The following is a 111,638-nucleotide window of genomic DNA, read 5'->3' on the forward strand; positions in this document are numbered from 1 at the left end:
CCGCCGCTTGGCCAAGGATTGGGAGGGCCTGCCGGCTACCACCGAGACGTGGATCTACCTCGCCATGAGCCGCCTCATGACCAAAAGGTTAGCCCATGCAGCAGCTTAATTTCCAGACACCCTCTAGCGTCCAGGCGCATCAATTGAGGCGAGCTTAGCGCATCTTGCTTCGAGTGGGCACTGAGACTTTGCCGACGCGACACCTTAGCTTCCGCCTCGTCCGTTTCATTCCTTGTTAGATAGGGCGTGAGCCGCCGGAGAGGAAAGGAACCTAGAGTATCAGGCGTGCCCCAAGTGGAACTCGCGCTTCCGACATTCTACGCTTTTTGTGCGACGACGACCCGGCTTCCTCCAATTGGCCATGACATCCCGCGTGCCGTCAGTCCGACCTCGGCGCGCAGAACCATTGTCAGAATTCTGTTCAACATGGACGATATATCGAACTCCTGACGGACGCTCGCGCGCGCATCGGACTTCCCGGCATTCCTCCGCACCCTAAGGCGACTGACAGCCATGAGCGGAAGAAGCAGCGCCGTGTAGCTTGTGCTGAAAACGACCCGGAATCCTGCCGCCTTTAGCTTGGCCTGAAGTTCGCCGCGCTCATACCGCCTTTCATGGTAGGCTACTTCGTCCGCTACACTCCAAAGTGAGGGGTGTTGTGGAACCGTCGCTATGAAAGTTCCGCCCAGAGCCAACGCCCTGTGAATTTCTGAGAGGACAAGTTGATCGTCTGCAATGTGCTCGAGAACGTCGAACGCGCCTATCAGATCGAAAGTGTCTGAGAATGGCAGTCGGCGTGCGTCAACCTGGAGCAACTCGACGCTTGCTGGCAGGCGCGGCCTAGCATGGGCGAGGCCGCTAGGGTGGATTTCAGTGCCAACGATCCTATCCCACTCCCGCTCACGGGCCATTGCATTGATGACATTGCCCGAACCGCACCCAATCTCGAGGAAGCTTTTCGCTCCTATTGCATATTTGTTTGCGAGATCGACGATCAGCTTGCGGCGTGCCGCAAACCAGAAGTGCTCGATTTCCGCGCAAGCGAGAAAGTCGAAATCCTTAGGATCGAAGCCCGAGATCGTATCCGCCAAATCAGGTGCCGTGAGCGTGATCCCGTCGCGGTGTGGCGCCTGATAGGAGCAGTCCGCGCAGGTCCAGTCTACAGGCCATATAGCCTCCCCCTTCGTGATTCGGGATGCGGAGCGGCAGTTCGGGCACAGACGTTCAGCTCCCATGATCATCTCTGCTCTGTGAATTGGCAACATCTCGAATTACCTGGACAAGGCAGAGAGGGAGACCCCCAGAACGATGAGAAAGAGACCCGTGGCCTGCATAAGGGGTATCCGCCCCCCGAAAGCCAGCACGGCCGCGACAGGCACCAGAACGAACGATAGCGCCATCAGGGGATAGGCATACGCCAAGGGAAGCTTCTGGAGAACGAGCATATAGGCTATGCTCGCTAGGAACGCTCCCGCAAGTCCGCTAAGCACCCATAGGTCGGTCAGCATCGCGAACACGAAGCCAAACCGCCCCTCCACATGAGAATTCGCCGTATGCCAATCGGCGCGCCACTTGGTCACGAGTTGGCCATAGATCGACAGGCCTAACGTTGCGGCAATCCAGAAAATGCGATCCATAAAAGCCTTCTAGAAATCAACCTGTCATTAACTCGGCCTTCCGGTACCAGAGGAGACGCCGAGCAGCAAGAGTCGCGGAATAAGCGCCCTCATTTTCAATTGTCCCTTTGTTTAGGCAACATCCGACGGCCATGATGCTTTCTTGATCCCACGAATTCCGAGAAATCCAGCGCAGCTTAGCTCAACTGCCTCGCTCCTCCGTCCGGCGCCAGCACGTGCAATCCTGGTCTGCCCCATATTATTTGGAAGGAAAACTGGATCTGCGTACTTTGAGCCCTATCCGATACTCACTCGTTTGGCGAGCGCATCGTCAGGAGCGGACAACCGGATCTTTTTTGTTGGCGCGGAATTCCATTCTGCGCAATGCGCTAGCGCCATTCCTCACGAGGATGGCATGGCTCCTGGTTGCGCCGAACTGATGATATAGAGAGCAGAGTAAGAACCACTAGCAAGCTCTCTAGCCAACCTTTTTGTTACGAGACCTATAGTACTGTGCAAGATCTGTCGGAACCTGTACATCGTAGCCAAGAAGCTGGCGCACCTTTGGGTCAGCTGTGTAGTCGAGACCCAGCACGCTCGGAAGATCGATCTGTGGCTTGATCAGCGGAATAGTATAGACGTGGTTCACGCCGCGGCGCTCACGCCCGGTGCGATTGATACCTCCGGAGTGGAAGACCATGCAATCCAGGACGATGAAGCTGCCGGCTGGAGCCGGAGCTTGGACCTGGAGGGCTTCGACGACCTCATCGGACGGAAAGAGCTCCTCCTTGTGGCTGCCAGGAACCACGAAGGTAGCCCCGTTCTCGGCCGTGAACGGATCCAGGCAAAATAGGGCATTGATGGCGAGGGGCCGGGACGAGACGAAATGCTGGTACGGCAGGTCGCGGTGATAGGCGCCCTGGTTGTACCTTGCGGAGTTGCCAGGATTCACGATGCCGTTCTGCTGGTTCAGGATGACGTAGTCGCCGACCATCCGGCGGCATATATCGAGAATAATCGGGTTCGTGGCAAGATCGAGAAACAGCTTATCGTACAGCATCGGGACGCGCACTGTATTGTGCTCGTCGATCGCCTCCAGCGCCTCCCGTCCACCGAACTGCTTTTGCATTTCGGTGCGTGCGCCGTCGAAGGCAGCGCTGAACTTGGCGATCTCGTCCGGTGTATACCCCCCATCGACCACGGCGTACCCTAGGAGCTTCAACTGTTCTATCGCCCTCTCGACCGCGGTGGTCGACCGGCGCTGCTCCTTGATGCCATACCGCACGAATGTGGACATCTAGTTCTCCCGCGGACCGAAAATTCATTTGCCCGGCGCCTCTATAGACACTAATCGGTTTGTCTGCAACTTGATGTCATCCGCCCCGGCCCCCTGCGGCAGTAGGCCGAGGCCCTGCCCAGAGTCCGGTCGAGCCTCATGCCCGACGTGAAAATCATGATTGAACTGAGCATCGTCGTCCCAATCTATCGCTGCAAGGCGAGCTTGCGAGAACTGCACCGACGTCTGACAGCCGTTCTTCCGAGCATCGTGACGAGCTACGAGATTGTTTTCGTAGACGATGCCTGCCCCGAGAAGTCGTGGCTAGAAATCACGGCGCTCGCGAAGGAAGACCCACATGTCGTAGGCGTCAGACTGACCCGCAACTTCGGCCAGCACCTCGCGATCACGGCGGGCCTCAAGGAGGCGCGGGGAAACCATGTCGTCGTTATGGACGGCGATCTTCAGGACCCTCCCGAGGCAATCCCTGCCCTTTGGGAAGTAGGCACAAGAGGCGTTCCTATCGTTTACGCCCGCCGACGCAGCCGGCACCAGTCCGCGACACGGATGTCTGCCGGACAACTCTATTTCAAATTTCTAAGATATATTTCCAAGTGGAACATCGACCCGTCCTACGGCACCTTTACCTTACTGAACCGGCGGGTCGTCGACGCCTATCTTGAGTTCTCGGAACCACACCGGCATTACCTGTTCATCCTGTACTGGCTTGGCTTTGAAGGGCGCGCTGTCGATATCGAGCGCGACACAAGAAAGGCCGGCACCTCGAGCTACCGGCTCTCGTCCTTGCTGAGGCATGCTTTCCAAGGAGTTCTCTTCTTCTCGAACTCCATGTTCATGCCGATCGCATGGGCTATCACGGCCATGCTTCTTATCAGCTTCGGAGCGATGATCTTCAGCCTCTTCGACCTATCGATAACCGTGACAGGTCAGAAGATCCTAACATTCGGAGCCGGAATGTTCGGGGCTCTAGTTTCCGGTGTCTTCTTCATTATGGGACTCTATCTGGCGGCCCTGTTTGTCGTACTGAAGCGCCGCCCTCTGTTCATCGTCGCCGAGCGTGTTGGCCAGCCTGAATCGAGTACATAGAGCACCCTTCAGCAAAGCGGATCTGGTTCGCCGCCAAGAGCGCGCCATGCCGCAGAAGAGTTTTGGCCGCACGCCAGTGAAGACAGTTCTTGTGCATCGTGCGGAGCCGAAAGTCCGCGTACGCGAAGAATGGACTTGCCTTGCTGGGATCAATCCGATGCTCCTTTCGAACAAGGAACGCATTGTGCGGAACTGTGTCGCACTCCCCTCACTCGCCGCGTCACATAGTGCGCGGGAGTGTCGCAATCCCTCACCCGTCGCCGGAGATCAGATCATCCCAAGACACGACCAGGTTCCCGTCCCTCACGAGTCGGTCCCTTAACGTCTTTTGCAGGTCTGGCCGCACAGCGAGGAGCAACTTTCGGCTGCGAGCCTCCGGCGGAGCACTGTAGCGCCTGACCGGTTTGCCGTCGAACTCCCCATCCACGTCGGCGTAGATGCCCTGGACGTGGGACCAAGCCCGCGGCGCGTATGTTCTGAGAAGTTGCGCATTCTCTCCGAATCCGAACGCGAAGACCCCATCCCCCCCCCGCAACCTAGGTTCTAGCGTACCGTCGAGGTGCTTCCACGATTCGAGGAATTCTGCGCGAGCCTCCGCCAGCATCTGGGCATCGAATGAACCGGGACAATCCCCCCCCTCCTCGGCGGCGAGCACGAATGAATGGAAGGGCCCGATCACGGCGGGCGCCGGCGTGTGGGAAAGGATCCGTAGCCCGGCCCTAGCCGCGATATGCCTCATTGCCGCATAGGTGATGCTGTGAATGTGGTCGTAGATCAGCAACTCTGTCGACGGCCGGTCACCGTCGGGACATGCGATGAAGAGCCTGCCCCCGCTCTTGATGCCGGAGGCCGCCCTCCTTAAGAAAGCGACCGGGTCCGCAACGTGTTCGATGACGTTGATGGAGATAATGAGATCTGCTTCTAGGCTGGACATGTCGTATTCGTCGAGGAAGGCGGTCTCAACGTCGTATCCGGCCGCACGACCCAACGCTGCCGCAGCGTCGACAGGGTCGATCCCTCTCAGACGCCAAACCGCACCTCCCTTGGCAAGTTGCGCCAGCAGGGAGGCGTTACCGGCTCCGATATCGAACGCCGACAATCTCTCCTCCCTCGGGAAGAACGAAAAAATCCAATCGGCGTAAAGGCGCTGTCTCCGGCTTAGGAACTCGTCGTCCAAGGGCAACGCCGCCAGCTTGTAGTCGCCGTCGTAAATCCTTTTAATCTCAAGCTCTTGTAATAACCTCTGGTGGCGGACTAAGCCGCATCCGGCACAGCTCGCCTTTGCAAGTCCTTCCGGGAAGAGACGGCCGTCCGACAGCATACTTCTCGGCTGAGCCGGCAGTTGCACCCAGTCCCGTCCGGCGCATGCCGGGCATGCGAGCCCGTCCGTTCCGTTCACATCTACAGCCATGGTTCTGAGAACTTGCACAATGACCCGATTTCCGACGTCACGCCAGAGCCGCCAGATGATTTCGTGCTGGCGCGTAATATTCCTGGCGATGTCCGGCCGAGCGATATCCTTAATTTGACACGATCTAGACCAACCTCAATATATTGGCAATAACCGCTACTATATTTTGCTTCAACGGTTCGTCGGTGGATGAAGGGTGCCCGCCCTGCCTCCCGCGTACGGGGAGCAGTTCACGTCACCTTCGAGGGCAGCGCTTAAGGGTAGACGGCCCTGAAAACGACTGATAGGGGCACAGGAAGACGGAATACCACCCAAGATAACCCCGCAAGGCATGGACAGGCGACTCATAGTGGATACGACGGCGCGCAATCAAGCACATCGTGCGAGCCTCCGGTTCGCACCCAGCGGTGTTCTCGCCCAAGGAGAAGCATCGGATGGTTCTCAAAAGTGCAAGTCTACTTTTGAATCTAGTGCTTTAGGCCGGAAGCCAGCTTCCGGCGAGAAGCGGATCGCCATTGTTCAATCGGCATACATCCCTTGGCGCGGCTTCTTCGACATGATTGGCCGATGCACGGAGTACGTGATCTTCGACCAGGTGCAGTTCGCCAAGAGGCATTGGCACAACCGGAACTGCATCAAGACGGCTTCCGGGGTTCATTGGCTGACGATCCCAGTCCTGTCGAAGTCCCGATTCGAGCAGCCCATCGATCAGGTCCAGATCGCCGAGCCCTGGGCGGAGAAGCACTGGCGCGGGATTGAGCTTGCCTATCGGCGCGCCCCGTATTTCGAGACGACGAGTTCTTTCCTGCGACCTCTTTACGAGAGGGCCGCCACGGAGCGCCGCCTGACCGACGTCAACGAACTGTTCCTGTGTGCCCTATCGCAACGACTCGGCCTGAAGACCAGCATCTCCCGCGACACGCAATACCCCGCGGTCGGAGCCAAGTCCGAACGGCTTCTGTCCATCTGTCTCGCCGCGGGAGCGACCCATTATATCTCTGGCCCTTCGGCGAAGGACTATCTCCGGGAAGAGATGTTCGCCGAACATGGCATCGCGGTCGAATGGATGGATTATTCGGACTATCCGGCCTATTCGCAGCTGCACGGCCCCTTCGAGCCGTTTGTCAGTGTTATCGATCTTCTTTTCAATCTCGGTGAGGATACCCCCCGTTTTCTGGGAGTCTGGTCCGAATCGGTACAGGCATGAGGATATCATTCGTCACGACGATCTACAGGAGCGCAGGGGCGATCGCCGAGTTCAGGCGACGGGCGATCCTTGCCGCCCAGGCGATCGGCTGTGATTACGAGGTCGTCCTCGTCAATGATGCGAGCCCCGACAACGGTCTAGAGATCGCCCGGGAGCTCGCCGAGGAGGATTCAAAGGTCTCTGTCATCGACCTGTCGAGGAATTTCGGTCAGCATCGCGCCCTGTGGACGGGCATGGCCCACGCAACGGGCGACCTCGTCATGATCCTGGACGGAGATCTTGAAGAGGACCCAATGTGGGCGGTTACGTTCCACGAGACGATGACCTCGAACCGGGCCGATGTCGTCTACGGCGTCCAGGAGAGTCCCAAAGGATCAAAGGTCTATCGTCTGGGGCGGAACACCTTCTACAGAATGCTCGACGCGCTGACGACGTTCAACTTTCCCAAGGATGTCACGACAGCGCGGCTCATGACACGCCGCTATATCGATGCGATTAGGCTCTTCGAGGAACGGGAACTGTTTCTGGTTGGAATTATGCATGTCGCCGGGTTCTCGCAGATCGGCGTACCCGTGAAAAAGCTGAGCCTTTCGAAGACCACGTACAACTATAGAAAGCTGATCCCGCTCTTCCTCAGCAGCGTCACGTCCTTCTCCGTCTCGCCGCTGTTTCTCATTTTTATTTCGGGCGTCGTCATCTTCTTCACATCATTGCTATTCATTGCTCTTCTGGTAGCGGCGAAGCTTCTAGGGGGCATCGGCGTCGAAGGCTGGATTTCCGTCATGGCTGTGGTCAGCCTGTCCCTGGGGCTCAACGTACTGGTCAACGGCATCATCGCAATTTATCTCGCCACCATATTCCTCGAAGTGAAGCGCCGCCCACTGACGATCGTTCGGGACGTATACCGTTCGGACAAGGAAGACACATGACGACGAACGCCCCTAGACTTCTCGCTCAGGTCGCCGAATATTACGACGATAAGGCACGCACCTATGGGGCGACCCCGAAGGGCGCGGACTGGCGCGACGCGGAAAGCCAGGAACTGAGGTTCCTCGAACTGGCCAAGGTGCTGCGCGGGGCGCGGACTGGCTCCATTGCCGAAGTCGGATGCGGTTGGGGAGCATTTCCGCTCTGGGCGCAGCGGCACAGCCTCGACCTCGATTACACCGGCTACGACATCTCGGAGGTGATGCTGCGGGAAGCTGAGTCCGTCTGCGGGGCCCTGCCCAATGTTCGCTTTGCGAAGGGAGACAGGCCGGATGCCATGGCGGATTACGTCGTTGCCAGCGGGATCTTCAACGTCCGCTTCGATGCCCCAAACGACAACTGGCTTGATCTCGTCCGCTCAACGATCGACAACATGTACGAGAAGGCCAGGATCGGTATCGCATTCAATTTCCTGACAGGCTTCTCCGACCGGGACCGTATGGAGGCACGGCTGTATTACGCCGATCCAGGGGCGATCCTGAACTACTGCATTGGCCGATTCGGGCGGCATGTCACCCTTAATCATGATTACGGCCTTTATGAATTTACCGTGCTCGTTTGGAAGGGGAATGCCTGAGACCGGAGGCGGCGCTCGGATGCCATCGATTCCATTCATCGCCTAATGGGCATGATTGTCGGCAAGATGATACAGGAACGACCGCAGCTCTGGCGCCCTCTCGGACGCGTTTGGAAGCCGGCCCAACTTGCCGACTGGGGCGTGAGTCATGCGGCCTACCCGACCGCGCTGCCGCTGCCGGATGGAAGCGTGAGGGTCTATTTCTCGACACGTGACGTTGAGGGACGTTCTCATCTTGCTTCGATAGACATTGCTCTCGACGGCAGCAGGTTCGAGATCCTGAGCGCACCGTCCGGTCCCCTCCTCTCACCGGGCCCCCGGGGTTCCTTCGATGCAGATGGTGTGACCGTCACATCCCTCATCCGTCGCAAGGACAAGATTCTTGCCTATTACCTCGGATGGACAGTCGGCAAATCCGTGCCGTTCACCAACACGATCGGCTTGGCAATCGCCGACCAGGACGCCCCTGCATTCTCACGCCGGTTCAACATCCCGGTCGTCGGGCGAAGCGAGGCAAATCCACTCACACTGGGCTACCCTTGGGTCACCGAGATAGATGACGGCTACCGGATGTGGTTCGGAAGCCATCTTTCCTGGGGTGAGGGTTGGATGGACATGATTCATGTCGTGAAGTCGGCGATATCACGGGACGGCGAGGTCTGGGAGTCGGAGAGCGGAATTGTCATTCCCCTCGCGGGGGCGGCAGAGCCGCAGGAGTTCGCGGTCTCGCGGCCGGTCGTCCTCAGAGGCGGCGGCGGGTGGTCCATGTGGTACGCCCGCCGCTTCGCGCAGTACAAGCTCGGATATGCGTGGTCATCCGACGGCCGCAATTGGATCAGGCGCGACCACCTCGTCAGCTTTACGCGATCTCCCGAAGAGTGGGAGTCTGACGCCCGCACCTATCCATGCGTCTTCGAACACCGGGGGCGAATCTATATGCTCTACAACGGCAACGGCTATGGTCGGGAAGGCTTCGGCATCGCTCTTCTCAACGAATGACACGAGCTCAAATACCGGACAGGAAAATGGACCTGCGATGCGGAGTGGGCGATCCTGGCGCCCCTCCTGGCCCCTACGACCCGCCGCGGGCGGCCCCGCAAGCATGACCTGCGGCTGGTACTGAATGCCGTCCTCTATGTCCTGCGCGGTGGCGAGCCCTGGCGGCTGTTGCCACACGAGTATCCGCCTTGGCAGAGCGTGTATGATCACTTCCGGCGATGGCGCCAGCGCGGCACGTGGCGGTCCATCAATGATGCCCTACGCACCCGGGCCCGGATGCTGGCCGGGCGCAGTCCAGAACCGCACGCTGCCATCATCGACAGCCAGACCGCCCGCACCAGTGAAGCCGACGGTGAGCGCGGCTACGATGGGGGTAAGCGGATCTCCGGTCGCAAACGGCATCTGGTGGTCGACACGCAAGGCCTGATCCTGCACGTGCTCGTTCATCCGGCGGATCTGCATGATCGGAAGGCCGCTGAAGCCGTGCTGGACGATCTGAGAGGCCGTTATCCGGAGGTGGAATGCCTGTTTGCCGACATGGGCTACCAGGGTCTGGCCACCTGGTTGGAGAAAGAGCTCGGATGGACGCTGCTGATCGTGAAGCGCCCCCGTCGCTGGGTGCGGGTGCCAGCCGGTCAGCCTGCGCCCGAAATGCCGGCTGGATTTACGGTTCTGCCTCAGCGCTGGATTGTGGAGCGCACCTTTGCGTGGCTCGTGCGCAACCGCCGCTTGGCCAAGGATTGGGAGGGCCTGCCGGCTACCACCGAGACGTGGATCTACCTCGCCATGAGCCGCCTCATGACCAAAAGGTTAGCCCATGCAGCAGCTTAATTTCCAGACACCCTCTAGGTCAGCACGGAGCGGATCGCCTCGATGACCCGGTCCTGAGTTGCGCGGTCGAGACGCGCATGCATGGGCAGGCGGACGAGCCGCGATGAGATGCTGTCGGTATGGGTCATATTGCTGCCGCAGCGACCATAGCGCAAGCCAGCCGGAGCCGAGTGCAGCGGCACATAGTGGATGATAGCGTGAATGCCCGTTGATTGAAGCGTCTTCAGTACCTTGTCCCGCTGCTCGGCGTCCCTCATCGTCAGATAGAAGATGTGTCCATTGTGCGTGCAGGATTGGGGGACTACCGGCCGCTTAAGACTGCCTGTCTCCTCCATAGAGGCGAAGGCATCATAGTAGTAGTTCCAAGCCGCTACGCGTCGCTGGGTGATCTCCGGTCCGTTCTCCAGTTGGGAATGGAGGAATGCGGCGATTAGCTCGCTCGGCAGAAAGGAGGAGCCTACATCGACCCAGGTGTAGCGTGCGATCTCGCCCCTCTGGAACTGTGCACGGTTGGTCCCCTTTTCCCAGACGATCTCGGCACGCTCGAATAGAGCCGGATCGTTGACAATCAATGCTCCGCCTTCGCCGGAGATGATGTTCTTGGTTTCATGGAAGCTGAATGCGGCCATCTGGCCGATGGAACCGAGGGGCCGGTCACGCCACGACCCGTAGATGCCCTGTGCCGCATCCTCGATAACGGTCAGGCCGTGCCTCTCGGCGATAGCCATGATCACATCCATCTCGGCCGCGACGCCAGCGTAATGGACGACGCAGATCGCCTTCGTCCGAGGCGTGATGGCTTGCTCGACCAACGTCTCGTCGAGGTTTAGTGTGTCGGGGCGAATATCGATGAAGACCGGAGTTGCGCCGCGTAGAACAAAAGCATTGGCTGTGCTCGTAAAGGTGTACGAAGGCATGATGACTTCGTCACCGGGCCCAATCTCCGCTAAGATCGCGGACATCTCGAGTGCGGCGGTGCAGGAATGGGTCAGCAGGACCTGTCCGCCCCCGAGATATCTTTCAAGGTATTCCTGGCAAAGCCTCGTGAAAGGCCCGTTTCCGGAGATATGGAACTTCTTCTCGAGAGCCTCTCGGATATTCTCGAGTTCCCGCCCCGCCAGTGCCGGAACATTAAAAGGGATTCGGTCCATTCAGTTGCAACCTTTTTTGAACTTTCTCAAGGGGGCGCCCTCCGGCTCACGGGCAATGGCGGCCAGCCGCCATCGAGAACTCCGGCCCGGCGTCTCCGCGTGAACGGTCGCCCCCGTTCAGTATCACTAGATCCGCCGCAGCCGTGTGCTTGGCACGGCCGACCGCTCAGTTCCCCGAGGGGCGACGACGGTGAAGTCGGGCTGATCATCGAGGATCAGGGCCCCCGCACCTAGCACGCACTTCTCTCCAATGACGACATGGTCGCGCAATGTCACATTGACCCCAACAAAGCTTCCGGCGCCGATCCGAACGCCGCCGGAAACGACCACGTGCGAAGCGATGAAGACATCATTCCCGATGACGGAATGATGCCCGATATGATTTCCGCTCCAAAGAGTCACGTTTGCCCCAATCCGAGCAAACGGCTGAATCGTGTTGTCCTCCAGGATGAAACAGTTCTCCTGCAGTTCGAAACCGGGGAAGACTGTCGCCCTGCTACTCAGATAGGAAGCGATCGGATATTCCATGCGCCGCGCCGCCTCAACCTTGTCCGCCCGCAATGCATTGAGCTTGGCATAACTAATTGCGGCGAAGAAGCTGAAGCGATCCGGCGGGAAATCGGCAGCGATCCGCTCGAAGGGCACGACAGGACACCCGCAGAAGTTGTTCTCCTTGATATAAGGCTCGTCGACCGTGAAAGCGGCGACCTCATAATCGGAGTCGTGGCTGAAGTAAAAGTGGGCCAACTCGGCAATATCGCCGACACCAAAGATGATCAATTGACGCGGCACGCAACTCCCCCCGCCAGCTTAGGCTCGACAATGCCCGAGTTCTTAAGAGCTCCAGAAGCCTTTGGCAACCCGGGATGCTATACGCTGAGAGTCGCTCCGGGTCAGGTGGGTTGATGGCTGGACCACGCCAATTCTCAACCCCTTCCGCGTCGCCGAAGGTCGCACGATACAAATCCTACGCCCATAGCTCACGCTTTACGACGTGAGGCAGCGGCGACACCGCAAAGGAGCTCACGGAGCCGCGGTATAGCGCAAGCGTGCTTCGCCCAGCATACGAGGCAACAGAATATCGAATTTTGGCGCCGCTGGCGACAGCCCCAGCGCATCGAGCCGCTCCGTACTCCCGGTGAGAAGCGGCATATCGCCGGGCCTTAGCAGTGTCGGGTCGACCCTCACCTGAAGCTGTCGGCCGCTCGCTGCGATCATGGTCTCCAAGAGCGAGCCGAGCCGAAAGGCGCGTCCGCTGCACAGGTTCACCACCGGCCAGGGCCAGGCCGAGGCGCGGGCGAGACCGAGAAGAATGCGCGCGGCCTCGGCCACGTCGATGAAGTCTCGGCGGGCATCAATGTCACCGACAGAGATTGCGCCACCGAGTTCCAGCGCCTCCGCGATGCGCCTTGCAAAGGACGGTAGGGCGAGGTTTGGCGGCATGCCCAGCCCAACTGGGTTAAACAGTCGAGCAACCATTACGGGAAGGCCGCGCTCGGCCGCCGATAGGGCGAGCAGCGTCTGGACGTACTTGGAGATGCCGTACTCGCTTCGGGGTTGGCAAGGGTGATCCTCACGTACCGGCATGGCATCAGCACTCACGAAGCCATATTCGGCGGCCGATCCGACCAGCACAACGCGAGGCGGTCGGGCCATACCCGACAGGGCGGCTAGTAGTCCCCCCGCTGGGACGGCATTCGCCTCGAAGAGCTGTCGGGCATCCCCGTGGGTCGTGCCGGCGCAGTGAATCACCACGTCAGGCCGCCCAACCGCGAGAGCGTGCTCGAACTCGGCTTTCCCCCAGGGTCCCGGCCCTAGAACGACGTCATGCCCCGGCCGTCCCTTTTCCGTGCGCATCGCACATACGAAATGTACCCCCGCAGCGGCTGGCGACGCCAGGAGGTGCCGCCCGAGAAAGCCGCCGGAGCCGGTCAGCAGGACCCGCATCACACGGTCGCGGGCGGAGAGAAGGCGTTCGGATCGCGCTCGACCATATTCTGTGCCAGCGCAAAGTCCTCCGGACGGCCGATATCAAGCCAGGTGCAGTCCTGCCGGTGGCATCGTACCAGCATGCCGGCCCCGGTCATCGCCTGCATCAGCGTCGGCATGTCGAGATATTCACCCGGAACCAGCCATCGCCGGACAGCATCGCGGTTGAGAACGTAAAGCCCCATGCTGACGAGGTGCTGATAGACCGGTTTCTCGCGATAGCCCACCATGCGCATGTTCTCGTCGACATCAAGCAGGCCGAACTCCGACTTCAGCTCGCGGCGGTAGGTTCCGATGGTGGCGGCCGCACCACTCTGCATATGATCTGACACCATCCGACCCATGTCGAGATTCGTGAGCAGATCGCCGTTGGTGAGGATGAAATTCTCCTCCAGTCGGTCTAGGACTAGGCTCATAGGACCGGCGGTTCCGAGCGGCTTGTCCTCGATACTGTAAGTAATCGACAGGCCGAAGCGTGATCCGTCCCCGAAGAAGGCCTCGATCAGGTGCCGTAGGTGGTTCACCGCAATGATGACATCAGTTACGTTCGCAGCTCGAAGCTGACGTAGCAGGATCTCGAGGATTGGCTTGTCGCCGAGAGGCATGAGAGGCTTTGGAAACAAGGCCGAATAGGGATGCAGACGCGACCCCTTGCCACCGGCCATGACAATTGCCTGCATGATCTCTTCCGCCTTAGACCGAATAGGTTTGAGGGGCGTAGAGCCCGCGATTGGCAGATACGAAGTCGATCGCTTGGCTTAAGCCGTCGTCAAGCGAGGTCTTCGGACGCCACCCGAGCAATCGGGCGGCCTTCGCATTGTCGGAAACGAGCTTCATGACTTCGCTCTTGCTCGGCCGGTCGCGTGCGGGGTCATGGACGATCGGCTTGTCGGCGCCCATGATTCGCAGGATGCGCTGTGCGAAATCGCCAATGCTGTAGGTTTCTCCCGTCCCCAGATTGATAGTCTCCCCCTCAATTCCTGGAACTGTCCCAGCAAGGATGAAGCCTTCGACCGTGTCGGCCACAAAGGTCATGTCGCGCTGCGGCGTCAGCGAGCCCAGATGAATCTCAGGCCGTTCCAGGGCTTGCGAGATGATAGTCGGGATGAAAGCCCTGGCGGACTGGCGAGGTCCGAACGTATTGAAGGGCCGAAGCACCACGACCGGCGTGTCGAAAGACAGATAATACGAATCGGCGACTTTATCTGCGCCAATCTTGCTGGCCGAATAGGGCGACTGGCCTTGTAGGGGATGGTCCTCGTCGATCGGCGCCCGCACTGCCGTTCCGTAAACCTCCGAAGTGCTGGTATGAACCACACGCTTCGTTCCCAACCGACGTGCGGCCTCTAGAACGTTCAGTGTTCCCTCGACATTTGTGCGTACATAGGAGCGGGGAGCGACGTAGGAATAGGGAATCGCGATAAGGGCGGCGAGATGGAGGACGATGTCCTGACCCTCGACGGCCCTGTAGACGAAGTCGCTATCCTCGATGTTGCCTGCGGCGACCTTGAGCCTGCTCCGCAAATCATCGGGCAGGAACTTGAGGTTCCCAATAGCCGAGGCCGAATTGTACCGGACCATGGCGGTGACGTTCGCACCGCGCTGGAGCAGCGCTTCGACAAGGTGGCTACCGATGAAGCCTCCTGCGCCTGTTACCAGGATGTTCTTGCCCGTAACCACCAAAGCCTCCTTTCAGATCTGTCGGGCTGCAATATATCGCTCACGGGACGATGTCGAGGAATGATCCTGTCGATGGCTGCGGCTCAACTCCCAGAGTTACCTCTCACAGGGGTGGAACCAGCTCCAGCCCCCTTCTTCAGCGAAATCTTGCACTGTGAGCAGGATCTCCCACGCGTCCGATTTTCTAAACGACCTCTTGTCCCGCTGAACGCCACTTGGCGTCTACCCCTCAGCGATCCGCGCCGCGGAATCTGCGGACGAGCCGCCCGCCCGTTGTCCGAACACGATATTGGACAGGATCTCCTCGTACTGTGCTAGCATGCTACGCGCATCGAACTTGCGTTCGGCCGAAGCCCTTGCCTGCTGCTTCATCCGCTGAACTTCGTCCGGACGCTTCGCGAGTTCGACGATGCCTTCCGCGAAGGCGTCGTAATCGCCAGGCTCGTAGAGGCGTCCGCTGTTGCCCTCCTCGATCAGCTCGGGCAATGCACCAACATTCGAGGCCAGGACGGGGACCCCGAGGGCAAGCGCCTCAAGCACGACGACTGGGCGTCCGTCGAGACGCGACGGCAGGCAGAGCAGATCATAGGATGCGATATAGGGCTTGACCTCGGGAACGGCTCCGAGAAGATGGAACCGGCCGGGCGGAAAACCTGCATCGGCAACGGCTGCCTCGATCTTTTTCTTCATAGGACCAGCCCCGGTCATGACGAAAGCGACCGACACGTCCGGCGGCACGCGCCTGGCGATCTCAACGAAGCCTAAAGGATCTTTTTCCTGCGACCACCGGCCCGAGAACCCAATAAGGACGGTTCCCTCGGAGAGGCCCAGCCGTTCGAGTATTTCCTGGTCCTTCGCCTGCGGCGCGAAACCAACGAGATCGAGGCCGCTTTCGATCATGCGGATCCGGCTCTCCGTCTCACCATGTTCTATGAGCCAGCCCGCGACCTCGCGGTTCTCGACGATGTTGCAATCAATAAGGTGCGAATTCTTGCGGTTGTTGGCTGTATGACCGACGGCATTGAACAACAGGTCGACCACCCTCAGATCCGGATACAATGTCCTGATCTCCGAAAGCATATCGTAGAAGACAGCGCTGCCGGCAATCCAGAGCAGATCTACCTTCTTCGTTCGCAAGATATAATGGATGAAGTCACTCCAGCGCTCTTGCACCAGGAAGCGCGGGAGATGATAGATTTCCTTGGTAGCCTCCCGGAACCAATCTGTCGTGTCACCCAACTCCGGCCGAACCGGGACTGTGGTGACAACGATGACCCGCCAGCCTTTTGCGCTAAGATGCGTCAGTATCGCGCTCAAAAGGCGCTCGGCGCCGCCGATTATAAGAAACGGCAAAGCGAGAAGCACTGTTGGGCGTGTATCTACGAGATCCCGGCCGAAGCGAGAGAGATTACGCAGCGGCTCCGGGTGGCGTCGGCTCTGATTTGCGAGTTCGCTCGAGCGTTCGACAACTCCAGGTAGCAGCACATCAGCATTGAGTTCTCGAATGATCTCTCTCTGGTCTTCGATTGATAGGACGTCCTGGCCATTGCTCAGACTGGCACCATGGATCCGATAGTGGAAGAGGCGTTCCCCGACTATATTCCAGAACCGCGCCCCGAGAGCGCCAAGCCGCACCCAGAACAGCCAATCCTCGTGAACATGCCCGGTAACCCTGTCGGAATCGCGAAATCCTCCTGCCCTCTCCCAAAGTTCGCGCCTGAAGACGGCACAGGTTGGCACGTAGTTGGCCAGCAGCATGTCCTTCAGCACGGGGCGCTCATTGCTACCGTAGCCACCAGAGCGGTTGCCGAAGAATGCAACTGCGGTCGAGATTACGTCATATCCATAGTGCTCCGCCAGGAATACGGCCTTCTCTATGAAGGTCGGTTCGATAATGTCATCCGCATCGAGGCAGCAGACATATTTGCCGCGAGCCTGGCTGATGCCGAAATTGCGATTTGCGCCAGCGCGATGGGCCTCGCTCTGAAGCAGAATGCGGGTCTTCGGCAGTTCCAGTTCGGCAAGCCTCTGTCGCGCATCGAGAGAGCTCGACCCGCCTTCGACAACAAGAACCTCTAAATCCGAAAACGTCTGCGCCAGAACCGACTCGACCGCCTCGTGAACGAAATGGCTGTAATTGAAACAGGGAATGACGACGCTGACCAAGGGGCGGTCCGCAGGCCAGGGGTCGGGATAGTCCGAAATAAGTCCTGGCTGAATACCAGTCGTGCTCAGTAGTTCGATTGGTTCGGGAAATGGCTTGGCTGCAGCCGGGTCGCCCGATTGTGCAGGCGTCTGACCATTCTTCTTTGAAACTGCCTTGGCTCCAACAGCCTTCGGTTTCGGGGCCCTTCCGGCACTGTCACTAATACGCCCTGTTCGGACAAACCTGAGGACATAGCGCATCCCCAGGGCTCGCCAGACGAATCTCAGTGCCTGCCTCCCCGTACCAACCGATCCAGGAAAACGAGCTGCCAGGCGGCGAATTGGCAAGGTCAGCCGCCAACTAGTGCTGCTGAGAATGGCATCGATTTCACGCCGAACCGCTTTCCGTTCCTCGGCGAGGGCAGCTTCCATTTGATGTCGGGCTTTCTCCTGTTCCTTGGCAAGCTGTCGGACATGTTCCTGAAGGTCGCGATGGCGCGCCTTCAGCTTCTCTACATAGCTCAGCAGATCTCGATAACGGTCTTCCAGACCTTCCGGCACATTTGTCGCGGCACGGACGCGCTGCTCCGCAGCTACCATGGCTTTGACCATCTGCGTGACGTTGAGACGCCGATCATGCTCTGCTGCAGCGAGATCGGCCCTTAGCTTGAGGATCTCGCGGTCGCGTCGAGCCAGCTCCGCCTGCAAGTCGCCAAGGTATTGGTCCGACCGCGACTGGGTCTCCGAGAGTTCATGCCGCAGTCGCGCCGTTTCTGTCTGAGCGCACTGAAGGGCAGCGGCAGCCTCAGCTAGCACAATATCCGGTGCCGGACCGAGGCCTTCAGGGAAAGCCGAGATCGGCGACACGGACCCAGGATCGGTATCGTTGTTCCCGTGCCCGCCTCCGTTGCTGGCTTTGGTCAAGCCCGAATGGTCCGTCATTCTATGCCCCGCCCATGTATCACGCATCCGCTCCTCCGGCTGCTACTTCTATGACCCGCTTGAGCCAGGGCAGCCGACGCAGTTTGGCCAGTTTTCATGACCCTCCCCCACAGGGCTCGTCAAGAGCCTAGGGTTGAAGTAAGCCCGCTATGGCCAACTCACTCTTGTGTTTTCCCGGGCAACCTGCATCGATCCAAGCCGACCGGCGTCGATACTATATATCTCCACTAGCAAGGACAGTGGCGAGACGACGCACGGCAGGAAGAACTCGGGCGAGTTTAGAAGAACTGCCTTCTCCTGAGCCTCTAAAGCTTGACCAACGGATCAGAAAACGAGCTTCTAGGCGTGGGTCCGCTGAGCAATATTGCCAGAGCAAGTCAGTTAGGTGGCGAGCCTATTTATATCTGGGAAAGCTGGCTGGGGCGCCAGGATTCGAACCTGGGAATGGCGGTACCAAAAACCGCTGCCTTACCACTTGGCGACGCCCCAATCTGATGTGGCGTGTACATAATGGCCTGAACCGTCGCTGGCAACCTCGTTTTGTGCATCCCGCTGGAGAGAGGAAATATCAGCGCTGGGCCTCAAATACCCTCTTGCAGCGTCAGGATCATGCGTCTATAAGACCGGCCTTCCCGATGTAAATCGGTGTCGGAGTGTAGCGCAGTCTGGTAGCGCACCACGTTCGGGACGTGGGGGTCGCAGGTTCAAATCCTGCCACTCCGACCATTAATGGGCAAAAAATTGGAAGCCCTTCGCAAGTAATTGCTCGGCAGGATAACTCTCCGTTCCTGCTCTTTATGCCTTCAGGCCTTATCCACATCAGCGGCAGTGGATGCGATCTGGTTTGATTCATCTTCAGAAGTTGCAGGGCAATCTAGGGCGTGTGAGATGAGTCGCCTACTGCTGCACTCGAAATGCCCTCCCGACCGGTATCACATAAGGCATGTTCTGATCTTGGAGCATCGGCTTCGATCGCGACGCACGCCCTACTCCATCCATGTCGTTGGCAGCGTGCCCACTCGTTTTCGCCCATGAAGCTTCGTGCAACCGGACCGGCGGGAATCACAATCCATTTGTATATTGTGGCAGTTGAGCCAAATAGGAAAGGTCGATAACAAGGGCTCATACATTGTGGGGGGCCCCTATGACAAGCCAGATTCTAATAAATGACTTACGTCGCCATTTCGAGTCGACCTCTGCGGTGGTTCAGGAGGCGGTCGAACGCGTTCTGAAAAGCGGATGGTACGTCCTAGGCAAAGAGAACGAGGAATTCGAAAAGGAATTCGCCCAATTCTGCGGAGTCCAGCACTGTGTTGGAGTGGCGAATGGTACTGACGCAATCGAGCTTGGACTTAGAGCACTTTCTGTAGGCAAAGAAAGTCGCGTAGCCACTGTGGCGAATGCAGGATACTATACAACGACAGCCCTTACCTTGATTGGGGCCATTCCGGTCTATGTCGATGTTGATCCGCAGACGCAACTCATGGACTTAACCCATTTAGGGCGCCTTGTTGCTCGAGGTGGAGTCGATGCCGTGGTTGTCACCCATCTTTTCGGCCTGCTTCATGATATGGAATCCATTCTGCGGATCACCCAACCTGCAGGCATTCCGGTTTTTGAGGACTGTGCCCAAGCCCATGGAGCACTCCGCGAGAAGCGCCCAGCAGGCAGCTTCGGGGCAGCTTCCAGCTTCAGTTTTTATCCTACTAAGAACCTGGGAGCACTTGGAGATGGAGGGGCCGTCGTTACTCAGGATACAGCCGTCGCGGCACGACTCCGAGAACTGCGGCAGTATGGATGGGAATCCAAATACAGAGTTTCTGCAGAGAACGCGCGCAACAGTCGCCTCGACGAAATCCAGGCAGCGATCTTACGAGCCAAGCTACCATTCCTCGACGCATGGAACAGACGCCGCCGCGAGATTGCAACTCTATATTCGACCGCCATCAAACACCCTCGAATAAGCTGCCCTCCTGTTTATGGGGAGGAGTACGTTGGGCATCTCTATGTTGTCACCTGCGACGATCGCCAGAGCCTGCAACAACATTTAGCATCGGCAGGGATAATCACCGACATTCATTATCCGGTCCCTGATCATATGCAGCCTACCCGGAAAGGCTCAAACGATGTCAGATTGCCGGTTACGGAAGAACTGGCGGACAAGATACTGACTCTTCCTTGCTATCCAGAGCTGAGAGACGAGGAATTCGGTCATATCATTACAACGATCAATCGGTGGTAAGTGAATGTATTCGGTTATCATTCCTGTTTACCGCAACGAGGAATTCATACCCAAGCTTATTGGTGAATTCTCTCGGATTTCAGAAATCGTCTTGGAGCGATTTGGACTCGAGAGTGAATTTGTATTCGTCGTAGACGCAAGCCCTGATAACAGCTTTTCTCTCCTAGAAGAAAGCTTGGCTCAAGCTCCTTTCCGCTCTCAGCTTATACTTCACGCCCGCAATTTCGGCTCTTTCGCCGCGATTCGAACAGGGTTACGTGCAGCCAAAGGAGAGTACTTTTCGGTTATCGCCGCCGATCTTCAGGAACCTCCTGATCTTCTCGTTGCATTTCTGGAAAAGCTTCATGCAGACACTGCAGATATCGTCGTTGGTGTCCGTGAAGGGCGCGATGATCCAGCGGCCTCGCGTCTGGCGGCCAACATCTTCTGGGGTTTCTACCGACGCCTCATCGTGCGTGATATCCCGTCCGGGGGCGTTGACGTTTTCGGCTGCAATCGCCGGATCCGAGATGAGTTATTGACGCTTGACGAAGCGAACAGCTCTCTTGTTGGCTTAGTATACTGGCTAGGATTCCGGCGCAGTGAAGTGCGCTATCGCCGAAGAACACGAGAGTTTGGCAGGAGCGCCTGGACCTTCAGTAAAAAACTTACCTATTTGCTTGACAGCGTTTTTGCTTTCACTGACCTGCCTATCCGCATTCTAACTTTCCTAGGTGTTGTTGGAATCATAGTAGCTATCGTCCTTGCACTAGGAGTTATTGCGCTACGCATCATTGGCGAGATCGAAGTTGCAGGCTATACAGCAACAATAGTTGTCATCACCTTCTTTGGCGCGCTCAATACCTTAGGAATTGGCCTAATCGGGGCTTATGCTTGGCGAGCATATGAGAACACCAAAAGGCGCCCGCTCGCGTTGGTACAGACAAGCCGCTCCTTCGACGGCAATAACACTACCCATATCTCGACGAGGAATTTCCGCCCATGAGTTTAGTGTTCATACATCCGCATGCAATCTGTGAAAGTAAAGCTGTTGGCGCTGGAACACGCATATGGGCATTTGCACATGTCTTGCCAAACGCTCGCATTGGTTCAGATTGCAATATCTGCGATGGCGTCTTCATCGAGAACGACGTGATCATAGGAGATCGTGTCACCATAAAGTGCGGCGTTCAAATCTGGGATGGCATCTCTATCGAGAATGACGTCTTCATCGGCCCCAACGCAACTTTTACGAACGATCCCTTCCCTCGCAGTAAAGCATACCCAGAAGCGTTCTCCCGCACTGTCATCCGTCAAGGATCATCTATTGGGGGCAATGCAACAATTCTTCCGGGAATCGAAATTGGCATGGGAGCTATGGTAGGAGCCGGGGCGGTCGTCACACGATCGGTTCCTCCGAACGCTATTGTGGTCGGCAATCCAGCGCGCATCAAAGGTTATGTAACGGACCTCCCTGCTCGCAGTACTACGATTGTGAATAACGGGCTTGGGCCAACCCCAGACGTTACACCGCTTAATGTCGGGCGTGCGAGCCTTCACAAACTTAAAATTGCCAAGGATATGCGGGGAGAGCTGTCTGTAGGAGAATTTGGACCCGATATTCCGTTCAAGCCCGAGCGCTACTTTCTTGTATACAACGTACCCAGTCGCGAAGCACGTGGCGAGCATGCTCACAAGGAATGTGAACAGTTCCTAATCTGTGTCCGAGGCTCTTGCGGCGTCCTGCTGGACGATGGTCAAAGCCGGGTCGAAATCACCCTTGATCGACCAGAGGTCGGTTTGTATATGCCCCCTATGATCTGGGGAACGCAGTACCGCTACTCTCCTGACGCGATGCTGTTGGTCTTCGCGTCCCATAGTTACGATCCGGATGACTATATTCGCTCATACGATCAGTTCCGCTCGGCTGTAGCCCAACGATAAGTTGTTTGCCGTGCAACAGTCCTGGCCGCAATTCGCTCGCTTCCTTATAGGAGGCGGGCTGAACACCGCTTTCACCTATGCAGCTTTTCTGTTGCTCAATCTTTTTATTGAGGCAGTCGCTGCGTACACGATCGTATATATACTTGGAATAGCTATTTCTTATTTATTGAATACTTATTTTGTGTTTAAGGCGAGAAGCACCCTCTCCAAAGCGTTGAGATTTCCCGTAGTCTACATAATCCAGTACATTCTCGGCGTTGCGATATTGTCCATCCTACTAGAATACGGCTTTGACAGTCACGTCGCCATGCTCGGAGTGATATTTGTCAGCGTGCCCGTAACCTTTTTAATCTCCCGCGCTATACTCAAAAACTAGCCATTCTACAGCAGGTCGCCCTTTAGGCAATTCGCACCAACTAATCCGAGAGTTCCACCAGACCGGGCCTCCGTACACCTGCGACAGCTCAATGCCCGGTCCTGCTCAAAGGTTGAGATTGGCGGCAGCCCCATGGGCTCGCTAAACCATGCCCTTCGTCGGCAATCTGTTCAGGATCTTGTGTCAAGCCACTCGCGCCCTGAGCGTGAAGCATAATCTCACAACACCTGTTTGCTGATGACCAACTGCTCAAGTCCGGTCCCGCTGCACAAGATCCCATAGCTGCGACTTGGGAAGACCGCTTCCGTGTTACGACTTTGGTGTCGTGAGACAGACAACACCAAGCTTATCAATAATGGTGACGGACTCCGAGGCCGGCCACGAGGGCGACGATGCGCAATAGACTTGCGCCTTGTCTAATTCTGCAGGGGTGGGCTCAGCAAAATGATATCCCGTTGCCTGCTCCAACAATCCAATTTTCGCCCAACTCACCGCCAACGCCGACACATTCATATCGCCAATTGCCGTTGAGAGCCTGGAGCTTCTCGCCCAGTGCCCTCCTACGACAGCTACGGAAGACATCTGCGTGAACTGAGGTAGCATTTCTAGACGCGCAATGATCCGGTTCGCCTGCTGGGCATCCCATAAATTGAGCCGGCGCTGATCAAAGAGAATTCTGTTGGAGGCACCGATATAGCTAACGCAGATGACGCATACAGAGACTCCGATCATCATGCGCGTTGGCTTTGAGGAGCTATGCCAAGCAAGGAGGACTGCACCTGCGATGAAAACTGATATGGGAGAAATCACCCGAGGCACGAGCCAAATGACACCACTCATCACTGATGCCCCTGCTGACCAAGCAAGTGCTAGGCTCAACAAAATTGCGGACCCTATAGCTAAGACATAGCGCCGCGTACGAAGGCCCTGCCAGACAATTTTACAGAAACAAAAGCTCAAGACCGCAATAAGCAAAACTGCGATAGATCGCGGGACCAAGCCTGGGCTAGGCCACAAAGCCATACCAACTGCCGTGCCGAGAGCTTGCACTTTCACTCTTACATCAAGAAGCTTTGATAGATCAGCCCGACCATCCAATGGAATGTCTACAACAAATCTGATGAGCACGAGACTAACTGCAAGTATGGCCAAACAGATCGCTATGATCAGAAGCACCTGTAGGGGTCTTTCAAGACGGTATTTAAGCGCAGCTGCACCGCTTCTATTTTCGATGAGCCTCGCAGCTGTCGCCAACAGCCAAACAGTACCAATATGCGCCGCTGCAAGCTGATAAATACCCAATGAGGCAACAATCAAAGGCACGGAGACAAATGCCGCCAGCTGTACGGAGGATATATAAAAAGCAGCGGCCATACCTAAGGCAGATAAAAGAATCGCGAAGGTTATGTCGCTAGTAACATTAGAGAAGTGAAAGAATTCGGTATTGAACGGATGCAGCGTAAATATTGCGGCAAAGAGAAACGCTTCCGCAGGCGTCGGCTCCTTAAGAATCGCCACTGCAAACAAGAAGCCTGTTACAGCCAACATAACTACAGATAGAATCATTCCTGCAGATGTAACTTCAACACCGTGCACGCCTATGGTGTCACGGAGCCACCACAGTATTGCCCATCCGTACCGCCCCTGTGACAGGAGAAAATCGTAACTAGCCGCCGCCTCTTTGACGTATGCAGCGTGGTAAGTATCGATCGAGTAAAGCGGCGCTAAGATAGCCTGCCCACGCGCAATGAATCCTAATATAATTACCCCCAGCAACGGTCGGTAATATCGCTGCCACATCAGATGCGAGGCGAGGCTTACTTTTTCAGCGCTAAGAATCATGGGTTGGTATCTTTTGTGGAGGCGTAAGAGAATGCAACCAGTTCCATTGCCCAATCACGCTCGACTTTTCGGAGGGAACGCACAATTTTCCATGTGCCTTGAGGGATTGCAGCGCACCTGTCAACCGGAATTTGAGGACCGTTAACAGGACGAATACCCAGCATCCTCAAGACTATTCTAAGGACTAATTGCAATAACGAATGCCATTTACCACAACCATTACATCAAGTATTCTAATTACGAATGCACCTACTTTGAAATTTGGCCTACTATTTGAGATGTGGCACTCGCCACCAATCTTCGTCCTACGTAGCTGCGGGAGTTAATTAGCTCCGCAGAAGAGCCTCCGGCGATGGATCAACCCTAGAGGTCGAGTACCTGCTTAAGCTTACCAGCAGCGCTGAGTCCGAGGTGAATGGACGCCACATCGTGAGTTTGCACGATCGCACCTGAGGCGCACATTCGAATTGCCTCCTCACAATCTACGAGATCGACCAGAATGGCTTCAGCTGGATCCAAATGTTTAGGGAGGAGCGGTTCGGCATCTCGGGCGAGCACAACATAGAAATAGTTGGTTCGACTTGCGGCGCCAGGCGACAGCCGCGCGACCAAGCTCAGGTTGGTAGAAACATACCCTGTCTCCTCGGCAAGCTCCCGAGCCGCGGCCTCCAAAGGATTTTTATCTTCTTTATCAATGATACCCCCCGGCAACTCGGTCGTAATGAGGCCGAGGCCGTGCCTGTATTGCCGCACAAGAATGAGTTTATCTTCAGCAGTCAGGCCCAGAACAATCACGACATCCGGATATTCCAGGACGTAATAGGGAGAAACCTCGACGCCGTCAGCAGTGACGCAGTCGTCAGCACGCAGGCGGATCCAACGATCCCGATGAATGTATCGAGAGCCGGTGACCTGCCAAGGAGGAAGTAGGTTGTCGCTCATGCGAGCGGTATAATCAAACTTGTTCGAGAGACAAGCGGCGATGGGCGATTGCAAGACATCCTGGGCGCAAGATCTAGAAACGATCTTCGGAAGTGATTCTTGGCTTTCTCCCTGAGAATGCGGGAGAGCGCTTAGCATCACAAGACCAGCCTGAGCCGACCCGGCAACCTTCCCAATTCGGTCTGGAGTGGCGCTTGAAACCAATCCTTTCTCCGCGAGCTGAGAGCCCTAGCATTTGCCCACCAGAGATCGTTCGGATGCCGCCCGCACGCCATTGCACGTACCCCTTCTGGCTAAGGAACTAAAATCGCACGAGGATCTTAAATGGGCTTCTGAGTACAACGAATATCAAAAACACTTCAAATATGAAGCCGCCTCGACAAATATCCTAAGGATATAGCGGGCGTCTTGCACTAGGAAAATTCGCAGTAGCAAGTACGAGCATTCAATACACTTGGTGCGAAAGGCGCAAGTAGTTCCGCAAAAATACCACTCAATACTCAATTACAGAATGCCTTCTGCACCCGAACAATAGGGATGAAGCGATGGCTATTATCAACGGCGGAACCGGTGACAACAACCTCATCGGAACAAATGAAAACGATATCATCAACGGCTTTGCTGGAGAGGACATCATTCTCGGCCTGTCGGGAGATGATCAAATCCTTGGCGGAATCAATTTTGACCGCATCGACGGCCAAGGCGGGAACGACAGCATCTATGGCGGAGGCGGGATCGATTTCATTGCTGGTGGACCGGACAACGATTTGATCTTTGGCGGCTCTGGCGATGATCAGCTGATTGGCAATTTCGGAGCCGATCAAATCTATGGGAATGTCGGAAACGACTATGCCGCGGGAAACGAAGGGAATGACACGCTCTATGGTGGCTCTGGCAACGACTTCTTCGTCGGCGAGGCTGGGATCGATCTGATCTACGGCCAGAACAACGACGACTTCCTGGCGGGCGGCTTGGACAACGATACTGTATCGGGAGGAAGTGGCAGAGATCTCGTTGAAGGCAACGAGGGTGACGATGTGGTGTCCGGCGGATCCGGCAACGACGTCTTGCGTGGCGGAATGGGAAACGACAGGCTCTGGGGTGGATCGGGCCGCGATGTATTGCTTGGCGGAGAGGGCCTCGACGCTTTCGTGTTCAATACCACCCTTAATGCGTCAACGAATGTAGATAGGATTCGGGATTTCAGCGTTGCTGAGGATGTTATCTTCCTCAGTCGCAATATCTTTACCGAAGCCGGAATTGCTGGAGTTCTTTCGTCGGACGCATTCCAGATCGGGACGGCCGCCACGGATGCCGCGGACCGTATCCTCTATAACCAAGCCACCGGCGCTCTTTACTACGACCCAGACGGCAATGGCTCTGCCAACCAGGTCCAGTTTGCTCGTCTGTCAGCTGGTCTCGCTTTGACTAACGAGGATTTTGTCATCATCTGACAAAGGCGGCGAGAACTGAGCGCTGAAAGGAGGGTCATTGCCGCAATGACCCTCCGCAGAAGCTATACCGTTCGGTGCACTCTCTCTCATTTCCTCGAAATTATCAGCTGCGTGTCTCGTTCAGGCGCTGGAGCACTCGACTGCCTGGATCTGAGACATGCGGACGACCATGTCTCCGTCGTAGCTGAGACATGGCTGCAGTTGATGCAGACATATCCGCCCATCCCAGACTCACCTACATCCTCTCTTAATCCCTCCCTGCGACTATCCCCCTCCGCAGGGAGAGGGCTGTCGTGAAGAAATGTATAATCGTCGTCGGTGTGGCGCTGGCCGCTGCGGGGTGCACGCCGACCATTCATGAGACGGTGGCCGTCTCGTGCTCCGACTATATCGGCCGCCCGATTTCCGAGCGCATCGCGGCCCTGGGGCCGCCGCAGGCCGTCTATCGAATCAGCCCGACCGAGGTCGGATACGTCTTCGAAACCAAGGAAACGACCCTGGTCGGGGGGCAGACCTACTACACGGTCAACTACATGGTCGGGGTCGACCGGCACCGCACGCCGATCTACCCCGTCACCACCAAATGCCGGGGCTTCGTCGTCAGCACCCCCTCCCCGGCCACGCCGGTCTCCCAGCGCATCATCGTGGACGTGCTGCAACCGTGATCCTGCCGCCGCGGGTCTCGCCGCGCCGCGAAGGCGCGCTCACCACAACGTCTCGGTGACGAGCCACGCCGCAAGGCTGAGGACCGACAGGACGGCCATCGACAGCCCCGCCTTCATCAGGAAGCCGACCCGGTGCTCCCACAGATGGGTCAGGCGCTCCACTTCATCCGTCAAGGGAGCCTTCAGCAGCGCCCTGAACTTTTCCTTGGCGTACCACGCGCCGCCGAGGGCGGCGACCGACAGCCAGCCCAGCAGGAGAGAGAGGGTCCACAGCACGTCTCGGAAGCTTTCAAAGGTCACGGATCACCCTTCCTGTTTCGTCCGAACCCGTTCGATCATAAGGCCTCGCAGCCCGATCCGAAACGCGACGCATGATCGAAAGGGGCCATCATCCCTCGCCCTGCTCCACCTGCGGCGAGAGGTCGAGGATCATGCCGTTTCCGGCCTTCCGGTCCCAAAACTGTCATGATGGCGGCCGTATCCTGCCGCGGGAGAATGCCCCGGCTCAACGAAAGACCGCCCTCCGCTCGGCCTTGGTAAGCAAGTCGTGACCGGACGAAAGCCTTCGCGGGGTGGAAAGGCGGAAGCTGGGCCTTTAACGGGTTCGGTGCCGGTGCGGATGGAAGAACCAGCCCCCGGATCCCTTCTACGGAGAAGAAACTCATGAACACCGCTCACCTCGAACAGGTCTGGGCCCCTCGCCTCCTCGGCATCCTGCGCATCGTTGCCGCCCTGATCTTCATGGAACACGGCACGCAGAAGCTGTTCGGCTTTCCCGCCTCGTCCAATCCGACACCAGCCCTGTTCAGCCTGATGGGGTTCGCGGGCGTGCTCGAAGTGGTGGGCGGCGCGCTTCTGCTCATCGGCCTGTTCACCCGCCCCGTCGCCTTCGTCCTGTCGGGCATGATGGCTGTGGCCTACTGGATGGCCCATGCGCCGCGCAGCATTTATCCGGTTCTGAACGGCGGCGATGCGGCCATTCTCTACTGCTTCGTGTTCCTGTTCATGGCCGCCGCCGGGGGTGGCGCCTGGGCGCTCGACAATCTCCGCACCGGCCGCCGGCCGGCCTAGCCCGGCGGACTCAGGCGACCGGCCGCCGTCAGCGCCGGTCGCCGTCCGTGATCCGGCGCAGGCGCTCGTCCTCCACCTCCACGTCGGTGCTGTCCCGGTCGTCATCCAGCGGATTCGGCATCAGGTCCGTCGTCAGGCCGGTGGTGGTCGAGGCGGCGGCGCCGATGGGCGGCGCGGGCCTTTCGTCCTCGTCCCGGCGCCATGTCCGCTCGCGCTCGCCGACATCGACCGAGCCCTCGTCGTCCAGGATATCGACAACCCGGCCGACCTCCGACTCCTCGACCCGCACCGTCACCAGCACGCCGCCCCGGCGGACCCCTTCCGCATAGCGGTGAGCCTCCTCCTCGCTCACGCCCGCATCAACGAGAGCCCCGACCAAGCCGCCGACGGCCGCACCCGCCCCGGCTCCGACCAGGGTCGAGACCAGCCACCCGGCGGCGACCACCGGGCCAAGTCCCGGAACGGCCAGCATGCCCAAGCCTGCCAGGAGACCGGCCCCGCCGCCCGCCAGCGTGCCCACCGTCGCCCCGGTGCCGGCCCCCTCGCCCGCGTCGTCCTGCGCATCGGGGCGCGACGCATGGCGCGTGTGGATCCCGTCCAGGTTGCTGGCGACCAGGCTCATGTCGAGGTTGGGGATGCCCGCCATCTCCAGCCGGCGCACGGCCTTGGCGGCATCGTCGTAATTGTCGAAGAAGGCATTGATGGTTCGAAAGGCCATGGCTGATGTCTCTCGTGAAGCTGTTGGCGGGTCTATTGCGAGGCCACGGTGCCGCGAAAATCGAGCATGACGTTCACGCTACGGCCGTTTTGCATAGCGCGTCCGCGCCAGATTCCTCGATCGTCCTTGCGAAGGTCCGTGACGTTGGCGAAGCCCTGCGCCTCGATGCGCGAGCGGGCCTGCCCTTCCGTGAAGCTGTTGGCGCCGGGCCGGATCGCGCCGGTGCTTTCTGGGCTTCCCTCCGGCCTCACCGTCACGGCCGGATTGGCGGCGCGACCGGCTCCGGGATCGGGGACCTGCGCCAGGGCGCAGGTGCTCAGCATGGCAGCCGCCGCGGCGGCAAGGATGGGACGCATGAACTCCTCCCCTCCTCCAAGGGTCTTACAAGGGTCTCACAGGGCTAATGAGCGACCATCCCGGGGGTTCCTCGACCGTCTCAAGGCAGGCATGGCAGGAGGACGAAGGGGGAGAGCGCATGCGCCTAAGCGCCACCTTCTTCGCGGTGCGCGGATCGTCTATTCTCCCCCGCAAGGACGCCGAACAACGGCGACTGTCACTTGGGGGCCAATCATCATGCGCCACATTCATCTCGACGAAGGCCTGCGGCTGCGTTTTCCCGGCCGCAGCGAGGAATTCGACCAGGGGGTCGAGATCGGCATGCTCGCGGTTCTGATGGACCAGGGCAGCCTCGAATTCACCCGCTGGATCTCGCGCGCCAACCTGGATCAGGCGCGCGCCATCGCCAAGCAGCTCGGCTACCATGTGGTCGAAGGCAACGGCGACGGGGAATGGATCAACCTGACCTTCCGCCAGGGCCATGCCAAGCCGGTGCTCCGGCTGGTTCATTCGGCAGGCTGATACGGCCCTTCCGAAAATGAAGAAGCCGCCCGTGGGGCGGCTTCATCGGCATCGAAGCTGAACGGCTCTTAGCGGGCTTCGCCTCGGCGGGTCACGCTCCAGGCTGCCTGCATCAGCGCCACGGCGAGCGCGGTCTTCACGACGGTGGCGGCCACGAAGGGCGCCGCACCCACGGTCCAGGCCTTCGCGAAGGGCATGACCAGCGAGAGCTGGGCGAGGCCGAACACGAAGATCAGCGCGTGGCCGATGCTCATCATGACGATGACGCGCAGGAGCGAGCGATCCCAGCCGCGCTCGGCCATGAAGCCCATGACCACCGCCGCGGCCACGAAGCCGAACAGGAAGCCGCCCGTGGGGCCCATCAGGTAGCCGAATCCGGCGGTCGGGCCTGCGAAGACGGGCATGCCCAGGGCGCCCTGCATCAGGTAGAGAGCGACGGTCGCGCCGCCGAGACGCCAGCCATAGGATGCGCCGATGAGCAGGACCACCAGGGTCTGCAGGGTCATCGGAACGTAGGGCAGCGGCACCTGGACCTTGGCGGACAGGGTGAGGAGGGCCGAGCCGACGACCATCAGGACGATGGCGCGGAGAGCGGCGAATCGGGCGTCGTCGCGGGACGGCCAGAGAAGGCCGACGAGGGTGGACGGTGTGGCAAGGGCGTTGGCGCCAGTGGACATCAGCAGAAGCTCCAGATCTCGTTCCGCCATTCGCAGGCGGCTGATGAGGCCTTATAGGAGGCTTGAACGGGCGCCTCAAGCCGCAGCGGAAGCGCTCCCCATCGATGCCCAGATTATTTCCCAGGACCCGTCCTCATGGCCGACGACCTCACCTTCGACACCCATCCTCCCGCGAAAGCCGGCGAATGCGTGCGCGTCAGCCCCCTCGTCCGGCGGATCGTCGCCGACAACCCGGGGCCGATCACCTTCACGGGCACCTGCAGCTACATCGTGGGCACGGGCCGAGTCGCGATCGTCGATCCGGGGCCCGACCTGCCGGAGCACATCGAAGCCCTGCTCCAGGCGGTGCGGAACGAGACGGTGACCCACATCCTCGTCACCCACACCCACAAGGACCACTCGCCCGCCGCGCGCGCCGTCAAGGCGGCGACCGGCGCGCAGCTCGTCGGCTGCTCGCCCCACCGCAGCGCGCGCCCGCTCTTCGAGGGCGAGGTCAACCTGCTGGAAACGAGCTCGGACCGGGACTACGCCCCCGACCGGGAGCTCACCGAGGGCGACCGGATCGAGGGGCCGGGATGGAGCCTGACGGCCCTGGCGACGCCGGGGCACATGGCGAACCATCTCGCCTTCGCCCTCCCGGAGGAGAAGGCGCTCTTCTCGGGCGACCACGTCATGGCCTGGTCGACCACCGTGGTGGCCCCGCCCGACGGATCGATGGGGGAATTCATGGCATCCCTCGACAAGCTCAAGGGGCGCGACGAGAGCGTCTACTGGCCCGGCCATGGCGGGCCGGTGCGGGATCCGAGGCGTTTCGTGCGGGCGCTCATCCATCACCGGCGCCAGCGGGAGGTGTCGATCCTCAACCGGCTCGCCGCCGGCGACCGCACCATCCCGGCCATCGTGGCGGCGATCTACCAGGGCCTGAAGCCGGCGCTCGTCGGGGCCGCTGGCCTCTCGGTCTTCGCCCACCTGGAGGACCTCGTCGCCAAGGGACTGGTCCGGACGGACGGCACCCCCTCTCTCGACGGCGAATACCGGCTGGCGTGACCGTCAGTTCACCGCCAGCGCCAGGTTGGAGGCCTCCTCGAGAAAGGCGCGGATGCGCTGGGCATTGGTGCCGAGATCGTGCGTGCCCATGCGGGAGGCGGAACGGATGTCGATGCGGGTGCCGTCGGCCCGGGGCCGGATCCGCACCGTGACGTCGTCCGGCAGCCTCAGGATAAGGGTCCGGTCGATCGCCTCCAAACGGCCCGCACCCATGCGGCCGCCGGGCGGCACCGTCTCGATGATCTGCCAACCGAGGTTCGCGGCGGCCTTCTGCACGAGTTCGAAAGCCTCGTCCGGCGGAAGGTCCAGGGTCAGGGGAGCGATCTGCACATAGGCCTCGCGCTGCGCCTCGCGGGCTTCGGGCGGAACGTCGGGAGGCACCCGGCCGCCACGGGCGTCGAGCGCCACACGCGAGCGCGAGAAGCTGGGAGGGTCGTCCGTATCGGTGGCGATGTCGTTGATCGGCGGCAGGGTGACCGCCCTGAAGCCCAACCACGCGGGATAGGCCAGCACCAGGGAGGCGATCACCAGTCCCTTGATGGCGCTGCCCAGGCCGCGACGGCCCTCCTGCCAGATGCGCACGAAGGCGACGAGGGACATGCCCACCGCGACGACCGCGATGGCGAGGCCCGTTCCCAGGGCGACGAACCCGGATTGATAGTCGATCCGGCCGAAGCGGATCAGCAGAACCGCCATGACGGTCACTGCGAGGGCGAACCATGCGAGCATGGGCGACCACTTCGCAGGCCGGGAGAACGGTTCCTCGAGAATGAGATGGCGCATCAGGACGTCTTACAAATCTCTTTGAGCGCGCGCCACTCCTCATCTGCAGGAAGCGGCTCGCCGGTGTGGACCGGTACCTGCTGCTCAAGGATATTGAGACGTCGATCGGTCACCGGGTGGGTGGACAGAAAAGCCGGAGCTTTGCTTTCGTTCCCATCGACGCGCTTCAGAAGCCGCTCCAAAAGGGCGGGTGACGATCAGGAACGTTCCGATGTAAACTATCCCCGTCCTTCGAGGAGCCCTGTCGTTGTTGCCGTCATCCTCTTCCACCCCTGCCGCGAGCGAGACAACCGATCCGCTCCGGGTCTGGTTCCGCATCATCCGCCTCCACCGCCGGGCCCTGAACACGATCGCCGCCGAACTGAAGGCCCTCGGGCTGTCCGTTCCGCAGTTCGACCTGCTCTCGACCCTTACCGAACGGGAGGGGATGAGCCAGCAGGAGCTGGCGGAGCGCCTCTACGTGACGAAGGGCAACGTCTCCGGCCTCCTCGACCGCATGGTGGAGGCCGGCCTCGTGGAGCGCCGCGCCATTCCGGGCGACCGCCGTTCCAATGCACTCTATCTCACGCCGAAGGGCCGCGACCTCGCCGAGCGGGGCATCGCCACCCAACGATCCTACGTCCATGGAACCCTCGGGGCGCTTCCGCCGCAGGACCTGGCGGATCTGGAGCGCATCATTCTGGCCTGGCGCGACCTGGCCCGGAATGCCGAGGACGAGACCTTCGCCAAGCTCCAGGGATAAGGCAGGATGTTCGATGCCGTCGCCTTCGCGGGCGGAGGAAACCGCTGCTATTGGCAGGGTGGCTTCTGGGAAGCCGCCGCGCCGCTTCTCGACCTCGAGCCCCGCACCGTCGTGGGAGTGAGCGCCGGCGCCTGGTCGGCCTGCTACAGCCTTCTCGGCCTCGGACGGCGGGTGAACGAGATGGTGGCGGAGGGCTGCAGCACCGGCCGGCGCAATTTCGAATGGCGCGCTTGGCGCAGCGAAGGATCGCCCTGGCCCGTCTCCCGAATGTACCGCTCCCTCATCGAAGCCGTCATCGACGAGGAGGCGCTTGAGCGCCTGAAGCGGGGTCCCGACGTGCTGATCGGGCTCGCCCGCAAGCCGAACCGCCTGCCCCTGGCCCTGGCGATTCCGCTCGGCATCGCGACCTATCAGATCGAGAAGAAATGGCGCTCGCCGGTTCATCCGCGGGGCGGCCGCGTGATCGGCTTTCGCCCCGAATTCGTGCGCGTGCAGGACCTCTCCTCGCCGGAGGACCTGTCGGCCGCCCTCATGGCCAGCGCCAGCGTCCCGCCTTTCATGCCCGTGGGCCGGATCGGCGGCATGGCGGCTCTCGACGGAGGGCTCGTCGACAACGTGCCCGCGGAGCCGCTGCAGGCGGTGGAGGAGCAAGGGGGCAAGACCCTGGTCATCCTCTCCCGCCTCTACCGTGCCTTCCCGCACATCCCGGGCCGCACCTACATCCAGCCCACCGAGCCGGTGCCCATCGGGCAGTTCGACATCACGAACCCGGCAGGCATCCGGAAAGCCTACGAGATGGGCCTTCGGGACGGCGAGGCCTTCGCCCGCCGCGAACGGGCCAAGGCACCCTAGGCCGTTCTGAATATTGTAACGCCGTTAAGCAGCGGTTAAGCTTGCCGGGATCATTTGCAGCAAAGCCAGCAAATGATCATGGGTCCGCCCAGAAGCGGTCACGACCGTCGGGATGATACCGGGAGCCATGACCCATGGCGCTTAAGACCTAGGGAAGAAACATGACCCAAGACTCCTCGGATCGCACGGCGCAGCCTCAGCCTGAGGCAGCCCGCCTTCAACAGATTCCGGCCTTCAAGCCTGTCGCCCTGCCCGCCCTTGCCGCCGCGGTGCATGCGGTCCGGCAGCAGCCGCGCCATCCCAAGAGCCAGGCTCTTCCGGCGATCCTGCGCAAGGAATCCGCCCTCGGCTGACGCTGAGACGGGACTAGCGGACGATGACCTTCGTCTCCAGCGCGGTCCGGTTGTAGAGGTCGATCACGTCGATGTTGCGCATCCGGATGCAGCCCGACGAGACGGCGAGACCGATCTTCTCGGGCTCATTGGTGCCATGGATGCGGTAGAGCGTGTCCCTGTTGCCGTCATAGAGGTAAAGCGCCCGGGCACCCAGGGGGTTCTCGGGCCCGCCCTTGGTATACTGCACATGCGGCCACCGCGCCTTCATCTCGGCCGGCGGTGTCCAGTTCGGCCATTCGGCCTTGCGCGCGACCCGGGCCGTGCCCGTCCAGCCATACGCCTCGTCGCCCACGGTCACCCCGTAGCGAATGGCCTTTCGGCCATCCAGCACGTAGTAGAGGAAGCGCTCCTTGGTATCGACCACGATGGTGCCGGGAGCCTCGCCGGTCGGGTCGTCCATCAGGTAGCGCCCGTAGCGGAGATCCTCCTGCGCCTTCGGCACCTGTTCCATCCACTCGGCATCCCTTGCGGAGACCTGCGGATCGGGAACGCCCTTGAAGTTGCACCCGGCCAAGGCGGTCATCATGGCCAGGAGGAGGGTCAGGCTGAAAAGGCGCATGTGGGAGGAGCTCTGTTGCACAGCGTCAAGCTGCGTCCGATGGGTATCGCTACCTAGTTTCGATTCGGCTTCCGAGGAAGAGGATCATTGAAGGCGGACACCCCGGCACGCCACTCCGGCCGAGAGTGTTGCACCGCAACAACATGGACAGCCGCCCGCGACGCTGCGACATTGGCACCGACCTCTCGCTCGGAAGCCCCCCAAGAACCTTCATGACCACGCTCTACATCTGCCATCAGGCCGCCCTCCTGCATCAGACCCCGACAGGCCATCCGGAACGCCCCGACCGCATCCGCGCCATCGAACGTGTGCTGGAGAAGGAGCGCTTCTCCGCCCTCGTCCGCGAGACGGCTCCCATGGCGGAGATGGAGAGCCTCACCCTCGCCCATCCGGAGCCCTACGTGGTCTCCCTCAGGGACATCAGCCCGCGGGAGGGCCTCGTGCGGGTGGACGACGACACGGTCATGTCCCCCGGCACCTACGAGGCGGCGCTGCGCGGCGCCGGGGGCGCCGTGATGGCGGTCGACGAGGTGATGACCGGCCAGGTGACCAATGCCTTCGTGGCCATGCGTCCGCCCGGACACCATGCCGAGCGCACGAGGGCCATGGGCTTCTGCTTCTTCAACAATGCCGCGATCGCCGCCCGCCATGCCCAGACCCGGCACGGTGCGGAACGGGTCGCGATTCTCGACTGGGACGTCCACCACGGCAACGGCACGCAGGACATCTTCTGGAGCGACGCGAGCGTGATGTATTGCTCGACCCACGAGGCGCCGCTCTATCCCGGGACCGGCGCCCTGTCCGAGAAGGGCGAACACGGCACCATCGTCAATGCGCCCCTAAGGGCGGGCGACGGCAGCGAGGCGTTCCGGGAGGCGATGGAGTCCGCGGTCCTGCCGCGCATCGATGCCTTCGGGCCGGATCTGATCGTGATCTCGGCCGGGTTCGATGCCCATTGGCGCGACCCGCTCGCCAGCCTCAACCTCACCGAAACCGATTTCGCGTGGGCCACCATGAGGCTCATGGACCTTGCCGAGCGCCATTGCGGCCGGCGGGTCGTCTCGCTCCTCGAGGGGGGCTACGACCTGGAGGGGCTTTCGAAATCGGCGGCCGCCCATGTCGATGCCCTCATGGGACGCGACGTCAGGACTTGAGCGCACGGACGAAGCTCTCCCGGCTCAGGCTCGACAGCCTGCGCAGAAGCTCGCCGAGCGCGAAGGCCCGGAAGGCGGACGCCGCCACGAGAGCCACGAGGACGCCTTCCGGCGAGATGCGCAGGGCGAGAAACGCCGCGAACAGGCCCGCGAAGAGGGACAGCGCCTGGATCATGACCAGCCGCCTCTGCTGCGGATAGAGGGCGCACGAATCGTTGAGGGGCGCCGCCAGCGCGACGAAGAGCTGGAACATCGCCACCATGGGAATGGCCTCGGCCAGGCCGGCCAGTTCGGATCCCTCGAGCCAGGGATCGGCGAGCAGGAGAAGCCCGGCCATGACCGCGTAGGCCGCTCCGAGCAGGACCATGAGCCCCAGCATCATGTGACGGCCGAAGATCGGCGCGGCCCGCTCCTCGGAAGGCTTCAGCCGGTTGAGGAAGATCGGCGTAGAGGCGGCCGTGATGATCTGGGTGGGCACGTCGAAGATGCGATAGGCCAGCGCCACGTGGCCGGAGAAGACCGCATCGGCCACCATCGGCATGATGAGGAGCGGCGACATCACGAAGGCGCGGGAGAAGGAGGAACTCGGCAGGTTGTAGAGCGGCAGGCTCTTCCAGTATTTCGCCGTTCGCACGAGAGCCGGGACGGACCAGCTCTGCCACAGGGGCTGGAAACGGTCCTTGCGGCGCCAGGCCAGATAGGACACGGCGCTGAGATGCCCGAGGATGTCCGCGATGGCGAAACAGAGGGTGTCGTCGAGCGAGGTCAGGACCAGAGCCAGGAGCGTTCCCGGCTGAACGATGGCCTGGGCCAGCGAGGCGCGCCCGATCCCCTTGAAGTCGCCTTCCCGGACCGCGGTGGCGAAGGACAGGCTGAGCATTCCGCGAGCGAGGATCGAGAGGGGCAGCAGCAGGGCGAGATGCATCCGCATCAGCCCGGCCCCGCCGGCGATCAGAGAGGCTGCGGCGAAGACGCCCCAGAGGATGGTCCCGATGAAGATGCTGAGGCGCAGGGCGTCTCCCGCCTCCGCCTCCGTGCGGGCCGCCACGATGGCCGCATCGTAGCGCAGGAACAGTGCAATCAGCGCCAGAGCCGCGAGCGTCTGATAAACGCCGAACGCCGCGAAGGCCTCGATGTCCACCAGCCAGGCCGCGACGATCAGGGTCAGGAGCGACATGACCCTGGCCGCCACGAGACGCCCTCCCAGCACCACCGCATCCCGCAGGGGCCGGCCCTTGAGAACCTGCGTCGCGAACAGGCGCAGGGCCGCGGCCACGCTCCAGGAGGATCCTGACGTGGCCTCCGGCGCCGGGCGCAGCGGTGGTTCCTGGGCGGGGCGTCGCGCCCGTTCGGCACGCTGAGGCCCGGCTCCTTCGGGGAGTGGGATCAAAGGGTGAGGTCTGCGTGAGGCGAAGGCCCTTGCGAGGCTTCGATCGTGGTTGGACGGACGGGTGCGGGCGGCTCAGCTCTCGATGGGTTCGTTGCCGAGGAGTTCGATGCCGAAGCCGCTTAACCCTACGTAAGAACGGGTGGATGTGGCAAGATTGCGGATGGAGACGACGCCGAGATCCCGCAGGATCTGCGCGCCCAGGCCGATCTCGCGCCACTGGGTCGTGCGCATCGCCTCCGAGGCCGTGGCCTCGCTCTCGGAGAAGTTGGTCGTGGGCACGCCCGCGGTGCCGTCGCGCAGGTAGACGAGGACGCCCCGGCCCTCCTTCGCGAAACGCTGGAGCGCCGCCTTCACGGTCTTGCCGCCCTCGAACACGTCCGTGAGCGCGTTGGCGCGGTGCAGGCGCACGGGCAGGTTCGTGCCGTCGCCGATGCGCCCGTAGACGAGCGCCATGTGCTGCACGCTCTCGAACGGCGTCGAATAGGCGTAGCCCGTGAACTGGCCCCACTCGGTGTCCACCGGGAAGGTGGCGATGCGCTCGACGAGCTTTTCGCGCGCCTGGCGGTAGGCGATGAGCTCGGCGACGGAGATGCGCTTCAGCCGGTGCGTCTCCGCGAAGGCGTCGATCTGCTCGCCCTTCATCACGGTGCCGTCGTCGTTGGCGAGTTCGCAGATCACGCCCACTGGCGGCAGGCCCGCGAGCTTGCACAGATCGACCGCCGCTTCCGTATGGCCGGAGCGCATCAGCACGCCGCCGTCCTTGGCGATCAGCGGGAAGATGTGGCCGGGGCGCACGAAATCCGCCGCGCCCATGTTGTTGTTGGCGAGCGCCCGCACCGTGTTCGAGCGCTGCTCGGCCGAGATGCCGGTGGTGAGCCCGTGCTTGACGTCCACCGTCACCGTGAAGGCGGTGCCCAGCGGCGCGTCGTTCGAGGCCACCATCGGATCGAGACGCAGGCGCCGCGCCTCGGATGCGGTCAGAGGCGCGCAGACGATGCCGCAGGTGTTGCGGATGATGAAGGCCATCTTCTCCGGCGTGCAGAGGGAGGCGGCGACGATGAGGTCGCCCTCGTTCTCGCGGTCGTCGTCGTCCGTGACGATGACGATCTCGCCCTGCGCAAAGGCCTCGATGGCTTCGGTGACGCTGTGGATCGTCATCTGGTGTCGTCCTTCAACTCGGTTGTTCCGGAATGCTCTACTTGAACGGCCATTCGACGGCAGCCCCGACCTGCCCGCGATGGCGCAGGACGTGGTCCGCCAGCACGCAGGCCACCATCGCCTCGCCCACCGGCACGGCGCGGATGCCCACGCAGGGATCGTGACGCCCCTTGGTCATGACCTCGGCCTCGGCGCCGGAGCGCGTCACGCTGGCGCGCGGCGTCAGGATCGACGAGGTCGGCTTCACGGCGAAGCGGCACACCACCGGCTGCCCGGTGGAGATGCCGCCGAGGACGCCGCCCGCATGGTTCGACAGGAAGGTCGGAGCGCCCGCATTGCCGGGGCGCATCTCGTCCGCGTTCTCCTCGCCGCGAAGGGCCGCGGCCGCGAAGCCGTCGCCGATCTCCACGCCCTTCACGGCGTTGATCGACATCAGCGCCGCCGCCAGATCGGAATCGAGCTTGCCGTAGATGGGGGCCCCGAGCCCCGGCGGCACGCCCTCGGCCACGATCTCCAGCACGGCCCCGATGGAGGAGCCCTCCTTGCGCAGGCCGTCGAGATAATCCTCGTAGAAGGCAGCGGCCTCGGCGTCCGGGCAGAAGAACGGATTGCGCGCGACCTCGTCCCAATCCCACCGGCTGCGGTCGATGGCGTGCGGCCCCATCTGCACCAGGGCGCCGCGGATGGTCACGCCGCCGAGCACCTTGCGGGCCACCGCGCCGGCCGCCACGCGGGCCGCCGTCTCGCGGGCGGAGGAGCGTCCGCCGCCGCGATAGTCGCGGATGCCGTATTTCACGTCGTAGGTGTAGTCGGCATGGCCCGGCCGGTAGGATTCCTTGATCTCGGAATAATCCTTCGAGCGCTGGTCCACGTTCTCGATCATCAGCGCGATGGGCGTGCCGGTGGTGACCTGCCGGCCGGTGCGCTCGTCGGTGAACACGCCGGAGAGGATCCTCACCTCGTCGGGCTCGCGGCGCTGGGTGGTGAACCGCGACTGGCCCGGACGGCGGCGGTCGAGCTCGGCCTGAATGTCGGCCGCCTCCAGCGGAATGCGCGGCGGGCAGCCGTCGATGACGCAGCCCAGGGCCGGTCCGTGGCTCTCGCCGAAGGTGGTGACGCGGAAAAGGTGACCGAAGGTGTTGTGGGACATGGCGCTAACTGAAGTTCCAGCGCGTCTTAGAGCCAAAGCGCCCGGGTGTCACGTTCGCGATTGCACCTTGGAGAAGGTCTAAATCGGACAAGGCTTCCCTGCCCTGCGGCGGCGCACGGCCGGGGATGCGCCAAGGCGCGCGTAATCGGGCTCCGGGCGTGCTGCGCGGAACCGTGCGGGATCGAGGGGGCGCGAGGAGCGAACCGGCTCGAAGGGTGGTGGTGGAGAGGGAAGAGCCGGATGGCCCCTCGCGCACGGTTCTTTTCAGGCGAACAGGCGGCGCTGGTCCGTGAACGGCCGCAGGCGGACGCCGCACGCCTGGTGCGGCCGGGCCTGCGACCCGCTCCGGCCCCAGGGCTTGTGCCTGGGCCTCCTGCCGCACGGGGTAGCGTCGCCCCGTGCGCAGGACCGTGTCCGGTCCCACAATCACGACGCCTCGCGAGCGCGCCCCTCGGTGGACCGGACACGAACGATATAGCTTAGCTTGGCACGAGTGTCAAGAACAAAGTAGGAACGTTTCTGCCAATGCTGCGGTGTCTCCCTGGCGCATGAAGGCGCGTGCCACTCACCTGTCATTCCGGGGCCGCGCAGCGGAGCCCGGAACCCATAGCCGCTGACGGTGCAGAACGAGGCGAAGCGCTGACAGTCCTTTCTTGAACCCGTTGGTGTTTATGGGTTCCGGGCTCGGCTCTAGCGAGCCGCCCCGGAATGACGGGTGTGTGGTGCACCCCAACGCTGCTTGAAGGCGTGGAGGCCGGGACTGGCCCGGCCATGACGGGAGTGGTGCCGACCGGCTCTCCTCCCCCACGAGTTCGTCCGGCTCGAAGGCTCACGCGGGTGGCGCCGACCTGCTCTCCTCCCCCTTGTGGGGAGGAGGTGGAGGTGGGGGTGTGGGCGCCATCCTGGTTCCAGTCCGGCGCCGGCACCCCCACCCTGGCCCTCCCCACAAGGGGGAGGGAATGAGGTCGCGCTGTACGCAGCCACATCCACGACGGTCGCAACCAAACTCCACCCTCATCCTGAGGAGCCGCGACAGCGGCGTCTCGAAGGAGGGTCGAGCGCATTCCGGAAGCGGCGCGGCAGGGCGGCCGGCTTCGGGCCTGCCCTGCCCGGGCGGTGCGGCCCGGTTCGGGTCTTTCCGTCCGCGCCTCAGGCGCGCTCCTCCCAGATCCTGGCGAGTTCGACGATGGTCCGCACGGCCCTGTCCATGTCCTGGCTGCTGACGAATTCCAGCGGGGAGTGGAAGGCGTGGCCGCCGGCGAAGATGTTGGCGCAGGGCAGGCCCATGAAGGAGAGGCGCGAGCCGTCCGTGCCGCCGCGGATGCTGCCGCGCACCGGGTTCATGCCGGCCCGGCGGATCGCCTCCACGGCGTTCTCGACGATCTCCGGATGCCGGTCGAGCACCGTCTTCATGTTGCGGTACTGCTCCTTGAGCGTGAAGGTGTAGCCGGAGCCGGGATAGGCCCCCAGCACCTCCTTGACGATCCTTTCCAGCAGCGCCTCCTTGGCCTTCAGGCCCTCCTCCGTGAAGTCGCGGACGATGAGGCTCAGATACGCCTTCTCCATCACGCCGGACATTCCGGTCGGATGGATGAAGCCGTCGCGGCCCGTCGTGGTCTCGGGCGCCATGTCCCTGGGCAGCCGCGCGACGATGTCCCCGGCGATCCGGATGGCGTTCTCCATCTTGCCGTAGGCGAAGCCCGGATGGATCGCCACGCCCTTGACGACGATCTCCACCGCGTCGGCGGAGAAGGTCTCGTCCTCGACGGTGCCCGCCGTCTCCCCGTCCATGGTGTAGGCGAAATCGGCCCCGAGCTTCTTAAGGTCCACCTTGTCGACCCCGCGGCCGATCTCCTCGTCGGTGGTGAAGAGGATGCGGATCGCGCCGTGCTTCACGTCCGGGTTGTTCACCAGGAACTCGGCCGCCGCCATGATCTCGGCGATGCCGGCCTTGTCGTCGGCGCCGAGCAGCGTCGTGCCGTCCGAGGTGATGATGTCCTCGCCGATCAGGCTCTCCAGCACCGGATGCTCCGCGACCCGGATGACCTGGGACGGATCCCCCGGCAGCCGGATGTCGCCGCCCTGGTAGTTCTTCACGACCTGCGGCTTGACGCCGGTGCCGGAAAAGTCCGGCGCCGTGTCCATGTGGGCGCAGAAGCAGATCGTCGGGACGTCGTTCTTCGACGTGTTCGACGGAATGGTCGCGTAGACATATCCGTGCTCGTCGAGATGCGCGTCCGCGACGCCGATCTCGTGCAGCTCCTGAACCAGCAGCCGCCCGAGATCCTTCTGCTTCTCGGTGGAAGGCTGGGTCGGGGACTTGGCGTCGGACTGGGTGTCGATGACGACGTAACGGAGGAAACGGTCGGCGGCGCTGTCGGCCATGGGGCGGAATCCGGGTGGGAGGAGAGACGGGGGAGTTTTAGCGGGGGATGGGGGTAGTGGGAATGGGGCGCTTATGCGGGATGCCCTTATCAGCCTCCTGCGTCATCCCCGGCGACCGCGCAGCGGTCGGGAAGGGGATCCAGCCTCAGGCTCCGCGCTCCTGGATTCCCTTCCCCTCCGGCGGCTTTCGCCACCTCCGGCCGGGAATGACAAGAAGGAAGATTAAGGCCAATTTCAACTATATGTGGAAAAAAGCCCATTCCACCTTCAAATTCCTACCATTGGTTGCAATAATGGAATTATGTTTCGCCCACCTAGGAGACATCTATGACAAACAGGCTTCAGATACGGTGCATCAATAAGGACGACCGGAAAAGCGCTCATGAGCGTATCACCCACGTAGGTGGTTATGGTCCTGGCCCCTGGAAATACTCGGTTCCCGACGTCATCAGATTTATCGAAAACGGACAAGCAAGCTTCTATGTAAGCCGGCCTCAGGGCGACACGGTTAATGTCATAGTGGCGGTGAGTAGGCTCGGAAACAAATACATAAAGACTACGGCTGACGGAGATGAGCCTAACAATCTTCTAAGCCTTCCCGAATGCCTCTGAAGGCAAGGGGCAGTGGATTCGAATGTCTGAAACAAAGCTGCACATGCTGTTTAATCGCGCGAGAGCGGATGATCGTCAGATCAATGAGTTGATCGGGCTCGCTCATGGAATTATCGCCGATGGCATCGTCAATCAGGCTGAGGCTGAGTATCTATTCAAATGGATCGCAGCCAACGCACCTTTGACCGAGAACCCAGTTATCAATCTACTCTACAGGAGAGTTGATAAGATCCTGAACGATGGCAAGCTGGATGCGGAAGAAGCCGCGGACCTCCTGGAAACGCTAACGCGCTTTTCTTCCGGAGATTTCGAGATTGGAGAGGCTCTCAAAGCGACATCTCTGCCACTGTGCGATCCAGCTCCCACAATAAGATTTATCGGATCAAGCTTTTGCTTCACGGGCACGTTCGCATTTGGAAGCCGGAAGGATTGCGAGACGGCCATCGCCAAGCTTGGAGGGAACTTCGGCTCACTGACACAAAAAACAACGTATCTCGTTATAGGAGCCTATGCGACTGACAGTTGGGCTCACTCGGCTTTCGGACGAAAAATTGAGAAGGCAGTCGGGATGCGAGCTGGCGGAGTTCCTATTTCAATTGTCGGCGAAAGTCATTGGGTTGAGCAGATGAGATAGTAGGCAGCATGGGCAGCGTTTTCGTTCATTGACTGCCACATACATAGCCCTAATAAAGCTATAATTTCCGCGCCAATAATCTTTGTACCCTATCTTCAATTACTTTAACTGGATAACGGAACCCATCGAATACAGTAAATAGCTCCTGCGTTGCATGGTCGACATAAGGCGCAATTGCGCTTAGAGGTGTTGTGGCTGGAATCTCAACATATGCCTCGACGACGTCGTCATATGCCTCGCGGCCATCCGAAATAAATACCGCTCGGTTAGCCCACGACTCCAACGTTCGACCCTTGAGTCCAGTCCACTTGAAAAGAAAGCCAAGTGTTGCATCTTCGTGATACTTAAGTGCTTTTGCGAAGCTGAGACCAACCGCGATTGTCTCGATAATTCTATATAGCATCAACGCAGGATCTAAAGCGGTCCGCGGCTCTACCTTCTCTGTCATATCATCTTGCAGCGCCCTCCAGAGATAGAAAACTCCCTTTGGATCCATTCGGTAGTAATCAAAATGTGAGCTGAAGCCTCTCCCAGGATTTGCAATCAGTGCTTCCCAAGCCTGCTTCTTCCTGCGAGGGCGAGAACTCTTTTCCGTAAACCCCCGCGAGTCGAGCCAAACTGGCCAACCCGTGTATTGAGGGTTCGCAGTTGCAATAGTGTTGAGGAAGTCTGCATCCGTCCCTCGCGGTTCACGAGGAGGTGTCATAACGAGTAAAACACTCCATGATCCAAGTTCATGAACTTTTTTGTCTAATCCAGCCTCTTTCAGAGCCTCATCGCGATGTTGCTCGACTTCAGAGAGTAGTTGACGTGCTCTCTCTTCCAACGTGGTAGGCCCCGGTTGAATAGCTGAGATCATACCGCTCAGAGCAGTTTCTCCTCCAAGGTGTCTACGCAGGAAGCGGCCAATGTCTGCTTCACGATTCTCAAAGCATATCTCGATGATGTCGCGCCAGTCCGACGCCTTTGCCAAAGAGGAGCTTGGAGTCCCGTTTGATCGCAAAGTCCTAAAATAGATGCCGTCCTCCCGAAGAAGCAGCTTACCGTTGGTGTCCTTTAGGTCCTTTTTGCATGCCACTGGGACAGTCGTGCCTGTCGGGACTACAATAACAGGAAATTCCTGTTCGGCGCGGACTGCAAACGCGACCTGCACCTCAAAGGGTATAGAAGCGTACTTCGATATAATCCCTTGGATTACGTCAACATGAAAAGTTCTTCTCACGTCCGAGGGAGAATTTCGTTGATCGGGGAGCAAAGTGTCGTCATCAAACCCGACGACGAAATATCCGCCATTTCTATTCCTAAGTGCAATGGCACCTTTGGCGATTTTCGCGATCCCCTCTGAGCTAGTAGGATCAATCCACCTCTTGATCTCAACATTGAGCCCCTCTGAAGGATGGGCGACCAGATTGTTTACAAGATCCTGAGAGATGTTCATTTTATTTGCAGTCTAGTGTTTGGAATTCAGCGTTACGGTGCCTGCCGGATCATACACATTCCTGATGCGCTCGATAGATTGCTGCCTCTTCTATTTTCTGACTTGTATTCTTGGATAGCGACGCCTGCCTGCCTCTATCTTACACCACCCATTGACCCCCTGCCCTCTCCCCGTGTTATCTCGTTCGTGAAGCCGGGCGCACCCGGCTTTGGGGTCTAGTAAGCCCCGTCCGCTAGCGGTCGGCATCGACCGCAAACGATGCCTCCTTGCCCTATGGCCGGGAGGTGTTGGCGCATGTCCAAGGCGCAAGCCCAAAGGCCAATGCGGGCCGTCTAGCGGCGGTCTTACTACTCCCGGCCACCAGGACGTTCCTGGTGGCAACCTCACCTGCGAGAGAGGGAGTTGCCGATGGAGCCGCAGGATTACAGCGCGTTTGCCGATCTCTTGAACAAGTTCCACACCGCGATTCCGCCGATCCAGGCGCTCTGGCTCGTCGCCGGGGCGGCGACCGTGCTGGGTGTCGCGTGGCTGCTGACGCGGACCTTGCGCGAGATCATGGCTCCGGCCGCACGTCCGCCGCGCCCCGAGGCGGGAGACCTGCTGGTCTACGGCGTCGTGCAGGACGAGCACGGCCAGTGGCACGTGATCCGCCACGGCCACGCGCCGCAGCCCGTGGACTGGACGAACCCGCCGCGCGAGCTGCTGGGGCATGGGTTCCGGGCGGAGTGAGAAGGCCCCCGCATCGCCTCCGGCAGCCCGCAGGACCGGGAGGCCGGTCCCCCGCCGGGCCTGCGCCCGCCGCGAATGTCCCGCCCTCGCGGGACGGCCTCACAGATCCGTTTCGACATCGTCGCGGAGCCTCTCCCGCTGGCGGCGGGACCGGATCTGCTGCGTGCCGACCGTGTGGCCCCTCAGGAGCAGCCGGCCCTCCTGCCGGATCAGGTCGAACCGGCGGATCGCCCCCGCGAGGAGATCCTCGGAGCCGTGGACCGCAATCACCTTGATCTCGACCGCGGCGGGACCGTCCAGGCCATCCGCCGCGACGGCGCCCCGCGGACCCGCGCCCGGTCGCAACACGGGCTCGATCAGGCTCCGGAACGATCCGATATCCACGAACTGCCCCGCCTGCACCGGCCCCTGCCGGGTCGCCAGTTCGAGGTCCGAGCGGCCTTCCTGCAGCTCGGTGACCGGGCAGCTCCAGCGTCCCTCCTTCGTCTCGACGGTCGCGATGAGGCTTTCGATGTAGATGGCCTCGGCGCTCATGTTGCTGATCAGGCACCGGGCCTCGAGCCCGGACCCCGCGCCGCGGTTGATCATGATGCTCGACCTCTTCTGCCGGCGGTAGCTGCTGACGAACACCTGCAGATAGGCGATCCAGACGAACAGCATCGCGATGTTCGCCAGCGCGCCGATGACTTGGTGGTTGTTCGCAATCCAGTTCCACATGATCGTCCGCTCGCGGATGCCCTGCCCGGATGTCAGCCGCGGGCCTTCCCGGCCGCGGTTTCGCGCGGGGCGTTCGCCCCGGCCTGTTCGTGGCGGCAGAGCATCGGCTCGTCCGAAGGCGGCGATGGCGGCCCGAGACCGGCGGAGACGCCGAAAACGCTCCGCCGGACGCGCGGAAACACGCCGAAGCGCTCGATCCGGATTTTCTCAGCCATCGTGTTCCTTCACGTCGTGGGCGGTCGATGGCGCCCGGCATGACGGAACCGGGCGGATCCGTTTCGGCAGCCGCTGCTCCCTGCAACAACCCGGAGCCCCTGACTGCGTTCCTGAATCGAACCGGCGCGCTCGGGCGCATCCCTGGCGGCCGCCGCAAGGGCGCATCCCGGAATCGCGGCCTTCGCCGAAAAGGCGACTGCCGTCCGGCCGTCCGGTCTGGTATAGGGAGGCCGTTCCCCGGCCTGCGTCGAGCGGCCTGATTCACGAGGCCGCCATGTCCCCAGCGTCATCGAAAGTCGTCATCTGCGGCGCCGGCATCGCCGGCATCGCGGCGGCCTACCAGCTCGCCGTCGAACACGGTCTCGACCACGTCACGCTGGTCGACGAGGGCAACCCGCTCTCGCTCACCTCGGACAAGTCCACGGAAGCCTACCGCAACTGGTGGCCCGGACCCGACTGGGCCATGACCGCCTTCATGAACCGCAGCATCGATCTCATCGAGGAGATCGCGCGGGCGACCGACAACCGCATCAACCTCAACCGCCGCGGCTACGTGTTCGCGACCTCGGATGCGGGCAAGATCCCCTTTCTCGAAACCATGGCGAAGGCGGCCGAGGAGAATGGCGGGGGAGCCGCGCGGTTTCACGACACGGCGCAGAGCGCCTACACGCCCTCGCCCGAGCGCGGGTTCGACAGCGCGCTGTCGGGCGCGGACGTCATCACCGATGCGAGCCTGATCCGCCGCCACTTTCCCTTTCTGGCGCCCGAGACGGTGGCGCTGGTCCATGCGCGGCGCGCCGGCTGGCTCAGCGCCCAGCAGCTCGGCATGGTGATGCTGGAAGCGGCGCGCGCGCACGGCGTGCAGATCCTGAAGGGCCGCGTCGTCGGCATCGACACGGCCGGCGGCCGGGTTCGCGGCGTGCATGTCGAGCAGCAGGGCGAGCGCCGCACGCTCGACGCGACGCATGTGGTGCTGGCCGCCGGGCCGATGCAGGCCGAGATGGCGCGCATGATCGGCGTCGACCTGCCGATCAGGGCCGAGCGCCACTTCAAGGTCAGCTTCCCGGATGCGCTCGGGGGCATGCCGCGCAACGCCCCGATGCTGATCTGGCTCGACGAGCAGCAACTGCCCTGGAGCGACGAGGAGCGCGCCGCGCTCGCGGCCGACGAGGAGGCGCAATGGCTCCTCGGGACATTTCCGGCAGGCGTCCACGGGCGGCCCGACGGGGCATCGGCGACGCTCATTCTGTTCAACCACCATGGCGACGCGGTCGACCCCGTCTTCCCGCTGCCGGAGCCGGAATACTACCCCGAGATCGCGCTTCGCGGCATGTCCACCATGGTGCCGGGGCTCAAGGCCTATAACGGGAAGACGCCGCGGCCCTACATCGACGGCGGCTACTACATGCGCACGCAGGAGAACCGGCCGCTCATCGGGCCCGCCCCGGTCGAAGGCGCGTACATCTCGTGCGCCTATTCCGGCTTCGGCGTGATGGCGTCCTGCGCGGGCGGAGAGCTCATCGCCCGCTACATCACCGAGACCGAGCTGCCCGATTACGCGCCGGCCTTTCTGCTGTCGCGCTATGAGGACGCCGCCTACAACGCCCTGCTCGAACGTTGGGGCGACGGCGGCCAGCTCTGACCGGATCAGACGGCGGGCACCGTTCCGCCGTCGATCGCGTATTCGGCACCGTGGATCGACGCCGCCCGATCCGAGAGAAGAAAGGCCGCCAGTTCCGCGACCTCCTCAGGGCGACCGGGCCTGCCGATGGGAATGCCTCCGAGGGATCGCATCAGCCCCTCGCGGGCGCCGTGCTCGTCCGTGCCCTGCTGCTCGGCCAGCCGCCGGATCAGCGCGGTCGCGGCCGTGGTCTCGATGAAGCCGGGCGAGATCGTGTTCACGCGGACGCCCTTGGGGCCGACCTCTTTCGACAGACCCTTGCTGTAGGTCGTCAGGGCGGCTTTGGCGGCCGCGTAGGCCAGCGTCGCCTCGGGCAGCGGCAGGCGCCGCTGGATCGACGAGACGTGAATGACGACGCCGTATCCCTGCCGGATCATGCCGGGCAGGAGCGCCCGGTCGAGCCGAACCGCGGGATAGAGGTTCATGTCGAACTCCGCCTGCCATTCGCGATCGGTCAGCGCCGCAAAACCGCCGCCCGGCGCGCTCGAGCCGCCGACCACGTTCACGAGGAGGTCGACGCCGCCCATCTGCGTCATGACCTCGGCGACGACCGCATCGACGCCGCCGGCCGTCGCGATGTCGGCTTGGACGAACAGGTCGGGCCGCTGGCCCTCCGGCAGCGGCGAGCGGGCCGTTGTGGCGACCGTGGCGCCGCCGGCGGCAAGCCGCCGGACGATGGCCTCGCCCATGCCCTTGGTGCCGCCCGTCACCAGGGCGCGCTTGCCGGCGAATTCCCGGGGATCGACGGCGAACGAGGATGCCGCGCTCATCATGCGATCTCCAGACGTGCGATCTTCGGGCCGGAAAGGGTGAAGGCGAAGCGCAGCATCGCAGGACTGCCGGGAAAGTCGCCGGACACCAGTCCCGAGACGAGCATCCGGTCGTCGACCGTTTCGACCTGCCTGACGTCGACGGTGACGCGGTACTTGCGGGTCGTGTGCTTCATCCAGGAGCGGATATCCGCCCGGCCGCGATGCTCACGGCCTTCGTCCTTCACCACGGCATCCTCGGCAAAGGGCGCCAGCATGGCGTCGATGTCGTGCCGGTTCTTCGCCTCGTAATAGGCAGCCAACGGGGGAGGAAGTCGTTTGCTCATGCGGGTTCTCCAAGAGGAGCCAGGCCGCCCGAAATGTGTCCGGCTCCGTAGCGGTGGGAGGAACTTGGAGGTATGCTGACGGAAAGACAAGAACGCACGAAAAAGTAAGGTACTCACCTATGAGTAAGGAAGAAGCCCTGACTCCCAGCTCCGCCGCCGACCGGGTGGAACAGGCGCTCAAGTTCCTCGAAGGCCGCTGGAAGCTGGTGATCCTGTTCCGGCTGTTCGGCGGCAAGGTGCTGCGCTTCTCGGAGCTGGAGAAGGCGATCCCGGCCATCTCGCAGAAGATGCTCATCCAGCAGCTTCGCCAGATGGAGGCGGACGGAATCGTTCGCCGGATCGTGCATCACCAGGTGCCGCCGAAGGTGGAATATTGCCTCACGGATTGGGGCCAGGCCCTGTGCCCGGCGCTCGACGCATTGCTGCAATGGGCCGCCGCCCGCGAGCGACCCGGCGAAACGGATGCCCGGGCGCAATCCGCGCGCTCGGCATCCTGAGGGCCCCGACCGGGGCGCCGCAATGCCCCGGAGAGAGGCGGCGCCCCCACAGCAATCACATTGTCAACACAATGGCGGGCCAAGCGCAGCCGTGCATTCCGAAGATTAACGAGAGCGATTCATCTCTACGGAATGTAAGCCTAGCAAGTTTATTCAAGGGGCATTTGCAAGAATGACTACGCCAACCAATTTAGAAACTCTCTTTTTGCAGCTCATCAACGAAGCCCGCGCCGGTGCCGGGGTCAGGCCGCTCACGTTCGACGGCGAACTTCTGGATTCGTCCGATGCCCACAGCGCCTGGATGGATCAGACCGACACCTTCTCCCACACGGGCGTGAACGGCTCCAGCGCGGGCGCCCGCATGACGGCGGCCGGCTACGGCTGGCAGGGCTGGGGCGAGAACATCGCGTATGTGAGCGGCGGAATGACGGAGGCGACCGTCCGTCAGCTGCACGCCAACCTGATGAAGTCGCCCGGCCACTACGCCAACATCGTCAACGGCTCCTTCGAGGAGATCGGGATCGGCCTGAAGGAAGGCACGATCAACGGCTACAACGTGGTCTTCGTCACCCAGAACTTCGGCACGCCGAATGCCACGGAGCGGGCCGAGGCGAACGATGTCGGCACCACGACCACGACCTCTCCGACGACCCCGAGCACGACCGCGGGCCAGTCCATCGTCGGCAACAGCTACAACAACACGCTGTATGGCACGTCCGGCAACGACACCCTCAACGGCAACGGCGGCAGGGACGTCCTGTGGGGCCGCTCGGGCAGCGACACCTTCGTGTTCGACACCGCGTCGGAAGCCAACGGCGACACCATCGGCGACTTCGTCCGCGGCGCCGACAAGATCAACCTGTCGGGCATCGATGCCAATACCCGCTCGTATGGAAACCAGGCGTTCAAGTTCATCGGCGCACAGGGCTTCCACAAGGTGGCAGGCGAGCTGAAGGCGTACCAGTCGAGCGGCAACACGTATCTCGCCGGAGACGTCAACGGCGACGGCTATGCCGACTTCACGATCAAGGCCGTCGGCCTGCACGCCTTCGCAAACGCCGACTTCGTGCTCTGACGACGATTGCGGGCTCCCGCGAAGCCGGGAGCCCCTTCGTCGGGGCCGCTTCGTCTGGCGGCGGCCCCACCACTCCCGGGCGCCTGAAAGGGGCCCGGAGCGCCGGGGGGGGGCGGCGGGGTGGGCGGGGCGGTGGTGGGGGGGGGGGTGGCGCGGGGGGCGCCCGGGGTGACGCCGTTCGAGGCGGCGATGTCGGTGCGGGTGACATTGGCGTCGTTCACCTTCACCCCGTTGCCGGTCGCGCTCACGGTCAGCGCCTTCCCGTTCACGGTCTTGGCCTGCTGGAGCTTGGCGACCTCGGACGCCGTCACGCGTCCGGGGACGACGTGATAGGTCAGGATCGCCGTCAGCCGGTCCTTGTTCTCGGGCTTGAGCAGGTTCTCGACCGTTCCGGCCGGCAGCTTGGCGAAGGCCGCGTCGGTGGGAGCGAAGACCGTGAACGGCCCCTCACCCTTGAGGGTGCTGACGAGACCGGCTTCGCCTAAAGCAGCCGCCAGGGTCTTGAACTGGCCGGCCGCGACGGCCGTCTCGACGATGTCCTGGTCGGCTGCCCGCGCAGCCGTTCCGCCGAGCGTCACGCCGAGGGCGACCGTTGCGGCCACGGCCAGATTCGCAAAATGGAATTTCATCGTTCTAGCTCCATGAACGTGGATGCGGACGGCCCCTTTCGGCGACCGTTGAGACCACCACGCTGGTTCTCACCATTTGCATATGGTGAAAACTTATTTTCTCTGTACTCACTTTATCGTGACGTGAACATGGTTTATCATGCGATGAAAATCGGTGCGTCGTGAGTTTCTTCAAGGGAAAAAGGAGCGGCGAGATGCTGTCGGAAACCCTGGCCGCCGGCCTGGAGCAGTACAAGATCGGAGCCAAGATCCGGACGCTCCGCCTGAAGAAGAAGCTCGGGCTCGCGCAGCTGGGCGAGCATACCGGCCTCTCGCCCGCCATGCTCTCGAAGATCGAGCGCGGGCAGCTCTTCCCGACGCTGCCGACCCTGCTGCGGATCGCCCTGGTGTTCGGGGTCGGGCTCGAGCATTTCTTCGTCGAGGGATCGGACCGGCCCACCATCGCGGTGGTCCGGAAGGAGGATCGGCTGCGCCTGCCGGACCGTCCGGGGGATGCGCCGTCCTATTTTTTCGAGAGCCTCGACTTCCCCGTGACGAACCGCAGGCTGCAGGCCTACTACGCCGAGTTCCCGGCCGGTTCGCAGGCGTCGGAGTCCCACCAGCACGACGGCGCGGAACTCGTCTACGTGCTCAGGGGCAGGCTCGCCATAAGCATCGCGGGCGACGAGATCGTTCTGGAGGAAGGGGACGCCATGTATTTCGACTCCGGCGCGGCGCACAGCTACCGGCAGGAAGGCCCGTCGGCGTGCTCGGCGATGGTCGTCACGGCGCCCGAATAGCGCCGGATCCGGAGAGGCCTCACACCCAGCGGTGCTTGCGGCCTTCGATGACCAGCACCCGGCCCTGCCAGATGTCCATGCTGGCGGCCTGACGCTGGGAAATCCCGCAGGTCACGGCCAGGAAGGCGCGGGCGACGCCGCCATGGGCCACCAGCACCGTATCGCGGGTCAGGTCGTCGAGGACGGGGCGGATGCGGTCGGTGAGCATGGCGTAGCTCTCGCCGCCGCCGGGCGGAACGTAGTTCCACTTGTCGCGCTCGCGCATGGCCGCGGCCTGGGGCTCCGCCTTGCGCACTTCCTTCCAGGTCATGCCCTCCCAGTCGCCGAAGGTCAGCTCGACCAGGCGGTCGTCCAGGCGGTAGCTTTCGGGATGCAGGCCGATGGCCTTGCGCAGCCGCTCCATGGTCTCGCGGGTGCGGGCCATGGGGCTCGACACATAGGCGAGGTCCTCGACATTGGGCACGAGGGTGCGCAGCCGCCGCCCCGCCTCCTCGGCCTGGACTTGGCCGAGCTCGTTGAGCGGAATGTCCTTCTGCCCCTGGAGCCGCCCTTCGAGATTCCAGTCCGTCTCGCCGTGGCGAATGAAGTAGATCGTTGGGCGGGGCTGGCTCACGGCTAGTCTTTGTCGAGGGAGAGGTCGGGCGCTTCCGGGTTCTTCATGCCGACCACGTGGTAGCCGGCATCCACGTGGAGGATCTCGCCGGTCATGCCGCGGGACATGTCGGAGACCAGGTAGGCGGCGGTCTCGCCGACCTCCTCGGTGGTGACCGTGCGGCGCAGGGGCGAGTTATACTCGTTCCACTTCAGGATGTAGCGGAAATCGCCGATGCCCGAGGCCGCGAGGGTCTTGATCGGGCCCGCCGAGATGGCGTTGACGCGGATGTTCTTGGGGCCGAGATCGGCCGCGAGATAGCGCACCGAGGCCTCGAGCGCCGCCTTGGCCACGCCCATGACGTTGTAGTGGGGCATCCACTTCTCGGCGCCGTAATAGGTCAGCGTCAGGAGCGAGCCGCCGTCGTTCATCAGCTTCTCCGCCCGCTGGGCGACCGCCGTGAAGGAATAGCAGGAGATGAGCAGCGACTTGGTGAAGTTGCCCTCGGAGGTCTCCACGTAGCGGCCCGTGAGCTCGTCCTTGTCCGAGAAGGCGATGCAGTGGACCACGAAGTCGATGGAGCCCCAGAGCTTCTTCACCTCGTCGAACACCGCGTCGATGGTCGCGCCGTCCGTGACGTCGCAATGGCCGACGACGACGCCGTCGAGCTCCTTCGCCAGGGGCTCGACGCGCTTCTTCAGGGCCTCGCCCTGGTACGTGAAGGCGAGTTCCGCCCCGTGCTTGCGGGCCGCCTGCGCGATTCCCCAGGCGATGGAGCGATTGTTCGCCACACCCATGATCAAGCCGCGCTTGCCGGCCAGGATGCCGGGCGCCGTTGTCTCCGCCATGATTCACCTAAATCGTCGCTGGACACGTCAGAAAGAGCGGCCTCTTTAACCGACACAGCGACAGGGGGGAAGTCCTCTCGGCCTCCCACCCGTGAATCAGGGCTTCATAAGGGCGAAGATTCCTATTCCGCCTTGGCCGAGCGGCGCTTGCGGGCATAGTCCAGCAGGTCCTCGTCCACCACCTCGGGCAGCTTGATCTCCATGGTCACCAGGAGGTCGCCCGGCCCCGCCTTGCCCGGCAGGCCCTTGCCGCGCAGGCGGAAGGTGCGGCCCGAATTGGTCATGGGCGGGATGTTCATCTCCACCGCGCCGGTCAGGGTCGGAATGCGGATCGTGCCGCCGAGGACGGCCTCCTCGATCTCGATGGGCAGGCGCAGGCGCAGGTTGGAGCCCTCGGGCGTGAACCGCTCGTGGGGGGCGATCTTGATGGTCAGGAGCGCATCGCCCGGATCGATGCCGGGAGCCCCCGCGCCCAGGCCGCGCAGGCGGATGACCTGCCCGTCGGTGACGCCCTTGGGGATCACCACGTCCACGTCCCGGCCCGTGGGGAGCCGCAGGCGCTTCTTGGCCTCGTTCGCCACCTCTTCCAGGGTGACCGTGAGGGTCGCCGACACGTCCTCGCCCTTCTGCTGGGGGCGGCTGCGGCCCTGCCGCATCCCGTCGCCGCCGGCGGAGCGGAACGCCTCGCCGAAGATCTGCGAGAAGAAGTCCTCGCCCGGATCGGCATTGAAGCCCCAGCTGTTCCGGCGCCCGCCGAAGGGGCCGCCGCCGCCGAAGCCCGAGAAATCCTCGCCCCGGGCGCCGCGCCCGCCGCCGAACCCTTCGAAGCCCGTAAAGCGCGGCTTGCCCTCCGCGTCGATCTCGCCCCGGTCGAACTGGGCGCGTTTCTGCGCATCGCCGAGGATCTCGTAGGCGGAGTTCACCTCCGCGAACTTGTCCTTGGCCTTCGGATCGTTCGCATTGCGATCCGGGTGATAGGTCTTTGCGAGTTTGCGGAATGCCTTCTTGATCTCCGCTTCGTCTGCGGAGCGGGGCACGCCGAGAACGTCGTAAGGGTTGCGCATCTTGGAATCCATCAGCCGTCGGGATTGGGCTCGTGAGCCCTTCGGGCTGACGACCATATGGGAAAAGTGTTGCGCGCTTGCAACGCCTGTTTTCACGAAAAGCTTGGCACGGGACGGACGTCACGTGCTCGCGCGAGCCAGCTCTCCTTCCATCGCTCCGGGATTCCCGTTTTCGCCTCCACGGCGGCGGTCAGTTTCCGCAGCAGGGAGGCGAGCGCGTCGCGATCCGTCCGGTCCGGCCCGCCGAGCGGCGCCTCAAACCTTGGCGGTTCCCTTCACCGGCTTGACCTCCTTGATGGCCCATTCGCCGCCGGAGGGGCGGCAGGCCATGCCCTGGAGGGAGGCCGGGGATGCGCCGCTGATGAGGGCGGTGAACGTCCGGCAGATCTGGTCGTCCTTCACGAAGGGGGCGCTCGCGGGCGTGAAGGTGCCCTTGCGGTCCGAGGCGGGGTTGTCCCAGGAGACCTGCGTGCCGGGCCCCTGCGGGTCGAGCGCCACCGCGAGCGCGGCGCGGGCCCGGCGCCAGTCCTCCTCGTCGAGATCGGCGGACAGGATGGTGGGCTTGGGCGCGATGGCGCCGGTGACCTGGGGCTCGGCCGCCATCTCGTCCAGCCCCACGACCCCGAAGGAGAAGCTGCAGGCGCCGGCCGACAGGGCGATCAGGCCCGCGGCGAGCACTTTCATGGCTTCGCGCAGGGTGGCGTCTGATCTATAACGGCGCGCATTGCTCATCATGACGCGTCGGCTCTCCGAGAACGCAAAAGTCACATCTCAGGATAAGACCTTGAACTCGTTAACAACTGGTGACTTCACCGAAGCCAATGAACCCTTCGCCCTGTTTCAGTCCTGGATGGAGGAGGCCAAGGCCTCGGAACCCAACGACCCCAACGCCATGGCGCTCGCCACCGTGGACGCGGACGGCCTGCCCAATGTCCGCATGGTCCTGCTCAAGAGCGCGGACGAGAACGGCTTCGTGTTCTACACCAACACGGAATCGAACAAGGGCCGGGAGCTCCTCGGCCAGAAGAAGGCCGCCCTCGTCATCCACTGGAAGAGCCTGCGCCGGCAGATCCGGGCCCGGGGCCATGTGAGCCTGGTGAGCGACGCGGAGGCCGACGCCTATTTCCAGAGCCGCCCCCGGGACAGCCGCATCGGCGCCTGGGCGAGCCAGCAGTCGCGCCCGCTGGAGAGCCGCTTCGCCCTGGAGAAGGCGGTCGCCCTCAACACGGCGAAATACGCCATCGGCGAGGTGCCGCGCCCGCCCCACTGGACGGGCTTCCGCATCGCCCCGGTCTATATCGAGTTCTGGCAGGACCGTCCCTTCCGCCTCCACGACCGCATCGCCTTCACCCGCGAGGGCGAGGGTTGGTTGAAGAACAGGCTTTATCCTTAAACCCATGCATTCCGAGCTGTAGACCCTGACCCTGCGAGGGGCTAGGGTCCCGCGCCCATCCACACAGGTCCACCATGTCCTCCTCAAGCAACACCTCCCGCCGCATCATGCTGCTCACCGGCGCCAGCCGCGGGATCGGGCATGCCACGGTCAAGCGCTTCTCGGCCGCCGGCTGGCGGGTCATCACCTGCTCGCGCCACGCATTCCCCGAGAACTGCCCCTGGGAGATGGGTCCCGAGGACCATCTCCAGGTCGACCTGGCGGATGCGGAGGATACCCGCCGCGCCATCGCCGACGTGAAGGAGCGGCTGACCGCCGAGGGCGGCGTGCTGCACGCCCTGGTCAACAATGCGGGCATCTCGCCGAAGGCGCCCGGCGGCGCGCGGCTCGGCGCCCTCGCGACCCGCTACGAGGACTGGATCCACGTGTTCCAGGTGAACTTCTTCGCCTCGATCATGCTGGCCCGCGGCCTGCAGGACGAGCTGACGAAGGCCAAGGGCTCCGTGGTGAACGTGACCTCCATCGCGGGCTCCCGGGTCCACCCCTTCGCGGGCGCGGCCTATGCCACCTCCAAGGCGGCGCTGGCCTCCCTCACCCGCGAGATGGCCGCCGATTTCGGACCGCTGGGCGTGCGCGTGAACGCCATCTCCCCGGGCGAGATCGACACCTCCATCCTCTCGCCCGGCACCGAGAAGATCGTCGAGCAGCTTCCCATGCGCCGGCTCGGCACCCCGGACGAGGTGGCGAAGGCGATCTACTTCCTGTGCACCGACGCCAGCTCCTACGTCACCGGCGCGGAGCTGCACATCAACGGCGGCCAGCACGTCTAGGAACGACCTTCAGCCCTCCTGAATCCCCCGCGGCATCCGCACCGGCGGCAGAACGATTCTTCCCGCCCCGCCGCGTTCAGGCGGCGGCTTCGGCGGATCGAGCTGCGCCTCATGGGCGGTCGCGAGCTGCTCGACCGCATCGCGGTCCCCGGGCCGTCCGGCTGCGAGCTCGCAGGCGATCCAGCGCGTGATCCGAGGCGCGGCGACGCTCGTCCCGTTCATGACGACGACCGAACCGCTGCGCGTGCCGGCGCCGAGCACGCCCGGATGGGCGGCGGAATCGTCGCTCACCGTCAGCGCATCGGGGCCGTCCCGGTGGACCTGCGTGGCGCCGACCGGCACCGTGACGGGGCCGCCGGCCGAGTACGGCACGGGCCGCAGCTCCTTGCGATAGACGCCGCCGACGATGATCGTCTCATGGCCCGTGGCGATGGCGTTGATCGAGCCGTAACGCCGCACGATGCAGGAGATGTCGTCCTCCTCGATCGGCCTGCCCGCATGGTCGTAGCGCCGGTAGCAGGGATGGTCGAAATACGACTGGCGCCCGCGGGTCGGATAACCGATGGGCGCGTCGTCCCGCTGCACCCAGGCCTCGACCATCTCGCCCGGCTGCAATCCCCGGTTCTTGAGGCGCAGGCGCCAGATCCCGGACTCGGCCGCCGGGCGGGGTGGCGGCGCCCGGCCCGGCCGCACCGTGGGCTTGAGCGCGACGAACAACATGCCGCGATCCGTCGGCGCCGGGGCGCGGTGGTAGCGCGCCTCGCACAGCACCGAGCCGCCGACCACGTAGCGCAGCGTATGCAGCTGGCCCTCCTTCACCTCCCGCGGCGCGCTGTCATCTCCGGACGGCGTCTCGATCGTCAGCGCGATCCGCTCCGCCCCGTCGGGGCCGGGCGGCAGCCAGATTTCGACGAAGCTCGGCGTCAGGTCGTCGGGCTGCACCCGCCAGGGCAGCTCCACCACCTCGTCCAGCGTGTCGAACGACACCCGCGTGTGCAGGCGCGCCAGGTGGCTGTTGCCGGACGGGATCACCACCCGCATCGGCCGGTTCCCCGCGACGGCGTTGTGGTCCCGCACGATCTCGTCGATGGCCGTCTCGATCTCGTGCGTGCCGTCGTGCGGACCGGCGGTGAGCCCGTAGCTGAAATTGATCGCGACCGGCGGGGGCCGTCCTCCTCCGGCCATGGCCAGCGCCACGTCGCGGATGTGCTTGACCGCGTCGATCACATAGGGGGCGAGGCTCGCGCCGGAGGAATCCGCCGTGGTGGCGGTCGGCAGCTGAACGCCAACGATGCGCCAGTCGGGCGTGTCGCCTGGGTCGAAGCCGCAGGCGAGATCCATCACGTGAGCGCCGTGCGAGGCATGCCTCGCCACGGGCTTGCGGCCGGGCCGCGCGAAATCTGCGACGCCCGCCCGGCGGTAGAACTCGTCCTCGTCCCAGTCCTGCTGCTCGGCCGCAGCGAGCAGGGCATCGATCTCGGCCTTCGTGATCATGCAGCCGTAGCCGTAGCCGCTGCGGCCGTCGTCCTCGCCGTCCTGGATCCAGACCGACTCGATCCGGGTGGTTCCGTCGGCCCGCCGGAAACGCTCGTGGCCGAAGGCGAGCCCGTCGTCGATGATGCCGACGATCACCGTGCCCGCCGTGAGCGGGCCGCTGGTCGAGGCGGGCCTGGGGCGAAAGGGGGCGTTCCTCGGCGTCACCGAGGCTTCGGGCAGCGGCGGGCCGGGCGTGGCCCACTCCGCCTCCCTCATGAACGGCCGGAACTCCCTTTCGGCGAACAGCCGCCGGACCTCCCGAAAGGTCAGGAAATGCGTCTCGAAGCGCTCGCTTCCCGGCGGCGAGCGCCCGGCCCACTCCGCCTCGCCGGTCAGACGCCGCCAGAGATCCCGGATCCTCGCCTCGTTCTTCTTCTCGCGCCAGCGCACGAGCAGCGGGACCCGCTGGCCGCCGGTTCGCGGCAGCAGGAAGTCCTCCCGCCCCGGACCCAGCGACCAGCGCAGATAGGGATCGAGATTCGCGAGCCCGAGGGGGTCGCTCCAGGGATCGTCATATTCCCACGGCATGGCACGCCCTCCCTGTCTCAGCTCCACTCGGCCCTGGCTTTGTTCCAGAGCCAGGTGAGCAGTTCGGACTGCCGGGTCGGGTCGAGGGCCTGGTCGGCATTTCCGCGGATCAGGAAGTTCTTCTCCTCCAGCCGCTGGTTGTCCGGATCGTAGAGGTCGCGCCAGACAAAATCCTGGCCGGGTGGCCAGGCGCTCCCGTCGAAGGTCCAGTCCCGGTAAGTCGCGGCGCCGGAGCAGCGGTCGACGAAATAGCGCCCGAGGGTCAACCCCAGCACCGCGCCGGCCGCGCTGTCGACGGGAAAATGGACGCCCGCGACGGTGCGGTTGATGGCGATCCGGGCGGCGAGGCGCAAGAGCTGGATGCGCCATTCCGCGTCTGTATAGACGGCCTGTCCGGAGTTCTCCAACAGCTCCCAGAGCACGAGCGCCGCCGCGAAGGCCTCGGTGGCGTGCCCGCTGGGCAGCGAGCCGTGCGCGGGCGTGAGGATGAGCGGCTGGACCTGCGGCGAGTATTCGACCGGGCGCCGGCAGGCGAGACCCTGCTTGAGGCGCAGATGCACCACGATGGCGAGCCGCAGAACGGCGGCGAGCAGTTCCAGCGTATAGGGCGTCCGGTCCGGGTGCAGGTAGGAAACCGACGACAGGAAGGCGAGCCCGCCGCCCATCTGGGTCAGGATCTCCGATTGCCGGTCGGGACGCAGATCCGCGTAGCTTGCGAGAAAGTGGAGCTGCGCCTCGAAGATCGCCTGCGACGGGCGCGCCATGGCGACGAGCCTGCGGTATTCCGGCACCGGAGGGTTGCCGCCGACCGGGGCCGGAACCTCGAGATGCCACACGAAGAGGCGCGGGTTCGCGCCGCCCGCCTCCGCCGTGACGGCGAGGCGCGACACCATCTCCAGGTCGATCGCGCCGGCCCGGACCCAGGGCGACCAGCGCTCCATGACGTCCGGATCGTCGAAGGCCAGCGGGCCGGGCGGCTGAATGGTCTGCCACGGCCCGACGATGCCGTCGCGGCTGCGGATCAGCGCGTCGGTCGTGAGCGGCGAGTCGAACCCGATGCCGCCGACGCCGCCGACTCCCCCCACGCCTCCGACGCCGCCTACTCCGCCGACACCTCCAACCCCGCCGACACCGCCGACGCCCCCTACGCCTCCGACACCGCCCACGCCGCCAACGCCGCCGAGCGGCCCGATTCCTGCCCAAACCGTACTCACGTTGGTCCTCCCTCGTTCTCGGCCCCGCGGCCGTCGACGTCACTCAGGGACGCCGGCATTCCGCAGAGTGGCCGCCCATTCGTCCCCGATCCTGTAGCCGGCGCTGGGCGAGCGCTCGCGCCAGCGGCGGATGGTGAGCTGGGGCTCCATCTGCAGGAGCTTTCTCACGGTCCGCCGCGCGTCCTCGTGCCGGCCGAGATGCCATTGCGCGATCGCCATGGCCCGCAGGGTTGAGGTGTGCGTGCAGTTGGCCCGCAGCGAACGCTGGGCGAGCTTCAGGGCGCGCTCGTACTGGTGCGCTGCCAGATGAGCGGTCGCAGAGAGGGAGTCGTAGAAGTAGCGGTGAGGGTCGAGGGGCGAGAGCCTCAGGGCGCGCTGGGTGCAGCTCACCGCGGGCGTTCCCTCGCCCTTGAACGCGTGGAGCGTTCCCAGGAGCAGCCAGGCGAGGGAGTCGTTCGGATTGGTCAGGAGGGCGAGGTCGTACCGCGCCTTGGCGGTGTCGAGTTCCTTCAGGAGATTCGTGTGCACGAAGCCGTCGACGGAAAGCGCGAGCGAGCAATGCGGGTCGATGTCGAGCGCCTGCTTCGTGCATTGCAGGGCGTAACGGGCATCCTGCTGCGGGTCCTCCGACCAGCCCTGCTGCACGCGCAGCACATGCCATTTCGCGAGCCACGCCCTCGGGACGGCCTGACGCGGCGCCCGCTCGATCAGCGTTTCGAGGAGTCTCCTCGCCTGGTCGAAGTCGATGGACGACAGGCGGTGCATGAGCGCGACGGCGGCGATGAGCAGCGTGTAGCTCTTCAGGGTCGGCAGGGCCTGCGACTGCGCGCGCTGCAGCTCGCTCACCATCACGGCCGCGCTCACGTTGATGGCGATCTCGTCGATGAGCTCGCGCTTGCCGGAGAGAACGGCTGCGATCTGGCCCTTGCAGCGGCCCGCCCACGCGGTCTGCCCCGATTTGGCCTCCATGAGTTCGGCTTCGATGGCGACGAAACGATCCGTCACGCGGTATTCGCCCGACAGCACGTAGTCGGCGTTGAGATTGGCGCTGATCTGCGCCAGCGGTGTATCGCGCCCGCGAAACACGGTGGTGGACAGGCGCGAGATCACGTGCAGCTCCGGCGAGCGTGACAGGTCCTGGATCAGCTCCTCCGCCAGAACCTCGCCCAGCACGTGATGCTCGTCGCCAGCATCGTCCGTGGTGAAGGGCACGACCGCCAGCGTCGGGCGCAGGTCGTCGACGAAAACGCCGGGCTCGATCACCGGGCGCGGGCCGGGCGGGCCGATCCGGTAGGTGCGGACAGGCTGCGGCACGTGCTTGAGATAGCACTCGCCGAGATCCTCGATATCCGCATCGAGATCGGCGGTGAGCTGGTCGCGCAGATTGGCCGAGATCACGATCTCGCCGGGACCCGCCAGGGTCAGGAGCCGCGCGGCGCGGCTGACGCCGCGTCCGTACAGATCCGCGTGATCGACGATGACGTCGCTGATCTCGACGCCCATGCGCAGCATCACCTGCTGCGCGGGCGGAAGACCCGCATTCCCGCGATGGCTCGCCTGCTGGATCGCGAAGGCCGCCGAAACCGCCGAGCGCGCGTCGTCGAAATCCAGCAGCATCCCGTCGCCGAGGCCCTTGGTGAAATGGCCGTTGAATTCCGGAAGGATCTCGGTCCTGACATGCTCCACGAAGGCGAGCCAGCGGGACACGAAAGCGGTCTCGTCCTGCTCCACGTGGCGCACGGATTCCACGACGTCGAGGATCAGCACGGCTCGGTTGGCCCGCACTGCAGCGGAATAAGGCTCGTCGGGTTGCTGACCGATCTGAGCCAAAGCATCCTCCGGCGACACGGTTGCGCACCGGCAAAGAGGCCCTGCCGGAAAAAGGCGGACGACAGCGAATAGTCAGTATTACGTATGGTAATGCCGACAGAGGCGTGTTTTCAAGCGTGCGGTGGGTACTCCCCTTTGGTCGCTGCATTGCGCCAGAGGAATTCTTGCATCGGGACAGGCTCTGCTCCCCCGGGTCCGGGGGCCTGATCGAAGCTCGCGGAGAGCGCCCCCGTGGCTCTCCTCCCCACGGACCTCGGGCTTGCCAGTCGACATCTCGCACCGATGGCGCAACCGGACTCTCCTCCCCACGGACCTCGGGCTTGCCCGAGATCCGCATCCTCTTGCGCAAGTCGGGAACACCCGACTTGCGGTGGGGAGGAGGTGGAGGTGGGGGTGTGAGCGATAGCCTATGAAGGTCCGGCGCCGGCACCCCCACCCTGGCCCTCCCCACAAGGGGGAGGGAAGGAGCTCGCGCCAGACAGCGCCGCATCGACGACGGCTTTTCGCTATGCCGTCCCGAGGAGCCGCGACGAACCAGGCTCGACGACGGCGGCGGAGTGTCTACGCCGCCTGCGCCGGCCACGGCCCCACATAATCCGACCGGGGCCGGATGATCCTTCCCGTCTTCACCTGCTCCACCGCGTGAGCGACCCAGCCTGCCGTGCGGCCCGCGCCGAAGAGCGGGGTGAAGCCCGCGCGGGGAATGCCCAGCGCCTCCAGCAGCAGGGCGGTGTAGAACTCCACGTTGGTGTCGAGCCTGCGACCGGGCTTGCGGCGCTCCAGCACCGCGAGCGCCGCCGCCTCCACGGCCTCCGCGAAGGCGATGCGGTTGTCGCGGCCCTTCAGCCGCCCGGCGGCGGCTTTCAGCACGTCGGCGCGCGGATCGCGCACCCGGTAGATGCGGTGGCCGAAGCCCATGAGGCGCTCGCCGCGGCCGATGGCGTCGTCGAGCCAGCCTTCCGCATTCTCGACGGTTCCGATGGCGTCGAGCATGTCGAGCACCGGTCCCGGCGCGCCGCCATGGAGCGGACCTTTGAGGGCGCACAATCCCGCCACGACGGACGAGAGGATGCCGGCCTCCGTGGAGGCCACCACGCGGGCCGTGAAGGTCGAAGCGTTGAGCCCGTGGTCCATAATGGTGACGAGATAGGTGTCGAGCCCGGCCGCCTCCCCCGCGTCGGCGGGCGTACCGCGCAACATGCGCAGGAGGTCGGCGGCATGGGCCGCGGACGGGTCGGGCTCGATGGGACCGTTACCCCCTGCGCCGCGCACCGCCATGGCGGCCGCGACCCCTGCCCCGCCGATCGCGAGGAAGGCCGGATCCTCGTCCGCATCCGGCAGGGCCGCGAGCAGGAGGCGCATGCCCTCCACCGGGGTCAGGCCCGCAAGGCGGGGAGCGAGCGGCGCCAGATGGCCGAAGGCCCGCGCCCGCGCCGCGCCGATCCTGCCGGCGAGATCCTCGGCCCCTTCGGTCACGAGCCCCTCCCAGAGAATTGCCACGGCGCGCTCGAAGGACATGCGGCCCGCCAGCTCCTCGAGGTCGTGGCCGCGGACGATCAGGCGTCCGGCCTCGCCGTCCACGTGGCTGAGGATGGTTTGTGCGGCGATGACGTCGTCGAGACCGAGCTTCATGAGGCTTCTCCTTCTTTGTCGGGGATCAGCTTCCCGCCGGGATTGCCTGACCGTCAATCTTGAATCAACATATCAACCTATGAGAGCCCATTCCCTCGAACTCACCACGGCCGAAGCCGCCTCGGGCCGGCTCGGCATCAGCCGCGCGAGCCTCTACGCCTATGTGAGCCGGGGCCTGATCCGCTCCTTCACGTCGCCGCACGATCCGCGCCAGCGGCTCTACGCCCTCGACGACGTGGAGGCGCTGGTGGAGCGCAAGGCGCGCTTCCGCCGTCCGGCCGCGGCGGCGGCGACCGCCCTCGACTGGGGCCTGCCCGTGCTGGAGACCGGCCTCACCCAGATCAAGGACGGACAGTTGCTCTACCGGGGCAGGGACGCGCTCGCCCTTGCCGGGTCCGCAACCCTGGAGGACGCGGCCCGCCTGCTGATCGGCGACCTGCCCGACCGCGCCGCCAAGGCCGCCCCTCCCCCTGCGGGCGCGGCCTCCGCCCTCGGGCCGCAGGCCTTCGTCGCCCGGGCGATCCGCCTCCTCTCCGAACCGGCGGACGAGGCGGCAGACCTCGCCGCCGAGAGCCTCGCGATCCTGCGCCTGATGGCGGCCGCCGGAAGCGGGGCCGATCCCGGCTCGGTTCCGATCCACGCCCATCTGACCTCCGTCTGGAACGCCCCGCCCGAGGCCGGCGAGGCGATCCGCCGGGCCCTGGTGCTCTGCGCCGATCACGAACTCAGCGCCTCGGCCTTCGCCGTGCGGGTGGCGGCCTCGACCGGAGCATCCCTGCGCCACGCGGTGGTGGCCGGGCTCGCGGCGCTCGGCGGCCCCCGCCACGGCGGAGCGACGGAGCAGGTGCGCGCCTTCCTGGAGGAGCGCGAGAACTCCGGCGGGGACCCTCCGGAGCGCGGGCCCCTGCCCGGCTTTCATCACCCGCTCTATCCGGAGGGCGACCCGCGCGGGACCGCCCTGCTCCAGGGCGTGCCGCTCAGGCCCTCGGACGCGGCGATCCTCGACGAGATGGCCGACGCGGCCGGCGGAACGCCGACCATCGACGCGGCGCTGGTGATGACGGAGCGGGGCTTCGGCCTGCCCCGCAGGGCGGCCTTCGCGCTCTTCGCCATCGGCCGCACCGCCGGGTGGCTGGCCCATGCGATGGAACAGCGCAGCCAGGGCTCGTTGATTCGACCGCGCGCCCGTTATCATGTAGCGGAAGAAGCTCCCGAACCCGCGATCCCAACCCCATGACGAGCGACCGCCTCTATCCGACCCGACCCATCCTCGCGGCCTCGGTCGCCGTCTTCCGGGACGGGCGGGTTCTCCTCGCGGCGCGGGGAAAGCCTCCGTGGGAGGGCGCGTTTTCCCTGCCGGGCGGCCAGGTGGAGACCGGCGAGACCATGGGCGAGGCCGCTTTGCGGGAACTTCAGGAGGAAGTCGGGGTTAAGGCCAAGCTGATCGGCCTCGTGGCTCCCGTGGAAGTGATTGAACGGGAGGCGGATGGCCGTGTAAAGCATCATCTCGTCATCGCCGCCCATGCTGCCCGCTGGGTTTCGGGCGAGCCTCAGACAGGTCCGGAAGCAAAGGAAATCCGTTGGGTCACGGAACGGGACATCGCCGCCCTGCAAACCACACCGGGGCTCGCCGGGATCCTGGAGCAGGCCTTCCGGCTCGAGCGGGAGGAGTCGGCCCGATGAGGCGCGCCGCGGCCCCGTTCCTGGCGTTCGCCGTCCTGGCGTCTTCGGTCCAGCCGCTGGCGGCCCAGGGCTTCTTCGAGCGGCTCTTCGGCCCGCCCCGCGACCCCATGGCGCCGCAGCAGGCCCCCCAGTACCGGCCCCAGCCGCAATATCGGCCCCAGCCTCAGTACAGGCCCCCGCCCCAGCCCCGGCAGCAACCGCAGCCGCAGCGGTCCCAGACGCCGTCGCGCCCGGCCCCTCAGCCGAAGCCGGAGGAGCCCCAGCAGCAGGCGGAGCCCGCCCCGGTGGCCGAGCCGCCGCCCGCGCCCTACGAGAAGGAGCTTCTGCGCCTGGCCGAGATCATGGGCTCGCTCGCGCTCCTGCGCCCCCTCTGCACCGCTCCCGACGGCGCCGAATGGGGCAGGCGCATGCAGGCGCTTCTCGAAGCGGAAGGCACAACCCCCGGCCGGCGCGAGCGCCTGGCCGGAGCCTACAACAAGGGCTATCAGGCCTTCGCCCTCACCTACCGGGTCTGCACGCCCTCCGCGCAGGAGGCCTCGGCCCGCTACCTGCGGGAGGGCGAGCAGCTCGCCCGCAACATCACCGGACGTTACGGCGGCTGATTTATCCACACCCTTCGCAGGTTTCCCTCTCGCGTTAACCTCTTTGCAAGGTGATGCTGGCCGTAGGGCAGCGCACCAACTAAGTTCGAATCAACCGAACTCGCGCGCTGCCCCGAAAAGGGGCATGGATCATGAACGACAACGACGTCCCTCTCTCCGATCTGCCGGAACTGAGCGCCATCAAGCAGGCGGCCCTGAGCTACGTGACCGACGCGTTCGCCGAGGCGGAGCTCGACGGGCTCGATGCCGACTGCATGGCGCAGGCGGCCCTGTTCGCGGCGTTCCAGGAGCTTGTCGCGACTTACGGCGAGGAAGCCGTGGCGGAATACGCCGCGGGCCTGCCGGACAAGATCCGCACCGGCGCATTCTCCATGGCGATGTCGCTGAAGCACTGATCGTTCCCTCGGCCGCAAAGCGGAGACTTCTGCAGCATGAAAGACGTGACGCTGCGCGTCGCGCGGCCGACCGATCGCCTCGACGAGGTCGTTCGCTTCTACCGTGACGGCCTCGGCTTCGAGGTCATCGGCTCGTTCGAGGATCACGACGGCTTCGACGGGGCCATGCTCGGACATCCGGGCGCCGCGTGGCACCTGGAATTCACCCACCGGCGCGGCCATCAAGCCGGCCGCGCGCCCACCCAGGACAACCTGCTCGTCTTCTACCTGCCCGACCGTGATGCCTGGGAAGCAGCCGTCGAACGGATGCGCGCCCACGGCCATACGCCCGTTGTGTCGCTCAATCCCTACTGGGACCGGCAGGGCCTGACCTTCGAGGATCCGGACGGCTACCGCGTGGTGCTTCAGAACGCGGCCTGGGGGAGATAAGGCTTCGGCACGGCTCTCCTCCTCACGGATCTCGGGTCTGATCGAAGCTCGCGGAGAGCGCCGCGCGAACTCTCCTCCCCCTTGTGGGGAGGAGTTGGAGGTGGGGGTGTGAGCGATAGACTATGAAGGTGTGGCGCCGGCACCCCCACCCTGGCCCTCCCCACAAGGGGGAGGGAAAAGAGGTCTCGCTAAACTGGTTTCAGCTCTGCCCCCTCACCCGGACATGATGGCCCCACGGGAGAGGGGGATGACACGCCTACGGGCGCAGCGTCTCCTCAAACGTCACCGCCTCGCCCTGCGACGGCGTTTCCAGGCCGCCGTCCCACATGACCACGTTGCCGCGCACCACCGTGCCGATGGGCCAGCCGGTCACCTGCTTGCCGTCGTATGGGGTCCAGCCGCATTTGGAGGCGATCCAGCCGTTGGTGATCGTTTCCACGCGCTTGAGATCGACCACCGTGAAATCGGCGTCGTAGCCCACGGCGATGCGGCCCTTGCGGGCGATGCCGAACAGGCGCTTCGGTCCCGCGCTCGTGAGATCCACGAAACGCTCCAGAGTGAGCCTGCTCGCATTCACGTGGTCGAGCATGATCGGAACCAGCGTCTGCACGCCGGTCATGCCCGACGGCGTGTTGGGATAGGTCTTGTCCTTCTCCTCGCGGGTATGGGGCGCGTGGTCGGAGCCCAGGACGTCGGCAATGCCCTCGTCGAGGCCGAGCCAGATGCCGTGGCGGTGGAATTCGTCGCGCACGGGCGGGTTCATCTGCACATAGGTGCCGAGGCGCTCGTAGGCGTCGGGCGCCACGAGGGTGAGGTGGTGCGGCGTGACCTCGACGGAAACGAGATCCTTGTACTCCTTGAGGAGCACCATTTCCTCGGCGGTGGTCACGTGGAGGACGTGGATGCGCGCGCCGGTCTCCCGGGCGATGCGCACGAGACGCTTGGTGCAGGCGAGAGCGACCTCGGACGAGCGCCAGACCGGATGCGAGCGCGGATCGCCCTCGACGCGGAGATTCTTGCGCTCGCGCAGCATCGCCTCGTCCTCGGAATGGAAGGCGGCGCGGCGGCGGGTCTTGCGCAGGATGCGGGCGACGCCCTCGTCGTCCTCGACCAGGAGCGAGCCGGTGGAGGAGCCCATGAAGACCTTGATGCCGGCAGCCCCCGGCAGGCGCTCCAGTTCGGGAATGTCCTCGATGTTCTCGTGCGTGCCGCCGACCCAGAAGGCGAAGTCGCAATGCATGCGGTGATGCCCGCGCCGCACCTTGTCGGCCAGGGCCTCGGCGCTCGTGGTCTGCGGGTCGGTGTTGGGCATCTCGAACACGGCCGTCACCCCGCCCATGACGGCGGCGCGGGAACCCGATTCCAGGTCCTCCTTGTGGTCGAGGCCGGGCTCGCGGAAATGGACCTGCGTGTCGATGACGCCGGGCAGGATGTGCAGGCCGCGGCAGTCGATCTCGCGGGCCGCCGAGGCCTTCGAGAGGTCGCCGATATGCGCGATGGTCCCGCCCCGAACCCCCACGTCCCGCTCGACGCGGCCGTCCTGGTTCACGACGGTGCCGCCCTTGAGGATCAGGTCGTAGGTCTCAGGCATGATGAACTCGTCCCTTGAGGCTGGTGCCGGTTGGGCATATGTCACGCTCACGATCTGAGCAACTGGAGCAGGACATGCCGTCAGCGCATTTGGCCGACCGGGGCGTGGTAAGAGTTTCCGGCGCGGACGCCAAGACTTTTCTGGACGGGCTCGTCACCTGCGACCTCGACCGGGTCTCGCCCGAGGCCGCGCGGCTCGGCGCCCTGCTCACGCCGCAGGGCAAGATCCTGTTCGATTTCATCGTGTTCCAGGCTCCCGACGCCATCGAGGGCGGCTATTACCTCGACGTGCTGAAGGTCCATGCGCCCGACCTCGCCAAGCGCCTCGGCTTCTACAAGCTCAGGGCGAAGGTGACGATCCAGGATCTCTCCGGGAGCCTGGCCGTTGTGGCGGGCTGGGACGCCCCGAGGCCCGAGGACGAGGCCGGCCTCGTGGCCGAGGACCCGCGCCTGCCGGCGCTGGGCTGGCGCGCCATCGTGGCGGCGGAGGATGCGGCGGAGTTCGCGCAGGATCCGGCCGAGCGCTACCACGCCCACCGCATCGCCCTGGGGGTGCCCGAGGGCGGCAGGGACTTCCTGTTCGGGGACGCCTTCCCCCACGAGGCGCTGATGGACCAGCTCCACGGGGTCGATTTCGACAAGGGCTGCTATGTGGGCCAGGAGGTGGTCTCCCGCATGCAGCACCGGGGCACCGCGCGCACCCGGATCGTGCCCGCGATCTACGAGGGCGGCTTCGCGGCGGATCTCGGGGTCGAGGTCACGGCGGGCGAAAAGAGCCTGGGCAAGACCGGCACCGGCGCCGAAGGGCGCGGCCTGCTCATGATCCGCCTCGACAGGGCGGCGGACGCGCTTGCGGCCGGGGAGACCATCCGCGCCGGCGGGATTCCGGTGGAACTCCGGAAGCCGGAATGGGCCGGTTTTGCCTTTCCCGGAGAGACGGCGCCCCGAAGCTGAGCCGGCACGAGGAATGGGGCCGACCCGGAGGAACCGATCAGCAGCACCTGCGTTGCTCTCCGTTGAGCTCATTCTCGAACGAAAGCTCGAATAGCGCCTGAACGGGGAATGTCTGGATGGATACGGGACTAGAGTACGGCTCGTTGAGGAACAAGGAGCCCTTCCAGCTCCTCATCGATTCCATCACCGATTATGCCATCTACATGCTCGACCCCACCGGGATCATCGCGAGCTGGAATCCGGGAGCGCAACGCTTCAAGGGCTACACGGAGAGCGAGATCCTGGGAGAGCACTTCTCCCGGTTCTACACCCCCGAGGAACGCGCCGCCGGACGCCCGCTCCGTGCGCTCCGCATAGCGGCAACCGAGGGCAGGTTCGAGGACGAGGGCTGGCGCGTCCGCAAGGACGGAACCCGGTTCTGGGCCCACGTGATCATCGACCCGATCATCGATCCCTCTGGCCGCCTGACCGGTTTCGCCAAGGTCACCCGCGACGTGACCGAGCGGCGGGAGGCGCAGGAGGCCCTGAGGCAGAGCGAGCAGCGCTTCCGTCTGCTGGTCCAGGGCGTGACGGACTACGCCATCTTCATGCTCGACACGGGCGGCTACGTGGCGAACTGGAATGCGGGCGCCGAGCGCATCAAGGGCTACCGCGTGGACGAGATCGTCGGCCAGCACTTCTCCCGATTCTATACCGAGGAGGACCTCGCCGCCGGGATTCCCCGCAAGGCCCTGAAGACCGCCCTCGAGGAGGGCAAGTTCGAGGCGGAAGGCTGGCGCCTGCGCAAGGACGGATCGCGCTTCTGGGCGAACGTCGTGATCGACCCGATCTACGACGACGAGGGCCGACTGACCGGCTTCGCGAAGGTCACCCGGGACATCACCGAGCGGCGGGAAGCCCAGGAAGCCCTCAAGCAGACCCAGGCCGCGCTGTTCCAGTCGCAGAAGATGGAGGCGGTCGGACAGCTCACCGGCGGCATCGCGCACGATTTCAACAATCTGCTGACGATCATCGTCAACAATCTCGACCTGCTCACCCGCAACGCCAGCAACCCGCGCGACAAGCGGCTGATCGAGAGCGCCCATCGCGCCGCCGAGCGCGGGGCGAAGCTGACGCAGCAATTGCTGGCCTTCTCGCGCCGGCAGCCCCTGCAGCCCGAACTCAACAACCCGAACACCCTCATCAGGGGCTTCGAGCCCGTCTTCCGCCGGGCTTGCGGCGAGGCGATCGACCTGCAGCTCGATCTTGCGCCCGATCTCAAGGCCGCGAACATCGACGGGCCCCAGTTCGAGGTTTCGCTCCTCAACCTCGTGGTCAACGCCCGCGACGCGATGCCGGACGGCGGCAGGCTCTCGATCTCGACGCGCAACGTCAGCTCAGGCGGCAGCGGCAATGCCTGGGTGGAGGCGACGCCGGGCGAGTACGTGGCCATCACGGTCGCGGATACGGGACAGGGGATGCCGCCCGAGATCCTCACGCGGGTCTTCGAGCCCTTCTTCACCACCAAGGAGGTGGGCAAGGGAACCGGGCTCGGCCTGAGCCAGGTCTATGGCTTCGTGAGCCAGTCGGGCGGGCATGTGGACATCGACAGCATCCCGGGCCAGGGCACGCGGATCATGCTTCTGCTCCCGGCTCAGGACGGCGACGAGGAGAAGGGCGAGGATTCCGAGGAGGAGCGGCAGATCCGCCAGAGCGCCGGGACCGTGCTGATCGTCGAGGACGAGCCCGAGGTGCTCGACATCGCCGTCGAGATCTTCGAAAGCCTGGGATACGACGTGCTCACCGCCGGGGACGCCCCGAGCGCCCTGGACGTGCTCAGGCGCGACGTGGACATCGACGTGCTGTTCTCGGACGTGGTGATGCCGCGCGGGATGAACGGCCTCGACCTCGCCAAGGAGTCCCGGCGCCTGCGGCCCGACATCCGCATCCTGCTCGCCTCCGGCTACCCCATGTCGACCTTGCCCTTCCAGGGTATGCCGGACGGGACCTCCTTCATCAGCAAGCCGTATCGCTGGACCGAGCTGGCCGACAAGCTCAGGAGCCTGCGACGGGTCTCGTGATCCATCGCGGCGCGTGATGGCGGCGTGCTGGAAGATTGATTGGTCAGGCGCCCGGGATTGCGCTTAGCTGGCCCGCGACATTCGACAGGCCCGCCATGTATCAGCCGCCGCATTTCCGCGAAGACCGCCTCGAGGTTCAGCACGCGCTCATCCGGGCCCATCCGCTCGGCATGCTCGTGACGATGGGACGCTCGGGCCTTCTCGCGAACCCCATCCCCTTCGTCCTCGACGAAGCCGCGTCTCCCCTGGGGACGCTGAAGGCCCATCTCTCCCGGGCCAATCCGCAATGGCAGGACTTCGATCCGGGCCAGGAGGCCCTGGTCGTCTTCCAGGGGACCGAGGCCTACATCACGCCTTCCTGGTACGAGACGAAGCGGGAGACCGGAAAGGTCGTGCCGACTTGGAACTACGCCGTCGTGCAGGCCCGGGGCCGGATGAGGGCGGTCGAGGATCCCGCATGGCTGATGCGCCAGATCGGCGAGATGACCGGGCAGCAGGAGGCGGCGCATCCCGAGCCCTGGGCCGTGAGCGATGCCCCGCCCGCCTTCGTCGCGGCGCAGCTCAAGGGCATCGTCGGCATCGAGATCGAGATCGCCCGGATCGAAGGCAAATGGAAGGTGAGCCAGAACCGCCCCGACGCCGACCGCCGGGGCGTGGCCGAGGGCCTTCGCGCCCTGTCGGACGACGAGCCGCGGCGGATGGCCGAGATGGTGGAGGCGAAGGGCGCGCCTGGGACGTGAGCGGCGCATTCGGGCCGCAGCGGAGTTCCCCGCCGACGGATGCCGGGCTTGGTAAGGCTCACGCGGATGGCGCCGCGCTGCTCTCCTCCCCACGGACCTCGGACGCGCCGACCGGCTCTCCTCCCCCTTGTGGGGAGGAGGTGGAGGTGGGGGTGTGAGCGCCACACCTTCATAGGCTATCGCTCACACCCCCACCCTGGCCCTCCCCACAAGGGGGAGGGAACAAGGTCGCGCTGAACACCGCCACATCAACGACGGTCTCATCCTCTCCCAACCTCATCCTGAGGAGCGGCGAAGCCGCGTCCCGAAGGAGGGTCCAGTCCGCTCCTGACATGCCCCACCCTTCAACAAGGTCCTGCGTGACCTCCTCAGGATGAGGGCTGCGGAGAGGCCGGACGAACAGCGGCGACAGGAACCCGCCTCAACCCCACTTCCCGACTCCGCGAGAGCCCGCTACACCAGCCTCATGACCGACGGACTGATCCTCCATCCCGACCACAAGGCCCGCTGCTGGTGGCCCGGCACCGACCCGCTCTATGTCGCCTATCACGACACGGAATGGGGCGTGCCGGAGTTCGACGACCGGGCCCTGTTCGAGAAGCTCATTCTCGACGGCTTTCAGGCCGGGCTGTCCTGGATCACGATCCTGCGCAAGCGCGACAACTTCCGGCAGGCCTTCGCGGGCTTCGATCCGGCGGTCATCGCCCGGTTCGATCAGGCCCAGGTCGAGGCGCTGATGCTCGATCCCGGCATCGTGCGCAACCGCGCCAAGATCGAGAGCACCGTGGCGAGCGCGCGGGCCTGGCTCGCCATCCAGGAGCGGGGCGGCTTCTCGCGCTTCCTGTGGGATTTCGTGGATGGGCGGCCGGTTCAGACCCATGCCCGCACGCGCGCCGACATCCCCACCGAAACCGAGGTGTCCCGGCGCATCTCGAAGGCGCTCAAGGCCGAGGGCTTCAATTTCGTCGGCCCCACCATCGTCTATGCCTTCATGCAGGCGGTCGGCATGGTCAACGACCATCTCACCGGCTGCTTCCGCCATGCGGAATGCGCGGCGCTGGCCGAGACGCGCTGATGACGAAGGAACCCCGCGTCTGGCAGCGGATGCTTTCGGGCAGACGCCTCGATCTCCTGAACCCCTCGCCCCTCGACGTGGAGCTCGACGACATCGCCCACGGCCTCGCCCGCGTCGCCCGCTGGAACGGCCAGACGGTGGGCGACCACATCTTCTCCGTGGCGCAGCACAGCCTGCTGGTGGAGGCGATCGCCGAACACCTGAACCCGGAGATGTCGCGCGCCTGGCGGCTCGCGGTGCTGCTGCACGACGCGCCGGAATACGTGATCGGCGACATCATCTCGCCCTTCAAGGCGGTGATCGGCGATGCCTACAAGGTGATCGAAGGGCGGCTCCTCGCCGCGATCCACCTCCATTTCGGCCTGAGCCCGGAGCCTGCCGCCGTCCTGAAGCGCTTCATCAAGCGCGCGGACAGGCAGGCCGCCTATCTCGAGGCGACCCACCTGGCGGGTTTTGCGCGCGAGGAAGCAATCAGGATCTTCGGCCGGCCGGAGCCCTTGCCCCGCTCCGTCGCCGCCCTGGTGGAGCCCTGGCCTATTGAAGTGGCTCAGCGGCGCTACCACGAGAGAGTCGCGGTTTTGCACGCGGATCCTTCCGGCTGAACATCATCATCCGGATCTCGCCGCCCGGGTCCACCTGCAGGTCGGCATCCACCAGGCGCAGATCGTCCACGAGGTGGAGAAACGCGAGCAGCTTCGCCCTCGTCTCGTCGGGCAGCCGCAGCACGCGGTTGATGAGTTCGGAACGGAGCACGGACACCACCCTGTCTTTCTTTCCGCTCGCATCGGAGCAGTCGTCGTCGCTGAAATCGTGAATTCTCATCGGGGGCTTTCCTTTCAGGCGACGGAGGCGTGCAGCCGCGCGGGTTCTCGAATGCGGATCTCGATCTGCATGTCCGGCGGGATCAGCGTGACCGACGGCGTCGGTCTCGGCGCCGGACAGGGCGTCACCTGCCCGAAGGAGTAGGCGGAGGCGAATTCCAGCGCGATGAGCTGCAGTTCGAGCATGGCGAGCCCCATGCCGACGCAGGCGCGCGGACCGAGGCCGAAGGGCAGATAGGCCCGGTTGCCGTAAGAACGGTCGAGCCGGAATTTTTCGGGCTCGTCCCAGTGCCGGGGATCGCGGTGCAACTGCCACGGAGCGATGATGAGCGACGTGCCGCGCCTCAACTTGCGCCCGCCGAACTCGATATCGCGCTTCGTCTCCCGCGAGAACCACCAGGCGCTCGGATAGAGCCGCAGCACCTCGCGCACCAGGGCGAGACTGATGGGTGCGTTCTTCAACCTGTCGGCAGGGATCTCGCCGCTCCAATCGGTGATCGAAGCCGCCTCGTCGGCAACCGCGTCCGCAAGTCCCGGCTCAGTGGAGAGATGATAGACGAGCCATGCCGCGACCGAGCCTGTCGTGTGGTGGCCCGTGAGCAGCATCGTCAGAATCTCGTTCGACAGATCCTCGTCGCTCAAACCGAGGCTTTCCAAGGCACGTAGCACCGATGCGTCATGGGCACGATCGCGCACCCGCCGCACCACGAGGCTCATGGCCTTGCGGGCGAACTCGCGCCTTTTTTTCCGCCTGTAACTCTCCCACGGCATGAGTGGCACGACACGAAAGAGTTCGTCCGCCAGATCGTCTTCGACGAGCCTTACAGCCGCGACGATAGTCTGTTCATCGGCAGCCGAGAGAACTTGGCGACCGAACAAGGCGATGCAGGCCATCTTCAATGCAAGCGGCGCGAGCGCTCCATGCGGGCTGAAGCTGCGATTCTTCGCGATCCGTGCGCCGACTGCTCGGACTTCCGCCGACATCGGTGCCGTGAGGCGCTCCACGGAGCCCTTCGCCATGTATTTGTGAAGGACCTCGCGGCGACGGACATACTCGTCTCCGCTCATCGTCAACGAACTAACCCCCACGACGGAGCGCAACTTATGAATGAGCCGCCCCTTGTCGATTTCTCCTTCATCCGCCTTGAGCAGCGGCTTGATGATCTCGGGATCGGTCACAAGAAACATCGGCGCGGGGCCGAGCGCCATGGGGACCAGCGGCTCGGTCGCGGAGTTGCCTCTTTCCAGAAGGAAGGCCAGAGGATCACGCTGAAAGGCGGTCAGATCCGAGAACCAGTGTCTCATCGTCTATCTCCACGTCTGCAGCCAGTTTGAGAAGAGCCTCGAAGCGCCAGCCGCGCTGGTTGGCCAGGGGGATGTCGCCCGCTACGAGCGAGAGAGGCTTACCGGTCTCGTCGAGCCCGACGATCTGCGGCGGGCCGTAGCGCCGCGTCCTGATGCCGAGCTGCGTGAGAAATCGTTCGTATCGAAGATCGGCAAGGGCAACCAACGCGCTCGCGCCGCACCGGTAGGCAAGATGGAACATGAGGGAATAGAGAAGCCGCGCAGTGATCGAGCCCGCTTCTGACGGAAGAACGCCGAATCGGCTTATTTCCCAAACGTCATGACGCTGCGGATAGGCTGCGAAGGTCGCCAAGTGAGGAAAGACGGATTGAGCGAGATAGGGACGGTCGGTGCGGATGGCGCGAAAACCTGCAATCAGATTTCCGCTACGGAATAGAGCACAGTGAATCGTTGATCCCGTATCGAATTGATCACGTTCGCGACCGCGCTTTACCGTCAGATCCCACCTCAGCGCATCGACGAACAGGGTTTTGCGGAATTGATAGAGCTGATCGACAACGCTAGGATTTTGCGTTTCGGTACAGAAAACAGCCCGTAAGTGCTTGGACGCGGTTTGCATGAAGGCGGATTTCCATGAATCATCATGAACATCGTCACCCTTCTGAGAGCCGCTCGGTATCCCGGAAAACCGTGAGGTTAGAATTGGACCTGGACGAGGCCATTGCCGGTATCGAAGCCTGCACGTCGCTCGACGAACTGCGTATTTTTCTCCAGGACATCATTGAGAATTACGGATTCTCGGCTTTCAACTTCATCGATGCGGGCCAGCCGCATCTCGACATGCCCTTTCATTTCGGAACAATCAGCGGCGCCTGGAAGGAGGAATACATCCGCAACAATTTCGTTGTCGTCGATCCCGCAATCGCGAAGGCGCGGAAGATCAACATTCCCTTCACGTGGGGAAGCATACCGCTACCGGTCTTCACGGGACGCAGGAAGCCCGGCGCTATCAAGACGATGGAAGCCGCTCGTGATCACGGTTTTACCGAAGGCTTGATGATCCCGTACCACTTTCGGGATCAACTCGGGCGAGTTCATTCAAGTGCCACGACATTCTTCTGGAGGGACCCGGTTGAAAAATTCCACTTCCTCCTTTCGGAACGGAAGCACGAACTGCACCTCATCATGATTTACTGGGTGCAGCGCGCGGTGGACATCATCGCCCGGGAACACCGGGCGGGGGTCACGGTCATCCGCCCTCATCAGAACAATACCGGCATCGCCCTCACCGACCGCGAGCGCGACATGCTGGCCTGGGCCGCACGCGGCAAGACGGTGGCCGATACGGCGGACATCCTCAAGATTTCGGAGGAAACGGTCGAGACCCATATCCGCAACGCCATGCGAAAGCTCGACGCCACCAACAAGACGCACGCGGTCGCCAAGGCCATCTATCTCGGCCTGATCGACGTGTAGAACGCTGTCCTCCCCCATCTCCGGGGAGAGGTCGGTGTGGAGCGGGATGCCTTAGCCCTTGTCGGGCGGTCCGCCGCCCTCGCGCAGCTCTTCCGCCACCGCGAGGGCCAGGTCCCTCATGCTCCTGCGGATCTTCGGGCTTCGGAAGCCGGCGAGGAGCTGGATGAAGCTGACCATGTCCGACGACGCCATGATCTGGCTCCATCGCCGGGCGTCCTCGTCCGTCACGTCGTCCCCGCATCCGGGATTTTCCTCGAAGAAGAACTGGATGGGCACCGTGAGAACCCGGGCGATCTCGTGCAGGCGCCCGGCGGTGACCCGGTTGGCGCCCTTCTCGTATTTCTGGACCTGCTGGCACGTCACGTTCAGCGCCCGGGCAAGATCCTCCTGGCTCATGCCCAGTTGGAGGCGACGCAGGCGAATCCGACCGGCCACATGCTTGTCGATAAGGCTGGGAGCTTTCTGTTCCATCATTCCGTTCCGGTGTGGAGCAACAATATACCACTACCGCGTGCATAAGAACAGTTTCTTACGCCCCTCGATACACCCTTCCCTCATTCCTCCTTATCTTTAAGACAGGATCGGTCTTCCGTTCGATTCCCACGGCTCAAGGTGGCCCATGCCGACCCTGCACGTCTGTCCCCTCTCCTGCCTGCACGATACCGTCGCCACCACGGGCGCCAGCCATGTGGTGACCCTCATCAATGTGGGCTCCGCCGTGGAGCGGCCCGCGAGCGTTGCGGCGGACCGGCACCTCTTCATCGGCGTCAGCGACATCGTGGAGCCGCTCGAAGGGCACATCCTGCCGGAGGCGGAGCACATCGAGACCCTTCTCGCCTTCGTCCGCACCTGGGGCCGGGAGAGTCCCCTCGTCTTCCATTGCTGGGCCGGAATCAGCCGCTCCACCGCCGCCGCCTACATCTCCGCCTGCGCCCTGGCGCCCGAGCGGTGCGAGGACGCGATGGCCCAGGCCCTGCGCCAGGCCTCCCCCAGCGCCACGCCCAATGCCCGCTTCATCGCCCTTGCGGACGACATCCTAGGGCGCAACGGCCGGATGGTGGACGCGGTCAGGCGCATCGGCCGGGGTGCGGAGGCCATGGAGGGAGTTCCCTTCACCCTCCGCCTCGCCTGAAGGCGCGGCAAAGCCACGCCCGACTCGAACCTTGCCAGGAGGCTCCACAATCCGCATAACGCGGGATCACGCAATGGCGGATGGCAGGATGACCGACACCACTTCGATCAAGACCCTCCCCTTCGAGAAGGCCCTGGCCGAGCTCGAGGAAATCGTGCGGCGGCTCGAGCGCGGCGATGTTCCGCTGGAGGATTCCATCGCGATCTACGAGCGCGGCGAGGCGCTCAAGAAGCATTGCGAGCAGCTTCTGAAGAAGGCCGAGGCGCGAATCGAGAAGATCACCGTCGGTCCGGACGGCCAGGCTTCCGGCACGACGCCGCTCGACGTCGCCGAATAGCCCGGTTTCCCAAGGGAAACGGCCAAGTCTTCGGTTTGACCAAGCCCCTTCCCAACCCTATCTGCTGAACAGAAGGCCGCTGCAACCGCTCTGGCGAGAACAAATTTGTCCACACCTCTCCTCGACACCATCAAAACCCCGGACGATCTCCGTCAGCTTTCCGAGAACCAGCTCCGGCAGGTGGCGGACGAGCTGCGCAGCGAGACGATCAGTGCCGTTTCCGTTACCGGCGGGCATCTCGGGGCGGGCCTGGGCGTGGTCGAGCTGACGGTCGCGCTTCACTACGTGTTCGACACGCCCCGCGACCGGCTGATCTGGGACGTGGGACACCAGGCCTATCCGCACAAGATTCTCACCGGCCGCCGCGACCGCATCCGCACCCTGCGTCAGGGCGGCGGGCTGTCGGGCTTCACCAAGCGGGCGGAAAGCGAGTACGACCCGTTCGGCGCGGCCCATTCCTCCACCTCGATCTCGGCCGGCCTCGGCATGGCCGTGGCGCGGGACCTGGAGGAGAAGCACAACAACGTGATCGCGGTGATCGGCGACGGGGCCATGTCGGCCGGCATGGCCTATGAGGCCATGAACAACGCGGGCGCCATGCATTCGCGCCTCATCGTCATCCTCAACGACAACGACATGTCCATCGCGCCGCCCACCGGCGCCATGTCGTCCTATCTCGCCCGCCTCGTCTCCGGCGGCACCTACCGGGGCCTGCGCGAGACAGCCAAGCAGCTGGCGAAGAAGCTGCCCAAATTCATCTACGAAAAGGCCCAGCGCGCCGAGGAATATGCCCGCGGCTTCTGGACCGGCGGCACCATGTTCGAGGAGCTCGGCTTCTACTACGTGGGCCCCATCGACGGCCACAACCTCGACCACCTGCTGCCGATTCTGAAGAACGTGCGCGATTCCGGCACCGGGCCGATCCTGGTCCACGTGGTGACGCAGAAGGGCAAGGGCTACGCCCCGGCGGAGGCCTCCGCCGACAAGTATCACGGCGTCGTCACCTTCGACGTGGTGACGGGCGCCCAGACCAAGGCCAAGGCCAATGCCCCGGCCTACACCAAGGTCTTCGGCGAGAGCCTGATCAAGGAAGCCCGGCAGGACGACAAGATCGTCGCCATCACGGCCGCCATGCCCACCGGCACGGGCGTCGACATGTTCTCCAAGGAATTCCCCGGCCGCACCTTCGACGTGGGCATCGCCGAACAGCACGCGGTGACCTTCGCGGCCGGCATGGCGACGGAGGGCTACAAGCCGTTCTGCGCCATCTACTCCACCTTCCTGCAGCGCGCCTACGACCAGGTCGTCCACGACGTGGCGATCCAGAACCTGCCGGTTCGCTTCGCCCTCGACCGCGCCGGTCTCGTGGGCGCGGACGGACCGACCCATGCGGGCTCGTTCGACGTGGCCTATCTCGGCTGCCTGCCCAACATGGTCATCATGGCGGCGGCGGACGAGGCGGAGCTCGTCCACATGGTCGCGACCGCGGCCGCCTACGATGCCGGTCCCATCGCCTTCCGCTACCCTCGCGGCGAAGGCGTGGGCGTGGACATGCCCGAGCGGGGCGTGCCGCTCCCCATCGGCAAGGGCCGCATCATGCGCGAGGGCAGCCGCATCGCCATCCTGTCGCTGGGAACGCGCCTCGGCGAAGCCCTCAAGGCGGCCGAGGAGCTGGAAGCGCGCGGCCTCTCCACCACGGTGGCCGATGCCCGCTTCGCCAAGCCCCTCGACGAGGAGCTGATCCTGCGGCTCGCCCGCGACCACGAGGTGCTGATCACCGTGGAGGAAGGCTCCGTCGGCGGCTTCGGCTCCTTCGTGCTGCAGCTCCTGTCCGACAAGGGCGCGCTGGACCGCGGCACCCTGAAGGTCCGCTCGATGATCCTGCCGGACACCTATATCGACCAGGACAAGCCGGAGCGCATGTATGCCCAGGCCGGCCTGGACGCGGCCGGCATCGTCACCAAGGTGTTCGAGGCCCTGGGCCGCGAGGAGCCGCGCCAGGCCAGGGCCTGAGGGCCGGCTCGCCTCTCCGGTCGGGGAAGGCCGGAACGCAGATCCGGGTGAGGGCCGCGACATCTTAGAACGTGGTGCCTTTCCCTCCCCCTTGTGGGGGAGAGGGCTGGGCGGCGCCACCCGAACCTGAACCAGAGAGTGCCCATCCCGGCTCGCAACCGACCCGCAATGCAAGCAGCAGGAATTCCATGACCCGCAAGCGTGCCGACGTGGTTCTGGTCGAGCGCGGCTTCTTCACGAGCCGCGCCCGGGCGCAGGAGGCGATTGCGGCCGGGCTCGTGACCGTAAACGGCGCCGTGATCCGCAAGGCCTCGGACGCGGTGCCGGACGAGGCGGCGATCACCGCCGAGCAGCCGCACCCTTACGTCTCGCGCGGCGGCGTGAAGCTGGCTGCGGCGCTCGATGCCTTCGCCATCGATCCTGACGGCTGCATCTGCCTCGATGTCGGCGCCTCCACGGGCGGGTTCACGGAGGTGCTGCTCGGACGCGGCGCGGCCCATGTCTATGCGGTCGATGTGGGCCACGGCCAACTGCACCCGAAGGTGGCGCAGGATCCCCGCGTGACGAACCTCGAAGGCACGGATGCGCGCGCGCTCACGCCGGATCTGATCCCGCGCGCCGCCGACCTGCTCGTCTCGGACGTGAGCTTCATTTCGCTCAAGCTCGTGCTGCCCGCCGCCGTCGCGCTGCTGAAGCCCCGCGCCACCCTGGCGGTTCTCGTGAAGCCGCAATTCGAGGCGGGGCGCGACCATGTGAAGAAGGGCATCGTGCGCGACGAGGCCGTGCATCGCGCCGTCTGCGAGGATATGACGGCCTTCGTCGCATCCCTCGGCTTCACGCCGCTGGGGCTCGTCCCCTCGCCCATCGAGGGCGGGGACGGCAATCGGGAATTCCTTTTGGGAGCACGCCGTGGCTGAACAGGTGACCATCACGCGTCTCGGCGCGAAGGCTGACGGGATCGCGGAAAGCGCGTCCGGCCCGGTCTTCGTGCCCATGGCGCTGCCGGGCGAGACCGTCACCATCGAGCGGGACGGCGCGCGGGCGCGCCTCGTCTCGGTGGATGCGGCGTCGCCCGAGCGCGAGACGCCTTTCTGCCCCTATTTCGACGCCTGCGGCGGCTGCGCGACCCAGCACATGCGGCACGGCTTCTATCAGGACTGGAAGCGGGACACCCTGGTCCACACCCTGCGGCAGGCGCGGATCGAGGCCCCCGTCGCTCCGCTCATCGACGCCCATGGTGACGGGCGGCGGCGGGTGACCCTGCATGTGCGCTTTCCCGACCGTGCCATGCGCGTGGGCTACATGGCCGCGCGCAGTCACGAGGTGGTGGAGATCGCGTTCTGCCCCATCGCGGAACCCGCCCTGAAACATGCCGCGCCTCCGGTGGCGCGGGCGATCGGCGAGCACCTGCGCAGTTCCCGCAAGCCCCTCGACATCCAGATCACGGCGGTCGAGACCGGCCTCGACGTGGACGTGCGCGGCCACGGGCCGCTCATGGACAAGGACCGGCTGAGCCTGATCGGCCTGGCCGAGAAGCTCGACCTGGCGCGCCTGTCGATCCACGGGGACGTGGTGGTGGAGCGCCGCCCGCCCGCGATCCGCATGGGCAAGGCCCTGGTCGTGCCTCCTGCCGGCTCCTTCCTGCAGGCCACGCGCCTGGGCGAAGAGACGCTGGCCGGGCTGGTGACCGAGGCCTGCCAGGGGGCCAAGCGCGTGGCGGACCTGTTCTCGGGCGTGGGCCCCTTCGCCCTGCGCCTCGCCGAGAAGGCGGAAGTCCATGCGGTGGAAACCGAGGCGGGCGCCATCGCCGCCCTCGACAAGGCGTTTCGCGCCACGCCGGGCCTGCGCCGGGTCACGAGCGAAGCACGCGACCTCTTCCGCCGTCCGCTCCTGACGCCGGAGCTCAATGCGTTCGACGCGGTGGTCATCGACCCGCCGCGGGCGGGCGCGGAAGCGCAGGCGAAGCAGCTTGCCGTCTCCAAGGTGCCCCTGATCGTCAGCGTCTCCTGCGACGCCGCCACCTTCGCCCGCGACGCCGCGATCCTGATGGGCTCGGGCTACCGGCTGGAGCGCGTCGTGCCGGTGGACCAGTTCAAGCACAGCCCGCATCTCGAAGTGATCGGCATCCTGCGGCGCGAGACCGCGAAGAAGCGGCGGTAGCACCGACCCGCTCTCCTCCCCACGGACCTCGCCCGGCTCGAAGACTCACGCCGGAAGCACCGCGTTGCTCTCCTCCCCCTTTGTGGGGAGGAGGTGGAGGTGGGGGTGTGGGCGCCATCCTGGTTCCAGTCCTGCGCCGGCACCCCCACCCTGGCCCTCCCCACAAGGGGGAGGGAATAGGCGTCGCGCTGAACACCGCCACATCCGGAGACGTCGCAATCCCTCGCCTGGTCGCAGGGCTAGCGCAGCATGAGGAGAAAGAGGCGCTCTCTAAAACAGCTTCCCCTGCCCGTCCTCGTCGCTGGAGCGCGGCTTGGCGGCCTTGCGCTTCGACTCCCCGACCGGCTTCGCCTCCGGCTCGGTCAGTGGCTCCTGCACGCCGGGATCGTCGTTCTCGACCTTGTTCACGCGGCTCGACACCGGCACCAGGTCGAGCCAGTCGTCCGGGCACGGGCGCACGAGGCGCATCGCGTCCGCGCGCTCGTCGGACACGTCGAGCCATGAGCCGATATCGTCCGGCGACAGGATCACCGGCATCCGGTCGTGCACGGCGGAGAGCGTGCCGTTGGCGTCCGTGGTCACGATGGCGGCGGTGTCGATCTCGCCGCCGTTCGGGTCCATGTAGGTCTCCCACAATCCGGCGAGCGGCATCGGTCCGCGATGGCGCGGACGGATGAGGAAGGGCGCCTTCTCGCGCCCGTGGCGCTGCCACTCATAGAAGCCGTCGGCGAGGAAGATGCAGCGCCGCCGCTTGAGCGCCGCCTTGAAGGTGGGCTTGGTCTCCAGGGTCTCGCCGCGCGCGTTGATGACGAGGGGGAAGTCCTTCGGATCCTTGACCCAGGACGGCAGGAAGCCCCAGCGCACGAGCATGAAATGCCGCGCGCCCCTGTCCTCCATGACGATGGGCACGGGCTGGGTCGGCGCCACGTTGAAGCGGGGCGGAAAGTTCGGCTGCTCCGGATAGCCGTAGAACTCCCGATAGGTGTCGGGAGGCAGGGTGATGGCGTAGCGCCCGCACATGGTGGTGTCCTCCGCTCCGTCGTGTCTTACACCATCCTCATCCCGAGGAGCAGCCGCAAGGCTGCCTCTCCGGGAGAAGTCCCGCGGATCCGGGAGACGCCTCCCGGGACTTCACAGCCACCGCTTCCAGCGGAAGAACAGATAGGGCAGCACGGCGGCCAGGATCATCAAGCCGATGGCGAAGGGATAGCCGTGCTCCCATTCCAGCTCGGGCATGAGCCTGAAGTTCATGCCGTACATGGAAGCGACCAGGGTCGGCGGCAGGAAGATCACCGACATGACCGAGAACAGCTTGATGATGTCGTTCTGCTCGATGGTCACGAGGCCCAGCGTCGCATCGAGCAGGAACTGCAGCTTGTTCGACAGGAACGTCGCGTGCTCCTCGATGGACTGCACGTCGCGCAGCGCCGTGCGCCATTCCGCCTGATAGCCGTGGGAGCGCTGCGGCCGCGGCATCGAGGCCGAGAGGAACAGGAGCAGGCGCTCCACCGTCACCATGCTCTCGCGCACGTTGGAGATGAGATCGCCCTTGCGGCCGATGGATTTCAGCGCGGCCCGGAAGGCGGCGGCGCGGCGGGTGCCCGCCCGGTCGTTGTCGAAGACCGATTGCGACAGGCGGTCGATGCGCGAGCCCACATTGCCGAGGATTTCCGCCGCCCGGTCGATGATGGTCTCGATGAGCCCGTCGAGCACCGCCTCCGGCTGGTGGCGGCAGCCTCCCGGCTTCACGGCGCGGGACATGAACATGGTGAAGGAGCGCGGCTCCCCGTAACGCACCGTCACGAGCGCCCTCTCCGTCAGGATGAACGACACGTCGATGAGCTTGGGCACTTCCGTCTCGGACGAGCAGAGAACGCGCACGGTCATGTAGCGCGCGTTGTTCTCGGTATAGAGGATCTCGGACGGCTCGATATCGGCCATCTCCTCCCGGGTCGGGATCTCGATGTTGAGATGCTGCTCGACGAGCCGGTCCTCCTCCCGGGTGGGCTCGATCAGGTCGATCCAGAGGGCGTCGTCGGGGATCTGCTCTCCCGGACGCAGGGCATACCTGTCGAGGGATTGCTCCGAGAGCCCTGCCTTTTCCGCCGGCCGGTGAATCAAGATCATACGCGTCGCCCCAGTTGTCCCGCCGAGGTTCTAGCAGAACTTCTATGACGATGGTGAGAGGGGCGGCGTATCGTCCGGCACGAAGAAATCGGGCATCAGCGGCTTCGTCGGATCGACCCGGTACTTCTCGAAATCCGTCACGCCCTCTCCGGAGAGGAATACGTCGTCGATGAGGAACCGGCCGGTAAAGCCCTTCGAGGGCTTCAGGAAGACCGCGTGGGCCGCATCGGCCAGGATCTCGGGCGTGCGGCTCGCCTGCACGATCTCGTCGCCGCCGAGCAGGTTCTTCACTGCGCTGGTGGCGATGGTGGTGCGCGGCCAGAGCGCGTTGACCGCGATGCCCCTGCCCCGCAACTCGCCCGCCAGCCCGAGCACACACAGGCTCATCCCGTATTTCGCGATGCTGTAGGCGAGATGCGGCGCGAACCATTTCTCGCTCATGTCGAGGGGCGGCGACAGCATGAGGATGTGCGGATTCTCGGCCTTCTCCAGATGCGGGATCGCGTATTTCGACACCATGTAGGTGCCGCGCGTGTTGATCTGGTGCATCAGGTCGAACCGCTTCATGTCCGTGTGCGGCGTCGGCGTGAGGCTGATGGCGCTGGCGTTGTTCACGACGATGTCGAGGCCGCCGAAGGTCTCCACCGTCTTGGCGATGGCGCCCTTCACCGCCTCCTCGTCGCGCACGTCGACCACGAGCGGCAGGGCCTTGCCGCCCGCCGCTTCGATCTCCTTCGCGGCCGTGTAGATCGTTCCGGGCAGCTTCGGGTGCGGCTCGGCGGTCTTGGCCGCGATGACCACGTTGGCGCCGTCCTGCGCCGCCCGCAGGCCGATGGCGAGGCCGATGCCGCGGGAGGCGCCGGTGATGAAGAGGGTCTTGCCGTTGAGCGTCATGGGATCAGCTCGCCAGCGCCAGGTTGGCGTCCTGCAGGAAACCGGCACCGCCCATCACCGTCTCCTCCAGGCCCCTCGCGCCCACTGCGATGTTCTCCGCGAAGAACCGGCAGAGCGCGATGCGCGCCGGATGGGCCGGATCGCCGTCGCCTCCCGCCATCAGGGCATTGGCGACGAGCGCGCCCTGGGCCAGGGCCGCGCCGCCCTGCGCGAGAGCGAAGAGGCGCAGGTAAGGCGTCGCACCCGCCAGCGCTTCGGCCGGCGCGTTCGAGGACGCGGCCTTGAGGAGATGGCTCGTCGCCCGGTCGAGGCTCTCGACGGCGTCGCGCAGGCGCGGTGCGGTGGCGCCGAAGGCGGGCGTGCTCTCCTTCAGGAGCCGGGCGACGACCGCGCGCATGGCGGCGATCTGCGCCTGCACCGTGGCGCCGCCGGAAAGCGGCAGCTTGCGGGTGACGAGATCGATGGCCTGGATGCCGTTGGTGCCCTCGTAGATCGGGGCGATGCGGGCATCGCGCAGGTGCTGCGCCGCGCCCGTCTCCTCGATGAAGCCCATGCCGCCATGGACCTGCACCCCCAGCGACGCGACCTCCATGCCCACATCCGTGGAGAAGGCCTTCGCGACCGGCGTGAGCAGGGAGGCGCGCTCATGGGCCTTCCTGCGGCTCGCCTCGTCCGTCTCCAGATGGGCGCGGTCGAGGGCCTCCGCCGTCATGTAGCAGATGGCGCGGGCGGCGGCCGTGAGCGCCTTCATGGTCAGGAGGTTCCGCTGCACGTCCGGATGCGCCACGATGGGGCTCATGCCCTCGACGGCGCCCATGGCGGCGCGGCCCTGCCTGCGCTCGTTGGCATAGCCCAGCGCCTGCTGGTAGGCGCGCTCCGCGATGGCGACGCCCTGCAGGCCCACCGCGAGGCGGGCGTTGTTCATCATCGTGAACATGCAGTTGAGGCCCCGGTTCTCCTCGCCGACGAGCCAGCCCACGGCGCCGCCGTTATCGCCGAAGATCATGGTGCAGGTGGGCGAGGCATGGATGCCGAGCTTGTGCTCGATGGAGTGGCAGCGCACGTCGTTGCGGGCGCCGTCCGGCAGGAATTTCGGCACCAGGAAGAGCGAGATGCCGCGGGTGCCCGCCGGCGCATCCGGCAGGCGCGCCAGCACCAGATGCACGATGTTGTCGGTGAGGTCGTGCTCCCCGTAGGTGATGAAGATCTTCTGTCCCGTGATCTTGTAGGCGCCGTCGCCCGCGGGTTCGGCGCGGGTGCGCAGGGCCGCGAGGTCGGAGCCCGCCTGCGGCTCCGTCAGGTTCATGGTCGCGGTCCACTCGCCGGAGACGAGCTTTTCCAGGTAGCGGCCCTTGAGATCCTCCGACCCGTGCTTGATCAGCGCCTCGATGGCGCCCATGGTCAGGACCGGGCCGATGCCGAAGGCCATGGAGGCGGCGTTCCACATCTCGACGCAGGCGGAGTTGAGCAGCGTCGGCAATCCCTGCCCGCCATACTCGACCGGCCCCGGCAGGGCGTTCCAGCCCGCCTCCGTCCAGGCCTTGTAGGCCTGCTTCCAGCCGGGCGCGGTGGTCACGACCCCGTCCTTGAGGGTTGCGCCATGCTTGTCGCCCTCCCGGTTCAGGGGCGCGATGACGTCGTTCGCGAAGCGCCCCGCCTCCTCCAGGATCGTCTGGGCCAGATCGACCGAGAGATCGGGATAGAGGCCGTCTTCGAGGGCACGGTCGAGACCGGCCACATGACGCATCGTAAAGACGATGTCGGAGACGGGCGCGCGATAGGTCATGGTGTTTCCTCTCAGAAGCGGCTGGCTTTTGATATTGACGCGTGTTGCCGCGCAGTTAAACCCGCCCAGGCACGCCAATCCCGCCTGGATTGAAGGATAGTTTAGACGTGAACGATCATGGGTCAATGGTGCAGACGCAGCGTCTGGCGGCCGATGCGGCGGGACTTGCCCACGCGGCGGCGATCCTGCAGGGCGGCGGCCTCGTCGCCTTCCCGACGGAGACGGTCTACGGCCTCGGGGCCGACGCCACCAATGCCGAGGCGGTGGCCGGCATCTATGCGGCCAAGGAGCGCCCGAGCTTCAACCCGCTCATTGCCCATCTCGACAGCATCGGGGCAGCCGAGGCCCAAGGCGAGTTCGACGAGACCGCCCGGCGCCTCGCGAGGGCCTTCTGGCCCGGCCCCCTGACCCTGGTCGTGCCGGTGGCGAAGACCTGCACCATCTCCGACCTCGCCCGCGCGGGCCTCGACAGCGTGGCCTTAAGGGTGCCGGCGCACCTGCTCGCCCATGCCCTGCTGGAGAAGGCCGGCCGGCCCATCGCGGCGCCATCCGCCAACCGCTCGGGGCGCGTCAGCCCCACGGAGGCCGACCATGTGCTGGGCGACCTCGACGGGCGCATCGATGCGGTGCTGGACGGCGGACCGGCATTGGTGGGGGTGGAATCGACCATCGTGGCCTGTCTCGGCGGCGCTCCGCGCCTGCTGCGCCCGGGCGGTGTCGCCCGCGAGGCGATCGAGGCTGTTCTCGGACAGGCTCTGGAATCGGGAGCGGAGCCGGGGGCGAGCCCGGTCGCGCCGGGCATGCTCGCCTCCCATTATGCGCCTCGGGCGCGCGTGCGCCTGAACGCCTCGGCCATCGAGCCCGGCGAGGCCGCGCTTCTCTTCGGCCCCGTCCGGCCAAGCGGGATCGAGGCGGCGCGGGCGGTCGTCAGTCTCAGCGAAAACGGCGACCTTACGGAGGCCGCCGCTCGTCTGTTCTCGTCCCTGAGGCAGCTCGACGCCACCGGCGCTGGAACCATCGCCGTGAGCCCGGTCCCCGAGACGGGCCTCGGCGAGGCGATCAACGACCGCCTCAGGCGGGCTGCGGCGGAACGCTGATCCGCTCCGCCGACAGGCTTACTTCGCGAGCTTCGCGGCGATCTCGGCCACGTGGCGGCCCTGGAAGCGGGCGCCGTCGAGTTCGGCCTGGCTCGGCTGACGGGAGCCGTCGCCGCCCGCGATGGTCGAGGCGCCGTAGGGCGAGCCGCCCTTCACCTCGTCATGGCCCATCTGGCCGGTGAAGGAGTAAGGCAGGCCGACGACCACCATGCCGAGATGCATGAGCACCGGGATGAAGGTGAGGATGGTCGATTCCTGGCCGCCGTGCTGCTGGGCGCTGGAGGTGAAGACCGCGCCGACCTTGCCCACGAGGGCGCCCCGGGCCCAGAGCGAACCGGTCTGGTCGATGAAGTTCTTCATCTGCGCCGTCATGTTGCCGTAGCGGGTGCCGGTGCCGAAGATGATGGCGTCGTACTCGGCGAGCTCCTCCGGCGAGGCGATGGGAGCCGGCTGATCCAGCTTGTAATGGGCCTTCTGCGCCACCTCGAGGGGAACGAGCTCGGGCACGCGCTTCACGACCACGTCCGCTCCTGTCTCGCGGGCTCCCTCCGCAACGGCATAGGCCATCTGCTCGATGTGACCCCAAGCGGAATAATACAGGACAAGGACCTTGGCCATGACGATGATCTCCAACGGTAAAGGTTGTTTGAACGTGCCGGAATGCCGGCCGCACCGGAACGTCGCGGAAGCTCCCCAGCCATCCGACGTGCCTTAGGGTAAACTTTCCAAACTGCAAAACTAGTGCTAGAAATGCAGGGCCGTCATTGCATGGATGCAAGACCTTGGCCAAACAGCAGAATCTCGACTGGGACGATTTCAGGCTCGTGAAGATCATCGCCGAGGCCAACGGCCTCGCCGGCGCGGCCGAGCGTCTCGGCGTCAATCACTCCACCGTGTTCCGGCGTCTGGGACAGATGGAGGACGGCCTCGGCGTCAAGCTCTTCGAGCGGCACCGGACCGGCTACGTGCTGACGCCCGCCGGCGAGGAGATGGCGGCGCTCGCGGAACAGATGGAAGAGAACGTCACCGCCTTCACCCGCAAGCTCGCGGGCCAGGCCGTGGCGCCCGCGGGCGAGCTGCGGGTCACCACGAACGATTCGCTTCTCATCCACATGCTGACGCCCCTCTTCACCCGCTTCCTCGAAGCCTGCCCCGAGATGCGCCTGGACGTGGTGCTCGCCAACCAGGCCCTGAACCTGTCGAAGCGCGACGCGGATGTGGCCATCCGCGCCACGGACACTCCGCCGGAGACCCTGGTCGGCCGCCGGGTCGCCACCATCGCCTGGGCCGTCTACGGACGGGCCACCGAATTTCCCGATGCGGGCACCGTCGATCCCGGTCTGCTGACGAACCGCCCCTGGGTCGCGCTGGGCGACAACCTGGCGGCGCTCAAGGCCGCCCGCTACGTGCGCGACCGGGTGGCGCCGGAGCTCATCGCCTACAAGGTGAACACGGTGCTCGGCCTGGCCGAGGCCGTGGAGGCGGGCATCGGCATCGGCCCCCTGCCCTGCTTCATCGCGGACGGCCGGCCCGGCCTCGTGCGCCTCTCCGAGATCAACCCCGAATTCTCGGCCGGTCTCTGGCTCCTGACCCATCCCGACCTGCGCCAATCGGCGCGCGTGCGCGCCTTCATGGACTTCATGGCGACCGAGATCGGCAAGCAGCGCAAATGGATCGAGGGCTACGGCCGCAAGGGCGGCTGATCCCGCAATTCCCTGAGGGAGAGATCGCGCGACACCAAGTAAAGGGTTGAGCCGATCAAGGGCTCGTACGAATGGCGCCGCGCGAACTCTCCTCCCCCGATCTCGGGCCTCGGAAGCGCCGCGCTGCTCTCCTCCCCACGGACCTTGGGCCTCGGAAGCGCCGCGTTGCTCTCCTCCCCACAAGCTTCGGCAGGTTCGAAGCTCATGCGGGTGGAGCCAACCTGCTCTCCTCCCCCTTGTGGGGAGGAGGTGGAGGTGGGGGTGTGGGCGCCATCCTGGTTCCAGTCCGGCGCCGGCACCCCCACCCTGGCCCTCCCCACAAGGGGGAGGGAATGAGGTCGCGCTGTACGCAGCCACATCCACGACGGTCGCAACCAAACTCCACCCTCATCCTGAGGAGCCGCGACAGCGGCGTCTCGAAGGAGGCTCCAGTGCACTCCGGAGACTCCTTGCCCTTCGAGACGGTCATGGCGTGATCGCCTCCGGATGGGGGTTGCTGGCGGGACTGAATCAATGCCGATGACCGGAGCGCGGACGCCCCTCCCCAACGGAGAGGCGACGAACCGGCGCGCCCTTCGCGTCCCAGGTCAGCCGATTTCCACCACGACGCGCCCGCGCACCTTGCCCTCGACGATCCGCCGCCCGGCCTCCGTCACCTCGTCGAGGGAGACGGTGGAGGTCATGGCGGCGAGCTTGCCCGGATCGAGCTCGCGCGCGATCCGGTCCCAGGCCTCCATGCGAAGCGCCTTCGGGGCCATCACCGAATCGACCCCGAGCAGGGACACGCCCCGCAGGATGAACGGGGCGACGGTCGAGGGAAGGTCCATGCCGCCAGCGAGGCCGCAGGCCGCGACCGCGCCGCCGTAGCGGGTCATGGACAAGACGTTGGCCAGCGTGGTCGAACCGACCGTGTCGACGCCCGCCGCCCAGCGTTCCTTGGCGAGCGGACGCACGGAGCCGGTCAGTTCGCCGCGCTCAATGATTTCCGCCGCGCCGAGACCTCTCAGGTAATCCGCCTCCTCGGGCCTGCCGGTGGAGGCGACCACGTGCCAGCCCGCCCGGGCCAGCAGCGCCACAGCCACGGAGCCGACGCCGCCGGCCGCGCCGGTCACGATGGCCGGTCCGCGATCCGGCCGCAGGCCGTGCCGCTCCAGTGCCATCAGGCAGAGCATGGCGGTGTAGCCCGCCGTGCCGATGGCCATGGCCTGATGGGGCGTCAGCCCCTCCGGCAGCGGGATCAGCCAATCGCCCTTCACGCGCACCTTCTCGGCATAGGCGCCGAGATGGGTCTCGCCGAGCCCCCAGCCGTTGAGCACGACCGCGTCGCCCGGCTTGAAATCGGGGTGGGAGGACGTCTCGACGGACCCCACCAGATCGACGCCCGGAATCATCGGGAAGCGGCGCACCACCGGCGCCTTGCCGGTGAGCGCCAGCCCGTCCTTGTAGTTGAGGGTCGAATGCGTCACCCGGACCGTGACGTCGCCGTCCATGAGATCGGCCTCGTCGAAGCTCCGCAATTCGACACTCTGCCCGGCTTCGTTCTTGTCGATGACGACGGCCCTGAACGTGCTCATTCCATTCTCCTCCACCACGCCGGACCATTTGTGGCGTGGCGGCCGTTCAGGGCAAGCGCGGGCCGTGTCATTCCTTCGGCGAAGGCGCCGTCACTCCGCCGGCTGCAGGGCCGGCGCGCGCTCGACCGGAGCCTCCTTGATCGGCAGGTTGATCAGCGCGGACGCGATGCCGAGCGCGATCGAGAGCCACCAGACGAAGGTGTAGCTGCCATAGGCCTCGTAGAGCAGGCCGCCGAGCCAGACGCCCAGGAAGCCGCCGACCTGATGCGAGAAGAACGCGAAGCCGTAGAGCATGGCCATGTAGCGCGTGCCGAACATCAGCATCACCAGGGATGATGTGGGCGGCACGGTGGAGAGCCAGAGCAGGCCGATGGAGATGCCGAAGGCGATGGACGTGACGGGCGAGGCCGGCAGCAGGATGAAGGCAGCAATCGCCACCGAGCGCCCGAGATAGATCCAGGCCAGCAGCCAGCGCTTCGACATGCGCGTCGACAGCCAGCCCGAGGAGAGCGAGCCGAAGGCGTTGGCGAGGCCGATCACGGCCAGGGTCCAGCCGCCGATGGCGGCGGACAGCCCCGCATCCTTCAGGTAGGCCGGCAGGTGGGCGGTGATGAAGGCGAGCTGGAAGCCGCAGGTGAAGAAGCCGAGGACCAGCAGCACGTAGGAGCGGTGCTGGAACGCCTCCGACAGGGCCTGCCGGATCGACTGACCCGGCGCGGGCGCCGGTCCGGATGCGGACGCGCCGCCCGCATTGGGGCGTGTCGCGAGAGTGAGCGCCAGGGGCAGGACGAGCAGGACGCTCGCGGCGAAGACCACCAGGGTCTGCTGCCAGCCGAAGGACGCGATGAGCACGTTGCCGATGGGCGGGAACAGGAACTGGCCGAAGGAGCCGGCCGCCGTGCCGGCGCCGAAGGCCATTGGCCGCCACTTCTCGGGCAGGAGCTTGCCGAAGGCGCCGAGCACCAGGTTGAACGAACAGCCGGACAGGCCGAAGCCGATCAGGATGCCCGCGCCCAGATGCAGCATCCCGGGCGTCGTCGCATAGGCCATGACCACGAGGCCGAGCGCATAGAGGATGGCGCCCGCGCACAGAACCCGCAGAGCCCCGAACCGGTCGGCCACGGCGCCGGCGAAGGGCTGGCCGAGACCCCAGAGGAGGTTCTGGAACGCGATGGCGAGGCCGAACACGTCGCGGCCCCAGCCGTAATCCGTCGTCATCGGGATCTGGAACAGACCGGCCGAGGCACGCGGCCCGAAGGTGATGAGGGCGATCAGACAGCCGGAGAGGACGATGACTTCCGGCGAGAAGCGGGAACGATCGGTTTGCGTCGACATGATCGCGATCCTGAAGCGCGGGCCAGGCCCGAAGAGGCCGCACCTTAGCTTGAGTCGCGCATCAGCAGAATTGAAAGTTTGTAGCCTTAGGTATGAGCGGACGTGATGAGTCGTCGATCCAAGACACTCGGAGTCCACTGGGGGAATAACGAGGGACGGCCCTAGCGCCGCCCCTCAAATTATCATGGGACAGCACGTCAGATGAAGAAGAAGTCCTTGTGGGTGAGGGTCTCGCCCTCCTTCTTCTGGAACTTGAAGCTGGCGATCTCCACCATGGCCTTGCGGCCCGAGCCGTCCACGTCCCAGTACAGCTTCTTGCCCTTGAGGATGAAGAAGTCGTCCTTGTCCGTGGCCTTGCTGCCCTTCTTGAAGTAGCTCGCCTTGAGCTTGGCCGGCTTGTCGAGCGAGGCGTTCTTTTTCTTCAGGTACTTGGCGATGGTCTTGTTGGTGAAGGCCGCATCGTCGAAGAACAGGCTGTCGTACTTGGAGCCGAAGTCGTAGATCTTGTCCTTGTTCCGGTTGGCCACGCTCTTGCTGGTGAGCTTGGTGTCGAACACGAAGGCATCCTTGCTGGTCTTGCCCTTGCCGCCGTAGAGCTTGTCCTTGCCGGCGCCGCCGCCGATGGTGTCGTGGCCGCCGCCGCCGGAGAGCCGGTCGTTGAGGGCGCCGCCGAAGAACACGTCGTGATCGGCCGAACCGGCGGTGATCTCCGGGTTCACGTCGGTGACGTTGATCACAAGGTCCTTGGTGAGGCTTGAGCCGGCGCGGTCGGTGACCTTGACCTTGACGGTGTGCGAGGCCGCCTGCTCGAAGTCGAGCTTGAAGCCGTTCGCCACCAGAAGCTTGTCGCCCTCGATCTTGAAGCGGCCGCCGGCATTGTCGAGCAGCGTATAGGTGAGCGCGTCGCCAGTGGTGCCGACGTTGACGTCGTGGCCCACCAGCGTGCCCACCACCGCTCCGGCCGCCGCGCCCTCCCGCACCGTGCCGGCGCTGAGCGTCACATCGTGCGGCGCCTTCTCCGGCAGGAAGCGCTGCTGGTAGATGTCGAAGTCGCCGCTCTGGCCTGAAGCCCAGCTCACCACCCAGCCGCCATCGGCCAGCGCCGTTACCGAGGGGGCCTCCTTCCAACCATTGGGTGTCGTATTGACGAGGATGTCGACAGGAGATGCCGCGACACCGTTGCGGTCGAACACCTGCATGTAGACCTCGTCATCGTTATCGTCGTCATAGGACGCCCAGGTCACGACCCAGCCGCCATCCGCCAGCGCCGTTACGCTCGGGTCGAACTGTTTGCCTGCCACGGTGACGTTGACGAGCCGGTCGGCGGCGGAGGCGGCGTTGCCGTCGCGGTCGAACCGCTGCTGGTAGATGCCGTAGCTGTCGCCGTCTTGGCCGTCGGAATCCCAGGTCACCACCCAGCCGCCATCCGCCAGCGCCGTCACGCTGGAATAGTACTGGTTATTTGCCGTTGCCACGTTGACCCGAGTTTCCAAGCCGATCCTATGTATCGTCATCGCTTACCTCGACAGAAGATGTTCCCCAGCCCAGCGAGGCCTCGGCCCGGTGGGCATTCAGGCCATACTAGCCGCCATCGGATATGTTACAATGTTTATATTAAGTCTGTCGGCACTCCCGGCAAAGCGACGGACCTGACACTCCCCTTTGCCTCCTCGGCAACAAGAGGACCGAGCAGGCGAGCCTGAGCTTCCTGGAGCCGCCTCCGAACTGGCGGTGAACCTTCAGGCCCGGATCCATTGCCAGGCCTGGAGGAACCCGATCAGACGAAGAAGAAGTCGGATGCGGAGAGGGTGGCGCCCTCGCCCTTCTGCAGCTTGAGGCTGGCGATCTCCACCATCGCCTTCCGGCCGGAGCCGTCCACGTCCCAGTACAGTTTCTTTGTATTCGGGTTCCAGATGAAGAAGTCGTCCTTCTCCTTGGCGCGATTGAGGGCAAAATTCTCTGCCTTCAGGGGCGACGGGTCGGCTTGGCTGCCCTTGCCGAGCTTCTTGAAGATCCCGTCGTCGAGCCAGATCCTATCCGTGCCGGGCGCGAAATCCGTGATCTTGTCCCGGTTGGTGCGGCTGTTGGGCTTCGAGTCGAACACGAAGACGTCGGCGCCCGAGCCGCCGGTGAGCACGTCGTTGCCGGCCCGGCCTTTCAGGATGTCGTCGCCGGCATGGCCGATCAGCCGGTCGGCGCCGCCATTGCCCGCGAGCAGGTTCGCGGCCCCGTTGCCCACGAGGCGGTCGTCGCCGCGGCCGCCATAGGCGTTCTCGATCACCACGCCCTTGGCGATGGTGTAGCCGCCGGCGATGTCGTCCTGGTGGGAGACGAAGCCGCCCGCATGCCGGCTCCCCGCCTCCAGGGTCGCGGCGCGCAGGTCGATGGTCACGTCGTCGGTGGCGCGCGTGCCGTTGATCGTGTCCCGCCCTCCCGTGTCCCAGATGCAGGACCAGCCGGTGCCGGGGGCGTTCCGGCTCGGGAGGCGGTAGGTCGTGTTTCCGTCCGCCGTGGTCGTGTTCTCGCCGTAGAGCGCCTGCAGGGCGGCGATGTCGAAGGCGCCGAGGCCCGTCTGGGCGCCGAAGGATTCGTCGTGCGGGACCCGGTCCCAGCCGGTGCTGTAGGACATCACGGTCCAGATGCCCTGGTTGTGCCCGTGGCGGCCCGTGTCGTCGGAGCCGCCGACGCCCGGAAACTTGGTGCCGTCGCCGTTCAGGCCGCCGTCGTGGGGATGTGCCAGCCCCAGCCCGTGGCCCAGCTCGTGGACGATGGTGTTGAGCCCGTCGCCTCCGGCCTTGCGGTGCTTCCAGCCCGGGCTCCCGGGATTGAAATATCCCCAGACCTGCCGTCCGCCGGGAGGCTCGTGCGCTCCCATGGTGAAGAAGTCGATTTCCGTCTTCCACCACACGATGTCGGCCTCTTCCACCGTCGTCGCGGGAGCGAAACTGAGGCCGCAGACCTTCTCGTAGAGCGAGATCGCATGGGCGAAGGCCCTCACCTCGCCGCTCGTCCAGGCCTGGGCCCCGGAAGCGTCGACCAGATAGTCGCCGTATTGGCTGGTGCCGTGCACCTTGCTGGCGGCGGCGTAGTCGGCCCCCGACCCGAAATAGACCTTGATCGGCCCGCCGGCCGGATCCCAGGTCGTCCCGCCCCAGATCAGGGAATCGACATAGACATTCCCGTAACCGGAACCGGGGACGGATTTCTTGACGGCCGCCATGGGGTCTCCTGCTGTGGACGAGGCTCAGGCCCTTGATAGCCCGCCCGAGCCCTTCCGCAGCGTGAGGCAGCGCACCGAACGGACAAGCTTGCTCAGGTCTGCCCCGGCCGCAGCTTATAGAAGATGTGGCGGCCGATCACGTCCATCTTCTTCAGGCGGCGCGCCCAGTAGGGGCGCACGTAGTTGGCGTGGTAGTGGGTCGATCCGCCCACCTCCGCCAGATAGGTCTTGCCTTCGAGCACGGCGCTCGCGACGCGCTTGGCCCGCTCCCAGGATTCGGACTCGCCGATGCGCAGCTTCTTGCCCTCGCAGGCGAAGGTGAACTGGCAGGCGAGATGGCGGTGGCGGTTCTGGTAGACCACGCCGCAGACGGAGGACGGGTAGAGACCGCTCTTCACCCGGTTCAGGACCACCTGCGCGACCGCCGCCTGCCCCTCTTCCGGCTCGCTGCGGGCCTCGAAATAGACCGCCTCGGCGAGGCAGCGCTGCTCCTTGCTCAGGTCGTCGGGATCGATCAGGTCCGCATAGCGGGGCCGGTCGTCGTCCTTGGGAACCACGGTGCCGTCGAAGCCGCCGTTGCGATCGAGGCGCGGCGATTGCAGGGAGACCGGCGCGGCGGCGATCTCGATGGGGGTGGAATCGACCGGCGCGGGCGTGGTCGAGGACAGGGCCACGGCGCGGCGCACGGTCGGGGTCGTGGCGCTTCCTGCGGCGCCCGTCGAGCCGGCGGCCGCCGCGGCCGGCGATTGCACGGAGCTCGCCCGGCGGGTCGTGGTGTATTCGGGCGCCTCCCAGGGCTCGAAATCCTGCTCCATCTCGGGGCCTTCGAGCTTGCCTTCCATGAGAATCGTCGGCGGCAGGAGCCGCTCGTCCTGACCGAAGAGCAGCCGCGTCCCGGCCTGTTGGAGCATCGGGCGCAGTTCGCCCGCGCGGCGGGACAGGGTGATGCGGGGCTGGACCAGCGGATCGCCCTTGCGGGCGCGCTCGACCGCCGGAAGGGCGCCGGCGTCCTTCTTCGTCTCGTCCTGGAGCGGCGAGCCGTTCACGAGGTCGTCCGGCAGATCGTAGCGGGGAAGCGTCCTGAGCACGCCCAAATCAGCGCGGCTGTCGGCTGGAATGGAGGGCACGAGGTTCGTCCCCGCCAGGCGGGCCATCGCGCCACGCGGGGCAAAGCTCACGCCGGACTGGGGATCGTTGCTCGCCGACGCGGTGAAGGACACCAAAAGACCGGCCGCAAGAGCCCAGGGCGCCGTGGTTGCGCAAATCCATCTGACCCGAGAGCGACGATAATGTATACGCACGCGACCACACCCTACCGGAACCCGCCAGTGGAGCATCCCTCGGGAATGCTCCGGCTCGGTATGGTTATCGCCCTTTAAGGTTGATGGGGGGTTAAGGCCCGGGATTCCCCCGCCCCTCGGCCATGCGCCGCAGGAGAAGCGCGGTCTCCGCATCGGCGGGGAAAAAGGCCTCGATGGCGAGCTCCGACAGGGTCACGTCGACGGGCGTGCCGAAGACCGTGGTCGTGCTGAACAGGGTCAGCACGCCCTCGGGTACCGTCAGTTTCAGGGGCACGACGACGCCGGCATAATGATCGGCCGGCGCAGGCCCGCGCCGCGCGGCATCGGGTATCGGATAGGCGCTCAGCTCCTCCATCAGGCCGGACAGAACCGCGTCGCCCGTCACGTCCACCTGGTGGCGCAGGCGCGTCACGAGGTGGTTGCGCCATTCGGTAAAGTTCACGATGCGCCGGGCAATCCCGGCGGGGTGCACGCTCAGGCGCAGCACGTTCACCGGCGGCTTGAGGAGCGCCGGATCGACATCGCCGATCAGCGGAAACAGCGCATCGTTCGCGGCGATCAGGTGCCAGTGCCGGTCCACCGCCAGCGCGGGATAGGGATCGTGCCCCTTGAGCACCAGATCGACCGCTTGGCGCGCGCTGCGCAGTTCCGGATCGTCGAGGGATTTCTGCGAATAGACCGGCGCATAGCCTGCCGAGACCAGCATGATGTTGCGCTCCCGCAGGGGCATGTCGAGCTTCTCGGCCAGATGCAGCACCATCTCGCGGCTGGGCTGCGAGCGGCCGGTCTCCAGGAAGCTGAGATGCCGGGTGGAGATGTCGGCCTCGAGCGCCAGATCGAGCTGGCTCATGCGGCGGCGCTGGCGCCATTCGCGGATATGGTCGCCGACCGGTTTCGTGGAATTCGTGTTCATCATGGCCGGACGATAGCCCGAGGCAGGATCATCTTCCAATGACCTCCGAGGTAATCGACGGGCCGCACGGGCGGCGCAATCCTTCAGGCACGGTCGATGGCCCTTCCCGCCATGGACCTCAACCGAGCCAAGAGGAACCTGCCATGCCGACGATCATCCCCTCCCCGCTTCTCCGCCAGGCCCTGCTCGCCGACGCTTCGACCAGCGCCGCCTTCGCCGTGCTGATGGTGCTGGCCGCCGGCCCCTTGAGCGGCCTTCTCGGCCTGCCGGAGATGCTCCTGCGCCTCGTGGGCGCGGTGCTCGTGCCCTATGCGGCGCTCCTCGCCTATATGGGCCTGCGCAGCCACCTGCAGCGCCCCCTCGTCTGGGCCGTCGTGATCGGCAATGCCCTGTGGGTGGCGGACAGCGCGCTGCTTCTCGTGAGCGGCTGGGTCGAGCCGACACGGGCCGGCTATGCCTTCGTGATCGCTCAAGGCCTGGTGGTGCTGATGTATGCGGAGTTCCAGTATGTCGGCCTGCGCCGGTCGCAGGCGGCGACCGCATAGGACATGACGGCCCTGCAGCCTCGCAGGCACTGCGTCTCACCTCTCCTCAGGGAGAGGTGAACGTGCGTCTGCACGCCGTCAGAAGTTCCGCCCGTCCACCGGGACGAGCTCGAGCTCGGACAGCTCCACATCCTCCAGGCAGCGCACGTTGATCGCCGCCGTCGCCTCGCCGGTCGGCTTCTTGCCCTCGCCGAAGGGCGCGCAGCCGCAGGTCGAGCAGAACCGGTGCTGGATGGTGTGGGTGTTGAAGGTGTAGGTCGCGAGATCCTCCTCGCCGCGCAGGATCGTCAGTGCGCCGCGCGGCACGAAGGTCAGGAGATAGCCCTTCCGCCGGCAATGGGAGCAGTTGCATTCGATGACCTGGTCGAGATCGGCCTCGACCTCGAACGCCACCTTGCCGCAATGGCACGAACCCTTGTGCATGTGCCCCTTCCCCTATTTCCGTCTCAGGTTCCGATAGCCAGGAATGCGGTGACGATGAGGCCCGCGCCCAGGACGCCGACGAAGCGGTCGCCCATGGTGAGGGGCTCCGCCTTGCCTCGGGCAGCCGCCTGGCCGATGACGATGTCGAGAACCAGAGAAACCACGAACGGCCAGGCGGCGGGCGTGATCGCCGCCTCCTGCCATGTCGGGTTCTGCGCCGCGACCCATCCGATCACGACGCCCGTGACGATCATCGCGGCGATGTAAAGCAGCCTGCTGCGGGAGAGCGCCATCAGGCTTGGCTCGCGGCCTTGACGCCGAGCGCCGCCTGCGCCGCCGCGAGGCGGGCGATCGGCACGCGGTAGGGCGAACAGGAGACGTAGTCGAGACCCGTCTCCTGGCAGAAATGGATCGAGGCCGGGTCGCCGCCATGCTCGCCGCAGATGCCGAGCTTGATGCCGTTGCGGGTGTGCTTGCCGCGCTCCACCGCGATCCGGATCAGTTCGCCGACGCCCTCCTGGTCGATGGTGACGAACGGATCGGCCGCGAGAATGCCCTTGCTCGTGTAGGAGCCCAGGAACGACGCGGCGTCGTCGCGCGAGATGCCGAGCGCGGTCTGCGTCAGGTCGTTGGTGCCGAAGGAGAAGAACTCCGCGGCCTCCGCGATCTCGCCCGCGCGCAGGGCAGCGCGCGGCAGCTCGATCATCGTGCCGACCTGATACTCCACGGTGACGCCCGTTTCCTTCGCGACCGCCTCCGCCATGGCGACGATGCGCGCCTTCACCAGGTCGAGCTCGGCCTTGGTCATGACGAGGGGCACCATGATCTCGGGCACCACCGGCTCGCCCGTGGCGCGGCCGGCCTCCACCGCCGCCTCGAAGACGGCGCGGGCCTGCATCTCGGCGATCTCCGGATAGGCGATGGCGAGGCGCACGCCGCGGAAGCCGAGCATGGGGTTGAACTCGTGCAGTTCGCGCGCCCGGTGCCTCAGCTTCTCCACCGATGCGTTCATGGCCTTCGCGACCTCCTGCATCTCGGCTTCCGAGTGCGGCAGGAACTCGTGCAGCGGCGGATCGAGCAGGCGGATCGTGACCGGCAGGCCGCTCATGATCGTGAAGAGTTCAGCGAAGTCCTTGCGCTGCATGGGCAGCAGCTTGGCGAGCGCCGCGCGGCGGCCGGCCTCGTCGTCGGCGAGGATCATCTCGCGCACCGCGACGATGCGGTCGCCCTCGAAGAACATGTGCTCCGTGCGGCACAGGCCGATGCCCTCGGCGCCGAAATTGCGCGCGGTCCGGGCGTCGAGCGGCGTCTCCGCATTGGCGCGCACCTTCATGCGGCGCACCTTGTCGGCCCAGCCCATGAGGGTGGCGAACTCGCCGGACAGCTCGGGCTCCAGCATCTTCACCTGGCCGAGCAGCACTTGGCCGTTCGAACCGTCGATGGTGATGACCTCGCCCTTCTTCAGGGCCTGGCCCGCGACCGTGAGGGTCTGGGAGGCGTAATCGACGCGGATCGAGCCCGCGCCCGACACGCAGGGCTTGCCCATGCCGCGCGCGACCACCGCCGCGTGGGACGTCATGCCGCCGCGGGTGGTGAGAATGCCCTCGGCCGCGTGCATGCCGTGGATGTCCTCGGGGCTCGTCTCGACGCGCACGAGGATGACCTTGTGGCCGGCCTTCTTGGCGGCTTCGGCATCGTCCGAGTTGAACACGATGGCGCCCGAGGCCGCGCCCGGAGAGGCCGGCAGGCCGGTGGCCAGGATCCGGCGCTCGGCCTTGGGATCGATGGTGGGATGGAGAAGCTGGTCGAGGGCCGCGGGCTCGACGCGGTTCACCGCCTCCTCCTGCGAGATCAGCCCCTCGGATGCCAGCTCCACCGCGATGCGCAGGGCCGCCTTCGCGGTGCGCTTGCCGTTGCGGGTCTGGAGCATCCAGAGCTTGCCCTTCTCGACCGTGAATTCCATGTCCTGCATGTCACGGTAGTGCTTTTCGAGAATGCCGTAGATGCGCACCAGCTCGGCATAGGCCTCCGGCATGGCCCGTTCCATGGAAGGCCTGTCGGAGCCCGACGCCACCCGCGCCTTCTCGGTGATGTCCTGCGGGGTGCGGATGCCCGCCACCACGTCCTCGCCCTGGGCGTTGATGAGGAACTCGCCGTAGAGCTCCTTTTCGCCGGTGGAGGGATTGCGCGTGAAGGCGACGCCGGTGGCCGAGGTCTCGCCCATGTTGCCGAAGACCATGGCCTGCACGTTCACGGCCGTGCCCCAGCTCGCCGGAATGCCGTGGAGTTCGCGGTACTTGATGGCGCGGTTGTTCATCCAGGAGCCGAACACGGCCCCGATGGCGCCCCAGAGCTGCTCGTGCGGGTCCTGCGGGAAGGGCTTGCCCAGCTCCTTCTCGACGATGCTCTTGTAGCGCGGAAGCAGGGACTTCCAGTCGTCGGCGGTCATATCCGTATCGAGGGTGTAGCCGCGGCGGTCCTTGTACTCGTCGAGAACTTCCTCGAAATGGTGGTGCTCGATCCCGAGCACGACGTTCGAGTACATGGTGATGAAGCGGCGATAGGAATCGTAGGCGAAGCGCTCGTCGTTGGCGTCCTTCGCGACCGCGTCCACGGTGGTGTCGTTGAGGCCGAGATTGAGGACGGTGTCCATCATGCCCGGCATCGAGGCGCGGGCGCCGGAGCGGACGGAGACGAGAAGCGGGTTGGCGGCATCGCCGAAAGTGCGGCCCGTGAGGCCGCCCACATAGCTCAGCGCCTTCGCGACCTGGTCCTTCAACTCCTGCGGATAGGAGCGGCCATGGTCGTAATAGTAGGTGCAGACCTCGGTCGTGATGGTGAAGCCCGGAGGAACGGGCAGCCCGAGATTGGACATCTCGGCGAGGTTGGCGCCCTTGCCGCCCAGGAGATTCTTCATCCCCGCCTCGCCCTCGGCTTTTCCGTCACCGAAGGTGTAGACCCACTGCGTCATCGCTCGACCCTTTTGGCTTTTCGTCCTGCTGAAGCGCAGGTGAAGGCTTGAAGCATGCGGGACCAAAACGCAACCTGAACGGCCAAGGTTCCTTAGTCTAAGAAACCAAGGCGCTCCGCCGTCTTCACGCCCGGCGTCATTCCGGGCTCCGCTCCGCTCGCCCCGGAATGACGCCGGGAACACGACGCTTCGCCTAATGGCCGGGACAGGCTCGGCCAAGACAAATCATTTATACAGGGTTTGTCAGTTCCGGTGAAAATCCGTTGCCCCATAAGAGTGACCGATGGGCCCTATCAGCGCACGGGCCAGCTAGTCACAGCTCACGTTGACGCTAAGAGAGTGGCAGGCCATTGTCGTTTTGCTTAGAACAGATAGAGCACGAAGAAACAGAGATAAATAACAAGGAAGCAGACTGGTGCTATCCAGTAGCTATGCCAGCTTTCCAGGACAGGAATGAGGCGCCCTCTCCTAGTCGCGAGGAGAAGAAGGAAGAGAACCACCCATAGGATCGGTTGGTAATAAAGAATGGCCGCGTAAGGGTCGACGAAGTAACGAGCGAGTACGTCAGCTGCAAGGAACGACGCGAGGCCGCTCACAAGCGCGTAGAGAATGACGATGCCCGTGGACTTGAGTATGCTCCCGAGCATCGTTTGACCCTCAGACAGTGGGCAGGCCTCAGACCCGGTAGCGCCCGTTGCGCTTCACGTAAACGGTGGTTCCGACGGGCACGCGCTCGTAGAGATCGACGATGTCCTCGTTCAGCATGCGCACGCAGCCGGAGGAGACCTGCTCGCCGATGCTCCAGGGCTCGTTGGTGCCGTGGATGCGGAAGAGCGTGTCGGCGCCGTTCTGGTGCAGGTAGAGGGCGCGGGCGCCGAGCGGATTGTCGAGACCGGCCTCCACGTGGCGCGGCAGGTCGGGCTTGAGGCTCACCATGGTGGTGGTCGGCGACCAGGCCGGCCACACGCCCTTGCGGCCGACCGTCGCGGTGCCCTTCCAGGAGAAGCCCTGCTTGCCGACGCCGACGCCGTAGCGAATCGCCTTGTTGTCGGCCTGCACGAGATAGAGCATCCGCTCGTCGATATGGACGACGATGGAGCCCGGCTTCTCGGGGCCGTTATAGGCCACGGTCTGCCGGGCGTATTTCGGGTCCATCCTGCTGCGGTCGACCAGCGGCACGTTGTGCGGCTTGTCCGGCATGGAGCCGATATACCAACCCGCATAGGGATCGGCTTCCGCCGCGGCCTGGGGAGGCTGCTGGATGGACTGGCAGGCAGCGAGAGGCGCAATGGCGATTGCGCCGAGCAGAAGACGTCGAGTGAGCATCGGCTGTCCCAAGACAGGGTAACGGAGTTGCCCCTGCCTAACGCGAAGTAACGAGTCTGGCTGTGCCCTGCTTGCAACAGCCGGACTCGAATGTGAGCTCAGCCCTCGATCCGGGAGAAATCGGCCACCGCCCGGGTGGCCTCGCGGAAGGCGTTGAGGAGCTTCAAGCGGTTCTCGCGCAAGGCGGAATCCTCCGCATTCACGGTCACTTTGTCGAAAAAGGCGTCCACGGGCTGGCGCAGGCGCGACAAAGCGCGCATGGCGCCCTCGAAATCCTCGTTCTCGACCGCGACGGCCGCTTCCTGCCGCGCTCCGTGCAGAACCACCGCCAGGGCCTTCTCCTCGATCTGGCCCTGCGCATTCACGATTTCGAGATCCGGCGCCTCGCTGTACGAGCGCCCGTCCTTCTTCTCCTCGATCCGCAGGATATTCGCCGCGCGGCGGTATCCGGCGAGGAGATTCGCCCCGTCCTCCGTGTCGAGGAAGCGGCCCAGCGCCTCCACGCGCCGGACGATCATGAGAAGGTCGTCCTGGCCCGGAAGCGCGAACACGGCGTCGATGAGGTCGTGCCGGGCGCCCTGGTCGCGGAGATAGACCTTCAGGCGGTCGGCGAAGAAGGAGAGGAGATCGGCCGCGACGCCTTCATTCGCCTCGGCGGCGGCGAAGGCGCGGCTCTTCATGACCTGCTGCACGAAATGCAGGCGAATGTCGTTCTCCAGCACCAGCCGGATCACGCCCAAAGCCGCGCGGCGCAGGGCATACGGATCCTTCGATCCCGTCGGCTTCTCGTCGATGGCCCAGAAGCCCACCAGCGTGTCGATCTTGTCGGCAAGCGCCACAGCCACCGAAACCGGATCGGTCGGCACCCGGTCGGAGGGGCCCAGCGGCTTGTAGTGCTCCTCGACGGCCGCCGCGACGGACGGGTTCTCGCCCTGCAGCGTCGCGTAGTAGCGGCCCATCAGGCCCTGAAGCTCGGGGAACTCGCCCACCATCTCGGTGACGAGGTCGGCCTTGGCGAGGCGCGCGGCGCGCTCGGCCAGTTCGGGATCGGCGCCCACGATGGGAGCGAGGTTGCGCGCCAAGGCCGCGATGCGCTCCACGCGCTCGTGCTGGGTGCCGAGCTTCTCATGGAAGACGATGGATTTCAGCTTGTCGAGCCGGTCCTCCAGCTTCACCCTCTGGTCCGTTTCCCAGAAGAACTTGGCGTCGGAGAGACGCGCGCGCACCACGCGCTCGTTGCCGCCCACGATGGTCTTGCCGCCGTCCTTGGCGACGAGGTTCGAGGTCAGCAGGAACCTGTTGGCCAGCTTGCCGGTCTTGGGATCGCGCAGCACGAAGCACTTCTGGTTGGCGCGGATCGTGGTGCGGATCACCTCCGGCGGAATGTCCAGGAAGGCCTCGTCGAAGGAGCCCATGAGCACCACCGGCCATTCCACGAGGCCGGCGACCTCCTCCAAAAGCCCCTCGTCCTCCACGAGTTCGAGTCCCTGCGCGAAAGCGAGGTCCCGCGCGTCGTGGAGAATGATGTCCTTGCGGCGGTCTGCATCGAGCACGACCTTGGCGCGCTCCAGCGCCGGCGCGTAGTCGTCGAAGCGCTTCACCCGGAAAGCGCCCGGCGACAGGAAGCGGTGGCCGTGGGTGACGTCGCCGGAGGCGATGCCGTCGACCTCGAAATGCACCACTTCGGGGTCCTCCGTCTCGGGCCCGAAGGTGCAGACGATGGATTGCAGCGGGCGCACCCAGCGGAGCGAGCCGGGGTCCTTCGAGGCTGCGCCCCAGCGCATGGATTTCGGCCAGGGGAAGGTCTTGACGATCTGGGGCACGATCTCCGCCAGCACGTCCTGGGTGGTGCGGCCGGGCTTCTCGATGACGGCCACGTAGAACTCGCCCTTCTTGGGGTCGCTCTCGATCTTCGCCTGTTCGAGCGAGGTCAGCCCCGCTCCTTTCAGAAAGCCCTGAACCGCCGCCTCGGGTGCGCCGACGCGGGGGCCTTTGCGCTCCTCGCGCACGTCCTGCCCCTTCACGGGCAGGCCCGCCACATGGAGCGCGAGCCGGCGCGGGGTCGCGAAGGCCTTGGCGCCCTCGTAGACGAAGCCGCGCTCCACGAGCGCATCGGTGACGAGCTTCTTCAGATCCTCCGCCGCACGGCGCTGCATCCGGGCGGGGATTTCTTCGGAGAAGAGTTCAAGGAGAAGGTCGGGCATGACAGGACTTTGAAATCGAGGAAGGAAGGGATCGAAGGAGCACGCCGCCTCAAGCGGCCACGCCCCCGCCCTCGGTCTTCAGCCATGCGGCGCCGCAGGCCTTGGCCAGCTCGCGGACGCGCAGGATGTAGCTCTGGCGCTCGGTGACGGAGATCACGCCGCGGGCGTCGAGCAGGTTGAACATGTGGCTGGCCTTGATGCACTGGTCGTAGGCCGGCAGCGCCATGAGGTGGCGGCTGTCGTTGGCGCCCGGCTTCGGCTCGCCGTCCGCCAGGTACTTGCGGCAGGCGGCCTCCGCGTCGCGGAAATGGCGGAAGAGCATCTCCGTGTCGGCATATTCGAAGTTGTGCCGGGAATATTCCTGCTCGGCCTGGAGGAAGACGTCGCCGTAGGTGACCTTCCGATCGCCCTCCAGCCCGTTGAAGTTGAGGTCGTAGATCGATTCCACGCCCTGGAGATACATGGCGAGGCGCTCGAGCCCGTAGGTGAGCTCACCGGCCACGGGGGAGCACTCGAAGCCCGCCACCTGCTGGAAGTAAGTGAACTGCGAGACCTCCATGCCGTCGCACCAGCACTCCCAGCCGAGGCCCCAGGCCCCGAGGGTCGGGCTCTCCCAGTCGTCCTCGACGAAGCGGATGTCGTGGACGCCCGTATCGATGCCGATGGCCTCCAGCGACTTCACGTAGAGCTGCTGGATGTCCGGCGGGTTCGGCTTCAGGATGACCTGGAACTGGTAATAGTGCTGGAGCCGGTTGGGGTTCTCGCCGTAGCGCCCGTCCTTCGGGCGCCGCGAGGGCTGGACATAGGCAGCGCGCCAGGGTTTCGGCCCGAGGGCGCGCAGGGTCGTGGCCGGATGGAAGGTGCCGGCGCCCATCTCCATGTCGTAGGGCTGGAGGATCACGCAGCCCTGTTCGGCCCAGTAGCGCTGAAGGGTGAGGATCAGCCCCTGAAAGGAGCGCGCAGGATTCATATGCGCGGTTTCGCTCGTCATTTCGGCGTCCGGTGGTTGGAAATCTCTGTCGAACCCTTGGGAGTTGGGGCGGCGCAAGTCAAGCGCCGGGGCGGACCGCCCCCTCGTCATTCCCGGCCGGAGGCGGCGGACGGGAAGGGAATCCCCTTCCCGGTCCTTCGGACTACCAGGGCTGAAATGGTGCTACAGCCCCAGCCGCGACCAGGAGGCCCGCTCCTCCAGGGCGCCGATCATCTCGGCCGGGTCGATCAGGCTGGTCTGGCCTCCGGGCCGGCGGCCCAGGAGACGGGCGAGGAGCGGCTGACGGGCCGGTTCGATCACGCGCAGCTGCACCTTGTCGCCGAAGCGCTCGCGCAGGACCGTGCGGATGTCGCCGATGCCGTCCACGAGGCCGAGGCCCCTCGCCTCCTCGCCGACCCAGAAGGCCCCGGAGAAGAGTTCGCCGTTGGCCTGGTCGAGCTTTTCGCCCCTGCGCGACTTCACGAGATCGATGAAGACGCCGTGGATGTGCCGCTGCAGGTTCTTGAGGCGCTCCACGTCCTTGGGGTCCTCGGGCCGGAAGGGGTCGAGAATGGCCTTGTTCTCACCCGCCGTATGCACGCGCCGCTCGATGCCGAAGCGCTCGATGAGGCGGTCGAAGCCGAAGCCGGCGGACACGACCCCGATGGAGCCGACGATCGAGGACGGATCGGCGAAGATCTCGTCCGCCGCACAGGCGATCATGTAGCCGCCCGAGGCCGCCGCATCCTCCACGAAGGCGATGACCGGAACCTTCTTTTCCTCCGCCAGGGCGCGGATACGCCGGAAGATCAGGTGGGACTGCGCCGGCGAGCCGCCGGGGGAGTTGATGACGAGGGCCACGGCCGAGGCGCCCTTGATCGAGAAGGCGCGCTCGAGAACCGGGGCCATGCTCGACATGGCAAGGCCCGGCCTCAGGGGCATCACCGCCCCGATGGGACCCGAGAGGCGCACCACCGGAACGATTGGAACCTGCGGCCTCAGCCGGCCGGGAAGCAGAAAATGGAGGCGCTGGGGAAGCAGCGTCGAGAGGGTGATCTGGCTCATGACGGGAATGTAGTGCGCGCGGCGCAGCTTCCCAAGATGAACATTCCTTTAGGGAATTGGTCGGACTGCGTTCAGCTGGGCCCGTTTAAACCTTCAGCATGAACAGCAGCCCTGTCGATACTTCATTTTCAGATCGCAACACGGCGCGGAATTGAGGAGACATCCATGCGTAAACTGCTTCTCGGCCTCTTCGGCCTTCTTGCCCTGGGCTTCGGCGCCTTCACCGCCCAGCCCGCCGAGGCCCAGCCCTATTATCCCGGCTACCGGCAGCACTGGGGCGGCCCGGCCGTCACCGTGCAGTTCGGCCCGCCGCGCTACGAGTACCGGAGGCCCTACCGCGCCCGGCGCCACTACCGCCCCTACCGTCACTATCGCTACGCCCGTCCGGTCTATGGCCGCCCGGTCTATGCGGGTCGGCGCTGCTTCGTGCGGCCGCAGCGGGTCTGGACGGATTACGGCTGGGTCCGGCGTCCCGTGCGGGTCTGCCGCTGGTAAGAAGGCCGACAGGCCGAACGATGCGGGCACCTTCGGGTGCCCGTTTTCATGCGAGGATCACCTCGCCCCGGTGCAGCGCCTCCGCCTGGGCGGTGAAGCGGCCGTCCGGACCGTTGAGAACGACCGGGGGCAGCACGTCCAAGGGGGCACGGCTTCCCTTGGTGGCCGCCAGCAGGAACCGGATCGCCGGCTTCCCGGCGGTCGGATGCACGAAGCGCAGCTGCAAGCCGCCCATGCCCGCGCCGAGCAGGCCCAGGCACTCGGCGAGCCGGTCGGCCCGGTGAATCAGAACGAAACGCCCCTTCGGCTTGAGCAAACCCGTGCAGGCCCTGAGCCAGGCCTCGAGCCCGCCCGCCGGCAGGGCATGGGCGGCGGCCCTGCCGCGGTCCGGCGAAATGCGGGCCTGCCCCTCTTCGAGGAAAGGCGGATTGGTCAGGACCCAGTCGGCGCTTTCCGGCGTCAGGCCCGCCGTCAGCCGTGCGGCCTTGTCCAGCACGTCGATGGCGACGACCTCCCCTGCCACGCCGTTGAGGCCGCAATTGCGGCGGCAGAGTTCCGCGAGATCCGGGTCCCGCTCGACGAAGACGTAGCGGGCGCCCCTCTCCCGCGCGGCCGCCATGAGGCCGACCGCCCCTGTGGAGGCGCCCACATCCACCACCCAATCCCCAGCCTTGACGGGCGCCGAGGCCGCGAGCAGCACCGCATCGGTGCCGGCCCGGTGCCCTTTGGCGGGCTGAACCAGCCGGACGCGCCCGCCGAGAAGCGAATCGTCCGTGGTGTCAGGCATGCCGCAGCTCGGATTCGAGACCGGCATCGCTGATCAGCCGGCGGGCCTGGGCCACGTGATCCTCGGGCACGAGGATGCGGCGCGGGAACACGCCGATCATGCCCTCCAGGGCGCTGATATGCATGTCTGCGACGAAAACCGGGATATTGGCGTTCTCCAACAAGGATTGTAGGAAGCCGATGAGCACGAGGTCGTTCGTCCGGACGATTTCGACCATCGGCGCCTGCCCCTCCCCTACGGCATGCGTTTGCATTGCAGCATGAAAAGTGCCATGCCACGGTGGCTTCATATTCCTACCGGCCCTGCCGGCCGGCAACCCGGGTATTGAGACGTGGGCGTCGTCGTTCCGTTCGAAGACAAGCATCCTGAGAAGAATGCGAGCATCGAAAAGCTCGTCTCCCTTGTGGCCGCTGACATGGAACGGGTCAATGGGATGATCCTGTCGCGCACCGGCTCCGAGGTCACCATGATCCCGGAGGTGGCCAACCACCTCATTTCCTCGGGCGGCAAGCGCCTGCGCCCCATGCTCACCCTCGCGACGGCGGGCCTTTCCGGCTACGAGGGCGACGGGCACGTGAAGCTCGCGGCCTCGGTCGAGTTCATGCACACGGCCACCCTCCTCCACGACGACGTGGTGGACGAGAGCGACATGCGCCGGGGCAAGATCGCCGCCCGCATCAAATGGGGCAACGAGGCCAGCGTCCTCGTGGGCGACTTCCTGCTCGGCCAAGCCTTCCGCATGATGGTGGAGGTCGGGTCCTTACGCGCCCTCGACATCCTGTCCGCCGCCGCGACCGTGATCGCGGAGGGCGAGGTGATGCAGCTCGCGGCCGCCAAGAACACCGAGACCACCGAGGACGAGTACCTGGCCGTGATTCGCGGCAAGACGGCGGAGCTCTTCGCCGCCGCCTGCGAGGTCGGACCCGTCATCGCCGGCCGGCCCAAGGCCGAGCAGACCGCCTGCCGCTCCTACGGCATGAATCTGGGCATCGCCTTCCAGCTCGTGGACGACGCGCTCGACTATGGCGGCAAGGCCGCGACCCTGGGCAAGAACGTGGGCGACGACTTCCGCGAGGGCAAGATCACCCTGCCCGTGGTCCTCTCCTTCCGCCGCGGCACCGACGAAGAGCGTGCCTTCTGGAAGCGCGTGCTCGAACAGGGCGAGATCGAGGATGCCGACCTGGAGCAGGCCGTCGCCATCATGCGCCGGCACCGGGCCCTGGAGGACACCATCGAGCGGGCGCGCCATTACGGCGCCATGGCCCGCGACGCGCTGGCCCTCTTCCCCAAGAGCCCAATGAAGCAGGCCCTGCTCGACACGGTCGATTTCTGCATCGCCAGGGCTCACTGAGCAGGCCGGCCCCTCGGCCCTCGCGCTGAAGAGGATCGCTTCGGCAGCCCGTCTCCTGCACGAGGGCGCTTTCGCTACACTCTGCCCCGTTCCAGGTGCGGCCTTGCGGCCGCTCCCCGGGATGAGGGCGATGCACGCCGCTCTCAGACGACGAAGAAGTCGTTTGCGGTGAGCTTGAGCTTCTTGGACAGCTTGGCGATCTCGACCGCCTTGCCGGCACCCGATCCGTCGGCATCGTAATACAGGATGCCCTTCTTCTTGCTGTAGACGAGGTAGTCGTCCTTGCCCTTCGCCTTCTCCAGGCTGAAGAACTTCTTGTTCAGCTTCGCCGGCTTGGCTTCCGAGCCCTTCTTGCCCAGCTTCTTGAAGATCTTGTTGTCGAGCCAGATCGTGTCGTCGGCCACCGAGAAGTCCTTGATCTTGTCCAGGTTCTTCTTCTTGTTCGGCTTCGTGTCGAACACGAAGATGTCCTGGCCGGCGCCGCCGGTCAGCACGTCCTTGCCGCTCTTGCCGTAGAGCCGGTCGTTGCCGTCCTCGCCGTTAAGCTTGTTCGCTTTCTTCGTACCGATCAAAACCCTGCCTGCTGCTTTATCTGCGACACTCGCAAACGACACGGTTCCGTCGGAGAACTGGAATGTTTCGACCCCGAAGACAATGTCTCGCCCATTCCCGTTTGCACGCTTATCCAGGACAGTGAACGAGCCGTCCGGATTTTTGGTGACGGAATACTCCGCGCGCGCGCCGCTGTAGATGGCCCTGTCCTGATCGCCTGCCCCGCCGTCGAGAACGTCGTCGCCGGCACCTCCCCAGAGCGCGTCATTCCCGCCCGCGCCGTTCAGCGTGTCGTTATGATAGCCGCCATCGAGCTTGTCGGCTCCGGCCGTGCCGCTCCAGACGAGACCCGTTTT

General features: G+C 64.7%; 109 protein-coding genes, 2 tRNA genes and 2 pseudogenes (1 of these 113 running past the window's edge). 50 read left to right on the forward strand and 63 right to left on the reverse strand.

Features of this window, described 5'->3' with window-relative positions; genetic code table 11:
- Positions 1–317 precede the first annotated feature (317 nt).
- The 3 genes from LGR44_RS08355 to LGR44_RS08365 all read right to left on the reverse strand — a co-directional run bounded on the left by LGR44_RS08355 (position 318) and on the right by LGR44_RS08365 (position 2,913).
- Positions 318–1,091 (reverse strand): class I SAM-dependent methyltransferase, encoded by a 774-nt coding sequence (locus LGR44_RS08355; protein WP_226739294.1) that lies wholly within the window; start codon positions 1,089–1,091, stop codon positions 318–320.
- A gap of 180 nt (positions 1,092–1,271) precedes the next feature.
- Positions 1,272–1,637: a DMT family transporter gene (locus LGR44_RS08360; protein ID WP_226739296.1), complete on the reverse strand. Its 366-nt coding sequence runs from the start codon at positions 1,635–1,637 to the stop codon at positions 1,272–1,274.
- A 457-nt stretch (positions 1,638–2,094) separates the two neighbouring features.
- The gene (locus LGR44_RS08365; RefSeq protein WP_226739298.1) at positions 2,095–2,913 is read right to left on the reverse strand and encodes a phytanoyl-CoA dioxygenase family protein; all 819 of its coding nucleotides are present in this window, start codon (positions 2,911–2,913) and stop codon (positions 2,095–2,097) included.
- 138 nt (positions 2,914–3,051) lie between these two features.
- Here LGR44_RS08365 and LGR44_RS08370 point away from each other — a divergent pair, with 138 nt between their 5' ends.
- Positions 3,052–3,999: a glycosyltransferase family 2 protein gene (locus tag LGR44_RS08370; RefSeq protein WP_226739301.1), complete on the forward strand. Its 948-nt coding sequence runs from the start codon at positions 3,052–3,054 to the stop codon at positions 3,997–3,999.
- Between the two features lie 250 nt (positions 4,000–4,249).
- Here the strand turns inward: LGR44_RS08370 and LGR44_RS08375 are convergent, their stop codons facing one another.
- Positions 4,250–5,320: a class I SAM-dependent methyltransferase gene (locus LGR44_RS08375; protein WP_226739303.1), complete on the reverse strand. Its 1,071-nt coding sequence runs from the start codon at positions 5,318–5,320 to the stop codon at positions 4,250–4,252.
- Positions 5,321–5,759: 439 nt separating this feature from the next.
- Here LGR44_RS08375 and LGR44_RS08380 point away from each other — a divergent pair, with 439 nt between their 5' ends.
- From LGR44_RS08380 to LGR44_RS08400, 5 genes and pseudogenes are all read left to right on the forward strand, one after another.
- Complete coding sequence (locus LGR44_RS08380; protein ID WP_226739305.1) at positions 5,760–6,617, forward strand: WbqC family protein; 858 nt, start codon at positions 5,760–5,762, stop codon at positions 6,615–6,617.
- Positions 6,614–7,546 carry a glycosyltransferase family 2 protein gene (locus LGR44_RS08385; protein WP_226739307.1) on the forward strand — a complete coding sequence of 311 codons (933 nt, stop codon included), beginning with the start codon at positions 6,614–6,616 and terminating at the stop codon, positions 7,544–7,546. Before LGR44_RS08380 ends, LGR44_RS08385 begins: the two co-directional genes overlap by 4 nt.
- Positions 7,543–8,181 carry a class I SAM-dependent methyltransferase gene (locus tag LGR44_RS08390; protein ID WP_226739310.1) on the forward strand — a complete coding sequence of 213 codons (639 nt, stop codon included), beginning with the start codon at positions 7,543–7,545 and terminating at the stop codon, positions 8,179–8,181. Before LGR44_RS08385 ends, LGR44_RS08390 begins: the two co-directional genes overlap by 4 nt.
- 189 nt (positions 8,182–8,370) lie before the next feature.
- Positions 8,371–9,180 (forward strand): glycoside hydrolase family protein, encoded by an 810-nt coding sequence (locus LGR44_RS08395; protein WP_226739312.1) that lies wholly within the window; start codon positions 8,371–8,373, stop codon positions 9,178–9,180.
- 48 nt (positions 9,181–9,228) lie between these two features.
- Positions 9,229–10,011, forward strand: a pseudogene (locus LGR44_RS08400) (IS5 family transposase); the annotation flags it as partial.
- A 14-nt stretch (positions 10,012–10,025) separates the two neighbouring features.
- Here LGR44_RS08400 and rffA read toward each other — a convergent pair.
- The 7 genes from rffA to LGR44_RS08435 all read right to left on the reverse strand — a co-directional run bounded on the left by rffA (position 10,026) and on the right by LGR44_RS08435 (position 18,407).
- A complete protein-coding gene (gene rffA / locus LGR44_RS08405; RefSeq protein ID WP_226739314.1) occupies positions 10,026–11,162 on the reverse strand; it encodes a dTDP-4-amino-4,6-dideoxygalactose transaminase in 1,137 nt (378 codons plus the stop codon).
- Between the two features lie 126 nt (positions 11,163–11,288).
- Positions 11,289–11,954, reverse strand: a complete 666-nt coding sequence (locus LGR44_RS08410) for an acetyltransferase (RefSeq protein ID WP_226739316.1) — start codon at positions 11,952–11,954, stop codon at positions 11,289–11,291.
- A 231-nt stretch (positions 11,955–12,185) separates the two neighbouring features.
- Complete coding sequence (locus LGR44_RS08415; protein ID WP_226739318.1) at positions 12,186–13,109, reverse strand: NAD-dependent epimerase/dehydratase family protein; 924 nt, start codon at positions 13,107–13,109, stop codon at positions 12,186–12,188.
- Positions 13,109–13,831: a nucleotidyltransferase family protein gene (locus LGR44_RS08420; RefSeq protein WP_226739320.1), complete on the reverse strand. Its 723-nt coding sequence runs from the start codon at positions 13,829–13,831 to the stop codon at positions 13,109–13,111. The genes LGR44_RS08415 and LGR44_RS08420 overlap by 1 nt, the downstream gene beginning before the upstream one ends.
- Positions 13,832–13,844: 13 nt before the next feature.
- Complete coding sequence (locus LGR44_RS08425) at positions 13,845–14,831, reverse strand: GDP-mannose 4,6-dehydratase (RefSeq protein ID WP_319004830.1); 987 nt, start codon at positions 14,829–14,831, stop codon at positions 13,845–13,847.
- 222 nt (positions 14,832–15,053) lie between these two features.
- Positions 15,054–17,945, reverse strand: a complete 2,892-nt coding sequence (locus tag LGR44_RS08430; RefSeq protein ID WP_226739324.1) for a glycosyltransferase — start codon at positions 17,943–17,945, stop codon at positions 15,054–15,056.
- Positions 17,946–18,332: 387 nt separating this feature from the next.
- Positions 18,333–18,407: transfer RNA gene (locus tag LGR44_RS08435), tRNA-Gln, on the reverse strand.
- Positions 18,408–18,567: 160 nt separating this feature from the next.
- On the opposite strand from LGR44_RS08435, the gene LGR44_RS08440 reads away from it, so the two are divergent.
- From LGR44_RS08440 to LGR44_RS22030, 5 genes are all read left to right on the forward strand, one after another.
- Positions 18,568–18,644, forward strand: a tRNA-Pro gene (locus LGR44_RS08440).
- Positions 18,645–19,062: 418 nt separating this feature from the next.
- The gene (locus tag LGR44_RS08445; protein ID WP_226739326.1) at positions 19,063–20,160 is read left to right on the forward strand and encodes a DegT/DnrJ/EryC1/StrS family aminotransferase; all 1,098 of its coding nucleotides are present in this window, start codon (positions 19,063–19,065) and stop codon (positions 20,158–20,160) included.
- A 4-nt stretch (positions 20,161–20,164) separates the two neighbouring features.
- Positions 20,165–21,145: a glycosyltransferase family 2 protein gene (locus tag LGR44_RS08450; protein ID WP_226739328.1), complete on the forward strand. Its 981-nt coding sequence runs from the start codon at positions 20,165–20,167 to the stop codon at positions 21,143–21,145.
- A complete protein-coding gene (locus tag LGR44_RS21775) occupies positions 21,142–22,083 on the forward strand; it encodes a WxcM-like domain-containing protein (RefSeq protein ID WP_264196418.1) in 942 nt (313 codons plus the stop codon). Before LGR44_RS08450 ends, LGR44_RS21775 begins: the two co-directional genes overlap by 4 nt.
- 10 nt (positions 22,084–22,093) lie before the next feature.
- Complete coding sequence (locus LGR44_RS22030; protein ID WP_226739330.1) at positions 22,094–22,459, forward strand: GtrA family protein; 366 nt, start codon at positions 22,094–22,096, stop codon at positions 22,457–22,459.
- Positions 22,460–22,768: 309 nt separating this feature from the next.
- Here LGR44_RS22030 and LGR44_RS08475 read toward each other — a convergent pair whose 3' ends face one another.
- On the reverse strand, positions 22,769–24,301 hold the full coding sequence (locus LGR44_RS08475) for a glucosyltransferase domain-containing protein (protein WP_226739332.1): 1,533 nt from the start codon (positions 24,299–24,301) through the stop codon (positions 22,769–22,771).
- 363 nt (positions 24,302–24,664) lie between these two features.
- The gene (locus LGR44_RS08480) at positions 24,665–25,243 is read right to left on the reverse strand and encodes an NUDIX hydrolase (protein ID WP_226739334.1); all 579 of its coding nucleotides are present in this window, start codon (positions 25,241–25,243) and stop codon (positions 24,665–24,667) included.
- A 545-nt stretch (positions 25,244–25,788) separates the two neighbouring features.
- Here LGR44_RS08480 and LGR44_RS08485 point away from each other — a divergent pair.
- On the forward strand, positions 25,789–26,697 hold the full coding sequence (locus LGR44_RS08485; protein ID WP_226739336.1) for a calcium-binding protein: 909 nt from the start codon (positions 25,789–25,791) through the stop codon (positions 26,695–26,697).
- A 293-nt stretch (positions 26,698–26,990) separates the two neighbouring features.
- Positions 26,991–27,362 (forward strand): hypothetical protein, encoded by a 372-nt coding sequence (locus tag LGR44_RS08490; protein ID WP_226739338.1) that lies wholly within the window; start codon positions 26,991–26,993, stop codon positions 27,360–27,362.
- 39 nt (positions 27,363–27,401) lie between these two features.
- On the opposite strand, the gene LGR44_RS08495 is transcribed toward LGR44_RS08490, so the two are convergent.
- Entirely contained in the window at positions 27,402–27,662 is a 261-nt protein-coding gene (locus LGR44_RS08495) for a hypothetical protein (protein ID WP_226739340.1), read from the reverse strand.
- A 363-nt stretch (positions 27,663–28,025) separates the two neighbouring features.
- Here LGR44_RS08495 and LGR44_RS08500 point away from each other — a divergent pair, with 363 nt between their 5' ends.
- The gene (locus LGR44_RS08500; RefSeq protein WP_226739342.1) at positions 28,026–28,433 is read left to right on the forward strand and encodes a DoxX family protein; all 408 of its coding nucleotides are present in this window, start codon (positions 28,026–28,028) and stop codon (positions 28,431–28,433) included.
- 28 nt (positions 28,434–28,461) lie between these two features.
- On the opposite strand, the gene LGR44_RS08505 is transcribed toward LGR44_RS08500, so the two are convergent.
- Together LGR44_RS08505 and LGR44_RS08510 are read right to left on the reverse strand one after the other, a co-directional pair.
- On the reverse strand, positions 28,462–29,151 hold the full coding sequence (locus tag LGR44_RS08505; protein WP_226739344.1) for a hypothetical protein: 690 nt from the start codon (positions 29,149–29,151) through the stop codon (positions 28,462–28,464).
- Between the two features lie 32 nt (positions 29,152–29,183).
- Positions 29,184–29,507 (reverse strand): PepSY domain-containing protein, encoded by a 324-nt coding sequence (locus tag LGR44_RS08510; RefSeq protein WP_226739346.1) that lies wholly within the window; start codon positions 29,505–29,507, stop codon positions 29,184–29,186.
- A 217-nt stretch (positions 29,508–29,724) separates the two neighbouring features.
- Between LGR44_RS08510 and LGR44_RS08515 the strand changes: the two genes are divergently transcribed.
- Complete coding sequence (locus tag LGR44_RS08515) at positions 29,725–30,009, forward strand: hypothetical protein (RefSeq protein WP_226739358.1); 285 nt, start codon at positions 29,725–29,727, stop codon at positions 30,007–30,009.
- A 68-nt stretch (positions 30,010–30,077) separates the two neighbouring features.
- Here LGR44_RS08515 and LGR44_RS08520 read toward each other — a convergent pair whose 3' ends face one another.
- Complete coding sequence (locus tag LGR44_RS08520) at positions 30,078–30,686, reverse strand: biotin transporter BioY (RefSeq protein ID WP_226739360.1); 609 nt, start codon at positions 30,684–30,686, stop codon at positions 30,078–30,080.
- 135 nt (positions 30,687–30,821) lie between these two features.
- Between LGR44_RS08520 and LGR44_RS08525 the strand changes: the two genes are divergently transcribed.
- Positions 30,822–31,733, forward strand: coding sequence for an MBL fold metallo-hydrolase (locus LGR44_RS08525; RefSeq protein ID WP_226739362.1), 912 nt, complete (start codon positions 30,822–30,824; stop codon positions 31,731–31,733).
- Positions 31,734–31,736: 3 nt separating this feature from the next.
- On the opposite strand, the gene LGR44_RS08530 is transcribed toward LGR44_RS08525, so the two are convergent.
- Positions 31,737–32,516, reverse strand: a complete 780-nt coding sequence (locus tag LGR44_RS08530) for a DUF1499 domain-containing protein (RefSeq protein ID WP_226739364.1) — start codon at positions 32,514–32,516, stop codon at positions 31,737–31,739.
- Between the two features lie 250 nt (positions 32,517–32,766).
- On the opposite strand from LGR44_RS08530, the gene LGR44_RS08535 reads away from it, so the two are divergent.
- The 3 genes from LGR44_RS08535 (at position 32,767) to LGR44_RS08545 (ending at position 34,463) form a co-directional block, all read left to right on the forward strand.
- On the forward strand, positions 32,767–33,258 hold the full coding sequence (locus LGR44_RS08535) for a MarR family winged helix-turn-helix transcriptional regulator (protein WP_404809912.1): 492 nt from the start codon (positions 32,767–32,769) through the stop codon (positions 33,256–33,258).
- A gap of 6 nt (positions 33,259–33,264) precedes the next feature.
- Positions 33,265–34,110 (forward strand): patatin-like phospholipase family protein, encoded by an 846-nt coding sequence (locus tag LGR44_RS08540; RefSeq protein WP_226739368.1) that lies wholly within the window; start codon positions 33,265–33,267, stop codon positions 34,108–34,110.
- A 161-nt stretch (positions 34,111–34,271) separates the two neighbouring features.
- The gene (locus tag LGR44_RS08545; protein WP_226739370.1) at positions 34,272–34,463 is read left to right on the forward strand and encodes a hypothetical protein; all 192 of its coding nucleotides are present in this window, start codon (positions 34,272–34,274) and stop codon (positions 34,461–34,463) included.
- 13 nt (positions 34,464–34,476) lie between these two features.
- Here the strand turns inward: LGR44_RS08545 and LGR44_RS08550 are convergent, their stop codons facing one another.
- Complete coding sequence (locus LGR44_RS08550; RefSeq protein ID WP_226739372.1) at positions 34,477–35,064, reverse strand: L,D-transpeptidase; 588 nt, start codon at positions 35,062–35,064, stop codon at positions 34,477–34,479.
- A gap of 212 nt (positions 35,065–35,276) precedes the next feature.
- Between LGR44_RS08550 and LGR44_RS08555 the strand changes: the two genes are divergently transcribed.
- Complete coding sequence (locus LGR44_RS08555; RefSeq protein WP_226739374.1) at positions 35,277–36,218, forward strand: histone deacetylase family protein; 942 nt, start codon at positions 35,277–35,279, stop codon at positions 36,216–36,218.
- On the opposite strand, the gene LGR44_RS08560 is transcribed toward LGR44_RS08555, so the two are convergent.
- From LGR44_RS08560 to pepT, 4 genes are all read right to left on the reverse strand, one after another.
- Positions 36,208–37,494 carry a polysaccharide biosynthesis protein gene (locus LGR44_RS08560; protein ID WP_226739377.1) on the reverse strand — a complete coding sequence of 429 codons (1,287 nt, stop codon included), beginning with the start codon at positions 37,492–37,494 and terminating at the stop codon, positions 36,208–36,210. The two genes, LGR44_RS08555 and LGR44_RS08560, sit on opposite strands and share 11 nt — an antisense overlap.
- A gap of 186 nt (positions 37,495–37,680) precedes the next feature.
- Positions 37,681–38,766: a 3,4-dihydroxy-2-butanone-4-phosphate synthase gene (gene ribB, locus LGR44_RS08565; protein ID WP_226739379.1), complete on the reverse strand. Its 1,086-nt coding sequence runs from the start codon at positions 38,764–38,766 to the stop codon at positions 37,681–37,683.
- Between the two features lie 37 nt (positions 38,767–38,803).
- Positions 38,804–39,916 (reverse strand): chorismate synthase, encoded by a 1,113-nt coding sequence (gene aroC / locus LGR44_RS08570; RefSeq protein WP_226739381.1) that lies wholly within the window; start codon positions 39,914–39,916, stop codon positions 38,804–38,806.
- 1,149 nt (positions 39,917–41,065) lie between these two features.
- A complete protein-coding gene (gene pepT / locus LGR44_RS08575) occupies positions 41,066–42,301 on the reverse strand; it encodes a peptidase T (RefSeq protein ID WP_226739383.1) in 1,236 nt (411 codons plus the stop codon).
- A gap of 327 nt (positions 42,302–42,628) precedes the next feature.
- On the opposite strand from pepT, the gene LGR44_RS08580 reads away from it, so the two are divergent.
- Together LGR44_RS08580 and LGR44_RS08585 are read left to right on the forward strand one after the other, a co-directional pair.
- The gene (locus LGR44_RS08580; protein ID WP_226739385.1) at positions 42,629–42,913 is read left to right on the forward strand and encodes a DUF3892 domain-containing protein; all 285 of its coding nucleotides are present in this window, start codon (positions 42,629–42,631) and stop codon (positions 42,911–42,913) included.
- A 22-nt stretch (positions 42,914–42,935) separates the two neighbouring features.
- Positions 42,936–43,547 (forward strand): BRCT domain-containing protein, encoded by a 612-nt coding sequence (locus LGR44_RS08585; protein ID WP_226739387.1) that lies wholly within the window; start codon positions 42,936–42,938, stop codon positions 43,545–43,547.
- A gap of 58 nt (positions 43,548–43,605) precedes the next feature.
- Here LGR44_RS08585 and LGR44_RS08590 read toward each other — a convergent pair whose 3' ends face one another.
- Complete coding sequence (locus LGR44_RS08590) at positions 43,606–44,985, reverse strand: ATP-binding protein (protein WP_226739389.1); 1,380 nt, start codon at positions 44,983–44,985, stop codon at positions 43,606–43,608.
- Positions 44,986–45,429: 444 nt separating this feature from the next.
- Here LGR44_RS08590 and LGR44_RS08595 point away from each other — a divergent pair, with 444 nt between their 5' ends.
- Positions 45,430–45,714 carry a hypothetical protein gene (locus tag LGR44_RS08595; RefSeq protein ID WP_226739391.1) on the forward strand — a complete coding sequence of 95 codons (285 nt, stop codon included), beginning with the start codon at positions 45,430–45,432 and terminating at the stop codon, positions 45,712–45,714.
- A gap of 99 nt (positions 45,715–45,813) precedes the next feature.
- Here LGR44_RS08595 and LGR44_RS08600 read toward each other — a convergent pair whose 3' ends face one another.
- Both LGR44_RS08600 and LGR44_RS08605 read right to left on the reverse strand, forming a co-directional pair.
- On the reverse strand, positions 45,814–46,431 hold the full coding sequence (locus LGR44_RS08600; RefSeq protein ID WP_226739394.1) for a hypothetical protein: 618 nt from the start codon (positions 46,429–46,431) through the stop codon (positions 45,814–45,816).
- A gap of 32 nt (positions 46,432–46,463) precedes the next feature.
- Positions 46,464–46,646 (reverse strand): hypothetical protein, encoded by a 183-nt coding sequence (locus LGR44_RS08605; protein ID WP_226739395.1) that lies wholly within the window; start codon positions 46,644–46,646, stop codon positions 46,464–46,466.
- Between the two features lie 275 nt (positions 46,647–46,921).
- Between LGR44_RS08605 and LGR44_RS08610 the strand changes: the two genes are divergently transcribed.
- Positions 46,922–48,289 (forward strand): NAD(P)/FAD-dependent oxidoreductase, encoded by a 1,368-nt coding sequence (locus LGR44_RS08610; RefSeq protein ID WP_226739397.1) that lies wholly within the window; start codon positions 46,922–46,924, stop codon positions 48,287–48,289.
- A 5-nt stretch (positions 48,290–48,294) separates the two neighbouring features.
- Here LGR44_RS08610 and LGR44_RS08615 read toward each other — a convergent pair whose 3' ends face one another.
- Complete coding sequence (locus LGR44_RS08615; protein WP_226739400.1) at positions 48,295–49,098, reverse strand: SDR family oxidoreductase; 804 nt, start codon at positions 49,096–49,098, stop codon at positions 48,295–48,297.
- Positions 49,098–49,424 carry a nuclear transport factor 2 family protein gene (locus LGR44_RS08620; RefSeq protein ID WP_226739402.1) on the reverse strand — a complete coding sequence of 109 codons (327 nt, stop codon included), beginning with the start codon at positions 49,422–49,424 and terminating at the stop codon, positions 49,098–49,100. Before LGR44_RS08620 ends, LGR44_RS08615 begins: the two co-directional genes overlap by 1 nt.
- A 137-nt stretch (positions 49,425–49,561) precedes the next feature.
- On the opposite strand from LGR44_RS08620, the gene LGR44_RS08625 reads away from it, so the two are divergent.
- Positions 49,562–49,921, forward strand: a complete 360-nt coding sequence (locus LGR44_RS08625) for a winged helix-turn-helix transcriptional regulator (RefSeq protein WP_226740170.1) — start codon at positions 49,562–49,564, stop codon at positions 49,919–49,921.
- 172 nt (positions 49,922–50,093) lie between these two features.
- Entirely contained in the window at positions 50,094–50,996 is a 903-nt protein-coding gene (locus LGR44_RS08630; protein ID WP_226739404.1) for a CAP domain-containing protein, read from the forward strand.
- Between the two features lie 137 nt (positions 50,997–51,133).
- On the opposite strand, the pseudogene LGR44_RS08635 reads toward LGR44_RS08630, so the two are convergent.
- Positions 51,134–51,625, reverse strand: a pseudogene (locus LGR44_RS08635) (fasciclin domain-containing protein); the annotation flags it as partial.
- 194 nt (positions 51,626–51,819) lie between these two features.
- Here LGR44_RS08635 and LGR44_RS08640 point away from each other — a divergent pair.
- Positions 51,820–52,404 carry a helix-turn-helix domain-containing protein gene (locus tag LGR44_RS08640; protein WP_226739406.1) on the forward strand — a complete coding sequence of 195 codons (585 nt, stop codon included), beginning with the start codon at positions 51,820–51,822 and terminating at the stop codon, positions 52,402–52,404.
- Between the two features lie 19 nt (positions 52,405–52,423).
- Here the strand turns inward: LGR44_RS08640 and LGR44_RS08645 are convergent, their stop codons facing one another.
- From LGR44_RS08645 to LGR44_RS08660, 4 genes are all read right to left on the reverse strand, one after another.
- Complete coding sequence (locus LGR44_RS08645) at positions 52,424–53,017, reverse strand: histidine phosphatase family protein (RefSeq protein ID WP_226739409.1); 594 nt, start codon at positions 53,015–53,017, stop codon at positions 52,424–52,426.
- Positions 53,018–53,019: 2 nt separating this feature from the next.
- Positions 53,020–53,844 (reverse strand): enoyl-ACP reductase FabI, encoded by an 825-nt coding sequence (gene fabI, locus LGR44_RS08650; protein WP_226739411.1) that lies wholly within the window; start codon positions 53,842–53,844, stop codon positions 53,020–53,022.
- A gap of 122 nt (positions 53,845–53,966) precedes the next feature.
- Complete coding sequence (locus LGR44_RS08655) at positions 53,967–54,908, reverse strand: DnaJ C-terminal domain-containing protein (protein WP_226739413.1); 942 nt, start codon at positions 54,906–54,908, stop codon at positions 53,967–53,969.
- Between the two features lie 255 nt (positions 54,909–55,163).
- Entirely contained in the window at positions 55,164–55,643 is a 480-nt protein-coding gene (locus tag LGR44_RS08660; RefSeq protein WP_226739415.1) for an RT0821/Lpp0805 family surface protein, read from the reverse strand.
- On the opposite strand from LGR44_RS08660, the gene pdxH reads away from it, so the two are divergent.
- Together pdxH and LGR44_RS08670 are read left to right on the forward strand one after the other, a co-directional pair.
- Positions 55,642–56,301, forward strand: coding sequence for a pyridoxamine 5'-phosphate oxidase (gene pdxH / locus LGR44_RS08665; RefSeq protein WP_226739417.1), 660 nt, complete (start codon positions 55,642–55,644; stop codon positions 56,299–56,301). The two genes, LGR44_RS08660 and pdxH, sit on opposite strands and share 2 nt — an antisense overlap.
- A gap of 107 nt (positions 56,302–56,408) precedes the next feature.
- Positions 56,409–57,131 (forward strand): SDR family NAD(P)-dependent oxidoreductase, encoded by a 723-nt coding sequence (locus LGR44_RS08670; protein ID WP_404809916.1) that lies wholly within the window; start codon positions 56,409–56,411, stop codon positions 57,129–57,131.
- 9 nt (positions 57,132–57,140) lie between these two features.
- On the opposite strand, the gene LGR44_RS08675 is transcribed toward LGR44_RS08670, so the two are convergent.
- The 4 genes from LGR44_RS08675 to LGR44_RS08690 form a co-directional block, all read right to left on the reverse strand.
- Positions 57,141–59,195, reverse strand: a complete 2,055-nt coding sequence (locus LGR44_RS08675; RefSeq protein ID WP_226739421.1) for a S8/S53 family peptidase — start codon at positions 59,193–59,195, stop codon at positions 57,141–57,143.
- Between the two features lie 17 nt (positions 59,196–59,212).
- Positions 59,213–60,409, reverse strand: coding sequence for a phosphatase PAP2 family protein (locus LGR44_RS21935; protein WP_226739423.1), 1,197 nt, complete (start codon positions 60,407–60,409; stop codon positions 59,213–59,215).
- Positions 60,410–60,448: 39 nt separating this feature from the next.
- Complete coding sequence (locus LGR44_RS08685) at positions 60,449–62,239, reverse strand: adenylate/guanylate cyclase domain-containing protein (RefSeq protein ID WP_226739425.1); 1,791 nt, start codon at positions 62,237–62,239, stop codon at positions 60,449–60,451.
- Positions 62,240–62,800: 561 nt separating this feature from the next.
- Positions 62,801–63,871 (reverse strand): citrate synthase, encoded by a 1,071-nt coding sequence (locus tag LGR44_RS08690; protein WP_226739427.1) that lies wholly within the window; start codon positions 63,869–63,871, stop codon positions 62,801–62,803.
- 79 nt (positions 63,872–63,950) lie between these two features.
- On the opposite strand from LGR44_RS08690, the gene LGR44_RS08695 reads away from it, so the two are divergent.
- The 5 genes from LGR44_RS08695 to LGR44_RS08715 all read left to right on the forward strand — a co-directional run bounded on the left by LGR44_RS08695 (position 63,951) and on the right by LGR44_RS08715 (position 66,980).
- On the forward strand, positions 63,951–65,108 hold the full coding sequence (locus tag LGR44_RS08695) for a citrate/2-methylcitrate synthase (RefSeq protein ID WP_226739429.1): 1,158 nt from the start codon (positions 63,951–63,953) through the stop codon (positions 65,106–65,108).
- Positions 65,105–65,554 carry an NUDIX hydrolase gene (locus LGR44_RS08700; RefSeq protein WP_226739431.1) on the forward strand — a complete coding sequence of 150 codons (450 nt, stop codon included), beginning with the start codon at positions 65,105–65,107 and terminating at the stop codon, positions 65,552–65,554. The genes LGR44_RS08695 and LGR44_RS08700 overlap by 4 nt, the downstream gene beginning before the upstream one ends.
- Positions 65,551–66,156 (forward strand): TIGR02301 family protein, encoded by a 606-nt coding sequence (locus LGR44_RS08705; protein ID WP_226739433.1) that lies wholly within the window; start codon positions 65,551–65,553, stop codon positions 66,154–66,156. The genes LGR44_RS08700 and LGR44_RS08705 overlap by 4 nt, the downstream gene beginning before the upstream one ends.
- Positions 66,157–66,287: 131 nt before the next feature.
- Positions 66,288–66,551, forward strand: a complete 264-nt coding sequence (locus LGR44_RS08710; RefSeq protein ID WP_226739435.1) for a hypothetical protein — start codon at positions 66,288–66,290, stop codon at positions 66,549–66,551.
- Positions 66,552–66,587: 36 nt separating this feature from the next.
- Positions 66,588–66,980 carry a VOC family protein gene (locus LGR44_RS08715; protein ID WP_226739437.1) on the forward strand — a complete coding sequence of 131 codons (393 nt, stop codon included), beginning with the start codon at positions 66,588–66,590 and terminating at the stop codon, positions 66,978–66,980.
- A 256-nt stretch (positions 66,981–67,236) separates the two neighbouring features.
- On the opposite strand, the gene LGR44_RS08720 is transcribed toward LGR44_RS08715, so the two are convergent.
- On the reverse strand, positions 67,237–68,571 hold the full coding sequence (locus tag LGR44_RS08720) for a dihydroorotase (RefSeq protein ID WP_226739439.1): 1,335 nt from the start codon (positions 68,569–68,571) through the stop codon (positions 67,237–67,239).
- A 74-nt stretch (positions 68,572–68,645) separates the two neighbouring features.
- Here LGR44_RS08720 and ygfZ point away from each other — a divergent pair, with 74 nt between their 5' ends.
- The 5 genes from ygfZ to LGR44_RS08745 all read left to right on the forward strand — a co-directional run bounded on the left by ygfZ (position 68,646) and on the right by LGR44_RS08745 (position 74,001).
- Complete coding sequence (ygfZ, locus tag LGR44_RS08725; protein WP_226739440.1) at positions 68,646–69,524, forward strand: CAF17-like 4Fe-4S cluster assembly/insertion protein YgfZ; 879 nt, start codon at positions 68,646–68,648, stop codon at positions 69,522–69,524.
- A 116-nt stretch (positions 69,525–69,640) separates the two neighbouring features.
- Entirely contained in the window at positions 69,641–71,584 is a 1,944-nt protein-coding gene (locus LGR44_RS08730; protein WP_226739443.1) for a hybrid sensor histidine kinase/response regulator, read from the forward strand.
- 95 nt (positions 71,585–71,679) lie between these two features.
- Entirely contained in the window at positions 71,680–72,324 is a 645-nt protein-coding gene (locus LGR44_RS08735; protein ID WP_226739445.1) for an FMN-binding negative transcriptional regulator, read from the forward strand.
- Positions 72,325–72,790: 466 nt separating this feature from the next.
- Positions 72,791–73,399: a DNA-3-methyladenine glycosylase I gene (locus LGR44_RS08740; protein ID WP_226739447.1), complete on the forward strand. Its 609-nt coding sequence runs from the start codon at positions 72,791–72,793 to the stop codon at positions 73,397–73,399.
- Positions 73,399–74,001, forward strand: a complete 603-nt coding sequence (locus LGR44_RS08745) for an HD domain-containing protein (RefSeq protein WP_226739449.1) — start codon at positions 73,399–73,401, stop codon at positions 73,999–74,001. Before LGR44_RS08740 ends, LGR44_RS08745 begins: the two co-directional genes overlap by 1 nt.
- Here LGR44_RS08745 and LGR44_RS08750 read toward each other — a convergent pair.
- The 3 genes from LGR44_RS08750 to LGR44_RS08760 are packed head-to-tail and all read right to left on the reverse strand — an operon-like array spanning position 73,934 to position 76,144.
- Positions 73,934–74,221, reverse strand: coding sequence for a hypothetical protein (locus LGR44_RS08750; RefSeq protein ID WP_226739451.1), 288 nt, complete (start codon positions 74,219–74,221; stop codon positions 73,934–73,936). The two genes, LGR44_RS08745 and LGR44_RS08750, sit on opposite strands and share 68 nt — an antisense overlap.
- Positions 74,222–74,235: 14 nt before the next feature.
- Positions 74,236–75,525, reverse strand: a complete 1,290-nt coding sequence (locus tag LGR44_RS08755) for a cytochrome P450 (RefSeq protein WP_226739453.1) — start codon at positions 75,523–75,525, stop codon at positions 74,236–74,238.
- Positions 75,485–76,144 carry an acyl-homoserine-lactone synthase gene (locus tag LGR44_RS08760; RefSeq protein ID WP_226739454.1) on the reverse strand — a complete coding sequence of 220 codons (660 nt, stop codon included), beginning with the start codon at positions 76,142–76,144 and terminating at the stop codon, positions 75,485–75,487. The genes LGR44_RS08755 and LGR44_RS08760 overlap by 41 nt, the downstream gene beginning before the upstream one ends.
- 83 nt (positions 76,145–76,227) lie before the next feature.
- Between LGR44_RS08760 and LGR44_RS08765 the strand changes: the two genes are divergently transcribed.
- Positions 76,228–77,001 carry a helix-turn-helix transcriptional regulator gene (locus LGR44_RS08765; protein WP_226739456.1) on the forward strand — a complete coding sequence of 258 codons (774 nt, stop codon included), beginning with the start codon at positions 76,228–76,230 and terminating at the stop codon, positions 76,999–77,001.
- A gap of 51 nt (positions 77,002–77,052) precedes the next feature.
- On the opposite strand, the gene LGR44_RS08770 is transcribed toward LGR44_RS08765, so the two are convergent.
- The gene (locus LGR44_RS08770) at positions 77,053–77,472 is read right to left on the reverse strand and encodes a helix-turn-helix domain-containing protein (protein ID WP_226739458.1); all 420 of its coding nucleotides are present in this window, start codon (positions 77,470–77,472) and stop codon (positions 77,053–77,055) included.
- A gap of 148 nt (positions 77,473–77,620) precedes the next feature.
- Between LGR44_RS08770 and LGR44_RS08775 the strand changes: the two genes are divergently transcribed.
- From LGR44_RS08775 to LGR44_RS08795, 5 genes are all read left to right on the forward strand, one after another.
- On the forward strand, positions 77,621–78,133 hold the full coding sequence (locus tag LGR44_RS08775) for a tyrosine phosphatase family protein (RefSeq protein WP_226739460.1): 513 nt from the start codon (positions 77,621–77,623) through the stop codon (positions 78,131–78,133).
- A gap of 88 nt (positions 78,134–78,221) precedes the next feature.
- A complete protein-coding gene (locus tag LGR44_RS08780; protein WP_226739463.1) occupies positions 78,222–78,470 on the forward strand; it encodes an exodeoxyribonuclease VII small subunit in 249 nt (82 codons plus the stop codon).
- 105 nt (positions 78,471–78,575) lie between these two features.
- Positions 78,576–80,483 carry a 1-deoxy-D-xylulose-5-phosphate synthase gene (dxs, locus tag LGR44_RS08785; RefSeq protein ID WP_226739465.1) on the forward strand — a complete coding sequence of 636 codons (1,908 nt, stop codon included), beginning with the start codon at positions 78,576–78,578 and terminating at the stop codon, positions 80,481–80,483.
- 188 nt (positions 80,484–80,671) lie between these two features.
- Entirely contained in the window at positions 80,672–81,400 is a 729-nt protein-coding gene (locus LGR44_RS08790) for a TlyA family RNA methyltransferase (RefSeq protein ID WP_226739467.1), read from the forward strand.
- Positions 81,393–82,643 carry a class I SAM-dependent RNA methyltransferase gene (locus LGR44_RS08795; RefSeq protein ID WP_226739469.1) on the forward strand — a complete coding sequence of 417 codons (1,251 nt, stop codon included), beginning with the start codon at positions 81,393–81,395 and terminating at the stop codon, positions 82,641–82,643. Before LGR44_RS08790 ends, LGR44_RS08795 begins: the two co-directional genes overlap by 8 nt.
- A 270-nt stretch (positions 82,644–82,913) precedes the next feature.
- Here the strand turns inward: LGR44_RS08795 and LGR44_RS08800 are convergent, their stop codons facing one another.
- The 4 genes from LGR44_RS08800 to LGR44_RS08815 all read right to left on the reverse strand — a co-directional run bounded on the left by LGR44_RS08800 (position 82,914) and on the right by LGR44_RS08815 (position 87,450).
- Positions 82,914–83,663 (reverse strand): SOS response-associated peptidase, encoded by a 750-nt coding sequence (locus LGR44_RS08800; protein WP_226739471.1) that lies wholly within the window; start codon positions 83,661–83,663, stop codon positions 82,914–82,916.
- A gap of 111 nt (positions 83,664–83,774) precedes the next feature.
- On the reverse strand, positions 83,775–84,770 hold the full coding sequence (locus LGR44_RS08805; protein ID WP_226739473.1) for a magnesium transporter CorA family protein: 996 nt from the start codon (positions 84,768–84,770) through the stop codon (positions 83,775–83,777).
- A gap of 42 nt (positions 84,771–84,812) precedes the next feature.
- Positions 84,813–85,664, reverse strand: a complete 852-nt coding sequence (locus tag LGR44_RS08810) for an SDR family oxidoreductase (RefSeq protein ID WP_226739475.1) — start codon at positions 85,662–85,664, stop codon at positions 84,813–84,815.
- A gap of 4 nt (positions 85,665–85,668) precedes the next feature.
- On the reverse strand, positions 85,669–87,450 hold the full coding sequence (locus LGR44_RS08815) for an acyl-CoA dehydrogenase (RefSeq protein ID WP_226739477.1): 1,782 nt from the start codon (positions 87,448–87,450) through the stop codon (positions 85,669–85,671).
- Between the two features lie 125 nt (positions 87,451–87,575).
- Between LGR44_RS08815 and LGR44_RS08820 the strand changes: the two genes are divergently transcribed.
- Complete coding sequence (locus LGR44_RS08820) at positions 87,576–88,547, forward strand: L-threonylcarbamoyladenylate synthase (protein WP_264196440.1); 972 nt, start codon at positions 87,576–87,578, stop codon at positions 88,545–88,547.
- 18 nt (positions 88,548–88,565) lie between these two features.
- On the opposite strand, the gene wrbA is transcribed toward LGR44_RS08820, so the two are convergent.
- Entirely contained in the window at positions 88,566–89,165 is a 600-nt protein-coding gene (gene wrbA / locus LGR44_RS08825) for an NAD(P)H:quinone oxidoreductase (protein WP_226739481.1), read from the reverse strand.
- A gap of 164 nt (positions 89,166–89,329) precedes the next feature.
- Between wrbA and LGR44_RS08830 the strand changes: the two genes are divergently transcribed.
- Positions 89,330–90,250, forward strand: a complete 921-nt coding sequence (locus tag LGR44_RS08830) for a LysR family transcriptional regulator (protein ID WP_226739483.1) — start codon at positions 89,330–89,332, stop codon at positions 90,248–90,250.
- 587 nt (positions 90,251–90,837) lie between these two features.
- Here the strand turns inward: LGR44_RS08830 and acuI are convergent.
- The 6 genes from acuI to LGR44_RS08860 form a co-directional block, all read right to left on the reverse strand.
- Complete coding sequence (gene acuI / locus LGR44_RS08835) at positions 90,838–91,824, reverse strand: acrylyl-CoA reductase (NADPH) (RefSeq protein ID WP_226739485.1); 987 nt, start codon at positions 91,822–91,824, stop codon at positions 90,838–90,840.
- A gap of 90 nt (positions 91,825–91,914) precedes the next feature.
- The gene (locus LGR44_RS08840) at positions 91,915–93,159 is read right to left on the reverse strand and encodes an MFS transporter (RefSeq protein ID WP_226739486.1); all 1,245 of its coding nucleotides are present in this window, start codon (positions 93,157–93,159) and stop codon (positions 91,915–91,917) included.
- A 197-nt stretch (positions 93,160–93,356) separates the two neighbouring features.
- Positions 93,357–94,634, reverse strand: coding sequence for a cadherin repeat domain-containing protein (locus LGR44_RS08845; protein WP_226739488.1), 1,278 nt, complete (start codon positions 94,632–94,634; stop codon positions 93,357–93,359).
- Between the two features lie 302 nt (positions 94,635–94,936).
- Positions 94,937–96,379 (reverse strand): M10 family metallopeptidase, encoded by a 1,443-nt coding sequence (locus tag LGR44_RS08850; protein ID WP_226739490.1) that lies wholly within the window; start codon positions 96,377–96,379, stop codon positions 94,937–94,939.
- A 92-nt stretch (positions 96,380–96,471) separates the two neighbouring features.
- A complete protein-coding gene (locus LGR44_RS08855; protein ID WP_226739492.1) occupies positions 96,472–97,599 on the reverse strand; it encodes a cell wall hydrolase in 1,128 nt (375 codons plus the stop codon).
- 172 nt (positions 97,600–97,771) lie between these two features.
- Complete coding sequence (locus LGR44_RS08860; protein WP_226740172.1) at positions 97,772–98,593, reverse strand: helix-turn-helix domain-containing protein; 822 nt, start codon at positions 98,591–98,593, stop codon at positions 97,772–97,774.
- A 143-nt stretch (positions 98,594–98,736) separates the two neighbouring features.
- Between LGR44_RS08860 and LGR44_RS08865 the strand changes: the two genes are divergently transcribed.
- Positions 98,737–99,138: a hypothetical protein gene (locus LGR44_RS08865; RefSeq protein ID WP_226739494.1), complete on the forward strand. Its 402-nt coding sequence runs from the start codon at positions 98,737–98,739 to the stop codon at positions 99,136–99,138.
- Between the two features lie 78 nt (positions 99,139–99,216).
- Here the strand turns inward: LGR44_RS08865 and LGR44_RS08870 are convergent, their stop codons facing one another.
- From LGR44_RS08870 to LGR44_RS08900, 7 genes are all read right to left on the reverse strand, one after another.
- Entirely contained in the window at positions 99,217–99,561 is a 345-nt protein-coding gene (locus LGR44_RS08870; RefSeq protein ID WP_226739496.1) for a GFA family protein, read from the reverse strand.
- Positions 99,562–99,584: 23 nt separating this feature from the next.
- Positions 99,585–99,854, reverse strand: coding sequence for a hypothetical protein (locus LGR44_RS08875; RefSeq protein ID WP_226739498.1), 270 nt, complete (start codon positions 99,852–99,854; stop codon positions 99,585–99,587).
- On the reverse strand, positions 99,854–102,532 hold the full coding sequence (gene ppdK, locus LGR44_RS08880; protein ID WP_226739500.1) for a pyruvate, phosphate dikinase: 2,679 nt from the start codon (positions 102,530–102,532) through the stop codon (positions 99,854–99,856). Before ppdK ends, LGR44_RS08875 begins: the two co-directional genes overlap by 1 nt.
- 675 nt (positions 102,533–103,207) lie before the next feature.
- Positions 103,208–103,858, reverse strand: a complete 651-nt coding sequence (locus tag LGR44_RS08885; protein ID WP_226739502.1) for a L,D-transpeptidase — start codon at positions 103,856–103,858, stop codon at positions 103,208–103,210.
- 98 nt (positions 103,859–103,956) lie between these two features.
- Positions 103,957–106,062, reverse strand: coding sequence for a glycine--tRNA ligase subunit beta (gene glyS, locus LGR44_RS08890; protein WP_226739504.1), 2,106 nt, complete (start codon positions 106,060–106,062; stop codon positions 103,957–103,959).
- A gap of 49 nt (positions 106,063–106,111) precedes the next feature.
- Complete coding sequence (locus LGR44_RS08895; protein ID WP_226739506.1) at positions 106,112–107,053, reverse strand: glycine--tRNA ligase subunit alpha; 942 nt, start codon at positions 107,051–107,053, stop codon at positions 106,112–106,114.
- 162 nt (positions 107,054–107,215) lie between these two features.
- Positions 107,216–108,097 carry a S49 family peptidase gene (locus LGR44_RS08900; RefSeq protein ID WP_226739508.1) on the reverse strand — a complete coding sequence of 294 codons (882 nt, stop codon included), beginning with the start codon at positions 108,095–108,097 and terminating at the stop codon, positions 107,216–107,218.
- A 165-nt stretch (positions 108,098–108,262) separates the two neighbouring features.
- On the opposite strand from LGR44_RS08900, the gene LGR44_RS08905 reads away from it, so the two are divergent.
- Entirely contained in the window at positions 108,263–108,592 is a 330-nt protein-coding gene (locus tag LGR44_RS08905; protein ID WP_226739509.1) for a hypothetical protein, read from the forward strand.
- Between the two features lie 46 nt (positions 108,593–108,638).
- Here the strand turns inward: LGR44_RS08905 and LGR44_RS08910 are convergent, their stop codons facing one another.
- Together LGR44_RS08910 and LGR44_RS08915 are read right to left on the reverse strand one after the other, a co-directional pair.
- Positions 108,639–109,379 carry a tRNA1(Val) (adenine(37)-N6)-methyltransferase gene (locus LGR44_RS08910; protein ID WP_226739511.1) on the reverse strand — a complete coding sequence of 247 codons (741 nt, stop codon included), beginning with the start codon at positions 109,377–109,379 and terminating at the stop codon, positions 108,639–108,641.
- Complete coding sequence (locus LGR44_RS08915; RefSeq protein WP_226739513.1) at positions 109,372–109,596, reverse strand: putative signal transducing protein; 225 nt, start codon at positions 109,594–109,596, stop codon at positions 109,372–109,374. Before LGR44_RS08915 ends, LGR44_RS08910 begins: the two co-directional genes overlap by 8 nt.
- 114 nt (positions 109,597–109,710) lie before the next feature.
- Here LGR44_RS08915 and LGR44_RS08920 point away from each other — a divergent pair, with 114 nt between their 5' ends.
- Positions 109,711–110,730, forward strand: a complete 1,020-nt coding sequence (locus tag LGR44_RS08920) for a polyprenyl synthetase family protein (protein ID WP_226739515.1) — start codon at positions 109,711–109,713, stop codon at positions 110,728–110,730.
- A 143-nt stretch (positions 110,731–110,873) separates the two neighbouring features.
- Here LGR44_RS08920 and LGR44_RS08925 read toward each other — a convergent pair whose 3' ends face one another.
- Positions 110,874–111,638 carry the final stretch of a glycoside hydrolase family 113 gene (locus tag LGR44_RS08925; protein WP_226739517.1) on the reverse strand. The gene runs 1,083 nt beyond the window's last position, so only the last 765 of its 1,848 coding nucleotides appear in the window; its start codon lies off the right edge, out of view; it ends in the stop codon at positions 110,874–110,876.

Origin of the sequence: Microvirga lenta, assembly GCF_020532555.1 — a bacterium.
GTDB lineage: Bacteria > Pseudomonadota > Alphaproteobacteria > Rhizobiales > Beijerinckiaceae > Microvirga > Microvirga lenta.

Excerpts from the sequence above, each read along its gene's own strand:
- LGR44_RS08700 (WP_226739431.1), top strand. The coding sequence starts at position 65,105 with ATGACGAGCGACCGCCTCTATCCGACCCGACCCATCCTCGCGGCCTCG.
- LGR44_RS08550 (WP_226739372.1), bottom strand. The coding sequence starts at position 35,064 with ATGCGCCTTTTCAGCCTGACCCTCCTCCTGGCCATGATGACCGCCTTG.
- LGR44_RS08620 (WP_226739402.1), bottom strand. The coding sequence starts at position 49,424 with ATGAGCAAACGACTTCCTCCCCCGTTGGCTGCCTATTACGAGGCGAAG.
- LGR44_RS08820 (WP_264196440.1), top strand. The coding sequence starts at position 87,576 with ATGGTGCAGACGCAGCGTCTGGCGGCCGATGCGGCGGGACTTGCCCAC.
- LGR44_RS08640 (WP_226739406.1), top strand. The coding sequence starts at position 51,820 with ATGCTGTCGGAAACCCTGGCCGCCGGCCTGGAGCAGTACAAGATCGGA.
- LGR44_RS08900 (WP_226739508.1), bottom strand. The coding sequence starts at position 108,097 with ATGAGCCAGATCACCCTCTCGACGCTGCTTCCCCAGCGCCTCCATTTT.
- LGR44_RS08710 (WP_226739435.1), top strand. The coding sequence starts at position 66,288 with ATGAACGACAACGACGTCCCTCTCTCCGATCTGCCGGAACTGAGCGCC.
- LGR44_RS08610 (WP_226739397.1), top strand. The coding sequence starts at position 46,922 with ATGTCCCCAGCGTCATCGAAAGTCGTCATCTGCGGCGCCGGCATCGCC.
- ppdK (WP_226739500.1), bottom strand. The coding sequence starts at position 102,532 with ATGACGCAGTGGGTCTACACCTTCGGTGACGGAAAAGCCGAGGGCGAG.
- wrbA (WP_226739481.1), bottom strand. The coding sequence starts at position 89,165 with ATGGCCAAGGTCCTTGTCCTGTATTATTCCGCTTGGGGTCACATCGAG.
- LGR44_RS08810 (WP_226739475.1), bottom strand. The coding sequence starts at position 85,664 with ATGACGCTCAACGGCAAGACCCTCTTCATCACCGGCGCCTCCCGCGGC.
- LGR44_RS08770 (WP_226739458.1), bottom strand. The coding sequence starts at position 77,472 with ATGGAACAGAAAGCTCCCAGCCTTATCGACAAGCATGTGGCCGGTCGG.
- LGR44_RS08420 (WP_226739320.1), bottom strand. The coding sequence starts at position 13,831 with ATGCAGGCAATTGTCATGGCCGGTGGCAAGGGGTCGCGTCTGCATCCC.
- pepT (WP_226739383.1), bottom strand. The coding sequence starts at position 42,301 with ATGGCCGACAGCGCCGCCGACCGTTTCCTCCGTTACGTCGTCATCGAC.
- LGR44_RS08775 (WP_226739460.1), top strand. The coding sequence starts at position 77,621 with ATGCCGACCCTGCACGTCTGTCCCCTCTCCTGCCTGCACGATACCGTC.
- LGR44_RS08500 (WP_226739342.1), top strand. The coding sequence starts at position 28,026 with ATGAACACCGCTCACCTCGAACAGGTCTGGGCCCCTCGCCTCCTCGGC.
- LGR44_RS08885 (WP_226739502.1), bottom strand. The coding sequence starts at position 103,858 with ATGCTCACTCGACGTCTTCTGCTCGGCGCAATCGCCATTGCGCCTCTC.
- ygfZ (WP_226739440.1), top strand. The coding sequence starts at position 68,646 with ATGCCGTCAGCGCATTTGGCCGACCGGGGCGTGGTAAGAGTTTCCGGC.
- LGR44_RS08480 (WP_226739334.1), bottom strand. The coding sequence starts at position 25,243 with ATGAGCGACAACCTACTTCCTCCTTGGCAGGTCACCGGCTCTCGATAC.
- LGR44_RS08870 (WP_226739496.1), bottom strand. The coding sequence starts at position 99,561 with ATGCACAAGGGTTCGTGCCATTGCGGCAAGGTGGCGTTCGAGGTCGAG.
- LGR44_RS08690 (WP_226739427.1), bottom strand. The coding sequence starts at position 63,871 with ATGAAGCTCGGTCTCGACGACGTCATCGCCGCACAAACCATCCTCAGC.
- LGR44_RS08545 (WP_226739370.1), top strand. The coding sequence starts at position 34,272 with ATGACCCAAGACTCCTCGGATCGCACGGCGCAGCCTCAGCCTGAGGCA.
- LGR44_RS08530 (WP_226739364.1), bottom strand. The coding sequence starts at position 32,516 with ATGCGCCATCTCATTCTCGAGGAACCGTTCTCCCGGCCTGCGAAGTGG.
- LGR44_RS08840 (WP_226739486.1), bottom strand. The coding sequence starts at position 93,159 with ATGTCGACGCAAACCGATCGTTCCCGCTTCTCGCCGGAAGTCATCGTC.
- LGR44_RS08670 (WP_404809916.1), top strand. The coding sequence starts at position 56,409 with ATGCTGCTCACCGGCGCCAGCCGCGGGATCGGGCATGCCACGGTCAAG.
- ribB (WP_226739379.1), bottom strand. The coding sequence starts at position 38,766 with ATGACGATCCACAGCGTCACCGAAGCCATCGAGGCCTTTGCGCAGGGC.
- fabI (WP_226739411.1), bottom strand. The coding sequence starts at position 53,844 with ATGGCGGAGACAACGGCGCCCGGCATCCTGGCCGGCAAGCGCGGCTTG.
- LGR44_RS08905 (WP_226739509.1), top strand. The coding sequence starts at position 108,263 with ATGCGTAAACTGCTTCTCGGCCTCTTCGGCCTTCTTGCCCTGGGCTTC.
- LGR44_RS08385 (WP_226739307.1), top strand. The coding sequence starts at position 6,614 with ATGAGGATATCATTCGTCACGACGATCTACAGGAGCGCAGGGGCGATC.
- rffA (WP_226739314.1), bottom strand. The coding sequence starts at position 11,162 with ATGGACCGAATCCCTTTTAATGTTCCGGCACTGGCGGGGCGGGAACTC.
- LGR44_RS08895 (WP_226739506.1), bottom strand. The coding sequence starts at position 107,053 with ATGACGAGCGAAACCGCGCATATGAATCCTGCGCGCTCCTTTCAGGGG.
- LGR44_RS08760 (WP_226739454.1), bottom strand. The coding sequence starts at position 76,144 with ATGCAAACCGCGTCCAAGCACTTACGGGCTGTTTTCTGTACCGAAACG.
- LGR44_RS08450 (WP_226739328.1), top strand. The coding sequence starts at position 20,165 with ATGTATTCGGTTATCATTCCTGTTTACCGCAACGAGGAATTCATACCC.
- aroC (WP_226739381.1), bottom strand. The coding sequence starts at position 39,916 with ATGTCCCACAACACCTTCGGTCACCTTTTCCGCGTCACCACCTTCGGC.
- LGR44_RS08805 (WP_226739473.1), bottom strand. The coding sequence starts at position 84,770 with ATGATCTTGATTCACCGGCCGGCGGAAAAGGCAGGGCTCTCGGAGCAA.
- LGR44_RS08360 (WP_226739296.1), bottom strand. The coding sequence starts at position 1,637 with ATGGATCGCATTTTCTGGATTGCCGCAACGTTAGGCCTGTCGATCTAT.
- LGR44_RS08745 (WP_226739449.1), top strand. The coding sequence starts at position 73,399 with ATGACGAAGGAACCCCGCGTCTGGCAGCGGATGCTTTCGGGCAGACGC.
- LGR44_RS08580 (WP_226739385.1), top strand. The coding sequence starts at position 42,629 with ATGACAAACAGGCTTCAGATACGGTGCATCAATAAGGACGACCGGAAA.
- LGR44_RS08585 (WP_226739387.1), top strand. The coding sequence starts at position 42,936 with ATGTCTGAAACAAAGCTGCACATGCTGTTTAATCGCGCGAGAGCGGAT.
- LGR44_RS08695 (WP_226739429.1), top strand. The coding sequence starts at position 63,951 with ATGAGAGCCCATTCCCTCGAACTCACCACGGCCGAAGCCGCCTCGGGC.
- LGR44_RS08675 (WP_226739421.1), bottom strand. The coding sequence starts at position 59,195 with ATGCCGTGGGAATATGACGATCCCTGGAGCGACCCCCTCGGGCTCGCG.
- LGR44_RS08875 (WP_226739498.1), bottom strand. The coding sequence starts at position 99,854 with ATGGCGCTCTCCCGCAGCAGGCTGCTTTACATCGCCGCGATGATCGTC.
- LGR44_RS08600 (WP_226739394.1), bottom strand. The coding sequence starts at position 46,431 with ATGTGGAACTGGATTGCGAACAACCACCAAGTCATCGGCGCGCTGGCG.
- LGR44_RS08475 (WP_226739332.1), bottom strand. The coding sequence starts at position 24,301 with ATGATTCTTAGCGCTGAAAAAGTAAGCCTCGCCTCGCATCTGATGTGG.
- LGR44_RS08605 (WP_226739395.1), bottom strand. The coding sequence starts at position 46,646 with ATGGCTGAGAAAATCCGGATCGAGCGCTTCGGCGTGTTTCCGCGCGTC.
- LGR44_RS08730 (WP_226739443.1), top strand. The coding sequence starts at position 69,641 with ATGGATACGGGACTAGAGTACGGCTCGTTGAGGAACAAGGAGCCCTTC.
- LGR44_RS08515 (WP_226739358.1), top strand. The coding sequence starts at position 29,725 with ATGCGCCACATTCATCTCGACGAAGGCCTGCGGCTGCGTTTTCCCGGC.
- LGR44_RS08780 (WP_226739463.1), top strand. The coding sequence starts at position 78,222 with ATGACCGACACCACTTCGATCAAGACCCTCCCCTTCGAGAAGGCCCTG.
- LGR44_RS08520 (WP_226739360.1), bottom strand. The coding sequence starts at position 30,686 with ATGTCCACTGGCGCCAACGCCCTTGCCACACCGTCCACCCTCGTCGGC.
- LGR44_RS08755 (WP_226739453.1), bottom strand. The coding sequence starts at position 75,525 with ATGAGACACTGGTTCTCGGATCTGACCGCCTTTCAGCGTGATCCTCTG.
- LGR44_RS08390 (WP_226739310.1), top strand. The coding sequence starts at position 7,543 with ATGACGACGAACGCCCCTAGACTTCTCGCTCAGGTCGCCGAATATTAC.
- LGR44_RS08630 (WP_226739404.1), top strand. The coding sequence starts at position 50,094 with ATGACTACGCCAACCAATTTAGAAACTCTCTTTTTGCAGCTCATCAAC.
- LGR44_RS08510 (WP_226739346.1), bottom strand. The coding sequence starts at position 29,507 with ATGCGTCCCATCCTTGCCGCCGCGGCGGCTGCCATGCTGAGCACCTGC.
- LGR44_RS08865 (WP_226739494.1), top strand. The coding sequence starts at position 98,737 with ATGCCGACGATCATCCCCTCCCCGCTTCTCCGCCAGGCCCTGCTCGCC.
- glyS (WP_226739504.1), bottom strand. The coding sequence starts at position 106,062 with ATGCCCGACCTTCTCCTTGAACTCTTCTCCGAAGAAATCCCCGCCCGG.
- LGR44_RS08735 (WP_226739445.1), top strand. The coding sequence starts at position 71,680 with ATGTATCAGCCGCCGCATTTCCGCGAAGACCGCCTCGAGGTTCAGCAC.
- acuI (WP_226739485.1), bottom strand. The coding sequence starts at position 91,824 with ATGAGCACGTTCAGGGCCGTCGTCATCGACAAGAACGAAGCCGGGCAG.
- LGR44_RS08505 (WP_226739344.1), bottom strand. The coding sequence starts at position 29,151 with ATGGCCTTTCGAACCATCAATGCCTTCTTCGACAATTACGACGATGCC.
- LGR44_RS08590 (WP_226739389.1), bottom strand. The coding sequence starts at position 44,985 with ATGAACATCTCTCAGGATCTTGTAAACAATCTGGTCGCCCATCCTTCA.
- LGR44_RS08370 (WP_226739301.1), top strand. The coding sequence starts at position 3,052 with ATGCCCGACGTGAAAATCATGATTGAACTGAGCATCGTCGTCCCAATC.
- LGR44_RS08860 (WP_226740172.1), bottom strand. The coding sequence starts at position 98,593 with ATGAACACGAATTCCACGAAACCGGTCGGCGACCATATCCGCGAATGG.
- LGR44_RS08800 (WP_226739471.1), bottom strand. The coding sequence starts at position 83,663 with ATGTGCGGGCGCTACGCCATCACCCTGCCTCCCGACACCTATCGGGAG.
- LGR44_RS08365 (WP_226739298.1), bottom strand. The coding sequence starts at position 2,913 with ATGTCCACATTCGTGCGGTATGGCATCAAGGAGCAGCGCCGGTCGACC.
- LGR44_RS08655 (WP_226739413.1), bottom strand. The coding sequence starts at position 54,908 with ATGCGCAACCCTTACGACGTTCTCGGCGTGCCCCGCTCCGCAGACGAA.
- LGR44_RS08750 (WP_226739451.1), bottom strand. The coding sequence starts at position 74,221 with ATGAGAATTCACGATTTCAGCGACGACGACTGCTCCGATGCGAGCGGA.
- LGR44_RS08815 (WP_226739477.1), bottom strand. The coding sequence starts at position 87,450 with ATGACCTATCGCGCGCCCGTCTCCGACATCGTCTTTACGATGCGTCAT.
- LGR44_RS08660 (WP_226739415.1), bottom strand. The coding sequence starts at position 55,643 with ATGATGAGCAATGCGCGCCGTTATAGATCAGACGCCACCCTGCGCGAA.
- pdxH (WP_226739417.1), top strand. The coding sequence starts at position 55,642 with ATGACGCGTCGGCTCTCCGAGAACGCAAAAGTCACATCTCAGGATAAG.
- LGR44_RS08615 (WP_226739400.1), bottom strand. The coding sequence starts at position 49,098 with ATGAGCGCGGCATCCTCGTTCGCCGTCGATCCCCGGGAATTCGCCGGC.
- LGR44_RS08415 (WP_226739318.1), bottom strand. The coding sequence starts at position 13,109 with ATGCGGGTCCTGCTGACCGGCTCCGGCGGCTTTCTCGGGCGGCACCTC.
- LGR44_RS08910 (WP_226739511.1), bottom strand. The coding sequence starts at position 109,379 with ATGCCTGACACCACGGACGATTCGCTTCTCGGCGGGCGCGTCCGGCTG.
- LGR44_RS08705 (WP_226739433.1), top strand. The coding sequence starts at position 65,551 with ATGAGGCGCGCCGCGGCCCCGTTCCTGGCGTTCGCCGTCCTGGCGTCT.
- LGR44_RS08525 (WP_226739362.1), top strand. The coding sequence starts at position 30,822 with ATGGCCGACGACCTCACCTTCGACACCCATCCTCCCGCGAAAGCCGGC.
- LGR44_RS08430 (WP_226739324.1), bottom strand. The coding sequence starts at position 17,945 with ATGCGTGATACATGGGCGGGGCATAGAATGACGGACCATTCGGGCTTG.
- LGR44_RS08790 (WP_226739467.1), top strand. The coding sequence starts at position 80,672 with ATGACCCGCAAGCGTGCCGACGTGGTTCTGGTCGAGCGCGGCTTCTTC.
- LGR44_RS08540 (WP_226739368.1), top strand. The coding sequence starts at position 33,265 with ATGTTCGATGCCGTCGCCTTCGCGGGCGGAGGAAACCGCTGCTATTGG.
- LGR44_RS08850 (WP_226739490.1), bottom strand. The coding sequence starts at position 96,379 with ATGGCGGCCGTCAAGAAATCCGTCCCCGGTTCCGGTTACGGGAATGTC.
- LGR44_RS08740 (WP_226739447.1), top strand. The coding sequence starts at position 72,791 with ATGACCGACGGACTGATCCTCCATCCCGACCACAAGGCCCGCTGCTGG.
- LGR44_RS08715 (WP_226739437.1), top strand. The coding sequence starts at position 66,588 with ATGAAAGACGTGACGCTGCGCGTCGCGCGGCCGACCGATCGCCTCGAC.
- LGR44_RS21775 (WP_264196418.1), top strand. The coding sequence starts at position 21,142 with ATGAGTTTAGTGTTCATACATCCGCATGCAATCTGTGAAAGTAAAGCT.
- LGR44_RS08915 (WP_226739513.1), bottom strand. The coding sequence starts at position 109,596 with ATGGTCGAAATCGTCCGGACGAACGACCTCGTGCTCATCGGCTTCCTA.
- LGR44_RS08720 (WP_226739439.1), bottom strand. The coding sequence starts at position 68,571 with ATGCCTGAGACCTACGACCTGATCCTCAAGGGCGGCACCGTCGTGAAC.
- LGR44_RS08485 (WP_226739336.1), top strand. The coding sequence starts at position 25,789 with ATGGCTATTATCAACGGCGGAACCGGTGACAACAACCTCATCGGAACA.
- LGR44_RS08375 (WP_226739303.1), bottom strand. The coding sequence starts at position 5,320 with ATGCTGTCGGACGGCCGTCTCTTCCCGGAAGGACTTGCAAAGGCGAGC.
- LGR44_RS08445 (WP_226739326.1), top strand. The coding sequence starts at position 19,063 with ATGACAAGCCAGATTCTAATAAATGACTTACGTCGCCATTTCGAGTCG.
- LGR44_RS08555 (WP_226739374.1), top strand. The coding sequence starts at position 35,277 with ATGACCACGCTCTACATCTGCCATCAGGCCGCCCTCCTGCATCAGACC.